Genomic DNA, 82,125 nt, shown 5'->3' with positions numbered 1-82,125 from the left:
TCGTCGCCAGCAGCGCCGCCGCCCTCGTTCAGTGAGTGGGCTTATAGAACTAACCAATCTCATCCGTCAACACACCCAACCAAAGTTTTTTGACATTTTTGTAACAGGTTGAAAATGAAGGGCTTTTAGCGATCATCTCCAGAAACGAAGAAATTCACCGCCCGAATGGGTGGTTTTTGAGATTCGTTTTCGCCGAATCCCGAAGAATGGCTTCGGCGAGGGAGACAAGGCTTATATGGGGCGCTTGGCGCGGAATTCCAGGGTGCTTGCCTATGCCGCGCCTCACTCGCTAGTTTGGCGATGAAGAACGATGCGGCGGAGTGAAGAATGCTTGTCCTTGATGAAGAACAGACGCGCGCGGCCCTGCCCTGGCCGGAACTGATCGAGGCGATCGCCCGCATGTTCCAGAGCGAATGCGTGATGCCGGTGCGCCATCACCATGAGATGGAGGTACCGGATGAGGAGAGCGCCACACTGCTCCTGATGCCGGCCTGGGTTCCCGGACGTTATGCCGGAGTGAAGACGGTCTCGGTCTTTCCAGGCAATATGCGGCGGGGCCTGCCGGCGATCTTCGGAACCTATCTTCTTTCTTCCGGCGCCACTGGGGAAATGCTTGCTGCAATCGACGGCGGCGAGTTGACCGCACGGCGGACGGCGGCGGCGTCAGCGCTGGCGGCCCGCCATCTCGCCCGCGCTGATGCGGAAGAGTTGCTCGTCTGCGGAACCGGACGGCTGTCGCTCAACCTGATGTTTGCCCACGGCACGACCCGGCCGATCAAGAGGTACCGGGTCTGGGGCCGCAACGGCCAAGCGGCGGAAAAGATCGCAGCCGAAGCCCGGGCGCTCGGCCTCAATGCCGAGGCGGTCGCAGATGCTGAAGCCGCAGTGCGGACAGCCGATATCATTTCCTGCGCCACGCTTTCCAGCGAGCCGCTGATATCAGGCGAATGGCTGAAGCCCGGCGCCCATCTCGATCTCGTCGGCGCCTTCAAGCCGAGCATGCGTGAAAGCGACGACGAGGCCATCCGCCGTGCTTCGGTCTTTGTCGATACCCGCGCCGGTGCCATCAGCGAGGCGGGCGATATCGTTCAGCCGCTGAAAAGCGGCGTGCTGAATCAAGGCGACATCAGGGCTGAGCTCGCGGAACTCGTCAGCGGCGCCCATGGCGGACGAAGCCATGACGCTGAGATCACGCTGTTCAAGTCGGTCGGGGCGGCTTTGGAGGATCTCGCCGGGGCGATTCTTGCCTACGAGACAGTGACGGGCCGAAAGTGACAATCAGTGCATCCTTGCCGGATCTTCCGGTTTCACATGTCCTGCCGGCCGTCGGTGCCGCGTTGGCCGAGCAGCGACGCGCCGTTCTTTCCGCACCGCCCGGCGCCGGCAAGACGACGCTGGTACCACTTTACCTACTTGGCCAGGGCTGGCGCGGTGACGGCAAGATCATCCTGCTGGAGCCGCGGCGGCTGGCGGCGCGGGCGGCAGCAAGCCGGATGGCATCGCTGATCGGCGAACAGGTCGGCGGGACGGTCGGCTACCGCATGCGCCTTGACAACAGGATATCGAGAGCGACACGGATCGAGGTGGTGACCGAAGGGGTTTTTGCCCGGATGATCCTCGACGATCCGGAACTGACCGGTGTCTCGACGGTGATCTTCGACGAATTCCATGAGCGTTCGCTGGACGCAGACTTCGGACTCGCTTTGGCGCTCGACGTCCAGTCGGCGCTGCGCGAGGACCTGCGTATCCTGGTCATGTCGGCGACCCTCGACGTCGAACGTGTGGCCGCCCTGCTCGACCACCCACCGGTCATCGAAAGCCTGGGGCGCAGCTTTCCGATCGATATCCGTTACCAGGACCGGCCGGGCGGCGAACGCATCGAGGATGTTGTCACGCGGGCTATACTCGATGCCCATGCCAATGAGGCGGGCTCGATCCTCGCTTTCCTGCCTGGCCAGGCAGAAATCACGCGGACCGTGGAACGTCTGCAGGGACGATTCGGGGCCGAGACGCTGATTGCGCCGCTCTACGGCAATCTCAGCCAGAAGGAGCAGGATGCGGCGATCCGACCGGCATCCCAGGGGACGCGAAAAATTGTGCTTGCGACGTCGATCGCCGAAACATCGATCACCATCGACGGCGTCAGGATCGTGATCGACAGCGGGCTGCAACGCCTGCCGGTGTTCGAGGCGTCGACGGGGATCACGCGGCTGGAGACAGTGCGCGTATCGCGGGCTTCCGCCGATCAGCGGGCCGGCCGTGCCGGACGAACGGAACCTGGTATCGCCATAAGGCTATGGCACCAGGGACAGACGGCGGCACTGCCGGCCTTCACACCACCGCAGATCCTTTCCAGCGATCTCTCAGGGCTGGTGCTCGATCTCGCGCATTGGGGCGTTCAGGATCCGGCATCCCTTGCCTTCGTCGATCAACCGCCGGAAACGACGCTGAGGGAGGCGCGGGTACTGCTTGGCCAGCTCGGCGCACTCGACAAGGACGGGGCGCTGACGGCGCGCGGCAAGGTGATGCGCGATCTCGCTTTGCCGCCGCGGCTTGCCGCCATGGTCGTCTCCGCAGGCGAATCGGGGCATGCCCGGGATGCGGCGTTGGTCGCCGTGCTTCTCACCGAACAGGGGCTTGGCGGACCGAGCATCGATATCGAGGAGCGGTTGCGGCGTTTCAAGGCCGAGCGCGGCGAGAGAGCGGAGGCTTCACGGCGACTGGGAGGACGGCTGGCGAGCGGCCTCGACAGCGTTACCGCAACGGCGCCGGCACTTGCGGGCCAGCTGCTGCTGCACGCATTTCCGGATCGAATCGCACTTCAGCGCGGCGGCCGCGGCCGATTCGTAATGGCGAACGGGCGCGGAGCGGAGCTGCCGGAAACCGAGAGGCTGGCCGGCAGCCAGATGCTGGTGATTGCCGACCTGACTGGACGGGCGGCGCAGGCGCGGGTTCTGGCGGCAGCTGAGGTGACGCGTGGCGACGTCGAAGCCGAGCTTCCCGGCGAGATCAAAACCGGCGACCAGATATTCTTCGACCGGCAGAGCCGGCAAGTGAGGGCGCGGCGGGCAACCCGGCTCGGCGCGATCGTCTTCGAAGAGACACCCTTGCCGCGACCTTCCGGGCCAGCAGTCACCCAGGCACTGGTGGAGGGGGTGCGCGAGCTGGGGCTCGATCAGCTTGCCTTCTCGAAGGAGGCCATGCAGCTTCGCGAGCGGATCGGATTCCTTCACCGGATGATCGGCGAGCCCTGGCCTGATGTCAGCGACAGCGCCCTGCTTTCCCGGCTGGACGAGTGGTTCGGCCCCTTTCAGACCGACGCCCGCGGCCTTTCCGAGATTTCCACAGCCGGGCTTTCGAACGGGCTGATATCGCTGGTGCCGCACGAATTGCAGCGCGACCTTAGCCGGCTTGCGCCAACCCATTTCGAAGCGCCGACCGGCCAAAGGCATCCGATCCAATATGAGGGCGAGGAGCCGGTGCTAACGATCCGCGTGCAGGAGCTGTTTGGACTGAAGCAGCATCCAGCCATTGCCGGTGGCCGCCTGCCACTGCTGCTCGAGCTCACCTCGCCGGCGCACCGGCCGATCCAGACGACGCGCGACCTGCCGGGCTTCTGGGCCGGCTCGTGGAGGGATGTGCGTGCTGATATGCGCGGGCGCTATCCCCGGCATCCCTGGCCGGAGCGGCCGGAGGATGCGTTGCCGACGACACGGGCAAAACCGCGTGGTACATGAGGGCCGTTCAAGGAGCCCTCGGCATGATCGACAAGCCTGGCATGATCGACAACACGGAAGGCTATACGCTGGAGGACCGGCACAACAGCCGCAGGCTGCGCCTGCAGACATTGGTGCGGCTGCGCTGGCTTGCCGTCGGCGGACAGGCGCTGACGGTGTTCATCGTTGCCTTCTGGCTGAAATTTCCTTTGCCGCTGATTGCCAGCTCTTCGCTGATCGCCGCCCTTGCCTGGGTGAATTTTTACCTGACGATCCGCTATCCACCGACGCATCGGCTGGAACCGCCAGCCGCCTTTGCGCTGCTCGGCTTCGACCTTTTGCAGCTCTGCGCGCTGCTGTTCATCACCGGCGGCCTTGCCAATCCTTTCGCGGCGCTCGTCTGCGTGCCCGTCATCATCTCCTTTGCCTCGCAGCCGATCCGTTACAGCACCGCGCTGATCGGCTTTGCGATGGTCTGCATCACGGTGCTTGCCTTTTCGCCCTTCCCGCTGCCCTGGTTCGACGGGGTCGAAATCAACGTGCACAACGTGATGCAGTTCGGTGTCTGGTGCTCGATCGCCTCGACGATGGCATTCGCCGCCTTCTATGCCTATCGAGTCTCGATGGAAGCGAGCCAGCTTGCCGATGCGCTGGCTGCGACCGAACTGGTGCTGCAGCGGGAAAAACATCTGTCGCAACTCGATGGGCTGGCAGCCGCAGCCGCCCATGAGCTCGGCACGCCGCTTGCGACGATCAGCGTCGTCGCCAAGGAAATGGAGCGGGAACTCAAGAACGACGATCGTTTCCGCGAGGACGTGATGCTGCTGCGCAGCCAGAGCGAACGCTGCCGTGACATCTTGCGGCGGCTGACGACGCTTTCCTCGGAGGGCGAGGCGCATATGCGCCGCCTGCCGCTTTCGTCGATGATCGAGGAGATCGTCGCCCCGCACCGGGAATTCGGTATCGCTCTCGAGCTCATCGAAAAGAGCCCGCGCAAGGGCGAACCGGTCACCGACCGCAATGCCGGCATCATGTACGGGCTCGGCAACCTGATCGAAAACGCCGTCGATTACGCGCGGGAGAAAGTGACCGTCACTGTCGAGCACGATCACGACAAAGTGCTGATCGTTATCGAGGACGACGGCAACGGTTATGCGCCCGATATTCTGACGCGGATCGGCGAACCCTATGTGACCAAGCGGCAGAAGGAGGATACGGCCGGTGGCCTCGGGCTCGGGCTTTTCATCGCCAAAACCCTGCTGGAGCGCTCGGGGGCGTCGCTGGTTTTCGAGAACCGCGATCCGGAAAGTGCGGGCGCGCGTATCCGAATCGAATGGCCGCGCATGCTGATCGACGCAAATTCGACAAAATGACTTTGTCGGCATAAACAGGATATAGCGGTTAACGCAGATCGGGCGCTCAACCGCCGGGACCGAGACGATGACAGAACAGAATCATGACAATTTCGCCGCGTCGGACGAGGATCATATCGGTCCCGACGCCAGCCTGCTGATCGTCGACGACGACGGGCCGTTCCTGCGCCGCCTGGCACGGGCGATGGAGACGCGCGGCTTCCAGGTGGAGACGGCCGAATCGGTGGCGGAAGGCGTTGCGAAGTCGAGAGGCCGGCCGCCGAAATATGCGGTGGTCGATCTTCGGCTCGGCGACGGCAATGGGCTCGACGTCATCGAGGCGATCCGCCAGCGACGCGACGACACCAGGATCATCGTGCTGACCGGCTATGGCAATATCGCAACGGCGGTGACGGCCGTGAAGCTCGGCGCTGTCGACTACCTCGCAAAGCCTGCGGATGCCGACGACGTGTTTTCGGCGCTGACGCAACGGCCGGGCGAAAAGGCCGAGCTTCCCGAAAATCCGATGTCGGCCGACCGGGTGCGCTGGGAGCATATCCAGCGGGTCTATGAAATGTGCGAGCGCAATGTTTCCGAAACGGCCCGCCGGCTCAACATGCACCGGCGGACGCTGCAGCGTATCCTTGCCAAACGCGCGCCGAAATAGACAGCACAGCGCGGCATCAGACATCATCCACGTTGAACGGTTTTCCGTTCGCCCATTCGGCCATCAGCAGCCTTTGTGCGGCGGCGCGCGAGAAATTAAGCGTGACCGACTTGCGCGTGGCGGGCGCCATGCGGTGCTCCGGCGCCTCGCGAATCATATGCGCGCCATAACCATCCGACAGGAAAAGCCCGCATTCCTCGGGAAAAATCTCCAGCGGCACATCCTTGTGAGTCGCAAAGAACAGGCGGTCGCAATGCAGCCTGTATTCCGGCCATTTGCGATCCACCCTGAAATCTTCGATCGACGTCTTGATTTCGATGATCCAGACCTCGCCCTTTTCCGAAAGAGTGATCAGATCGGCGCGGCGACCGCTGGCCAGCGGCAGTTCGGGCAGCACGGCGTGACGCATTTCATGCAGCAATATCTGCGTTCCGCGCCGCACCATCATGGCCCTGTCCGATTGCCGGCCATCGATTAACGGATTGTTATTGTAAACGCTCAAAATCGTCATGGATAACCATCAGAGGGGCTGGCGCGTTGTTGCAAAAAAACCATGCGCTTCTAATTTGCGCGGCAGACGGATTTGTCGCGCTGCAGCAGCCTTGCAAAGCGCAAGTTAATCGAAAATAAACCATAATCAACGATGGTCGAAAGACCATTCTCCCTTGCCCCAAAACTTCAAGAGTCATCCATGCGCATCTGCAATGCATTCCCTGTATTTGGCCTGCTGGCGACGCTCGCTCTGGCCGGTTGCTCCACGACATCAGACAGCGCATCCGTCGACGACAAGGGCGCAGGCCCGACGGTACAGACAGCACAGATCTTCAACGACGCCTACGGCGTGACGAAGGATGCCGGATACTCCCTGCCGGCTATCCCGATCGATAGGGTCAAGCCGCAGTTCCGCCGCCAGGTCGTCAGCTACCAGACCACCGAGCGTCCCGGTACGATCATCGTCAACACGCGCGAGCGCTTCCTCTATTACATCCTGGCCAACGGCAAGGCGATGCGCTACGGCATCGGCGTCGGCAAGCAGGGCTTCGCATGGGCCGGCACCGCCTACGTCGCCTGGAAGCAGGAATGGCCGAACTGGCACCCGCCAAAGGAAATGGCCGTCCGCCGGCCCGATCTCGCCAAGTACGTCGAAGACGGCATGGGCCCGGGCCTCACCAATCCTCTCGGCGCACGCGCCATGTATCTCTTCAACGAGGACGGCAAGGACACGCTCTTCCGCCTGCACGGTACGCCGGAATGGGCCTCGATCGGCACCGCCGCTTCCTCGGGCTGCATTCGCCTGATGAACCAGGATGTCATCGATCTCTACGGCCGCGTTCGTCCCGGCAAGGGCACGTCCAAGGTCGTCGTCATTCAGTAAGCTAATTATCGAATTCGGTATAAAAAAGGCCGCCGAACTATCGTTCCGGCGGCCTTTTCGTATTCTCCGTTAGGCAGTCTGCTTCGCCTTGAGCTCGAGGCGGCGGCGGTGAAGCACCGGCTCGGTATAACCGTTCGGCTGTTCCCTACCCTTCAATACGAGATCGAGGGCAGCCCGGAAGGCGATCGAATCGTCAAAGTTGCCGGCCATCGGCCGGTAGGCGGGGTCTGACGCATTCTGCTGGTCGACGACGGCGGCCATGCGCTTCATCGTCTCGACGATCTGAGCTTCGGTGACAACCTTGTGGTGCAGCCAGTTCGCCATATGCTGGGCCGAAATGCGTAATGTAGCGCGATCTTCCATCAGACCGACATTGTTGATGTCGGGCACCTTCGAGCAGCCGACGCCCTGATCGACCCAGCGCACGACATAGCCGAGGATGCCCTGCGCATTGTTATCGAGCTCGCGCTGGATTTCCTCCGGCGTCCAGTTCGGCCGCACTGCGACCGGCACGGAGAGAATGTCGGACAGTTTGGCGCGGGCGCGATCCTTCAGCCCCTGCTGAACACGGGCGACATTGACCCGGTGATAATGGGTGGCATGCAGGGTCGCGGCCGTCGGCGACGGCACCCAGGCGGTGTTGGCGCCGGCTTTCGGATGGGCGATCTTCTGTTCGAGCATCGCCGCCATCAGATCCGGCATCGCCCACATGCCCTTGCCGATCTGGGCGTGGCCGGAAAGGCCACATTCGAGGCCGATGTCGACGTTCCAGTTCTCATAGGCGGAAATCCACGCCGCTTGGCGCATGTCGCCCTTGCGAATCATCGGGCCGGCTTCCATCGAGGTATGGATCTCATCGCCGGTCCGATCGAGGAATCCGGTATTGATGAAAACGACGCGCTCGCGGGCGGCACGGATGCATTCCTTGAGGTTGACGGTCGTGCGGCGCTCCTCGTCCATGATGCCCATCATGATGGCATTGCGCGGCAGGCCAAGCGCATCTTCGACCCGCGAGAAGATTTCGACGGCGAAGGCGACCTCTTCAGGCCCATGCATCTTCGGCTTGACCACATACATGGAGCCGGTGCGGGAATTCTTCTTCCGGCCGGCCGGACCTATATCGTAAAGCGCGATCAGGCCGGTGATCACAGCATCCATGATGCCTTCAGGTACTTCGTTGCCGTCGCCGTCGAGGATCGCCGGATTGGTCATGAGGTGGCCGACATTGCGCACCAGCATCAGCGAGCGGCGATGCACCTCGAAGGAGGTGCCGTCCGGACCGGCATATTGCAGATCCGGATTGAGCTTGCGGATGAAGCTCGCTCCGCCCTTTGCCACTTCTTCCTGTAGATCGCCTTTCATCAGACCGAGCCAGTTGCGATAGACGACGACCTTGTCTTCGGCATCGACAGCGGCAATCGAATCCTCGCAGTCCATGATTGTCGTGATTGCCGATTCCAGCCAGACATCGGAAATATGAGCCGGATCGGCTTTCCCGATCGTCGTCGCCGCATCGATGACGATTTCGATGTGAATGCCGTTGTTCTTCAGGAGAATATGCGTTGGAGCGGTCGGATCTCCGCGGTAGCCGGCAAAATGGCCGCCGTCCGTCAGCATTGCCTGCTCGCCATCGATCGATCTGACGACCAGCGCTCCATCCTTGACGGCAAAGCTTCCGACGTCCTTCCAGCGGCAGTCCTGCAGCGGCGCTGACGCATCGAGGAAATCGCGCACCCAAGCGATGACCTTCTCGCCGCGCTTCGGATTGTAGCCCTTACCCTTCTCGGCGCCGTCGCTCTCGGGAATGGCGTCCGTACCGTAGAGCGCATCATAGAGCGAGCCCCAGCGGGCATTGGCGGCGTTCAAGGCGTAACGGGCGTTCATGACGGGAACGACGAGCTGCGGGCCGGCGATCGAGGCGATTTCCGGATCGACATTTTCGGTCGAAACCTGGAAGTCCGATCCCTCAGGCAGGAGATAGCCGATTTCGCGGAGGAAGGACTGGTATTCGTCCATATCCGCCGGGGTGCCATGCCTGCGATACCAGTCGTCGATCTTTATCTGCAGGTCGTCGCGTTTTGCCAGCAACGCACGATTTTTCGGCGCGAGATCGTGGACTACAGCCGAAAAATCGGCAAAGAACTTGTCCGCATCGACCGCCAGACCCGGCAGTACCTCCTTGACGAGGAAATCATGAAGGACGGTTTCGATGGCAAGACCGTTCTTATCAACGCGGCTCATGCGGCATTCTCCCTGGCAACGACTTTGAATGCTGCCACTTTGCCCGGCTTTCATTCACAGTCAATTCCGCAATAATTCGAAAGATTTATGCTTTCGTGGAAATTATACGCGGCGTCACGCGCATCGGCAGCCCGTTCTGCGGCTGCGTCGTCAGCTTCTGCACCGGCCAGGGATTGGTCTGATCGGTGGAATCGAAGCGATAACGATGCATCAGGACAGCAAGGGCGATCACCGCCTCCTGAAGCGCAAAGGTTGCGCCGATGCAGACACGCGGGCCGGCGCCGAAAGGCAGGAACTGGAAGCGGCCGATGGAGCCGCGATTTTCCGGCAGGAAGCGTTCGGGCATATAGGCCCGCGGCCTGTCCCAGTGAAGTTCGTGGCGATGCAACGTCCAGGGCATGATGAGCACCGTGACATCGGCCTCGATCTCGACCCGCTCGCCCTTGGGGCTTGTCCAGGAATCATCCGATATGGCGGCGCGATTGATGGATGGCGCCGGCGGATAGAGGCGCAAAGCCTCCTCGAAGGCGGCGCGCGTCTGCGGCATCATATCCAGCCATTCCACAGGTTCGGCCCCAGTGGCGAGCACCGCGTCGATTTCTTCTTCCATCGCCTCGCGGATATGCGGGCTGTTCGATACGCAATACAGCGTCCAGGCCAATGCCCGGGCTGTGGTCTCATGCCCCGCACCGATGAAGGTCAGAATATTGTCTTCGATTTCTTCCTTGGTCAGCCCTTCAGGGCCGGCCTGTTCCAGGAGCAGGGTCAGGAAATCTTCTGGCGCGCTGCTGCGATTCGCCTTCATCTTTGCAAGCCGCATATCCATCGTGTTGCGCACGATGGCGCGGAATTTCTCCAGCACTTTCTGACCGCCGATGCGTGTCACACGTGGAACCCACGACGGAGCGCGCATCAGATCCATCGGATCGACGCGGCCCATGCGATGCAGGAGTTCATTGACATCGTCAGCGAAATGGCCGCTCGAGGTGACGATTTCACCTGAAAATAATGTGTCAGCCAGAATCGCGAAGGTCAGCTCGGTCATATCGGTGCTGATATCGAAAATTGCGCCTGCCTCGTCTGCGCTCTCATATTTACGGGCATGGTCTTCGGACTGGCGCAGCATCTGCCCGGCGAAGCCTTGGGCATGGCGAGGCGTGAAAACAGGCGCCACCGCCTTGCGCGATCTTTTCCAAACGGGACCTTCGGCGGTCAGAAGGCCGTCGCGGAGGATTGGACGCAGGACGAGCTGGCGCACATCCGACATGCGGTAATTATTGGCATTGTCGACCAGCACATGCTTGATCAGGCCGGGATCGTTGACGATCAGCGTCCTCTGGCCGAAGAAATTGGTGCGGATCCAGGGCAGCGTGTAGGACGGTTCGCCCCAGAGTTCGAGCGGATTGCGCAGGATGATGCGGATGATTTCCAGCCGGCTCGGCGGCACGGTACGCGGCAGCGGTGCTGGCGGAACGAAGGGGTCCGGACGCATGTCCATCGTAAAAGCCTTTCGGGGAAGATCTAGGCCTTCCCGGCAAGCTTGAAGCTAGAGCAGGCCCTTAAGTTCGTCCAGCTTGTCGTTGATCAGCCAGCCGTAATAATTCTCTTCCGGCCAGACAGTCGTACCGGCGCCGCGATTCTTCGCAGCAAGGGCTGCGGCGCGCTGGCGCGAATTGCCGACATTATAGAGCGTCGCCGTCAGGCCGGGATTGCCCGAGATATCCATGCCGGCGATCTCCTTATAATCGTCGATCGACCTGCGGATCGAGGCCGCGACGAAGGCGAGCGAGATATCGGGATCCATGATGGCCCTGTAGACGGCGCCGGCATTCTTTTCGTTCAGCTTTGGATAACCGGACACGCGGGTCACGAGATCGGAGAGCATCAGCGCCGTCAGCGGATTGACCTGGCCGAGGCCGAAGGTCTGACCGGCATAGAAGGGCTGGAAGAAGACTGCGCTGAAACGGTTGTTGGGGAAGCTCGTGCCGCCCACCGTCTTGCCGCGGAAATCGGTTTCCCAGACATCTTCGCGGCAGGACCAGAGCGTGTAGGAATCGGTCTTGCCCTTGCATTCGGCAAATTGCGGCCGCGCCACGAATTCGTCGACGCTTTCGCCGTCATAGGCGAAGCGGAAGCTTTCTCCGGCGTAGGAGGCAGCCTTGACATAATAGGCCTGCAGCCGGTCATAGGCGTCGACATTATAGGTGTGTTCGCCGACGATCGCGCCGACGACATGGAGGGGATTGATGCCGTAGGCGCTGGAGATCTTGCGGATCTTGCTCATCAGCTCGCGGTCGGTCGCCAGAAGCTCATGAACCTTTTCGTATTTCAGATCGAAGCTGCTCTTGGTACCCTTGGTGCGCCTGATGGAAGCGCCCGGAATATCGGGCTGCTCGGCGTGACGATTGCCGGCCGGCACCGTCTGCATTGCGAAGGCAGGCACCGAATTCACCAGGGCAACGGCAATCATAAGGCTTGTCAAAAGGCGTCGCACGATCCGTTATCCCGTCCGTTCCATCGTCCTGTTTGTGATGCGGCTGCCTGGACCAGAATCTTGGCCGAATAAAGCCGAGCAGAAAACAAAACGGGCCTTCACTAGAAAGTAAAAGGCCCGTTGTCGAGAGTCGCGTTCGTTACAATCCGTCATTCATGCCGGGAAAGACATGAAGCGGTGCACCGATATCACAGAATGAAGCGCGATAGATCGGTATTCTGCGCGAGATCGCCGACATGTTCGCGCACATAGGCGGCATCGATCGTTACGGCCGTCCCGCCCCGATCCGGCGCGTTGTAGGAAATATCGTCGAGCACTCGCTCCATCACCGTCTGCAGACGGCGTGCGCCGATGTTTTCGACGGAGGAGTTCAAGTGCACGGCGACATCGGCAAGCGCGTCGATCGCGTCGTCGGTGAATTCGAGGCTCAGGCTTTCCGTCTCCATCAGAGCGCGATACTGGCGGATGAGGCTCGCGTCCGTCTCGGTCAGGATCCGGCGGAAATCATCCTTGTTCAGCGGACGCAATTCGACACGGATCGGCAGGCGGCCCTGCAATTCCGGCAGAAGATCCGAGGGCTTGGAGACATGGAAGGCGCCGGAGGCAATGAACAGGATATGGTCCGTCTTGACCGGCCCGTATTTGGTCGAAACCGTCGTGCCTTCGACGAGCGGCAAGAGGTCGCGCTGGACGCCTTCGCGTGAAACGCCGGCGCCCATGCCACCGTCGCGGGCGGCGATCTTGTCGATTTCGTCGAGGAAGACGATACCGTCATTCTCGGTGGAGCGAACGGCTTCGCGTTGGATCACTTCGTTGTCGATCAGCTTGTCGGATTCGTCGAGGATCAAGTCGCCATAGGAGGCCTTGACTGTGGTGCGGACCTTCTTGGTGCGGCCGCCCATCGCCTTGCCGAACATTTCCGACAGGTTCAGCACGCCGATATTGGCGCCCGGCATTCCGGGAATTTCGAAGCCACCCATGCCGGAACCGGCATCGGCCACCTCGATATCGATTTCCTTGTCGTCGAGCTCGCCGTCCCGGAGCTTCTTGCGGAAGTTTTCGCGCGTGGCAGGCGATGCTGTCGTGCCGACCAGCGCATCGAGAACACGCTCCTCGGCGCTCACATGCGCCTTGGCCTGCACCTCGGCCCGCTTCTTCTCGCGCACCAGACCGATGCCAACCTCGACCAGATCGCGGATGATCTGCTCGACATCGCGGCCGACATAGCCGACTTCGGTGAATTTGGTGGCTTCCACCTTGATGAAGGGCGCACCGGCGAGTTTTGCCAGGCGGCGGGAGATTTCCGTCTTGCCGACGCCGGTCGGACCGATCATCAGGATGTTCTTCGGCATGACTTCGTCGCGCAGGCTCGGATCGAGCTGCTGGCGGCGCCAGCGATTGCGCAGCGCAATCGCAACGGCGCGCTTGGCATCATGCTGGCCGATGATGTAGCGATCGAGCTCGGAAACAATCTCGCGGGGGGAAAAAGTGGTCATTGTGTATCATTCTCCTGGCGGTCCAGGGCCATCAACAGCGCCCGGCCGTATTTCGTCGTTGTTTCGCCAAGTCCTTGAAAGCCCGCCTTGGTATAGGCTCTGATTGCGAATGCATTGTCAGGATGCGGATCGACCAGGATCCGCTGTGCGCCCTTTGCAAAGAGCATATCGCAGAACCCTATCATAAAGGCCGGTCCGTGACCCTTGCCCGCAAATTCCTCGATGCCGATGAACTGGTCGATGCCGTAGGTGCCCTTCGGCTGACCGGCGAGCGCTTCATCGTCCTCGTCGTCGAGATCGGCCGCCTGGATAAAGGCGAAGTCCTTTCCATTCAGCGTGACCATGAAGCACGAGACGGAGGCCGCATCGATATGCTTTTCCATCGAAGCCAGCGCCTTGGCCGGATCGCTCCACCAGCGCCTGACATGCCGGCTTTCCAGCCATTTGGCGAGAAGCGGCAGGTCAACCGCGGAAAGCGGCCGGAAGGCATAGGGTTCAGCCTTCGGCATCCAGCGATTCCACCACGACGTTGTGGTTCGTGTAGACGCAGATGTCGGCGGCGATATCGAGGGCGCGGCGAGCAATCTCTTCGGCCGAATTGTCGGTATCCATGAGTGCGAGGGCGGCCGCGAGGGCAAAATTGCCGCCGGAACCGATCGCCGTCGTGCCATGCTCCGGTTCCAGAACGTCGCCATTGCCGGTGATCGCCAGCGTGATCGACTTGTCGGCGACGAGCATCATGGCTTCGAGATTACGCAGGTATTTGTCGGTGCGCCAGTCCTTGGCGAGCTCGACGGCGGCACGCATCAATTGACCGGGATATTGCTCCAGCTTCTTTTCAAGCCTTTCGAGCAGGGTGAAGGCATCGGCGGTGGCGCCGGCGAAACCGGCGACGACTTCGCCCTTGCCGATGCGGCGTACCTTACGGGCGTTGCCCTTCATGACGGTCTGGCCGAGGCTCACCTGGCCGTCGCCCGCCATCACCACCTTGCCGCCTTTTCGAACTGTAATGATTGTTGTCATAAAACACCTGTCTGCCGGGCCGCATGCCGACCCTGTTGAGCCCTATGTAAGTGGACTGGCGCCGATTGCAAATGGGCCGGCTTTTCTCTTCCCCGGCTTCTGGATATTTCCCGATGCGCCTGATAAGGAACGGCCTTATTCCCGATGGAGGGCCATATGGCCGAGACCGCAGCAAGCCGCACGGGCAGCGTTTCCCGCAAGACCAACGAAACCTCGATTTCCGTTTCCGTCAATCTCGACGGCACCGGCAAATCGACGATTTCAACGGGCGTCGGCTTCTTCGACCACATGCTCGACCAGCTTTCGCGACATTCCCTCATCGACATGGAGATCGATGCCAAGGGCGACCTGCATATCGACGACCACCATACGGTCGAAGATACGGGCATCGCCATCGGCCAGGCGATCTCCAAGGCGCTCGGCGACCGGCGCGGCATCACCCGCTACGCGTCGATCGATCTCGCCATGGACGAGACGATGACCAAGGCTGCTGTCGATCTTTCCGGCCGGCCGTTCCTCGTCTGGAATGTCGCCTTCAGCGCGCCGAAGATCGGCACTTTCGACACGGAACTCGTTCGTGAATTCTTCCATGCGCTCGCCCAGAATGCCGGCATCACCTTGCATATTCTCAACCATTATGGTGCCAACAATCACCATATTGCCGAGACATGCTTCAAGGCCGTTGCCCGTGCATTGCGCACGGCGACAGAGATCGATCCGAGACAGGCGGGCCGTGTTCCCTCGACCAAGGGCACGCTCGTCTGAGCCCTTCAAGGGAGCGGCGACATGACATCCTGCTATATCTTCCTGACACCACCCGGCAGCACGAGCGCCACGGTCGATGAGACCCGAACCATCCGCGACGGCTTCACGCTGCTCGGCTTCCTGTTTCCCTGGCTTTGGCTGCTGGCACATCGGCTTTGGCTGCATGCGGCCGCGGCCCTTCTGCTGCAGGGGATCGGTGGCGCGCTGATGGACGAACCTGGTCTCGGGCCGGCGGGGGCGGCAATCCTATTGGGCGTGAATATTCTGGTCGGTCTCGAGGGCCAGAATTTCCGTGTCCGCAACCTTGCCGCCAAGGGTTGGAACGAAGACGAACTCATTGCAGCCGATACGATCGGCATTGCTGAGCAGATCTATTTCTCGGACAGGGCTGTCATCGCGGATAGCAACGACGCAGCGGCACCGGACTGGCAGAACAGGGCCGGTCCGAACAGCCCGCACGGCCATGCAACGTCGCTTGGTCTCTTTGGTTTTGATGGAGGACGCTGACGATGCGCGTCGCGATTATCGACTATGGCTCCGGTAACCTGCGCTCGGCGACCAAGGCTTTCGAGCGTGCCGCCCGCGAAGCTGGCATCGATGCCCATATCGATCTCACCGACAGGGCGGAGGATGTTGCCGCGGCCGATCGTATCGTGCTTCCCGGTGTCGGTGCCTATGCCGATTGCCGGCGCGGCCTCGATGCCGTGCCTGGGATGGCCGAGGTGCTGATCGAGGCTGTCGAGAAGAAGGCGCGGCCGTTCCTCGGCATTTGCGTCGGCATGCAGCTCATGTCCTCGCGCGGCCTCGAGAAGACCGTGACGCACGGCTTTAACTGGATTCCCGGTGACGTCGTCGAGATGACGCCTGATGATCCCGCGCTGAAGATCCCGCAAATCGGCTGGAACACGCTCGACCTGCAGCGCGAACATCCGCTCTTCGAAGGAATTCCGACGGGGTCGCAGGGACTGCACGCTTATTTCGTGCATTCCTACCATCTTGCCGCCGAAAACGCCGAGGATGTCATCGCGACGGCCGATTATGGCGGTCCGATGACCGCTTTCGTCGGGCGCGCCAACATGGTCGGAGCACAGTTTCACCCGGAAAAGAGCCAGAAGCTCGGCCTGGCGCTGATCGCCAATTTCCTGCGCTGGAACCCGTAGAGCTTGTTCAAGCAATTCCGGACGCAAAACCGCTGCGCAGTTTTGCTGGAATTGCTGCAAGGGCTGGCTTTTAATACAGCCGCCTTATTTCCTCTGTAAGGAAACGGCGGAACAGGAGTGCGCTCGATGCCGGCGTCACCGAAATCAGGCAAGGTGTTCTACACATTGCGGCCCTCCAGGGAAGGCTTGCCTCCCTTTTCTGACATCAAGCTTCCCGGCGGCACGATCATCCGCCGTGTCGACGAAGCCATCCACAGGAAGGCGCTTTCCAATGCAGCCAAGGCGCTGAAAGAAAGGCTGGACCGATGATCCCTGAATCTTTCCCCGCAAACGACAGTTCGAGCCGGCGGCAAAACGGGGTCAGCGCCGGCGACATCGCAGAGGCCGTGCTGGAATTTTATATCGAAGGTGAGGACGATCTGATCGGCCTGCTCGCCTATGCACTCTACGAGCGGCAGAAGCGCGATTTCGTTCTCAGCCACCGCAAGCGAAATGCCGGCCGTTCACCCGATGATGCCGAACTTGCCGCCGTCAACAGCAATTATCTCTCGACCGATCTGCGCAATACGTTGCGCGACCGCGCCTCGCAGATCCTTTCGAGTTATGCCGAAACCTATGTCGAGGCGATGGAGCCGCAGATCCGGCTGTCCGCGGTCAACAGCGATGCGTTGCGCCAGGTGCGAAACATCGAGAAAGCAATGAAGAGGCGCCTGGGCTTCTGGCGTCAGGTTCGTGCCGGCTTTGCCGTCACCCTGCTCCTCCTTCTGCTTTTCGGCGCGGCTGCCATTGCCGCTGTCTTTTTCCGCTCGGATATCGTAGATGCGTGGAATGCGCTGATGGTAGCGACCACTCTACGGACGTAAGACGACATGATCCTTTTTCCCGCGATCGATCTGAAAGGCGGCCAATGCGTCCGCCTGAAGCTCGGCGACATGCAGCAGGCGACGGTCTACAACACCGATCCGGCCGCCCAGGCGAGATCCTTCGAAGATCAAGATTTCGAATGGCTGCATGTGGTCGATCTCGACGGCGCCTTCGCGGGACATTCGGCCAATGGCGACGCCGTCGAAGCGATCTTGAAGGCAACTGACAATCCAGTGCAGCTCGGCGGCGGCATTCGCACGCTCGATCATATCGAGGCCTGGCTGTCACGCGGGCTGCGGCGCGTCATTCTCGGCACCGTCGCAGTCAGAAATCCGGCGCTGGTCATCGAGGCCTGCCGGAAATTTCCCGGTCATGTCGCCGTCGGCATCGATGCCAAGGGCGGCAAGGTGGCCGTCGAGGGTTGGGCGGAGGCCTCCGAACTCGGGATCATCGAGCTCGCCAGGAAATTCGAGGGCGCCGGCGTCGCCGCGATCATCTACACCGATATCGACCGTGACGGCATCCTTGCCGGGATCAATTGGACCTCGACTCTGGAACTTGCCGACGCCGTCTCCATTCCCGTCATTGCCTCGGGTGGCCTTGCCTCTCTCGACGATATCCGCCGCATGCTACAGCCCGATGCGAGGAAATTGGAAGGGGCGATTTCAGGCCGTGCGCTTTACGACGGCCGTATCGATCCCACGGAAGCGCTGGCGCTGATCAAGGCGGCCCGGACCAAGGAGACCGCGTAAATGACCCTCAAGGCCCGTGTCATCCCCTGCCTCGACGTCAAGGACGGCCGTGTCGTCAAGGGCGTCAACTTCCTCAATCTCGTCGATGCCGGCGATCCCGTCGAAGCCGCGAAGGCCTATGATGCGGCGGGCGCCGATGAACTCTGTTTCCTCGACATCACCGCTTCCTCGGACAATCGCGAGACGATCTTCGATGTCGTGTCGCGCACGGCCGACCAATGCTTCATGCCGCTGACGGTCGGTGGCGGGGTGCGTACCATCGCTGATATCCGCAAACTGCTGCTGTGCGGCGCCGACAAGGTCTCGATCAATTCGGCAGCCGTCAGCAATCCCGACTTCGTTGCCGAGGCGGCCGACAAGTTCGGCGACCAGTGCATCGTCGTGTCGATCGATGCCAAGCGCAGGCGCACCCAAGCGGTCGGCGGCGACAATCTTAGCGCCTGGGAAATCTATACCCATGGCGGCCGCAACGCGACCGGCATCGATGCCATCGAATTCGCCCAGAAGATGGTGGCGCGCGGCGCTGGCGAGCTCTTGGTCACCTCGATGGACCGTGACGGCACCAAGGTCGGCTACGATCTGGAACTGACGCGAGCGATCGCCGATGCGGTGCGTGTGCCGGTGATCGCCTCCGGCGGCGTCGGCGATCTCGACGATCTCGTCGCCGGGGTGAAGGAGGGCCATGCCAATGCGGTGCTTGCCGCGTCGATCTTCCACTTTGGCACCTATTCCGTCAGCGAGGCGAAGCACTATATGTCGAAGTGCGGCATCGACATGCGTCTCGACTGAACCTTGAAAGCGGACATATGAGCGGATTTTCCCTTTCCGATCTCGAAAGCATCGTCGAAGAGCGATCGAAAGCCTCGCCGGAGCAATCCTGGACAGCCAAGCTCGTGGCCGCCGGCCAGCCGAAAGCGGCAAAGAAACTCGGCGAAGAAGCGATCGAAGCCGTGATGGCGGCGGTGACCGGCGACCGCGACAATCTGACCTACGAGGCCGCCGATGTGCTCTATCACCTATTGGTCGTATTGAAGATTGCTGAAATACCGTTAGAGAATGTCATGGCCGAACTCGAGCGCAGAACCGCGCAGTCCGGCCTCAAGGAAAAGGCCAGCCGGCAGAGTTCATGAGTATCGCGACTGAGATTATCGGAGTGCCGGAAACGTTGGATCACTTCCAGGCGGAATCCTATTCGCCCTACCACTTCTTCTCTTCCGAACAATGGGCGAAATTCCGCGCCGACACGCCGTTGACGCTGACGAGCGACGAGGTGAAACGGTTGCGTTCGATGGGCGACCCGATCGATCTCGACGAGGTCCGGCGCATCTATCTGTCGCTGTCGCGGCTGCTCTCGGCACATGTCGAATCCTCGCAGATGCTGTTCGAACAGCGCAACCGCTTCCTCAGCCTGTCCGATGTGACGAAGACGCCCTTCGTCATCGGCATCGCCGGCTCGGTCGCTGTGGGAAAATCGACCACCGCCCGTATCCTCAAGGAGCTCTTGGGGCGCTGGCCTTCCAGTCCGAAGGTCGATCTCGTCACCACCGACGGCTTCCTGCATCCGAACGCCGTGCTGCAGCGGGAAAAGCTGATGCAGCGCAAGGGCTTTCCGGAAAGCTACGACACGGGTGCGATCCTGCGCTTCCTCTCTGCGATCAAGGCCGGGCGGCCGGATGTGAAGGCGCCCAGCTATTCGCACCTCGTCTACGACGTGCTGCCGGACGAATACAAGATCGTCGACCGGCCCGACATCTTGATCTTCGAGGGCATCAACGTGCTGCAATCGCGCGACCTGCCGGCCGGCGGCAAGATCGTGCCGATGGTCTCCGACTTCTTCGACTTCTCGATCTATATCGATGCCGCGGAAGACGAGATCCACAACTGGTATGTCACGCGCTTCATGCGGCTGCGCGAGACCGCCTTCCGCGATCCGAATTCTTATTTCCATCGCTATGCCTCGATCAGCGACGCTGAAGCGCTGGAAATCGCCGAGGATCTTTGGGCAAACATCAACCTGAAGAACCTGCGGCAGAACATTCTGCCGACGCGTCCACGCGCCGATCTCATCCTGAAAAAGGGCAAGGATCACCTGATCGAACAGGTCGCGCTGCGAAAACTGTAGCAGCAGATTGTGTTTTAGGAATTGACGCGGCGCAGCGTCAGATTGATGCGGCCACCATTCTTCAGCAGCGTCGACGTCGCCGGATGAATGCGGTCGACGCCATGGAAACACAGCCTCCCCTCGCCGCCCAGCACGACCAGATCGCCGCTCGAAAGCTTGAAAGATAGCGTACGATCATTGCGATTGAGGCCGCCGACGCGAAAGAGGCAGCTATTGCCGAGCGAGATCGAGACCACTGGGGCCTGCAGATCCTGTTCATCCTTGTCCTGATGCAGGCCCATGCGCGCTTCGTCGGAGTAGAGATTAACGAGGCAGGCTTCCGGCGGCTTGTCGTAACCTGAAACATCATTCCAGATATCGAGCAATTGCTGCGGCATATCAGGCCAGGGCCTGCCGGTTGCCGGATGCATCGGCTGGTAGCGATAGCCGCGTTCTTTGTCCGTCACCCAGCCGAGCGGCCCGCAATTGGTCATGCGCACGGACATCGGCTTGCCGGTGCCCGGCATGGCGGGCACATAAAGCGGCGCTTCGGCGACGACAATGCGGATAATCTCGACCAATGCCTCCTGACGCGCACGGTCGAGATAACCGGGAAGATGGCGAATGCCGTTCAAGAGCTCCGGCATGTCATTCACTGCCACCGCCGGGGCGGCCGCGCATTTTCTTGACTTCGGAGCGACCGGATTTTTCTTTCAGGCGGCGTTCGACCGAACCCTTGGTCGGCTTGGTCTTCTTGCGCGGCGGCGGCGGCGGCTTGGCAGCCTCCAGGATCAGTTCCTTCAGCCGCTCGCGCGCATCCTCGCGGTTGCGGTCCTGGCTGCGAAACCGGCTCGCCTCTATCATCAACACGCCTTCCTTCGACAAACGCCGGCCGGCGAGCTTGATCGCATTGGTTTTGACACGATCATTCAGGGACGGCGAATTCTGGATGTTGAAGAATAGCTGGACGGCGGTCGAGACCTTGTTGACATTCTGCCCGCCGGGGCCGCCCGCCAGAACGAACTGTTCCGTCAGCTCCCATCCCGCGATGGTGATCCTGTCATCGATATAGAGAGCGTCGCTGGCCATGCGGCGTTCTATCTCACATCAGCGGCGAATTGAAAATATCGGCCGTCATCAAGAAAAACCCGGCATCCTGCGATGCCGGGTTTCACGTGAGTCAGAGATTGGAGCATTCCATTCTTCTTGGAAGTACGGATCGCTCGCGCTTTTTGTTTTCACGCAATTCCGGACGCAAAACCGCTGCGCAGTTTTGCTGGAATTGCCTGTTCGCCTTATTCGGCGGCAACCTTCACGCCGGGGGCGGCATCGCGGACGCCGCCATCGACATGATTTTCAAACTTGGCGAAGTTCGCGATGAACATCGAGACCAGCTTTTCGGCCTGCGCGTCATAGGCTGCCTTGTCGGTCCAGGTCGAGCGCGGATCGAGAATGCTGCCGTCGACGCCATCCACCGAAACCGGCACTGCGAAGCCGAAGTTGGTGTCGGCACGGAATTCGGCCTGTCCGAGTTCGCCGGTCAGGGCGGCGGTGAGAAGCGCGCGCGTCGCCTTGATCGGCATGCGCTTGCCGGTGCCGTAGGCGCCGCCGGTCCAGCCGGTATTGACAAGCCAGCATTGGACGCCATGACGGCCGATCAGCTCCTTGAGCAGATTGCCATATTCGGCCGGATGCCGCGGCATGAAGGGCGCGCCGAAGCAGGTGGAGAAGGTCGCTTCCGGCTCGACGACACCCTTTTCCGTGCCGGCCACCTTGGCGGTGTAGCCGGAGAGGAAGTGATACATCGCCTGATCAGGCGTCAACCGGGCGATTGGCGGCATGACGCCAAAGGCATCGGCGGTCAGCATGATGATCGTCTTCGGATGCCCGGCCCGGCCCGTTTCCGAAGCGTTCGGGATGAAATCCATCGGATAGGCGCAACGGGTGTTCTCGGTCAGCGACCCGTCGTTGAAATCTGGCTCGCGGCTTTCGTTCAGCACGACGTTTTCGAGCACGGTGCCGAAGCGCTGCGTCGTCGCATAGATTTCCGGCTCGGCTTCGGCCGAAAGGCGGATGGTCTTGGCGTAGCAGCCGCCTTCGAAGTTGAAGATGCCGTTTTCGCTCCAGCCGTGTTCGTCATCGCCGATCAGCGTCCGGGCCGGATCGGCCGAAAGCGTCGTCTTGCCCGTGCCGGAAAGGCCGAAGAAAACAGCCGCGTCACCGCCCGGGCCGACATTGGCCGAGCAGTGCATCGGCATCACGCCCTTGGCCGGCAGCAGGTAGTTGAGCACGGTGAAGACCGATTTCTTCATTTCACCGGCGTAGGAAGTGCCACCGATCAGGACAAGACCGTTGGTGAGATCGCAGGCGATCACCGTTTCCGAACGGCAGCCGTGGCGAGCCGGATCGGCCTTGAAGCTCGGCAGATCGATGATCGTCAGCTTCGGCACGAAGCTTGACAGCGCTGCGGTGTCGGGGCGGATCAGCAGATTGCGAATGAACAGCGAATGCCAGGCGAATTCGGTCACGACGCGGGTCGGCAGGGCATGACCTTCCTCCGCGCCACCGACGAGGTCCTGGACGAAAAGCTCCTTGCCCGCGGCATGCGCCAGCATATCGTCGCGCAACAAGGCGAAATGTTCCGGCGAGATCGGCTTGTTGTTGTCCCACCAGATTTCGCCATCGGTATTGATATCGCGAACGACGAACTTGTCGCGCGGCGAACGGCCCGTGTGCTGGCCGGTGAGAGCCCGCAGCGCACCCTGAGCGGTCAGTTCGGCTTCACCCCGGCGGATCGCTTCTTCATAGAGCGCGGCGGCGGAAAAGTTGTAGCGAACGCTGGCCGCGCCGCCTAATCCAACCGTTGCCAGCTCTATTGCCGGGTTATGAACTCCGAACATTTCCATGGCTAGTTCCCTTCGCTCAGGCTCGTTGCCGTTAACACTGAGCGCGAAAATACGGGCAGAAATTTTAAAACACAAGACGGAAAACTTGAGAAAGTGCAGTGATATCAAATAATTAATCGATTTAAATTTATCCGCTCAATTTTAAATCGTTTGAAAAGGCTGCGTTTAAACATTTCGACGCACTACTTAAGATTGATAGCGAATTTTACGACAATCATCCCCTTTATCTTTGCCACAATTTGTTCCACCTTTATCCTCCATAAGCGCATCCGGTCACTGAGACCGCCTGGGGAGACCAAAATCCGGGAGAATGCGCACTGATGACGGAGACCAACACCATGCCGACAATCGCGCTCGTTGATGACGACCGCAACATCCTTACCTCGGTGTCGATCGCACTGGAGGCCGAAGGATATAAGGTCGAGACGTATACGGACGGTGCCTCAGCGCTCGACGGCCTTCTGGCGCGACCGCCGCAGCTGGCGATCTTCGACATCAAGATGCCGCGTATGGATGGCATGGAACTGCTGCGCCGCCTGCGGCAGAAGTCGGATATTCCCGTCATCTTCCTCACCTCCAAAGATGAAGAGATCGACGAGCTCTTCGGCTTGAAGATGGGCGCCGACGATTTCATCACCAAGCCTTTTTCGCAGCGTTTGCTGGTGGAGCGCGTGCGCGCCGTCCTGCGCCGCGCGTCAAGCCGTGAAGCCGCCGCCGCCGGCACCAGCCCCACTGGCGCGCCGAAGACCGGCGCGGTGCAGCAGGCCCGCTCGCTGGAGCGCGGTCAGCTGGTCATGGACCAGGAACGCCATACCTGTACCTGGAAGGGTGAGGCCGTGACGCTGACGGTGACCGAGTTCTTGATCCTGCATTCGCTGGCGCAGCGCCCCGGCGTCGTCAAGAGCCGCGACGCGCTAATGGACGCAGCCTATGACGAGCAAGTCTATGTCGACGACCGAACCATCGACAGCCACATCAAGCGGCTGCGCAAGAAATTCAAGATGGTCGACACCGACTTTGATATGATTGAAACACTCTACGGAGTGGGATACCGCTTCCGCGAAGCAGCTTAGGCCCCGAGCGGCGCAGCGCAATTGCATAATTCCTTAAATCGGATTTCGATTTAAGGAGAAATTATGCAGCAGTTAAAATGTTGCAGCGTCCTTTGCGCGTCTGAAAAGACGCGCGGCGCTGTCGGAAATGTTGAGGGCAGCGGCCGGTCCATCCGGCCTCCGCCCTTCGAAAGGGCCTGTCATTGGCACAGTTGGTGCAGGAAAGGGATCTGGACGACGCGGAGGGCGTGAGCACCCGTCGCGTCCGAGGCCGCCGTTGGTCGCATCCCTTCACGCTGATCCGCCGGATCTTCGGCAATGCCGTCTTTTCGAGCCTGACGCGTCGCATCCTGTTCTTCAATCTCGTCGCACTGGTGGTGCTCGTCGGCGGCATCCTCTATCTCAACCAGTTTCGCGAGGGATTGATCGACGCCCGCGCCGAAAGCCTGTTGACGCAGGGCGAGATCATCGCCGGCGCCATTTCGGCCTCCGCGTCGGTCGATACCAACTCGATCACCATCGATCCGCAGAAGCTGCTCGAGCTACAGGCCGGCCAGAGCATCACCCCGGTGCCGAACGACGAGGACCTCGAATTTCCGATCGATCCTGAAAAGGTCGCGCCGGTGCTGCGCCGGCTGATCTCTCCGACGCGCACACGCGCCCGCATCTTCGATGCCGACGCCAATCTGCTGCTCGATTCGCGCCATCTCTATTCGCGCGGCCAGGTGCTGCGCTTTGACCTGCCGCCTGTTGAAGAGGAGAAACAGACCTGGAGCGAGTGGTTCGCCACTCTGTTCAACAAGGCACTGCAGCCCGGCAATCTGCCGCTCTACAAGGAAGCGCCGGGCGGTGATGGCTCGATCTATCCCGAAGTGATGAACGCACTGACCGGCGTGCGCGGTGCGGTCGTGCGCACCACCGAGAAAGGCGAACTCATCGTTTCCGTCGCCGTGCCGATCCAGCGTTTCCGCGCCGTGCTCGGGGTGCTGCTCCTGTCGACGCAGGCGGGCGACATCGACAATATCGTTCATGCCGAGCGGCTTGCCATCATGCGCGTCTTCGGCGTCGCGACACTCGTCAACGTGCTGCTTTCGCTGGTGCTTTCATCGACGATCGCCAATCCGCTGCGCCGCCTTTCGGCGGCTGCCATCCGTGTGCGGCGTGGGGCCAAGGCGCGTGAAGAGATCCCCGACTTCTCCGCCCGCCAGGATGAAATCGGCAATCTTTCCATCGCACTGCGCGAGATGACGACGGCGCTCTACGACCGCATCGATGCGATCGAGAGTTTCGCGGCCGATGTCAGCCACGAGCTCAAGAATCCGCTGACCTCGCTGCGCAGCGCCGTCGAAACGCTGCCGCTTGCCAAATCCGACGATTCCAAGAAACGGCTGATGGACGTCATCCAGCATGACGTCCGCCGCCTCGACCGGCTGATCAGCGATATCTCCGACGCTTCGCGCCTTGATGCCGAACTCGCACGCGTCGATGCCGGCTCGGTCGACATGGAGGTGCTGCTGCGCGACCTCATCGAGGTGTCACGCCAGGTCAGGAGCAGCAAGAAGCAGGTGCAGATCGAATATGCCGTCGAACGCAAACCGAACGTCAAGACGCGCTTTGTCGTCAACGGCCACGATCTGCGCATCGGCCAGATCATCGCCAACCTGATCGAGAATGCCCGCTCTTTCGTGCCGGAAAAGGGCGGCAAGATTACCGTGCGGCTGGTGCGGACACGTTCGCGCTGCGTCACCACGATCGAAGACAACGGTCCCGGCATCCAGGCGGAAAATATCGACCGCATCTTCGAGCGCTTCTATACGGACCGGCCGGAGGCGGAAGGCTTCGGCCAGAATTCGGGGCTCGGCCTTTCGATCAGCCGGCAGATCGCCGAAGCGCATGGCGGTTCGCTGAGAGCCGAAAACATCATCGATGCCGAAGGCGGGCATGTGCTCGGCGCGCGCTTCATCCTCTCTTTGCCAGTCGGCACTGCAGCATGACCGAGGCAGGTTTCAACATCCATGCGACCGCGATCGTCGTCGGCAAGACGGGACTGCTGTTCAGCGGGCCTTCCGGCTGGGGCAAATCGATGCTGGCCTTTACCTGCATGACGGAGGCGCGCCGCCTCGGATTGTTCACGGCACTGGTCGCCGACGACCAGGTCTTTTTGTCGGAAGAGGCCGGCGCGGTCATCGCCGCATGCCCGCCGTCGATCGCCGGACTGATCGAGCTTCGCGGCACCGGCATTGTTCATCAGGACCATGTTCCCCAGGCGGTCATGCATTATGCCGTGCTTCCGGGCAGCGCTTCCGGTGAAAACCGGGTGCCCCCTGAAGGCGAAATCGTCAGCCTTGCCACTGGATTTTCGCTTCCCGCATTGCGGTTGCTCACGGGCGTTTCCTCACCCCTTGCTATCTTGATGGCAAAAGTGCCGGATATCGGGCGCTAAGGCCTTCCGGATTGGTCAATCTGCCTTATATATTCGCATTTTTATCTTGCACTTCGGCTTTTCATAGCCAAGATGTGCCCCCACCGGTGGACGTAATTGCTGCATTGCGATATTGGGTCCACCGTTTGCGTCTATGGGAGCAGTAATATCATGATCGGACTTGTGCTTGTCACTCATGGCAAGCTGGCTGAAGAGTTTCGTCATGCTGTCGAGCACGTCGTCGGTCCTCAGAAATTCATCGAGACGGTCTGTATTGGCCCCGAAGACGACATGGACCAGAGACGGCAGGACATTCTGGAAGCCGTTTCCGGTGCCGATGATGGCCATGGCGTCGTCATCCTGACCGACATGTTCGGCGGCACGCCGTCCAATCTTGCCATATCGGTCATGAGCAGCGGCCATACCGAAGTCATTGCCGGTGTCAACCTGCCGATGTTGATCAAGCTTGCCGGCGTGCGCGGCGAGAACAACATGGAGAAGGCGCTGGTGGAAGCTTCCGAAGCCGGGCGGAAATATATCAATGTCGCGAGCCGTGTGCTCAGCGGAAAATAACGAGCCTTCATGACATCGCTCTCCCGGGAACTCCTCATCATCAACAAGCGCGGTCTTCACGCGCGCGCTTCCGCCAAATTCGTGCAGATGGTCGAGACCTTTGATGCCGCCATCACCGTTTCCAAGGACGGGATGACGGTCGGCGGCACCTCCATCATGGGGCTGATGATGCTTGCGGCAAGCCCCGGCTCGAGCGTCATGGTCTCGGCGAGCGGCAGCCAGGCCGAGGAAGCGCTGGAGGCGCTGGATCAGCTGATCCAGAACAGGTTCGGCGAAGAAATGTGAGCGCCGGCGAGCTCATATAAACATATAAAGACTTCTTTATATCCTTATTGCCATCCCGGGCGAAGCCTGCTAAACGGCGGACATGCCGTGCGCTAAAGCACGTCGCATCGAACTTGATTCATGCAATGCGCTTTAGCTCTTGTTGTTATGCATGTCGTTATCCCGGAACCGCTGCACACTTTCCGGCGAGATGCATGAGCACGCGGCCCATCCGTCGCGCGATCATCTTCGCGCCTGCGCCAATTTTGAGACGTTTTTCAGCCTGGAGGCCTCTATGAGCACTGAAAAAGATTATGTCGTCGCCGATATCGGGCTTGCGGATTTCGGCCGCAAGGAAATTACGATCGCCGAAACCGAAATGCCGGGGCTGATGTCCTGCCGCACCGAATTCGGCCAGACAAAGCCACTGAAGGGCGCGCGCATCACCGGCTCGCTGCACATGACCATCCAGACGGCCGTGCTCATCGAAACGCTGGTCGCGCTTGGCGCCGAAGTCCGCTGGGCCTCGTGCAACATCTTCTCGACGCAGGATCATGCCGCTGCCGCGATCGCCGCTTCCGGCGTGCCTGTCTTCGCCATCAAGGGCGAGTCGCTCGAAGATTACTGGGTCTACACCGACAAGATCTTCCAGTGGGCCGATGGCGGCCTTTCCAACATGATCCTCGATGACGGCGGCGACGCCACCATGTACATCCTGCTTGGCGCCCGCGCCGAAGCCGGCGAGGACGTGCTATCTCACCCGCATTCCGAAGAAGAGGAAATCCTCTTCGCGCAGATCAAGAAGCGCCTTGCCGCTTCGCCTGGCTGGTTCACCAAGCAGCGCGACGCGATCAAGGGCGTCACCGAGGAAACGACGACCGGCGTCAACCGCCTTTACCAGCTTAGCCAGAAGGGCCTGCTGCCCTTCCCGGCGATCAACGTCAACGACTCGGTCACCAAGTCGAAGTTCGACAACAAGTATGGCTGCAAGGAATCGCTGGTCGACGGTATCCGCCGCGGCACCGACGTCATGATGGCCGGCAAGGTTGCCGTCGTCTGCGGCTATGGCGACGTCGGCAAGGGTTCTGCCGCTTCGCTTTCCGGCGCCGGCGCCCGCGTCAAGGTGACCGAAGCCGATCCGATCTGCGCATTGCAGGCTGCGATGGATGGTTATGAAGTCGTTCTGCTCGAGGACGTCGTTTCCTCTGCCGATATCTTCATCACCACCACGGGCAACAAGGACGTCATCCGCATCGACCACATGCGCGCGATGAAGGATATGGCGATCGTTGGGAATATCGGTCACTTCGACAACGAAATCGAAGTCGCTGCATTGCGCAATCTCAAATGGACCAACGTCAAGCCGCAGGTCGACCTGATCGAATTTCCCAAGGGCAACCGCATCATCCTTCTTTCCGAAGGCCGTCTGCTCAACCTCGGCAACGCCACCGGCCATCCGTCCTTCGTGATGTCGGCTTCGTTCACCAATCAGACGCTGGCGCAGATCGAGCTCTTCACCAAGCCCGACCAGTATTCCAACCAGGTCTATATCCTGCCGAAGCATCTCGATGAAAAGGTCGCACGCCTGCATCTCGACAAGCTCGGCGTGAAGCTGACTGAGCTTTCTGAGGAACAGGCTGCCTATATCGGCGTCTCGCCGAAGGGCCCGTTCAAGTCAGACCACTACAGATATTGATCTGATCGTTAATATCCACAAGATGTAGAAGCCGCAGCATTGACAAATGCTGCGGCTTATTTTTTGGACGCTCCCTTCCCGCCGATTCCCTTCCGAAGTATTGTTTTAAGACTTGATTCGTGGCGCCGGACCCTGTCCGACCGCTGCGAAAATGGGATGTCTTGTCGTAATGCGGCACATTGAAGGACGGAGACATACCGCGGATGTCGGAAATGAAAAGCAGCCTGCCCGGTCAGGCGGATGATGGCGCTCGCGCCGATCGCCGCCCGCTCATGGCAGGCCAAGGATATAAATCTGCAACGGCACACGAGGCCACGAAGCAAGAGCACGGACTATTGGCGCGCTTCCTGAAAAGCTGCGCCGCCGGCACGGCGCTTGCCGCGCTGGCGCGGCCGGTTCTGGCCCAGGGGGAGCAGCAGGCGGCAGCCTCTGCCCACCTCTTCACATCCTCGCAGGTCGTCGGTGTTTCCGTCGTCATCGGCGTCATATCGGCAGCACTGCTGTCGACGCTGTGGCTCGTGCGCCAGCGCGGCAACCTGGAAAACGAGAGCCGGGAAATTCGCTCGGCACTCTCCGATGCCCAACAGCGCATTTCGCAATACCAGGCTCTGATCGCCGACAAAAACCGGCGGATCGTCATCTGGGACGGCAACGCGCGTCCCGAACTGCTCGGCCAACTTCCGCCTGAAACCGGCGCGCCGCAAGACGGCGAATTCCTGGCCTTCGGCCTATGGCTGAAATCACGCTCGGCTTCCGAGCTGGAAAAAGCGATCGATCGGCTGCGCGACGAGGCGCAGAGCTTCGACATGGTGGTCGAAACCATCCGTGACGAAATCCTCGAGGCGCAAGGCCGGGTTTCCGGCGGGCGTGCTTTCGTCCGTTTCGTCGCGCTCAACAATCTGCGCGCCGAGCTGGCAGAACTCAGGATCGAGCGCGACCGGCTGATGACCTCGATCTCGGCCTTCCAGACCATGCTCGACGCGATCGACATGCCGGCCTGGCAGCGCGACCCGGTGGGCCGCCTCACCTGGGTCAACCAGGCCTATGGCGAGGCGGTCGAGGCGCGATCGCCGCAGCAGGCGATCAATGAAGGTCGCGAGATGTTGACGACCGTGGCGCGCGAACGCATTCGCGCGACGACGACGCCGGAATCGCCCTTCCACGACAAGATTTCGACGGTCGTGCACGGCAACCGCACATTCTTCGACGTCGTCGACGTCAGGGTTCCCGGCGGCTCGGCCGGCATCGCGATCGATGTGTCCGACATAGAGGCGGTGCGCGCCGAGCTGGAACGGACGCTGAAGAGCCATGCCGAAACGCTCGATCATCTTGCCACGCCCGTTGCCATCTTCGACGGCGACCGCCGCCTGCAATTCTACAATCAGGCTTTCGTCGCGCTCTGGCAACTGGATATCGCCTTCCTCGAAGGCCGGCCTGACAATAGCGAGCTGCTCGAGCGGCTCCGGGCTGCCAAGAAGCTGCCGGACCAGCTCAACTGGAAAAGCTGGAAGGAAGCCGCGCTTTCCGTCTATCGCGCGCTCGACACGCAATCCGATCTCTGGCACCTGCCGAACGGGCAGACACTGCGCGTCTTCGCGACCGCACATCCGCAGGGTGGCGCCACCTGGGTGTTCGAGAACCTGACCGAGCAGGTCGATCTCGAAACGCGCTACAACACGCTGGTCAAGGTGCAGGGCGAAACGATCGACCACCTTTCCGAAGGTGTCGCGGTGTTCGGCCCTGACGGACGCATCCGCCTTTCGAACCCGGCCTTCCGGGCGCTCTGGGGGATCACCGAAACCGAAGCCAAGCCCGGCACTCATATCCGTGCGCTGGGCGAGGCCTGCGCGCCGTCCTATGACCGGCCGGACGGCTGGAAAGCCTTCGCGGAACTGATCACCAGCTTCGACGACGAACGCCGCTCGGGCCAGGGGACGCTGGAACTCTTCTCCGGCCTCGTGCTCGACTACGCCGTTATCCCGCTGCCGAACGCGCAGAGTATGCTGACCTTCGTCAACATGACGGACAGTGTGCGTGCCGAGCGCGCGCTGACCGAGAAGAACGAAGCGCTGCGCAAGGCCGACGAGCTGAAGAACGATTTCGTCCAGCATGTGTCCTACGAGCTGCGCTCACCGCTGACCAACATCATCGGCTTCACCGATCTCCTGCGCACGCCGGGCGTCGGGCCCTTGAGCGAACGGCAGGCTGAATATATCGACCATATCTCGACCTCGTCCTCCGTTCTCCTGACGCTCGTCAACGACATTCTCGACCTTGCGACCGTCGATGCCGGCATCATGCGCCTCAATTATGCGGATATCGATCTCAACGACCTGCTCGACGACGTCTCGATGCAGATCGCAGATCGCCTCCACGAAAGCGGCGTGGCGCTTGAAATCACTGCACCCGCCTATCTCGGCTCAATCGTTGCCGATCCACAGCGGCTGAAGCAGATCCTTCTGAAGCTTCTTTCCAATGCGGCGAATTTCTCGCCCGAAGGCACTTCGATCTCGCTGGAATGCCATCGCGAAGGCACGGATTTCGTTTTCTCCGTCAGCGATCGCGGCCCCGGCATCTCACCTGACATGATCGCGACCGTCTTCGACCGCTTTGCCACGGGGGCGAAAAGCGGCAAACGCGGCGGCGCCGGCCTCGGCCTCTCGATCGTCGACAGCTTTGTCAGCCTGCATCATGGCGACGTGACGATCGACAGCGAGCCCGGCAAGGGCACGACTGTCATCTGCCGTATCCCCTCGGTCAATGTACCGCATTCCGCCGCCGCCGAATGACGACCAGTGATGCGATCTCGCTGTTCCTGAAGGACGAGGCGGCTACCGTCCGCCTCGGCGAAGACCTGGCGCTGGCCCTGAAAGCCGGCGATTGCCTTGCCCTTTCCGGCGATCTCGGCGCGGGGAAATCCTCGCTCGCCCGCGCGATCTTGCGCGCCATGGCCGATGACGAGGGGCTCGAGGTCCCGAGCCCGACCTTCACGCTGGTGCAATCCTACGACCTGCGCATTGCCGTTTCGCATTTCGATCTCTACCGGCTCGCCGATCCTGCCGAACTGACCGAGCTTGGCTTCGACGAGGCCCTGCAGAACGGTATCTGTCTCGTCGAATGGCCTGAGATGGCCGAGAGCGAACTGCCCGCGGAGCGCATCGCGCTAACGCTGGTACATGAGGGCAATGGCCGCCGGGCGACGATCGGAGCCACCGGCGCGCAGGCTTCGCGCATCCGCCGCGTTCTGGCGATCCGCGAGTTCCTCGACGATGCCGGCTATCCGGATGCCAAACGCCGCTTCCTGACCGGCGATGCCTCGCTGCGCGCCTACGAATATGTCTATTCGAGCGGTGCTCCGCAAAAAATACTCATGGATTGGCGGCCGCATCCCGAAGGACCGCCGGTGTATGACGGCAAGCCCTATCCCAAAGTCGCGCATCTGGCACAGAACGCTTATCCTTTCGTTGCGATTGCTGATGCGTTGCGCGAGCGGGGTTTTGCGACGCCGGAGATTTATAGGGTCGACTATGAGCAAGGCATCCTGCTGATCGAGGATCTCGGCGCGGCAAGTGTGCTCGATGAAGACGGACAGCCAATCGCCGAGCGTTACCGGCAAAGCGTCACCTGCCTTGCCCATCTTCATTCCATGCAGATCCCGCAGGATATTCCGGTTTCTGCCACACACACGCATCACATTCCGGACTTCGATCGCACGGCGATGAAGATGGAAGTGCAACTTGTGCTCGACTGGCATGTTGCCTGGAAGCGCGGTACGGCACCCACGGATGCCGAGCGCGAGGAGTATCTCGCGATCTGGGACCATTTGATCGACGAGTTGCAATCGGCTGAAACGAATTTGTTGCTGCGCGACTTCCATTCGCCGAACATCATCTGGCGCGAACATGAAAGCGGTATTCGCAAGATCGGCCTTATTGATTTCCAAGACGCGATGATCGGCCCCACGGCTTATGACCTTGCCTCGATCGTCCAGGATGCGCGCGTAACAATCGAGCCGGAGCTTTTCCGGCAGCTGATGGATGATTATCTGGGGCTTCGCCGCGCGCAGGGCGGTTTCGACGAAGCCGGGTTCATGAAGGCCTGGGCAATCATGTCGGCGCAGCGCAATTGCAAGCTTGCCGGTCTTTGGGTGCGCCTTTTGCAGCGCGACGGCAAGCCGGGCTATCTGAAACATATGCCGCGGACGCTTTCCTATCTAAACGTCGCGCTTGAGCATGAAACGCTTGCCCCCTTGCGCGATTGGTGCGCAAGGGCTGGAATAGGCCAGAGCGAATCATAAGTTCCGGATCAGAATGACCATCAGACAAGCCATGGTACTGGCCGCGGGTCTCGGAACCCGCATGCGCCCGATCACCGACACGATCCCGAAGCCGTTGGTGAAGATCGACGGCAAGCCGATGATTGACTACGCGCTGGATTCGCTGGTGGCGGCCGGTATCGAACGCGCCGTCGTCAACGTTCACCACCACGCCGACCAGATGCTCGAACATCTCGGGAATTATCACGGCCTCGACATCGTCATATCAGACGAGCGGGACGCGCTGATGAATTCCGGCGGCGGGCTGGCGAAGGGGCTGAGGCTGCTTAGCCGCGACAATATCTTCGTCATGAATGCCGATCTCTTCTGGATCGGCGAACAGCCGGGGCGGCCGACGAATCTACAACGCTTAGCCGGATTCTTCGATGCCGAACGCATGGATATGGCGCTGCTTTGTGTTGGGATCGAGGATACGACGGGTCACAACGGCAAGAACGACTTCAGCCTCGCAACCGATGGCCGGCTGACGCGTTATCGTGATGATCCGTCCCATCCCGTCGTCTATGCCGGAGCGATCGTCATGAACCCGTCGTTGCTCGACGATGCACCGAAGGGTGCTTTCAACCTCAATATCTATTTCGATAAGGCGATCGCGCGCGGACGGCTTTTCGGCATCGTGCTCGAAGGCCACTGGCTGACGGTCGGCACGCCCGACGCGATCGGCGAGGCAGAGGAAACGATCCGGCGATTGCGGACGTTCGCGTAAGCCATGGTGGAGCGCCACCAGCCACGCATCCTGACAATCCCGGCGGGCCTCTCTTTCCTGAAAACGCTGGCGACGACGCTTTGCGACGGCCGATTGACGCCACTTTTCCGGCACAAGGCCGATGATCCGCTATCGCTTGCCAGGGTGACGATCTACCTGCCGACCCGGCGCGCCGTGCGTGTGCTGCGGTCCGAATTCGTCGATCTGCTCGGCGGCCGCTCAGCGATCCTGCCGGTTATCCGTCCCCTCGGCGAAACCGATGATGATAGCGGCTATTTCGACGAGGCGTTGCCGGCAACGATCGATCTCGCCCAGCCGCTGTCAAATACCGCCCGTCTGCTGGAGCTTGCGCGTCTGATCCTCGCCTGGCGAAACAAACTGCCGGAGATCGTCCGCCACATTCATTCAGACTCGCCGCTGGCTGCGCCCGCAAGTCCGGCGGATGCGATCTGGCTCGCCCGCAACCTTGCGGAGCTGATCGATTCCATCGAGACCGAGGATCTCGACTGGTCGGAACTGTCGAAACTCGACACCGGCGATTATGCCGCCTGGTGGCAGTTGACGGCCGAGTTCCTGCAGATCGCCAGCGCCTTCTGGCCCGAACGGCTGTCCGAACTCGGCAAATCCTCGCCGGCGCGGCACAGAAACGCCATTCTCCGGGCCGAAGCAAGCCGGCTTTCGGCAACGAAACCCGCTGGACCGATCATCATCGCCGGTTCGACTGGCTCCCTTCCCGCCACCGCCGATCTCATCGCCGCCGTCGCCAATCTGCCCGAAGGCGTGATCGTGCTTCCGGGTCTTGATCTCTCCATGTCCGAGCAGCACTGGCAAATGGTCGCGCCGGAACCGGCGCCAGGCCAACATACCAATCCCGCAAGCCGAAGCCATCCGCAGTTTGGCCTGTCGTCGCTGCTCAAGCGGCTGAAGCTGGCGCGTGCCGACGTCGCGCTCCTCGACACATCGGGAGCCGATCTTGACCGGCGCGCCGAAATCCTGTCTCGGGCCTTCGCCCCGGCGGAGGCGACCAGTGATTGGGGGGCCTGGAAGAGCGATCTGCCGGGGGGCGCCCTGTCTTCAGCCTTCGCCGATGTTTCGTTGATCGAAGCCGCCAACGAGCGCGAGGAAGCAACCGCGATTGCCATCGCGCTCCGGCTTGCACTGGAGAGGCCGGGACAGGACGGCGAGAGCCGGGCAGCACTCATAACCCCGGACCGCAATCTCGCCCGGCGGGTCATGGCCGAGCTTTCCCGCTTCGGCATCCTCGCCGATGATTCGGCGGGTACACCGCTTGCGGCCATGCCGCAAGGCACCTTGCTGCAATTGCTGCTCGAGGCAGCGCTGCGACCGGGCGATCCGGTAGCGATCGTCTCTTTGCTCAAACATCCGCTTGCCCGCTTCGGCCTGGAACGCGACGCACTGATTTCCGCTACCGAAGTCCTGGAGCTGCTGGCTCTGCGCGGCGGCGTGGTCGAGGTGGACATCAGCACGCTCGAGCCGCTGCTCACTCACCAACTTGCCGAACAGGCGCTGGACAGGCACGCGCCGCAATGGCGAAAGGCGCTTTCGCCCGATGCAGCCGACGCCGCATACGACCTTGCTCGGCGGGTCGCACAGGCGACCGAGCCGCTGGCTTCGGCGCTGATGCGGCACCGGCCGGAAGATCGCAGAAGAACAGTGAGCTTCACATTGTCCGAATGGGCCGAGCGCACCGGCCGTTCGCTGGAAGCGGTCGCGGTCGATCCGCACGGCAATCTCGCCGATCTCTGGTCGAATGAAGCGGGAGATGCACTCGCCGCCCTGCTCAGTGAAGTGATCGACACGGATGGCCAGATGGAGGCCGACGGTCCGCAATGGATCGACATCATGGCCGCACTGGCCGCCGGTCATGCGGTGAAGCCACGTGCGCTCAGCCATCCCAGGCTCTTCATCTTCGGCACGCTGGAAGCCCGCCTGCAGAGCGTCGATACGCTGATCGTCGGCGGCCTGAACGAGGGCACCTGGCCAGGGCAGACCGCCAATAATCCCTTCATTCCGCGCATGATGAAGACGGAGATCGGCCTCGAGCCGCCGGAACGGCGCATCGGCCAGCTGGCGCATGATTTCGAGATGGCGAGCGGCACCCGCCATCTGATCTATTCGCGTGCGCTGCGCCAGGGTTCAACGCCGACCGTCGCCTCGCGTTGGCTGCAGCGGCTGCTGGCGCTCGGCGGAGAGGCGTTCGAAGCGGAATTGAAGGAACGCGGCAACCGGTTCCTGCAATGGGCCGGTCTCATCGATCGGGGAGATGATCAGACGCCGGCGCAGCGACCCTCGCCGAAACCGCCGCTGGCACTACAGCCGAAATCCTATTCCTTCAGCGAAGTCGGCCGGCTGCGCCGTGATCCCTATGCCATCTATGCCCGCCGTGTCCTGCGGCTTGACCCGGTCGACGCGTTCAATCGTGATCCAGGGGCGGCCGAACGCGGAACGCTCTACCACAAGATCATCGACCGGTTCATACGCGAGGCTCACATCGCCGGGACGCTTGATGCGGCAGCGGCGATGGAGCGCATTCTTTCTGATCTTTTCGACCTTGAGCGGCTGCCACCGCATATCGATGCCGTGTGGCGACCGCGCTTTCGCGAGGTGGCCCGGGCCTTCCTCGAATGGGAGGCCGGACGGCGACATGGCATCCTGAAGACGCTGACGGAAGTACGGGGCGGCATGGAGCTGGAGTCGATCAATATCCGGCTCACTGGTGTCGCAGACCGGATTGACACAACAGGACCAAACTCGGCAGACATCATCGACTACAAGACCGGCTACAATCCCTCGCCGGCGCAGGCGCGTGTGCTTCTCGATCCCCAGCTTGCGCTCGAAGCGGCAGCCTTGAGTGCCGGCGCCTTCCGCGATGCCGGCAGCCTGGTGCCGCAGGATCTTCTCTATGTGCGTCTGCGACCCGGGAGCCGCTTCCAAGTCGATACCGTCAACAACGAGAGCTCAGCGCGCAGCGACAAGGCCAGATCGGCGATGGATCTCGCCGCCGAATCGATCGACCAGCTGGTCAAGTTCGTAGGATTGCTGCAATCCAACGAAAGGGGCTTTACCTCGCGGCTGATCCCGGCCCAGCAATTCGATTTCGGCGGCGACTACGATCATCTTGCCCGCGTCTCCGAATGGTCGACGGCCGAAACGGAAGAGGGCGGCGATGAGTGATGTGACCGCGCTTCCCAACGATGACGATCCGGGCGCCTGGATCGGCTGGACGACAATCCAGCAGGCGATTGCCTCCGATCCGCTACGTTCGGCATGGGTCTCGGCCAATGCCGGTTCCGGCAAGACGCATGTGCTGACGCAGCGCGTTATCCGGCTGCTGCTATCAGGTGCGCGGCCTTCCGCCATTTTATGCCTCACCTACACCAAGGCCGCGGCGTCTGAAATGTCGAACCGCGTCTTCGAACGGTTGGCGGAATGGGTGGTGCTTGACGATGAAGACCTCAGCCGGCGGATCGCGCAGATCGAGGGTACGGCTCCCGACGGACTGAAGCTTGCCGAGGCCCGCCGGCTGTTTGCCAAGGCGCTGGAGACACCCGGCGGGCTGAAAATCCAGACGATCCATGCCTTCTGCGAGGCGCTGCTGCATCAGTTCCCGCTGGAGGCCAACGTTGCGGGACATTTCTCGGTTCTCGACGATCGCGCGGCGGTGGCGCTGCTTTCCGATGCGCGCCGGGCGCTGCTGACAGCAATGGCGCCGGAGGGAGACAGCACCCTTGCCGAGGCATTCGCCTACGTTCTCAATCTTGGCGACGAATCCGGATTGGAGAACCTGCTCGGCGACATCGTCGCCAACCGCAACGCCATTCGTCGTTTTACGGTGACGGCCGAGCAGCAGGGCGGTGTGGAGAAGATCCTGCGCAAGAGGCTTGGCCTTGCCGCTGGCGACACGGAAAGCCGGATCGCGGCGCAATATTGGCCTTTGCCGGAGCTTTCAGGCGGTACGCTGGAGCTTTATCTCTCGCTGGCCGACCAGAAGGGCGGCACGAAGGCGCAAGAGGTTGCCTACGGCCTCAGGCTCGCAGGGCGGGAGCGCGAAGACGTAAGGCGCGCTGAGTTCCTCGAGAAAATCTTTCTGACAATGAAGGGCGAGCCCAAGGCGGACTCGCAATTCTTCGTCAAGGCCATGCTTGCCGAGGCACCGCAGCTGGCGGACGCCATAGCCATAGCCCGCGCGCATGTCGCAGCAAGCCGCGACCGGCTGAAACTGATGCGGATGTACGGCGCCACGCAGGCAGCACTCGCGCTCGCCGATCGGCTGAATCACGACTATGAGGAGTTGAAGAAGCAGCGCAGCCAGCTCGATTTCGAGGACCTGATCACCCGCACCTCCGACCTGCTTATGAAAAGTGGCGTGGGTCCCTGGATCCACTACAAGCTGGATCGCGGCATCGACCATATCCTCGTCGACGAGGCGCAGGATACCAGCCCGATCCAGTGGAGTGTCATCCAGTCGCTCGCCGAGGATTTCTTCTCCGGAGAAAGCGCCCGACCGATCGTGCGCACGCTCTTTGCCGTCGGCGACGAAAAGCAGTCGATCTATTCCTTCCAGGGCGCGCGGCCAGAGCGTTTTTCCGAGGAAAGCGACCGAACGCGGCGGCGCGTGTCCGATAGCGGGCAGAGTTTTTCCTCCGTGCGGCTGCCACTGTCGTTCCGCTCGACCGCCGACGTGCTCGAGGCCGTCGACCATATTTTCAAGGCGCCCGACAACGCGCGCGGCCTCAGCGCGCTCGGCGAACCGGTCGTGCATCGTTCCAGCCGCATCGGACATCCCGGCGCCGTCGACCTCTGGGAGATGGTTGCGCCGGAAGCGGTGGTGAAGGAAGAGGACTGGACGGCGCCCTTCGACGCAACGCCGGAAAGCGCCCCGGCCGCAATCCTCGCGCGGCGGATCGCCCATTCGATCGGCACGCTCGTCGGGCGCGAGACGATCGTCGACAAAGGCAAGGAACGCCTGATCGAGGCCGGCGACATCCTGGTGCTGGTGCGCAAGCGCGACGCCTTCGTCAATGCGTTGACGCGGGCGTTGAAGCGCCGCGGCGATATTCCCGTCGCCGGCGCGGACAGGCTGGTGCTGACCAGCCATATCGCCGTGCAGGATCTGCTGGCGCTCGGCCGTTTTCTGCTTCTGCCGGAAGACGACCTTTCGCTCGCCGCCGTGCTCAAGAGCCCGCTTTTCGATCTCTCCGAGGACGACATCTTTGCGATTGCCGCGTTACGCGGCGACAATGAGAGCGTCTGGAGCCATCTGAAAAGCTTCGCCGCCGATGGCACCGAACGTTTTCGCGCTGCCGTCGAGAGGCTCGAGCTGTTTCTCCGGCAGTCCAGGAGCCTGTCGGTTCACGATTTCTATGCGCGCGTGCTGGGCAGTCATGGCGGGCGGCGGCAATTCCTTGCCCGTCTCGGCACCGAAGTCAGCGATATTCTCGACGAGTTCCTGACCTTCACGCTCGACCACGAAAGCTCCGGTCTTCCCGGGCTGCAATCCTTCATCTCGACGCTGGAGCTCGAGGCGCCCGTGGTGAAGCGCGAGCAGGACAAGGGACGCAATGAGGTGCGCATCATGACGGTGCATGCCTCCAAGGGTCTTGAAGCGCCGATCGTTTTCCTTGTCGACGGCGGTTCGAAGGCCTCTACGCATACGCATCTGCCGAAGCTTCGCCTGATCGAGACCGGTCCCGACGAGCCGCCAATGCCCGTCTGGGTTCCTGTCTCCGATCTCGCCAATTCGCTGACGCAGGACGATGCGGCGCGTATCCAGATGCTGGCGGAAGAAGAATATCGCCGGTTGCTCTATGTCGCCATGACGCGCGCGGCCGACCGGCTGGTCGTCTGCGGCTATCGTGGCGTGCGTGTGAACAACGACACCTGGCATATGATGATTTCGACGGCGCTGCGCGACGACCATCCGCATGTGGAGGCGACCACGTTCTCCGGTCCCGATGGAGAATGGCAAGGCATCAAATGGCGCGTGCCGCGAGTGGAACGAAGCTTTGAGCGTATCGACCGCAGCGAGGAGCGCGACAGCGAGGAGACCTTGCCGGATGGCCTTTTGCGGCCATTGCCGCCGCAGGCTGAGCTGCCGCGCCCGCTCAGCCCCTCCGGCGCCGGCACGATCATCGATGAAGACGAGGGCGGTTTGCTGGTCGTTTCGCCGCTGTTCGGCGAGAAGGAGCGCAGCGATCGTTCACTGGAGAAGGGCAGGCTGATCCATCGCATGCTGCAGGCGCTTCCCGAAATTCCACTTGGCGAGCGGCCTGATGCGGCGAGCCGTTATGCCGAACGGGCGGCTCGATTCTGGCCGGAGGCCGAACGGCGCAAGCTTGTCGATTCGGTTCTGAAACTATTGGACGAAGAGGGTCTGCAGGCCGTCCTCGGTATTCAGGCCCAGCCCGAGGTCTCGATCATGGGAACATTGACGCTCGAAGACCGGCGCTATGCCGTCTCCGGCCGTATCGACCGGCTTGCCGTCCTTGCCGATCGCGTCGTCATTCTCGACTACAAGACCAATCGGGTGCCGCCGGCAACAGAGGAGGCCGTCCCCTTCGCGCACCGGGCACAGCTGGCGATCTATCGCGAGATCCTGGCGCCGCTCTATCCTGATAAGCGTATCGATTGCATGCTTGTCTATACCGAGAACGCTTCGCTCTACACGCTGAGCGAAAAGACGCTCGGTTTGGCGCTTGCAGCGGTCAAGACAAAGTGAAATACCGGACATTGAAAATTCGGCACCGCACCATCACATGTGGTTCAACACCCAATTCCGTTAAAGGAGCAGCCCATGGCTACCGTGAAAGTCGATATCAATAACTTCCAGTCGGAAGTTCTGGAATCCGCAGAACCCGTCGTCGTCGATTTCTGGGCTGAATGGTGCGGCCCGTGCAAGATGATTGCTCCGAGCCTCGAAGAGATCGCCGTCGAGATGGAAGGCAAGGTCAAGGTCGCCAAGCTGAATATCGATGAGAACCCGGAACTCGCCGCACATTTCGGTGTGCGCTCCATTCCGACCCTTGCAATCTTCAAGGGCGGCGAAGTCGCCGATATTTCTGTCGGTGCGAAGCCAAAGACAGCTCTTTCGAACTGGATTTCGAGCGCTGCCTGATTGATATCTCTTAATTCATAGCACACTGACGAAAAAGCCCGGCTTCGACCGGGCTTTTTTCATTTTGCAGCCTTCATTTCGGGGGCGTGCCATTGTCGGAAAGCACGTCGCCGACGAGATAGAGAGAGCCGCCGACCAGGATGCGCGGCGGCAATGCCTCTGGATCGAGAACGGCTTTGATCGCTTCCAGCGCATCGCCGACCGTCGACATCGGTTCGGCAACCAAACCGGCATCATAAGCGGCATTCGACAATATCACGGGGTCGATCATCGATTCGCTGCCGCGGATCGGCACGCAGAAAACCTTCTCGACCAAGCCGGTAAAGGCCTTGAAATAGCCGACCGGATCCTTGGTATTGATCATGCCGGTAATCAGGAAAAGCGGCCGAGACTGGCGCTCCTCGAAATTGGCCATGGATTCGGCGATCACTTCGCCGGCACCGGGATTATGTCCGCCATCGATCCAGATCTCGGCGCCGGCGGGCGCATGCGACAGCAGCCGGCCCTCGCTCAGACGCTGCAGCCGGCCCGGCCATTCGACCGAACTCATCGCCTTTTCCATCATCGTTTCGGTGACGGTGAAACCCGCCGCCTTGACAGCACGAATGGCGGCGGCGGCATTGGCATATTGATGGCGGCCAGGAAGGCGCGGCAGCGGCAGGTCAGCAAGACCGAACTCGTCCTGGTAAACAAGCCGGCCATATTCCTCATGCGCCATGAAATCCTGCCCGAAGACGGCGCTCGGGCAATGCAGCCGTTCGGCCGTCGACATCAGCACGTCAAGTGCTGCGTCATATTCCTGATGACCGATAACAACGGGAAATCCCGGCTTCATGATGCCGGCCTTTTCGGCCGCGATCAGCTCAACCCTGTCGCCGAGATAGGGCTGGTGATCCAGCGAGATCGGCATGATGACCGAAACGGCCGGATCGGAAATGACATTGGTCGCATCGAACCGGCCGCCGAGACCGACTTCGATGATCGCGGCATCGGCCGGATGTTCGGAAAACAGGATGAAGGTGACTGCCGTCAGGATTTCGAAGACGGTGATGTGCTGTCCTGCATTGGCATCGGCCACGCGACGCACGGCCTCGGCAAAGACGGCGTCACCCACAAGCTGTCCGCGTCCACCCTTGACGCCAATGCGATAACGCTCGTGCCAATTGACGAGATGCGGCGAGGTGTGGACATGAGCGCTGTAGCCACCGGCTTCGAGCAGGGCGCGGCAGAAGGCGGTGACCGATCCCTTGCCGTTGGTGCCGGCGACATGGATCACCGGCGGCAGTTTCCTGTGCGGATTGCCGAGCACATCGAGAAGACGGGTGATACGATCGAGAGACAGATCAAAACCCTTGGGATGCAATCCCATGAGCTTGTCGATCTCCTGCGCTGCCTCACTCACCGCGGTTTGGCCTCTGGGTATCAATTCGGCACCCCGCCTGCTTGTCGGTTATCAGGCGCTCGCCGCCAGGGCAATCGCGCCGCCATTCATGTCGTTCGCCGCCGAAACCGGCTTCTTCGTCAGGATCTTCAAGAGACGCGCCAGTGTTTCGGGAATATCGTGGCGCTTGACGACCATATCGACCATACCATGCTCCAGCAGATATTCGGAGGTCTGGAAGCCTTCGGGCAGTTTTTCACGCAACGTCTGCTCGATCACGCGCTTGCCGGCAAAGCCGATTTCGGCGCCGGGTTCTGCCAGATGAATATCGCCAAGCATGGCATAGGAGGCCGTGACGCCACCGGTCGTTGGATTGGTCAGCACGACGATATAGGGCTGGCCGGATTCCTTGAGCATGTCGACGGCAACCGTCGTGCGCGGCAACTGCATCAGCGACAGGATGCCTTCCTGCATGCGCGCCCCGCCGGAAGCGGGGAACATCACCAGCGGGCACTTTTCAGACGTTGCACGCTCGAAAGCCTTAACGATCGCCTCGCCAGCGGCCATGCCGAGCGAACCACCGATAAAGTTGAATTCATGCACGACGGCCACGAGTTTCAGTCCCTGCACCTTTCCGACACCGGCGAGGATCGTATCCTCCTGTTCGGTCTTCAGGCGGCTGTCACGCAGGCGATCGCTATATTTCTTCGAATCGCGGAACTTCAGCGGGTCCTGCGCGACCTTCGGCTGCGGCAGCGATTCGAACTCGCCATTGTCGAAAAGATCGGCCAGCCGGGCCTTGGCCGGCATCTTCATGTGATAACCGGACGCCGGAATGACCCATTTGTTGCCTTCGAGGTCCTTGTGGAAGACCATCTCGCCCGTTTCCGGGCACTTGATCCAGAGGTTCTCCGGCACTTCGCGACGGCCCAGCATGGAATTGATCCGCGGGCGAACGTAGTTGGTGATCCAGTTCAACTCGAATACTCCTGATTGACTAAAGCGCGTCGCGATCTTTCAGATTTGCTTGCCACGCTTTTAGGTCTTTGGTTTCCCGCATGTCGTTGCCGCAAAACCGCTGCACACTTTTGCGCGACATGCTTTAGCGCCAATGTGGGCAAACTATTCGGCAGCAACAAGGCGCGCCGAACGTGTTCCCGTGGAAAGGCCGCGCACCAGCGTGGCGACGGCCTGAACCGTGTCCGCCGTTGCCTTTCCGTCATTCGTCAAGCTGGTCGCAACCTGATTGACGATCGCGGTGCCGACGACGACGCCGTCGGCCGAACCGCCGATGACCTTTGCATGTTCCGCCGTCTTGACGCCAAAGCCGACACAGACGGGCAGGTTGGTGTGCTGTTTGATGCGCTCGACCGCGCCCGAAACCAGCGACGGATCGGGCAGCGCCGAACCGGTGATGCCGTTCATGGAGACGTAGTAGACGAAGCCGGAGGTGTTCTTCAGTACCTTCGGCAGGCGCTTCTCATCGGTCGTCGGCGTCGCCAGGCGGATGAAATTGATGCCTTTGCGGATGGCCGGAATGCAGAGTTCGTCATCCATCTCGGGCGGCAGGTCGACGACGATCAGGCCGTCGATGCCGGCGGCGAGCGCGTCGTCGAGGAATTTCTCGACACCATAAATATAGATCGGATTGTAGTAGCCCATCATCACGATCGGCGTCGCATCGTTCGTCTTGCGGAAATCGGCCGCAAGCTGCAGCGTCTTCTTCAGCGTCTGGCCGCCTTTCAGGGCGCGTTGGCCGGCCAGCTGGATCGCCGGGCCGTCGGCCATCGGATCAGAAAAAGGCATGCCGAGCTCGATGATGTCGGAGCCCGCCTCCGGCAGCGCCTTCATGATGCCGAGCGAGGTGTCATAATCAGGATCGCCGCCCATGAAATAGGTCACAAGCGCCGGACGGCCCTCGGCCTTCAGCTCGGCAAAGCGTTTGTCCATGCGTGCGGTCATGTCTTACAGTCCCATTCCCAGAATCTTGCCGACGGTGAAGATATCCTTGTCGCCGCGGCCGGAGAGGTTCATCAGGATGATCTCGTCCTTGCCCATCGTCGGTGCGCGCTTGATCACCTCGGCAATCGCATGCGAGGGCTCGAGCGCCGGGATGATGCCTTCGAGGCGGGTCAGGGTCTGGAAAGCCTCGAGCGCTTCGTGATCCATGATCGGCACATAGTCGACGCGGCCGGTATCGTTCAGCCAGGAATGTTCGGGGCCGATGCCGGGATAATCGAGGCCCGCCGAAATCGAATGGCCTTCCTTGATCTGACCGTCACCATCCTGCAGCAGGTAGGTGCGGTTGCCGTGCAGCACGCCCGGCGAACCGGCGGTGATCGAGGCGCAATGTTCGTCGCCCTGCAGACCCTTGCCGCCGGCTTCAACGCCGACGATCTTGACCGAGGGATCATCCAGGAAAGGATGGAAAATACCGATGGCGTTCGAGCCGCCACCGACAGCAGCGATGACGAGATCCGGAAGACGGCCTTCGGCTGCCAGCATCTGCTCTTTCGCTTCGATGCCGATCACCGACTGGAAATCGCGGACCATCTCCGGATAGGGATGCGGACCGGCTGCCGTTCCGATCAGATAATAAGTATCCTCGACATTGGTGACCCAGTCGCGAAGTGCCTCGTTCATGGCGTCCTTCAGCGTGCCGCTGCCTGCCGTGACCGGTTTGACTTCCGCGCCGAGCAGCTTCATGCGGAAAACATTCGGCGCCTGACGCTCAACGTCGGTGGCGCCCATATAGACGACGCAGGGAAGGCCAAAGCGGGCGGCAACGGTCGCGGAGGCGACGCCGTGCTGGCCGGCACCGGTTTCGGCGATGATGCGGGTCTTGCCCATGCGCTTGGCGAGCAGGATCTGACCGATGCAGTTGTTGATCTTGTGCGAGCCGGTATGGTTCAGCTCCTCGCGCTTGAAATAGATCTTTGCGCCACCGAGTTCGGCCGTCAGCCGCTCGGCGAAATAGAGCGGGCTCGGGCGGCCGATATAATGCGCGCCGAGATGCTTCAATTCGGCCTGGAATGCCGGATCGTTCTTTGCCCTGTTCCACTCGTCCTGCAGGTCGAGGATCAGCGGCATCAGCGTTTCGGCAACGAAACGACCGCCATAAATGCCGAAACGGCCATCTTCATCGGGGCCGGAACGGAAGGAATTCGGTTTAGGCGTCTCGTTCACTCTCAACTCCCTGAGGCCATCATCGGCGCATTCGCCTTTTCGACCGCGTCAAAAAATTCATCAATCTTCGCGACGCTCTTCACGCCAGGCGCAGTTTCGACTCCCGAGGAGACGTCGATACCCGGCGCCTTGGTGATGAAAAGCGCTTCCGCGACATTGTCCTTGTTCAGCCCGCCGGAAAGCATGTAGTCGACGCTGCCGTCAAGCCAGCTGAGAAGGCTCCAATCAAAGGAAATACCATTGCCGCCAGGCAGTTCCGAACCCTTCGGCGCTTTGGCGTCGAAGAGGAAACGGTCGGCGATGCCGATATAGGCCTCGACGCGCTTCAAGTCGTCTGCCGTGCGTACCGAAAAGACCTTCATCACAGGCAAACCATAGAGCGCCTTTATGGTCAGCACATGTTCGGGGCTCTCATTGCCGTGAAGCTGGAGCATATCCGGCTTCAACAACGATACGATCTCATCGAGTTCGTCATTGGTCGGATCGACGACGACGGCGACGATTTTAGCCTTGCCACGCGCAGGTTCGGCAAGTTTTGCCGCCAGGTCCGGCTCGATGTAGCGCGGGCTCTTTTCGAAGAAGATAAAACCGATATGGGTCGCGCCGCGCTTGAGCGCGCGATCGACAGCCTCAGGCGTCTTCAAACCACAGATCTTGATATCCGGTCTCATGGCAGCGAAGTGACACGAAATGCGGAAAGAGTCGAGCCAATTTGCGACGGACATTGAATTTTGCGCGGCTCTCGGCTAGAGCGCCGCGCGTCCAAGGGACGCGCCAAGGACGCTCTATCGCTTTAAATCTGCGCATAATCCTTTCCGAAAAATCGATTCCGATTATCGGGGTTATGCGCTAGTCGAAATCGATGGCATGCAATTGGCTGCCATGCCGCTTGAGCCAGGATTTCGCCTCGTCCATGCCGGGGCAAAGTTTGCCACAGAGCGCCCAGAAGTGCGGGCCGTGGTTCATTTCCTTGAGGTGGGCGACCTCATGGGCGGCGAGATAATCGATCACCGAAGGCGGCGCCATGACGATACGCCAGGAAAAGCTCAGATTTCCCTCCGACGAACACGAGCCCCAGCGGCTGCGGGTATCCTTCATTGAGATCGAGCGGATCGGCGCCCCGATCGTTCCGGCATGCATGGTCGCCAGTCTTGCGAGATCGGCGCGCGCCTCTTTCTTGAGAAAGGCCGCAATGCGTCGTCCGACATGTTCCGGCATGCCGCTGACGCGCAGCACCGGCCTGCCGTCTATGGAAACCGCCTCCGTCAGCCCGCGCAAGCTGCCGCTATGCTGGATGCGATGGGAAATGCCACGAAGGAGGATTTCGCCACCGTCACGCAGGCCGGCATCGGTCGAAAACTTGGCAAGCTTGGTGAGCAGCCACCCCTGGTGACGATCGAGGAAGGCATTGACCTCACGCGCCGCAAGGCCTTTCGGCACCGTCATCTTCAAGGCGCGGCCACCCGGTTCGATGCGCAGCGTGATGCGTGTCGCCCGGTCATGCTGCTTGATCGTCAGCGGCATGAGCCGGCCGGCGACATCGAGCGTCCGCATTTCGGGCGGAGCCGGCTTTCGCGCCTTCGACCTTGTTTTCAGAAGCGAGAACATGCGTGTTTTCTATACGATTCGCCGGCAAATCTAAATGATCGCCCGAAGGGCAGACATGGAAAAACCGGCATCGAGAGATGCCGGTCATCATTTCATCGTTCAGGCGTTTACGGCGTCTGATATTCAGCGACCGGGCCGTTGTCATCGCGCTTGGCGTTCCTGCGATCGCGCATGAAGCGGTCGAACTCTTCCTGATCCTTGGCGCGGCGGAGCTCGCGCAGATAGGAGTCGAATTCCTCGCGCATTTCGTCAAGCTTGCGGCGCTCCTCCTCCATCCGGTCGAGTTCGGCCTTGCGCCAGTCGTCAAAGGCGACGTTGCCGGTCGAAAAATGCGGGCGGTGACGGCCATGCGGGCGGCGGCAGGAGGCAAAGAAGCCATCGGTCGCCTGGTTGACGTCACGCTTGAAGCCGCGCAGACGGTCGCCGAAGATGATGTAGGCAAGCATGGCAAGACCCAGAGGCCAGAAAACCATGAAGCCGAGAATCATCAGGGCAATGGTAGCCGGAGTCCAATCCGGTCGAAGCAATGCTGACTGGTTCATCGTGCGGGTATCCCTCGCTTTCCGCGCCCGGCAGAATACCGAACGCTGAAATCGATGTGGTTACCGCAATAACCGCCTTCAAGACGATTGCCCGCGAAATCGGACAAGGCCTTGAATCCATTTTGCTAATTCAGCTATCCCTGATTCAGCCCGTTCGGCCGCCCTTGATGACACGCGGGAGCGGAGGCCTAACGGCGGAACGCGAATGCTGGCGGACGAAATCGATGATGCGCGGCGCGATCTCGCGGCGGAAACGCGAGCCGTTGAAAACACCATAATGGCCGACATCCGGCTGAAGATAATGCATGCGCATATCTTCGGGAATGTTCACGCAGATGGTCTGCGCCGCCATTGTCTGGCCGACCCCGGAGATGTCGTCATTCTCACCTTCGACGGTCAGCAGCGCCACATTGCGAATTGCCGCCGGATCGACGCGTTTGCCGCGATGCATCAGTTCGCCCTTCGGCAGCGCATGCTTGATGAAGACCTGCTCCACCGTCTGCAGATAGAATTCGGCGGTTAGATCCATGACGGCGAGATATTCGTCGTAGAAATCGCGATGTCTTTCCGGCTCGCCGTCGTTCTTCACCAGATGCATGAAGAATTCCTTGTGCGCGACGAGGTGGCGATCAAGATTCATCGACATGAAGCCCGAAAGCTGCAGGAACCCTGGGTAGACCGGGCGCATGAAGCCCGGTTGCGGCCAGGGCACGTTCATGATGACATTGTCGGAGAACCACTGCAGCGACCGCTCCTGGGCGAGCTTGTTGACCGCCGTCGGGTTGATGCGCGTGTCGATCGGGCCGCCCATCAGCGTCATCGACGCCGGCGAAAGCGGATCCCTGGCTTCTTCCATCACGGCAGCGGCTGCCAGCACCGGAACGGAAGGCTGACAGACGGCGATGACATGCGTGTCGTGACCGAGGAAATGCAGCATTTCGATGACGTAGTCGACGTAATCGTCGAAATCGAACGTGCCTTCCGTCATCGGCACCATGCGGGCGTCGATCCAGTCGGTGATGTAGATATCGGCACTCGGCAGCAGCGCCTCGACCGTGCCGCGCAATAGCGTGGCATAGTGGCCGGACATCGGCGCGACGATTAGAATGCGCGGATCATTGCCGCGGGCGGCTGGAACACTGCGGGCGAAATGCAGGAGATTGCAGAAGGGTCGCGACCAGACGACCTCTTCGCGGACGGACACCGTCCGGTCACCGATCGTCGTCTGCTTCAGTCCGAATTCCGGTTTCCCGTAGCGGCGCGTGGTGCGTTCGAACATTTCGAGGCTTGCCGCCATCGTCCGGCCGAACGGCGTGTGGGAGAAGGGGTTCAGCGGATTGGCATAGGCAAATCGCATGATATCGGCCGCGGCGCGAAACGGCGCCATGGCGGCATGGTTCAATTCATAAAGCTGATAAAACACGGAAGGCGCCACCTTTCTCTATCGAAAAGATGACGCCGATTGAAAGACATCGACTCTTTTCGTAACGCGGGCACGTCGCGCAGACTAACAGGTTTTTGTTGCACAGCAACATTAACGAACCAAACCCACACAAGAAATGCCGGAGAATTGATCCCCGGCATCATAATCGACCTGAAAACTTAAGTTTCTCAACAGGAAGCGTCGTTAACGATCCGCTACGAAGGTCTGCTTCTGCGTGCCGAGACCTTCGATTCCGAGTTCGACCACGTCGCCGTTCTTGAGATAGCGCGGCGGCTTGAGGCCCATGCCGACGCCCGGAGGCGTGCCGGTCGAGATCACGTCCCCGGGATGCAGCGACATGAACTGGCTGAGGTAAGAGACCAGGAAGGCAACCCCGTAAACCATCGTCTTCGATGAGCCGTTCTGCATCTTCTGGCCGTTGACCGTCAGCCACATGCCGAGGTTCTGCGGTTCCGGAATTTCATCCTTGGTTACGAGCCAGGGGCCGATCGGGCCAAAGGTGTCGCAGGATTTGCCCTTGGTCCATTGACCGGCCCGCTCGGTCTGGAAAGCGCGCTCGGAGACGTCATTGGAGACGCAATAACCGGCGACATAATCCAGCGCTTCGGCTTCCGTTACATATTTGGCAGTTTTGCCGATGACGACGCCGAGTTCGACTTCCCAATCGGTCTTTTCCGAACCGCGGGGAATGACGACATTGTCGTTCGGCCCGACGATTGCGGATGTTGCTTTCATGAAGATGATCGGCTCGGGCGGCACGGTCGCACCGGTTTCGGCAGCATGATCCGAATAATTCAAGCCGATGCAGATGAATTTGCCAGTGCCCGCGACGCACGCGCCAATGCGGCCGGGTGCGATTTCCGGAAGGCTCTTCGGATCGATCGCCGCTATCTTTGCAAGGCCTGTCGGTGTGATCGCTTCACCGCCGATATCGGCGACATGACCGGAGAGATCGCGGATCTTGCCATCGGCATCGAGAAGTGCTGGTTTTTCACTGCCAGCTTCGCCAACACGCATCAGCTTCATGGAATTCCTCCTCATCGAAAACGGATTTGCAACCACCTATGAAGGAATTATTCATCGGTGTCATTACGGCTTTGCCGGGAAGCGGTACGGCTTTTCCGCGATTTGGGTGATTTCCGCCGAAAACCGCCCGTATCTTTCGGCATCATGCTCCAAAAATTTCCGCTAGATCAGGGCCGGCGGGAACGATCTTCGTCGGATTGAGGCTTTCGATCGAATAGTAGCCGCGCTTGATGTGATTGAGGTTCACCGTTTCACCGATGCCCGGCCAATCCAGCATGCGGCGGCAGAAGGCGCGCAGATTGGCATAATCAGAAAGCCGGCGCAGATTGCATTTGAAGATGCCGTGATAGGCGACGTCGAAGCGCACCAGCGTTACAAAAAGCCGGATATCGCTCTCGGTGGGATGATCGGCGAAGAGAAAAGACCGGCCCTCGAACTGCTGCTCGACCCAGTCGAGGCAGGAAAAGACATCGGCAAAGGCTTCCTCATAGGCGATCTGCGTGGTGGCGAAACCGGCGCGGTAGACGCCGTTGTTGAGATCAGGATAGATGCGATCGTTGAAAGCATCGATCTCGGTGCGCGTCTCCGCCGGGTAAAGATCGATCGGATTTTTTGCCAGACCGCCGAAGCCGCTGTTCAGCATACGCAGAATATCGGCGGATTCATTGTTGACGACGGTCTTTTTCTGCTTGTCCCAGAGAACCGGCACGGTGGCCCGGCCGGTGAAATCCGGCGCCGCTCTGGTATAGATTTCATGCATATAGGTTACGCCGTTGACGTGATCCTCCGTCGCGCCGGGATAATCACCGAAGCGCCAACCCTGCTTGCTCAGCAGCGGTTCGACGACCGAGACCGAGATGACGTCTTCCAGGCCCTTGAGCTTGCGGCCGATCAGGGTGCGCGAGGCCCAGGGACAGATATAAGCGACATAGAGATGGTAACGGCCGGCGCTGGCTGCAAAGCCGGCTTCGCCCGTCGGCCCGGCGCTGCCATCCGGGGTCACCCAATTGCGGAAACTCGACGTCTGGCGGACGAAGCCGCCCTTTTCGTCCTTTGCCTGAACGGGCTGCCAGTCTTCCGTCCACTTTCCGTTCACCAGCATGCGCAACTCCCCAATCCATTGATTAAGACAGTTCATTATCCTGCTTCGACGCCGGCGTCAGGCCGCTCTCATGAGGACAGTCTGTACACCCAAACTGCGACGATGCTGCGCTTGCCAAGCCGGTGAAGCAGGAAATATGACTACGCTAAAGCGCGTCGCAATCTTTCGGCGCTTTAGTGACGTGGAGTTCGAAATGCATCTCTCGAAGGCCGTCGTGCCGACCGAACATGCAAGCCGCTACCTGCAGCAGCTCTGCAAACACTGGAGCCACAAGTTCAGCGTCGATTTTGATCCTCTGAAGGGCCGGGTGCCGTTCAGCGATACGGCCGAGGTGACCCTTGCGGCCGACGGTGCGACGCTGACCATGACACTTTCCGTCGCCGATCCCTCGCAACAGGAAAGGATGCAGCACGTCATCGACGATCATCTGAAGCGCTTCGCCTTCCGCGAAGAACTCGACATCGTCTGGACGGACTAAGCGCGTCGCCATCTTTCAGCTACGCTTCTCGCGCTTTAGATCTTTTTTTTACGCATATCGTTACCGCAATACCGCTGACGCTTTGCGCGACATGCGTTAAGCCCAGCCCCGATCCAAATTTTCCACCCGAACCTTGGAACAAGCATGACGAAGAGCAATCACCGCGAATCCGAATATCCGGTCGATCCGATGTTTCTTGACCGCTGGTCGCCCCGCGCCTTCACCGGTGAAATCATCGAGGAAGCGCAGCTACTCGGTTTGCTCGACGCCGCCCATTGGGCGCCGTCGTCGGCCAACCACCAGCCCTGGCGTTTCATTTATGGCCTCAAGGGTTCGGAATCTTGGGAGAAATTCGTCGCCTTGCTCAACGATTCCAACCAGGAATGGGCCAGGAATGCATCGGCGCTGATCTTCGTCGTGTCGCGCGCCTTCACCGGGGCTGCCGGCTCGGCTGAGGAAAAGCCGAGCTACACCCATTCCTTCGATGCCGGTGCGGCATGGGGGCATCTGGCGATCCAGGCGCGCCTCTCCGGCTTTTACGCCCATGGCATGGGCGGCATCAAACACGAGGAAATCAGCCAGGCATTCAGCATTCCCGAGGGATACCGGGTCGAGGCAGGCGTCGCCGTCGGCCGGCTGGCCGACAAGAGCGTTCTTTCCGAACGCAATCAGGCGCGCGAATTCCCGAGCCAACGCAAGCCGCTCTCCGAGGTCGCCTTCAACGGGCGCTTCGTCGCGAATTAAGCGAAGCCAAGGGCCAAGTAGATATCGGGCAAACGAAAGCCCCGCCATCCTAAAGGACAGCGGGGCCATTTATTTTCTGAAATATCAATTAGATATCAAGGTTTGCAACGCTCAGCGCATTGTCCTGGATGAATTCGCGCCGCGGTTCGACTTCGTCCCCCATCAGGCGGGCGAAGAGACCATCGGCGTCGGTGGCGTCGTTGACCCTGACCTGCAGCAGCGAACGCACATTCGGATCGAGCGTCGTTTCCCAGAGCTGCTCGGCATTCATCTCGCCAAGGCCCTTGTAGCGCTGCATGGTGAGGCCCTTGCGGCCGCTCGTGAAGATCGCATCGAGCAGGGCGCGCGGGCCAGAGATTTCGATGTCGCCTTCGCGGCGATGTAGCGACGGCGGCGTCTGATAGATTTCCTTGAGGCGCCCCGTCAGCTGGTCGATGTGACGGGCATCCGAGGAACCGATCAGCGCCATGTCGATCACGACGATTTCCCTGACGCCGCGGACCATGCGCTCAAGGCGCAGCCCGCCATCGGTTGTCACATCGCCCTGCCAGCCGCGCTCGGTTTCCTCAGCGATGATGTCGAGGCGCCCTGCCACTTCGCTTGCCAGCGCCAGCGCTCTCCCCGGCTCGCTGGCGAGCTCGGCGTTGAGGGCGCCGGCAATCGCCGCTTGTTCGACGGCGGAACGATTATAGCGCGAATGGAGATTGTCGAGCAGCGCGCGCATGCGCAGAGCATCGAGGATGACCTCGCGCAGATCCTGGCCGGCGCGAACCTCGCCGCTACCGAGCCTCAGCGAAGCATCTTCCAGGCCCTGGCTGATAAGATATTCTTCGAGCGCCTTCTCATCCTTCAGATACTGCACCGACTTGCCGCGCGAGACCTTATAGAGCGGCGGCTGGGCGATATAGAGATGACCGCGCTCGATCAGTTGCGGCATCTGGCGGAAGAAGAAGGTCAGCAGCAGGGTGCGGATATGGGCGCCGTCGACATCGGCGTCCGTCATGATGATGATCTTGTGGTAGCGCAGCTTTTCGACATTGAACTCGTCCTTGCCGATGCCGGTGCCGAGCGCGGTGATCAATGTGCCGATTTCCTGGCTCGACAGCATCTTGTCGAATCGGGCGCGTTCGACGTTCAGGATCTTGCCGCGCAGCGGCAGGATCGCCTGGTTCTCGCGTGAGCGGCCCTGCTTGGCCGAGCCGCCGGCGGAATCGCCCTCGACGAGGAAGACTTCGGACTTTGTCGGATCACGCTCGGAGCAGTCAGCAAGCTTGCCCGGCAGCGAAGCGATATCGAGTGCGCCCTTGCGGCGGGTCAACTCGCGGGCCTTGCGGGCGGCTTCGCGTGCGGCGGCGGCCTCGACGACCTTGCCGACGAGGATTTTGGCTTCGCTCGGATGTTCTTCGAACCAGGTGTTCAGCGCCTCGTTGACGAGACTTTCGACAACAGGACGGACTTCCGAGGAAACGAGCTTATCCTTGGTCTGCGAGGAGAATTTCGGATCCGGCACCTTGACCGACAGAACCGCCGTCAGGCCTTCGCGGCAATCTTCGCCCTGCAGCGTTACCTTTTCCCTTTTGGTGATTCCGGAACTGTCGGCATAGGAAACGACCTGGCGCGTCAGCGCCGCGCGGAAACCGGCCATATGCGTGCCGCCGTCGCGCTGAGGGATGTTGTTGGTGAAGCAGAGCACGTTCTCATGATAGCTGTCGTTCCACCACATCGCGACTTCGACGGTGATGCCGTCTTTTTCGCCGTGGATGGCAACCGGCTTGTCGACGAGCGACTTCTTGGCGCGGTCCAGATAGGCGACGAAAGCCTCGAGGCCGCCGTCATAACGCAGCTCTTCCTGCCTGATATCGGAATGGCGCTTGTCGGTCAGCAGGATGCGAACGCCTGAATTCAGGAAGGCGAGCTCGCGAAGGCGATGCTCCAGCGTGCCGTAGTCGAACTCGGTCATGGTGAAGGTGCCGGTGCTCGGCATGAAGCTCACTTCCGTGCCGGTCTCATTCGGCGCGTCGCCCGTAACCTTCAGTGGAGCATCTGCCACGCCATGGGTGAAGCTCATTTCATGGATCTTGTCGTGACGGCGGATCTTCAGCTTCAACCAGACGGACAGCGCGTTGACGACGGAGACGCCGACGCCGTGCAGGCCGCCGGAAACCTTGTAGGAATTCTGGTCGAACTTACCGCCGGCATGAAGTTGCGTCATGATGACTTCGGCAGCCGACACGCCCTCACCGGTGTGAATGTCCGTCGGGATGCCACGACCGTTGTCGGTGACGGTCACCGAGCCATCCGGATTGAGGGTGACGGTGACGATGTCGGCATGACCGGCAAGCGCTTCGTCGATCGCGTTGTCGACGACTTCATAAACCATGTGATGAAGGCCGGAGCCATCGTCGGTATCGCCGATATACATGCCGGGGCGTTTACGCACGGCATCGAGGCCCTTCAGAACCTTGATGGAATCTGCGCCATATTCGGTGCTTACGCCGTTTTCCGTCGCGGATGTATCGCTCATTCTGTCGAGATTTTCCCTGTTGTCGTAAAGCTGCGGCGCGCCTTGCGAATCACCGGCTTTCTTCACTCTCGTATATAGGTTTTTTGAACCCAGTTCCCAATGGCAAGCCCCTAAAACAAGGCATAAAACAGGGGATTATGACGCTTTTCCGTCGCCTTTGCCGCCATTTTCGAGAAGAGCCGATAGCCGGCCTATCTCGGCGCTGTCAAGGCTGCGGATTCGCCGCGCCAGCCGGTTGGCAAATTCGGTATATTCGGGGGGAAGGCCGGAGGTGTCGATCACGACGCGCGGGTCGGACGAGCGGGCGAGCAGGAACAGTTCCTCGGCCTCGTCCCAGATGATGTTGAAATAACCGGCGATGCGCTGCAGCAGATCGAATGTCGGCAGCCCACGCTTTCCATGTTCGAGCGCCGAGAGATAGGCGGGAGAGACATTCAGGGCTTCCGCCATCTCCTTCTGCGAGACGCCCTTGCGCGCTCTCAGCCTGCGAACCGCCTCTCCGAAGGGTGTCATGGCCTTTCCCCATGCCGCCGCGACAGGCGAATGTAGAGCGCGCCCTCACCGCCATGATGCTGTGCGGCCGACTCATAGGAGGAGATCAGGTAGCGGAATTCCGGCTTCGAGAACCAGAGAGGCACGGCCCGCTTGAGCGCGCCCTCGCTGCCCATGGAGCTGCCCTTACCCGTAATGACCAGCACATGGCGCATGCCGCGCTCGTGGGCGCGGATCAGGAAATCAAGAAGGATGGCATGGGCCTCGCTCTGCACCAGCCCGTGCAGGTCGATCCGCGCTTCGAGCGCCAGCCGGCCCTTGGCGATTTTACGCTTGACCGGCTTTTCCAGCGGATGATGCACCCCGGCCGATGGCTTTGCCATTGACGGTGCTGTCGGCTGCAGCGGCATGGGCGTGGCGGGCGTCTGCTTTTCCTGTTCCCGTTCGGCCGCCGCTTCGGCTTCAGCAAGAAAGGCATCGAGTTCGGTCAACGCCCCCGCCTTACCGGGCATCGGTCGCGTGCTGCGGGCAACCTTGCCCCAGAGGATCCTCTCATCCGCACTCAGCTTGCGATCCCTGGCCATCAGTCGAATCGTCCGGCGGCGGCATTGGGAATGAGGATGACGAAATCGGCGTCGTTGCGGACGGTGCCGGCACGTTCTCCGGCCATGTCCCCCGAGCCGGTGAAGATATCACCCCGCGCCGGCCCGACGATCGCCGAGCCGGTATCGAGCGCCAGCATCAGCCGGCGGAACGGCCGGCCCTGGTCGAGATGGGTGAGGCTTTCGGCGCGAATGAAAAAAGGAAAGCCGAAGGTATGGATCATCCGGTCGACCGCAAGCGAGCGCCCGGCGAGAAGCGGCACCTTGGCGGCCGCGATCGGACCTGCCTTCGGATCAGCAACCGGTGCATCACGGAAGAAAATATAAGAGCGGTTATGCCATAACACTTCGTCGACGCGCTCGGGATTGCGCGCCAGCCAGGCACGGATCGCCTGCATTGAAATCTCCGCCCGATCGATCTCTCCTCGCTCGATCAGCAGCTTGCCGATCGCCGAGAAGGGATGGCCGGCTTTCGCCGCATAGGTGATGCGGCCGATACGACCGTCCTCATAACGCAGGCGGGCAGCACCTTGCACATGCACGAAGAAGACATCCACCTTCGACTTCGCCCAGGCGATTTCGAGGCCGCGGCCTTCGAGAAACCCCTGATCGATGGCGCGGCGGTCCGGATAGGCAGCGACGCGGCCGTCATGCAGACGGCCAAAAGCATAGGCCTTGTCGAGTTCGGCGGGGCGATTGGCATCGTCGAGATCGATCAGATCGTCCGGACGCCTGTAGAAAGGAAAACGGAAAATTTCGTCCGGCCGTTCCGACACGTCGATATCTGGTTCGTAGAAGGCGGTGACGAAGCCGGAATTGCCATCCTTGCGGCGGATCAGAAAGGGCCGACAGTGTGTCTCGAAAAAGCCTCGTGCCGATGCCGGAGATGATGGCGTGAAATCTTCGGCGGCGGCGAGAAGCGGAAGCAGGTCTTCCGAGCTCAGGCCAAGCGATCCGGTGCGGTACGGTTTGACATCGGTGATCTGCCGGCGGCAGCTTCGCATGACTTCAAAAAGGCCGGAGGGATCATCATCCTTCCAGCCTTCCAGAGTGTCGAAGCTTATGGCCTGCAGGACGAAGTCCGATGCGTGGTCACTCATGTTCCGATTCGGTCGCCACGAGTTTCCAGTTCGGATCGCGCGAGCGGGTGTCGCGGGCGAAGGTCCAGAGGTCGTTGACCTCGGCGACGTTTTCGGCGTCGCCTTCAATCAGCACATCCGCCTTGTCGTAGGTGGCCGATATCAGCTGGCTGACGATGCGCACGGTGATCTGCGCTTCGCTGCCCTTTGTTTCCGCATGGGTGATTTCGGCCTTGTCGATGCCGACGAAGGTGGACTTCACCTTCTCGCCCCGGGCCTCGCGCTCGCCGATCGCCGCATCGAACCCGTCATAGACTTCGCGGGACAGCAAGTTCTTCAGCGTTTTCCGGTCGCCATCGGCATAGGCCATGACGATCATCTCGTAAGCCATGCGGGCGCCGTTCAGAAACTCCTTCGGGCTGAAGGCGGGATCGGCCTTGTTCAGCGCGCGCAGCGATTCGTTGAGCGGCGTTCCGGGTGCCGCGAAAGCATCGATGGCAGCGAAGCGATCCTCATCCTCCGTTGTCGCATCGCGCCGCGGTAGCGTCACGACCTTGCCGGCATCGGCGGCTTCGGCCGGAGCCGCATCCCGCGGCGTATAGAGATCGCGCGGCGGCTTCTCATTTCCTGTGCGGCGTCCGAGCACGGAGCGGAGCTGAAAGAAAATCAGCACAGCCGCCACCAGGAAAAATAATGTGATGAAGTCGTTCGAACTCATATCGTATCGCAGCCGCCGTTAACATCTCTGATTTGTACTCCCATATAGTCTGCCTATACAGATGATTCAAATGATGGCTGGCATCTTCGCCGGCGCCAAGAGGAGACCGGTGAGCCCGGGACATGACCGACATGCGTTTTTCGATCCTGCCAGCTTTCATTCTGCTGTTGCCGCTCGCCGAAATTGCCGGTTTCGTCGTCGTCGGCCGGGCGATCGGATTGTGGTTGACGCTCGCGCTCGTCATGCTGGGTTTCGTTCTCGGCGTGGTTCTGCTGCGCAGGCAGGGCATTGGTATTTTGCGCCAAATGTCGAGCGAAGGACGAAATGGGGTGATGCCGGGCCGCGACCTGCTGCGGCCGGCGATGAACGTCATCGCCTCGCTGCTGCTGATCATTCCCGGCTTCCTCACAGATATCATCGCGATCCTCATTCTCATTCCGCCGGTGCGCGATCTCGTCTGGCGGACGATCGCCAAACGCTTCGTCGTCGTCAATGCCAAGGGCGGCTCTTCCTCTGGCCCGCAACCCGATTTCCGCGACCGCAAGCCGAATTCGAAGGTGGTCGATCTCGACGAGGAGGACTATCATAGAGAGCCGGATCGCAACTCGCCGTGGTCCGGCAAGCATCTCGGCGACTGAGGCACTGCGGCTGATCAACCGCGCCAATCGCCCAGGGTTGTAAGCCCTTCCCTGAAATGTTAGATGGCGGCACCATTCCCATGCCCCTCGAGGAAAAGCCAATGGCAGACGATAACAACAGCAACGGTGCGGCCAACCCCACCCTTTCGATCCTTGCGCAATATACCAAGGATCTGTCCTTCGAAAATCCGGGTGCTCCGCGTTCGCTGCAGGCCCGCGACAAGGCGCCGACGATCAACATCAATGTGAACGTCAACGCCAACCCGCTTTCCGATACGGATTTCGATGTCGTGCTGTCGCTGAATGCCGAAGCCAAGGACGGCGACAAGACGGTTTTCCATGCCGAACTCACCTATGGCGGCGTTTTCCGCGTTGCCGGTTTCCCGCAGGAACACATGCTGCCGGTTCTCTTCATCGAGTGCCCGCGCATGCTCTTCCCCTTCGCTCGTCAGATCATCGCCGACGTCACCCGCAACGGCGGTTTCCCGCCGCTGATGATCGACCCGATCGACTTCACGCAGATGTTCGCTCAGCGCGTTGCCGAAGAACAGGCCCGCGCCAAGGTTCAGGCCGTTCCGAACTGACCGGGTCTTTCTTGTTTGAAATGCGGATGCCCGGGCTGGTCCCGGGCATTTTCAATTGAGGGCCGGTTTAATCGAGGTTGGCGTATTTCGCCCAGATGCTTTTTTCACCGAGTTTGGCGATGAGCGCCTCATGCGCCTGCTCCTCGGTTTGGCTGAGGCGCGGGGCGAGCGGCCGGGGCCGCTCGAGCACGGCGGCAATTACCACATCGTCTTCCATCGCCATGTCGCCGCGATCCGCCTGGCTGGATTTGCCGGCCATGCCGAGGCCGAGGGCTGCCTGTCTGCCGCCGATCATCTCGATATAAACTTCGGCAAGCAGTTCGGAGTCGAGCAGCGCGCCGTGTTTAGTGCGGTGCGAATTATCGATGCCGTAGCGCCGGCAGAGCGCATCGAGCGAATTCGGCCCCATCGGATGTTTGCGCCGCGCCATCGACAAGGTATCGAGCACCCGTTCCGGCAGGATTGGCGGCAAACCGATGCGCGCGAATTCCGCGTTGATGAAGCCCATATCGAAGGTGGCGTTATGGGCAATCCACTTCGCATTGCCGAAGAAGGTGAGGATTTGTTCGGCAACTTCCGCGAAAGGCTGCTTGTCCTTCAGAAATTCATCGGTGATGCCGTGCACGGCGAGCGCATCCGGATGAACCTTCTGATCTCCGGGATTGATGAAAATATGGATCGTGTTGCCTGTGGGGAAATGATTGAAGAGCTCGATGCCGCCGATTTCGATGATGCGGTCGGCGCGGTTGTCGAGGCCGGTTGTTTCCGTATCGAAGATGATCTCACGCATTCCGGAAATCTCCCTTGGCAATCCGCGTTTTCAGGTCGGCGACGATCTCAAGCACTCGTTCCCTCGTCGTCGCGATACTGTGACTGGTATCGACCAGATAATCGGCCCGCCGCCGTTTTTCGGCGTCCGGCGTCTGGCGGGAGAGAATCATGTCGAATTTTTCCTCGGTCATGTCTTCGCGCGCAAGCACCCTTTGGCGCTGAATCTGTGGATCAGTGCTGACGACGACGATTACATCCACTCTTGCCTCGGCGCCGGTTTCGAAAAGTAATGGAATATCGAGCAGTACCATGTCGGCGCCGGCGGCGCGTTGCCGCTCTAGAAATTCCGTCTCGCGTTTGCGAACTAGCGGATGGACGATCGCTTCCAGGCGTTTGAAGCCGGCAGGATCAAGGGCGAGCTGGCGGCCGAGTTCATGTCGGTCGACTGCTCCATCCTTCATCGTGCCGGGGAAGGCAGCATTCACCAGGGGTGCAGCCTCGCCGGCATAGAGATCGTGAACCACGGCATCCGAATCATTCACCGGGATTCCTGTGTCGGCAAAGAGCTTTGCCGCCGTCGATTTTCCCATTCCGATGGAGCCGGTGAGACCAATCTTCAGCATCAGTGTGCTTCCATATCCGCGATGATGAGCGCGCGTAGCGCCGCGTCGACGATGGGACGCTGGCCGAACCATTTCTCGAATCCGGGCACGGCCTGGTGCAAGAGCATGCCGAGACCATCAACGATGGGAAATCCTTGCTCTTCCGCCTGTGCCAGGATCGGCGTCTTCAAGGGCACATAAACGATATCGGTGACGACGGCATCGGCCGCAAGAGGCGAGAAATCGAGTTGCGGCGCCGCCTCGCCGTCCATGCCGAGCGAGGTGGTATTGATGAAGAGGCCGGCGCCTTTCATCACTTCGGCAAGCGCACCGGTCGGGTGGGCCCGTACACGCGGGCCAAAACGATCCGCGAGTTCGCGCGCGCGTTCGACGGTGCGGTTGACGACGTGGATCTCCTTGAACCCGCGATCACGGACCGCCTGGATGATCGCGCGGCTGGCGCCGCCGGCGCCAAAAACCACGGCCGTGCCACGCCGGTCCCAGCCCGGATGGCGTTCGTCAAGATTGGCGATGAAGCCACGACCGTCGGTATTCGTCGCATGCAGGGCGCCGTCCTCCAGCCAGAGCGTGTTCGCAGCGCCGAGTTCTTGCGATAGCGCGTCCGGCTTGTCGGCGAGCCGGAACGCCAATTCCTTGTGGGGAATGGTGACATTGCCTCCGATAAAGCCGGAACTGCCATCCTTCAGCGAGTGAATAAAATCGGCAAAGGCCTCGGGTGCCACTTCATGAGCGCGGTAGCTGCCTGGCAGACCAAGCGTCTTCAGCCAATATCCGTGGATCAGTGGTGAGCGCGAATGCTTGATGGGAAAGCCCGTGACAAACGCTTTCGGCCCGAATGTTTCACGTGAATCACCCATCGATCGCTCCGAGTTGTCGCAATTTTTTTAAGAGCGGCAGCATCGGCAGGCCGAGAATGGTGAAATAGTCACCCTCGATTTTCTCGAAGAGCTGGATGCCCTCCCCCTCCAATTGATAGGCGCCGACGCTGGAAAGCGCCCGTTCGCCAACCCGGGCCAGATGTCTGGCGATGAATTCCGCCGTCAGCGGCCGCATTGTCAGCTGCGCATGGGCGAGATGTTGCCACAAGACCACACCATCGCTGACGATGGCGACGGCGCTGTTCAATCGGTGGGTTACTCCCGAAAGGGCTTGAAGATGACTAGCCGCGTCGGTCATGTCCTTCGGCTTATGGAAGACGCTGTCGCCGAGTGACATCGTTTGATCCGAACCGATGACCAGGGTATCCGGAAAACGATTGCTGACTTCTTCGGCCTTGGCCCTGGCCAGCACGAGGGCCACGGCGTCAGGCTTAGCGCCGGCTTTTTCCAGCGGCGCTTCGACGGCCCGTTCATCGATCCTTGCGGCATGTGCCTCGAAGGACAGACCGGCATTTTCCATCAGCATCCGGCGAAAGGGGCTCGACGATGCAAGGATGAGTTTCGGCGTCATGGGGTTCCTCGGCGTGCCAGCTTTTCGTCAGCGCTTAGCGCAGCTTCGGCCGCAGGGCAACGATTGCCGCGGCCGTTTCCTCGATTGAGCGGCGGGTGACGTCGATCAGCGGCCAGTTATGGCGGGCGCAAAGCGAGCGGGCATATTTCAGCTCCTCCGAAATCGCGGCGCGATCGGTATAATGTTCGCGATCGAAGCCCTGCGTCACGCCGAGCACACGATTTTCCCGCACCTGGGAAATACGGTCGGTGGTGGCGATCAGGCAGACGATCAGCGGTTTGCTCGCGACGAAGAGGCTCTCCGGCAATGGCACACCATAGACGATCGGAATGTTCGCCGTCTTGATGCCTCGATTGGCGAGGTAGATGCTGGTCGGCGTTTTCGACGTACGGCTGATACCGATGATCACGACATCGGCGTCGTTGTAGTCGTCGGGCATCTGACCGTCATCGTGATCCATGGTGAAATTCAGCGCTTCGATGCGCGCGAAGTAGCCGGCATTCATCACATGCTGGGCACCGACCCGACGGCGCGACGGGGCGCCGAGATAGATCTGGAAGGCATTCATCACCGGCTCCAGCACATTCACCGAGGCGACGCCCATCTCGATGCAGCGCTCATCGATCAGGCTTGCAAGCTCCCGGTCGACAATGGTGTAGAGCACGATGCCGGGGGCGTCATCGATCGCCTGCAGAACCGGCAGCAGCTGCTTGCGATTGCGGATCAGCGGATAGACATGTTCGATCGGCTGGGCTGATCTGAACTGCGCGGACGCGGCGCGCCCGGCGGAGATCAGAGTCTCTCCCGTTGAGTCAGAAATCAGATGCAGATGAAAGAAGTTCGTTCTGTTCTCCACGCTATTTTCCGCTGCCTGTTGAAAACACTGGATGAAACAGAGCTACGGCGGCGAGGCAGTCTGCGGCAAGGGAAAACATGCCTCCTTATCCACATTTCGGATTTTGCGGGTCGGTTTTGATTGGCCCTGTGGACGATGGGGAAGAGATCTAAATCTTGAAAGCTCGTCCACAGCCTATCCACAGCTATAAGAAAAATTGCCAACCCGGAAGGATTTGGAATCATTTTCAGATTCAGCTTCTCCCCGAGATTCGGACGAGATGGACAAATCTTTCCGATGTTGTTTTGCAGGCGCGCGACAAATGGCGACGGCAGTGGATGGATTTTAATCCTTGATAGTCACCGACTCTAAGAAATAGAAACCTTTTAAAATATCTTTGTTTTTTTATAGGGAAGAAGCGCTTGAGCGATACGCGCCGAAAGATCATGAGGGTTTTGAGTGGCGAGAGCCTCTCCCCTCCTCCTCTGTGGCTGATGAGACAGGCAGGACGTTATCTCCCGGAATATAGGGAGACGCGGGCAAAGGCAGGGAGTTTTCTCGATCTCTGTTACACCCCTGAGCACGCCGTCGAAGTGACATTGCAGCCGATCCGCCGCTATGGCTTTGATGCGGCCATACTGTTTTCCGATATCTTGGTCATTCCCGATGCAATGAAGCGGAATGTCCGGTTCACCGAGGGCCATGGTCCGGAGATGGATCCCATCGATGAAGCCGGGATCGGCAGATTGAATGGCGAAGAGGTTGTCGATTATCTCAGACCGGTTCTGGAGACGGTACGGCGACTGCGTGAGGAGTTGCCAGCGGAGACGACGCTGCTCGGCTTTTGCGGCGCGCCTTGGACGGTTGCGACCTACATGATCGCCGGTCACGGCACGCCGGATCAGGCTCCTGCGCGTCTCTTCGCCTACAGGCATCCGCGCGCCTTCGAGCATCTGCTGATGCTGCTTGCCGACGTATCGGCCGATTATCTCGTCGCCCAGATCGATGCCGGCGCCGATGCCGTGCAGATCTTCGATTCCTGGGCTGGCGTTCTCGGCGAGAAGGAGTTCGAGGCGTTTGCGATTAGGCCGGTTGCGCGGATGATCGCTTCGGTCAAGTCGCAACGGCCGCATGCTCGCATCATCGCTTTTGCCAAGGGCGCCGGCTACCAGCTGAAAAACTATCGTCAGAAGACGGGTGCTGATGCGATCGGCCTCGACTGGTCGGTCCCGCTGGCCTTTGCCGCCGAACTTCAGAAAGACGGACCGGTTCAGGGCAATCTCGATCCGATGCGCGTCGTTGCCGGCGGCCGGGCACTGGAAGAGGGCATCGACGATATTCTGCAGCATCTCGGCAATGGACCGCTGATCTTCAATCTCGGTCACGGCATTACGCCGCAGGCTGACCCCGAGCATGTGCGTCTGCTGGTCGATCAGGTGCGAGGCGGGCGCGTGCGAGTCAGGGCGTGACGATGGAAAAACAGACCGATCGGAGATCTGGCGCCTACGCCAGGCGCCGGGCTCATTTTGCGCTGGTCTTCTTCGCGCTGATGGCGGTCGGGCTTTTTGCGTGGAACCCCGATAATCTCTACCTCTGGATCAAGGCGCTGCACATCATCGCGGTCATTTCCTGGATGGCCGGGCTGTTCTATATGCCGCGGCTGTTCATCTATCACACCGATGCGGAGCCCGGCTCGGTGCAATCGGAAACCTTCAAGGTAATGGAGCGTCGGCTGCTTCGAATCATCATGACGCCGGCGATGATGTTGACGTGGATTTTCGGCCTCTATCTCGCTTGGTCGGTCTATGGATTCCACGGCGGCTGGCTGCATGCCAAGATCGGTCTCGTCGTGTTGCTGACTGGTGTTCATATGTTCTTCAGCCGCGCCGTCGGGGCGTTCGAGCGGGATGAAAATCGCCGCTCCGCGCGTTACTGGCGGTTCATGAACGAGGCGCCGACAGTGCTGATGGTCGTGATCGTCATCCTCGTCGTGGTGAAGCCGTTCTGAGGAAAATCGTCCTCAGGATAAATTTGCTTCATTTTAAGCAGCCCTCTTGCGGCAGCGATTGCGAGTCGCTATTTTCCGCGCATCTCATCTACGTGGCATGTGTGTAGAGTTCAGTCGTCTGCGAGCCCTTTCGCGGTACCGAATACGACCCAACATCGCCTTTCCCCTTTGAAATTAAAAAGAGTATTGGTCACTTCATGGCTGAAATGAAGCTTCAGGAACTTAAGAGTAAATCCCCAACGGATCTGCTGGCATTTGCCGAATCGCTCGAGGTCGAGAACGCAAGCACGATGCGCAAGCAGGAGCTGATGTTTGCGATCCTCAAGATGCTTGCCAGCCAGGATGTCGAAATCATCGGCGAAGGCGTCGTCGAAGTGCTGCAGGACGGTTTCGGCTTCCTGCGGTCGCCCAATGCGAACTACCTGCCGGGCCCGGATGATATTTATATCTCCCCGTCGCAGATCCGCCGTTTCTCGCTGAAAACCGGCGATACCGTCGAAGGCCCGATCCGTGGACCGAAGGAAGGCGAGCGCTATTTCGCGCTGCTCAAGGTCAACACCATCAATTTCGACGATCCGGAACAGATCCGGCACAAGGTCCATTTCGACAATCTGACGCCGCTCTATCCGAACGAGCGCTTCAAGATGGAACTCGATATTCCGACCACCAAGGATTTGTCGCCACGTGTGATCGACCTGGTGGCGCCGCTCGGCAAGGGCCAGCGTGGATTGATCGTCGCGCCGCCGCGTACCGGTAAGACCGTGTTGTTGCAGAACATCGCGCATTCGATCACCGCCAACCATCCGGAGTGCTATCTGATCGTCCTGCTGATCGATGAACGCCCCGAAGAAGTGACCGACATGCAGCGCTCGGTTCGCGGCGAGGTTATCTCCTCGACCTTCGACGAACCAGCCGTCCGTCACGTGCAGGTGGCCGAGATGGTCATCGAGAAAGCCAAGCGCCTTGTCGAACACGGACGCGACGTTGTCATCCTGCTCGATTCGATCACGCGCTTGGGGCGTGCCTATAACACGGTCGTTCCCTCGTCAGGCAAGGTCCTGACCGGCGGTGTGGACGCCAATGCTCTGCAGCGGCCGAAGCGCTTCTTCGGCGCGGCGCGTAACATCGAGGAAGGCGGCTCTTTGACGATCATCGCGACCGCGCTGATCGATACCGGCAGTCGCATGGACGAAGTGATCTTCGAAGAGTTCAAGGGTACCGGCAACTCGGAAATCGTCCTCGATCGCAAGGTCGCCGATAAGCGTATCTTCCCGGCCATGGATATCCTGAAGTCCGGTACGCGCAAGGAGGACCTTCTGGTTCCGCGCCAGGATCTGCAGAAGATCTTCGTGCTCCGCCGCATCCTTGCTCCAATGGGCACGACCGACGCGGTCGAATTCCTGATCGACAAGCTCAAGCAGACGAAGAACAATTCCGACTTCTTCGAATCGATGAACACATAATCCTTAGCCGGATTCACCCCTTAAAGCTGGAGGCATCGTCATGACGCCTCCAGCTTTTCTATTTGAGAGGAATCGATTTCGATTCCAACCGATGAACCAGGCGATATGGCCATGTTGAATGATACCATATATGCGCTATCGAGCGGTGCCCTGCCTTCGGGTGTTTCGGTCGTTCGAATCAGCGGGCCGCTGACCAGAGACACTTTGGTGAAGCTCGTCGGATCCGTTCCAACAGCCCGGCAGGCATCTTACCGGACGATTCGGACTCGTAACGATCAGCCGATCGATAGTGGTCTGGTGCTGTTTTTCCCTGCTCCGAATTCGTTTACCGGCGAGGATGTTGCCGAGCTGCAAATCCACGGCAGCAGGGCAGTGCTGGCGGCGCTGTTTCACGCGCTCGGCGATATTCCGGGTGTTCGAATGGCAGTCGAGGGCGAGTTCTCCCGCCGGGCCTTTGAAAACGGCAAACTTGATCTCGTCGAGGTTGAGGGTCTGGCCGACCTCATCGGCGCCGAGACCGAGATGCAGCGACGCCTTGCGGTCGAACACAGCGCAGGCGGGCTTTCCACAATTTACGATTCGTGGGCGGAACGATTAACGCGCGCCCGAGCGCTGATCGAGGCGGAACTTGATTTCCCCGACGAGGATGATGTTCCAGGGTCGGTGTCGGATATGGTCTGGGCCGATATGGGGGAACTTCGCGGTGATATCGAGCATCACCTAGCGGCAGCTTCGGCCGGCGAGATTATCAGAGACGGCTTCAAGGTGGTCATCGCCGGCGCTCCGAACGCCGGAAAATCGAGCCTGCTGAATGCTTTGGCCCGTCGTGACGTGGCAATTGTGACTGAGATTGCCGGAACCACGCGCGATGTCCTGCAGGTTGATCTCGATATTGATGGTTATCTGATCAAGCTCTATGACACAGCGGGACTTCGTGAGGCGGACGACAGGGTCGAAATGGAAGGCGTGCGGCGCGCGCGTATTGCGCTTCGCGATGCCGATCTTGTCCTGATGCTGGTTGACATGACGGATCCTCAGATTCCCGACGACTTGGAGCAAGCCTCTCCACATGTTACTGTCGGGACAAAGAAGGATCTCATCGATATCGCAGCGGATCGGTATGATCTGCAGATTTCGACGGCGACGGGTGACGGTCTGCCGGAACTACGGCGGTTGATCGGCAACATAGTCGACAAACGTTTTGCCGGCCTATCTATGGCAATCCCCAGCCGCCAACGGCATAAGGATTCGCTAGCGAAATGTTTAACGGCGCTCGATGCGGCAATATCGCAGGAGGATGTGAATCTCGAACTGCGGACCGAGCAGCTGCGAATTGCCGCTGAGTATTTGGGCAGAATTACCGGAAGAGTGGACGTCGAACAGCTGCTCGGGGTGATCTTCTCGGAGTTTTGTATCGGCAAATGATTCACGTGAAACCCTAGGCGCCAGCTTACGCTGGTTTCACGTGAAACGTCTGCCGGATGTGGAGTCTTGAATGACAGATAATGCCTTCGATGTGATTGTGATAGGTGGTGGCCATGCGGGCTCGGAGGCTGCCGGCGCAGCTGCGCGCCTCGGGGCGAAAACCGCTCTGATTACGCATAGACGCGACACGATTGGCGTCATGTCGTGTAATCCGGCAATCGGTGGGCTTGGCAAGGGCCATCTGGTTCGGGAAATTGACGCGATGGACGGCCTGATGGGTCGTATTGCCGATGCTGCGGGCATTCAGTTCAGGATGCTGAACAAGAAGAAGGGCGCGGCTGTCCGCGGTCCGCGGACACAGGCCGATCGAAAGCTTTATCGCCTTGCAATGCTGGCGGCGATCGAAGCGACTCCAGGCCTGGATATCATCGAAGGCGATGCGTTCGATCTGGACGTTGTCGATGGTCGCGTCACCGGTGTGATTATGAAGGATGGTCGAACCCTGAAAGCGCCGGCGGTGGTTTTGACCACTGGAACCTTTCTGCGCGGTCTTATTCATATCGGTTCGGAAAAGACACCGGCCGGGCGTGTCGGTGAAGCGCCGTCGATCGGATTGTCTGCGACCCTCGCCCGCTTGGGATTGCGGTTGGGACGTCTGAAGACCGGAACACCAGCGCGGCTGGATGGAAAGACAATCGACTGGCAATCCGTCGGCCGACAAGGGGCTGACGAGGAGCTTGTTCCGTTCTCCTTCATGACCGACGCGATTACCACGCCACAGATCGAATGCGGGGTCACCAGGACGACCGAAGCGACCCATCGCATTATTGTCGACAACATTATGCGCTCGGCGATGTATTCCGGGCAGATCGAAGGCGTCGGGCCTCGTTATTGTCCGTCTATCGAAGACAAGCTGGTGAAATTCGGAGAGCGGGATGGACATCAGGTCTTTCTCGAGCCCGAGGGACTGGACGATGACACGGTCTATCCGAACGGGATTTCTACCTCCTTGCCGGCGGAGGTTCAGGCCGAATTCATCAAAACGATTCCGGGTCTTGAAGTGGCAAGAATTCTGCAACCGGGCTATGCGATCGAATATGATCATGTTGATCCGAGAGAGCTGACGCCGTCGCTTGAAGTCAAACGGTTGAAAGGCCTGTTTCTCGCCGGTCAGATCAATGGCACCACCGGATATGAGGAGGCTGCCGCCCAGGGTCTGGCAGCCGGGTTGAATGCTGCATTGCGAAGCATCGATTCGGAACCGTTCCATTTTAGCCGAACGAGTTCCTATATCGGCGTCATGATCGACGATCTCACCTCACGCGGCGTTACGGAGCCGTACCGAATGTTTACATCGCGCGCGGAGTATCGGCTGACTTTACGGGCTGACAATGCCGATATGCGTTTGACGCCCCTGGCCATGCGGCTCGGATGCGTGAGCAGCGAGCGGGTACAGCGATTCACGTCCTATCAGGCCGAAATCGAAAATGGCCGGGCGCTGTTGCAGTCGCTGACGGTCACGCCGAATGAAGCGCGACGCGCGGGCCTGAATATAAATCTCGATGGGCAGCGCCGAACTGCCTATGATTTGCTTTCCTATCCGAATTATGATCTGGCCGCGCTCCGGCATGTTTGGCCGGAGGCGCTTGACGCGATCGGGCCGAAAGTCGCGGAAGCGTTGGAAATCGAGGCCGGGTATTCGGTTTATCTGGATCGACAAGCCACGGCGATTGCCGATCAACAACGCGACGAAGACCGGCAGATACCGCTAGAATTCAATTATAACGTACTCTCCGGTCTCTCGAACGAGCTCAAGGCAAAACTCAGCGCTGCTCGACCTTTCAACATCGCCCAGGCCGCAATCGTTGAAGGGATGACGCCCGCAGCAATCGCATTGCTGCTTGTGCACTTGCGTCGCCTACCCTCTTCTGCTCGTCACAGCGCCTGATTACAAGATTTGAGAGACTTTCAGAATGGAATTAAACGGTTTGCGTGTTTCACGTGAAACACAGGAGCGGCTGCAACACTTTGCAGCGCTGTTTCAGAAGTGGGCGAAAGCAATTAATCTGGTGGCGCCGTCGACACTCGATGATCTATGGCACCGGCACATCGCCGATAGCAGCCAGATTTTTCAGATTCATCCGCAACCGGTTACCTGGGTTGACCTCGGCAGTGGAGGTGGCTTTCCGGGCGTTATTACGGCGATTTTCCTGGCCGAGCTGCAAGGTGGATGGGTCCATCTGGTCGAAAGCAACCATAAAAAGGCAGCGTTTCTGCGGACCGCTCTACGGGAAACAAATGCGCGCGGCAGCGTGCATAGCATTCGAATCGAAGATGCCTATACGGAGGTTGGCGAATGCGGAGCGATTTCAGCGCGCGCGCTTACCGATCTTGATGGGCTTATCGGGTATTCGGCCGCTTGGATGCTTGGCAAGGAAAATTGTCGTGGCTTTTTTCATAAAGGCCGGGATTACCGGAAGGAAATCGACAAAGCACGTGGTCGGTGGGAATTCGATCTGTTAGAACATAGAAGCGCCGTCGAGCAGGAATCTGTTATTTTGGAAGTATCAAATCTCCGGCGCTTGGTTTAACAGATCGGATATTGCGGCAATGGCTGGCGAACGACATCGGATTATCACCATCGCAAATCAGAAGGGTGGCGTTGGCAAGACGACCACAGCAATCAATCTGGCAACAGCGCTTGCTGCCATTGGTGAGCGCGTCTTGATCATCGATCTCGACCCGCAGGGCAATGCCAGCACCGGCCTCGGTATCGATCGTCGTGATCGCAAGCTTTCCTCCTACGATCTGATGATTGGTGATCGTGGCATCCCCGAAGTGACTCTCGAGACAGCGGTTCCCAATCTCTTTATCGTCCCGTCGACGATGGATCTGCTTGGCATCGAGATGGAGATCTCGCAGCAAAGCGATCGGGTCTTCAAATTGCGGAAAGCCTTGTCTTCGCCGGAGGCCGTGGCGTTTTCCTATATTCTTCTGGACTGCCCGCCGTCGTTCAATCTGCTGACGATGAATGCCATGGCGGCAGCTCATTCGGTCTTGGTGCCGTTGCAATGTGAATTCTTTGCGCTGGAGGGATTGAGCCAGCTGCTTGAAACCGTCAGCCAGGTTCGGCGAACGGTTAATCCGCGTCTGGATATTCAAGGGATCGTCTTGACGATGTTCGATGCGCGCAACAATCTTGCCCAGCAGGTGGTCAATGACGTGCGCACGCATCTCGGCGAAAAGGTTTACCACACGTTAATTCCGCGCAACGTCCGCGTTTCCGAGGCGCCGTCCTATGGCAAGCCGGCTATTCTCTATGATTTGAAGTGCGCGGGCAGCCAGGCCTACCTGCAGTTGGCCTCTGAGGTCATCCAACGGGAGCGCCAGAGACTGGCCGCGTGACATCATTTTAGGGGTGTAGGTGAGTGTAGATCATGAATGACGATGTATCGAAGAGGCGATTGGGCCGTGGCCTTGCGGCGTTGATTGGTGAAATGGATCAGCCCGTCCCGGTGGAAGCCGAGCGGATTGTCAGTGCCGACAGGATGATCCCGATCGAGTTCGTTAGCCGCAATCCCCGCAATCCTCGTCGTTTCTTCGATGATGCTGAGCTTCATGATCTCGCAAGTTCCATTCGTCAACACGGTATCGTTCAGCCGATTGTTGTGCGGACGATGTCGCGGGATCGTTATGAAATCATCGCCGGCGAGCGACGTTGGCGCGCAGCTCAGCTTGCCGGGCTGATCGAGATTCCTGTCATCGTCCGTGACGTCGATGATAAGACGGCGCTGGAAATTGCCATTGTCGAAAACGTACAGCGCGCGGATCTCAATGCCCTCGAAGAGGCGTTGGGTTATGAGCAGCTTATTGCTGAATATGGTTACACCCAGAACGACCTTGGGGAAATCATTGGTAAAAGCCGCAGCCACGTTGCCAATTCCTTGCGCTTGCTGAAGCTGCCTGATCCGGTTCGCGATCTGCTTGCCGCCGGCAGCCTGTCGGCTGGGCACGCGCGTGCATTGGTTTCAACATCCGACCCGGCAAGTCTTGCCCGTACGATCGTTGCCAAGGGCATGTCGGTGCGTGATGCGGAAAAGCTGGCGCAAAACAATATCAAGGCCCAATCGGAGCCGCAGCAGGCGACATTGCGGCGAGATCAGAAGGATTCTGACACGCTGGCGCTGGAACGGACACTTTCCGATGCGCTCGGCCTTGATGTTGCGATCAATCACAAGGCAAGCGGCGGCCAGATCAAAATTTCCTATAAGTCACTGGAGCAGCTCGAGGAAATCTGCCGCTTACTCGAAAGGCGCTAGAGCGCCGTGCGTCCTGAGGACGCACAAAGGACGCTCTAACTTCAACCCTCGCAATGTGCTGTCCGATGATCAATCTCGATTTTCGGTCAACGCGCGTTGGTCAGGCGGATTTCCGGCCGGATTGAAGGGTGGTGGAAAGAAGCGTTTGCATCGCAACGCTGTCTTCCAGCACCTGCCGCCGTCTGCTTTGCAGAATAGCGGCCTGTAGCCGATTGGATTCACGGGCGATGCTTTCCGCGGTCCATTGGCGCAGTGCCTGTTCGATAATCGGCTTGCGGCGGAAATGCAAATGCCGCCCCATCGTCTGCATGATCTGAGGTGCCTGCAGCCGTTTTTCATCCATTTCGGCGCGCATCGAATCCAGAAGTTGGAATTGCTTCAGGCATGCCTGCAGAACGAGAAAGATCGCGGTTTTTGAACTACTGATCTTTTGCATGGCGTGCAGAAAGGCATTGAGATCACCGCCGAGAATGGCGTCGACGGCGTCGTCAACCGAGATAGCGCTGGCGTCGCCGATTATTTCGGTAACGTGATGTTCTTCGATCGTATTGAAGCCGCGGCAGTAAAGAGCGAGCTTGCGCACCTCGTTTCGGGAAGCGATCCGATCGCCGCCGATCAACGCGATCAGCGCCTGGCGCGCGGCCGGCGTAATGCCGAGCTTCTCTGCGCTAAGTTCAGTATCGATCAAGGCATTCAAGGCGCGGCTGTCGTCGGCGTAGGACGGGATCGTCATGACAGATCGTGCGGCTTCGGCGGTCTTGCGCAGCAGCGAGCCCTTCTTCAGGTCGCCGGCCTCGACGATCAGATAGGCGGCTTCGAGTGGTTTTTCAGCCAGCAGCGCCAGGGAGTCGACCAGGTATTTCTCGTTGGCGGCACCGCGGATCCAGATCAGTTTCTCACCGCCGAACAGCCCGATCGACTGGACCTCGTCGACCAACCGCCCGGGATCCTTCTGCAGGTCGCCGACATCGAGTTTCGTCAGCGAGAAGGGATCGTCAAGCGCGACACCGCTCTTGCCGGCGAGCAAGCCCGCTCGTTCGGAAACAAGGCCGCGATCCGGCCCGTAGATGACGAAAATCCGATAGTTCCGTGCCGATTTCTGCAGGAAGGTATCGAATTCGTGGGATTTTATCTCGGCCACATCTCCGCCCTCAGCGGCTGAGGGCAGCGGCGATATCGGCCCCTACGAATTCCGCTACCTGATCTGCCGCACGGTTTTGGGCATCACGGATTGCGCGCTGCTTTGCGAATTCCTGGTCAGGGAAATCCACCAGCGCCGTGGTCGCGCGGCTGCCGGCCTTGATGACATGATTGTCGGTCGCCGCGCGTAGCGTGTAGGTGACGCTGACGGTCACACGACCGGCTCGCGACGTATCGTCGGATTCGGTCAGCAACGTATCGGCAACGGTCGACGTGGCGTGCATTTCGACCTGATATTCCGGTTTTTCCGGCTCGCCGGCCCCACGTGACGCTAGGAAGACCAAGTGGTTACGGACCTGTTGTTCGATGCGGCTGCCTGCTGGGGAAAAGCCGACCGAGGAAAGCTTTTCAGTGACACCGGAACTCTCGGAGTAGAGCGGACGAACCTGGCAGGCGGAGAGAAAAGCCGCGGAGGCAAGGATCATAGCGATGCCGGCATTGCGGGCCAGCTTGCAAGCGATATCAGACGACAATGTTTACAATCCTTTGGGGAACCACGATGATCTTTTTCGGTGCCTGTCCGTTCAACGCGTTCTTCACCGCATCCAGATCCAGCACGGCGTCGGTAACGGCATTCTGATCTGCATCGCGAGAAATTGTCAATTCAGCGCGTTTCTTGCCATTGATCTGTACCGGCAGGACGACATCGTTTTCGATAACGAGTGTTTCGTCGTACTGCGGCCAGCTTGCCCGGGCAAGCAACCTTTCATTGCCGAGTGCGGCCCAGCATTCCTCAGCGAGATGCGGCGTCATCGGAGAGACGAGTTGAATCAGGATCTCTGCGGCATCGCGTACCGCCGCGCGGTAGGTTGCATCACCCTCGCCCGCCGCAACCTTCGTCATCGGTGCGGCCAGCGCGTTGACGAGTTCATAAATTCGGGCAACGGCCTTGTTGAACCAGAGCTTGTCATAGTCGTTCTGGACGGCCTTCAGCGTTTTGTGGGCAGCCTGCGAGATTGACAACGCTTCCCCATCGGTTGCCGGCGCCGGTGCGACGGCGGAGAGCGCCTCCGCAGCTTCGGAAATCAGGCGCCACAAACGCTGGGTAAAGCGATGAGCGCCTTCGACGCCCGCTTCGGACCAGATGACATCGCGCTCCGGCGGGGAGTCGGACAGAACGAAGAAACGAGCGGTATCAGCGCCGTAGGAGGCAATGATATCGTCAGGATCGACGACGTTCTTCTTCGACTTAGACATTTTCTCGATCGAGCCGATCGCGACTTCCTCGCCCGACGTCAGCAGGAAAGCCCGGCGTTTGCCGTCGAGTTCGTCGATGCGGATATCGGCGGGTGCCACCCATTCGCGGCCGGCGCCGGCGCCGCGGCTATAGGTTTCGTGGACCACCATGCCTTGGGTGAAGAGACCCTTAAAAGGTTCGGTGGCGGCGACGTGACCGGTCTCGCGCATGGCGCGGGTGAAGAAGCGAGAATAGAGCAGGTGCAGGATCGCGTGCTCGATGCCGCCGATATACTGGTCGACCGGCAGCCAGCGGTTTGCCGCTTCCGGATCGGTCGGCTTGTCTTCCCAGGGCGCGGTGAAGCGGGTGAAATACCAGCTCGAATCGACGAAGGTATCCATTGTATCCGTCTCGCGGCGTGCATCCTTGCCGCAGTTCGGGCAAGAGACATGACGCCAGGTCGGATGACGGTCGAGCGGATTGCCGGGCTGGTCGAAAGCGACGTCGTCGGGCAGTTTGACAGGCAGGTCCTCCTTCGGCACCGGCACGACACCGCAATCATCGCAATGGATGACCGGGATCGGGCAGCCCCAATAACGCTGGCGGGAAATACCCCAGTCGCGCAGACGGAAGTTGACCTTGCGCTCGCCCTGCGGTGCATTGCCGAGCGAAGCGGCCGACACCCGATCGGCGACGACATCGAAGGCTTCCTCTGTGGTCTTGCCGTCGAGGAAGCGCGAATTGATCATCACACCATCACCGTCATAGGCCGTGTCGCCGACGGAAAAGCTTGCCGCATCGCCATCCCTTGGCATGACGACGGCCACAACCGGCAGGTCATATTTGCGTGCAAAATCAAGGTCGCGCTGGTCGCCCGACGGGCAGCCGAAGATCGCGCCCGTGCCGTAATCCATCAGGACGAAGTTGGCGATATAGACGGGCAGCTCCCAAGAGGGATCAAGCGGATGCCTGACGCGGATACCGGTATCCATGCCCTTCTTTTCGGCGGTCTCGAGCGCTGCGAGCGACGTGCCCGCGCGACGGCACTCCTCGCAGAAGGCGTCGATATCAGGGTTCTTCGCGGCGGCATCCTTCGCCAGCGGATGATCGGCGGCGATCGCCAGGAAAGAGGCGCCGAAGAGCGTGTCCGGCCGGGTCGTATAGACCGTGACTTCGCTCTCGCCGGCAGGTGCCGTTTCCGGCACGATCTCCCAGCGGATCGTCAGGCCCTCCGAACGGCCGATCCAGTTCTTCTGCATCAGGCGGACTTTTTCCGGCCACTGGTCGAGCGTATCCAGCGCGTCCAGCAGATCCTGGCTAAAGTCGGTGATCTTGAAGAACCATTGCGTCAATTCGCGCTGTTCGACGAGCGCACCGGAACGCCAGCCGCGTCCATCGATTACCTGTTCGTTGGCGAGCACGGTATTATCGACAGGATCCCAGTTGACCTTGGACTGCTTGCGATAGACCAGGCCCTTCTCCAGGAAATCCACGAAGAGATGCTGCTGGTGCTGGTAATATTCGACGTCGCAGGTGGCGAATTCGCGGCTCCAGTCCAGCGAAAGCCCCATGGCCTTCAGCTGCGCCTTCATCGAGGCGATATTCTGGTAGGTCCAAGAGGCGGGGTGAACGCCACGCTCCATGGCGGCATTCTCCGCCGGCATGCCGAAGGCGTCCCAGCCCATTGGATGCAGCACGTTGTAACCGCGGGCGCGCTTGTAGCGGGCGACGACATCGCCCATGGCGTAATTGCGGACATGGCCCATATGGATGCGCCCCGACGGATAGGGGAACATTTCGAGGACGTAATATTTTTCGCGCGGATCGGCGTTGTCGGTCTCGAAGACCTTGTCTTCATTCCATTTCTGCTGCCAGCGGGGCTCGGCGTCGCGCGGATTATAACGTTCGGTGGCCATGGTATTCGTATTTCCGGAAAATCAGGGGAGTTGGTCGAGACCTTCACCATGAAACCACCGTAGCGTCAAGTTTTGCAGGCGCTGCAAGAGTCCGATCTTGATCACGCGCAAGCGATTTCGCGAAGGCGGGTCTTGGCAAGCACAGGTTGGCTGGTTAGTTCATTGCCAATCCTTTCATGCTGGTATGTCGAGGCAGAACGATGGAACTTCAAGAGCGGTTGAACGACGTGCGATCACGGATTGCGGCCGAGGAACGCGCGGCAGGTCGTCCGGCGGGTTCCGTTCAGCTCGTCGCGGTGTCGAAGACCTTCGAGGCGGACGCAATCCGACCGGCCATCGAAGCCGGACAGCGGGTTTTCGGCGAGAACCGCGTGCAGGAAAGCCAGGGCAAGTGGCCGGCGCTGAAGGCTGAGCGGCTCGATATCGAGCTGCATCTGATCGGACCGCTGCAATCGAACAAGGCGGCGGATGCCGTAGCGCTTTTCGACGTCATCGAGACGGTGGACCGGGAAAAGATCGCCCGCGCGCTTGCCGAGGAGATGAAGCGGCAAGCCAAGACGCTGCGGCTCTACGTCCAGGTCAATAGCGGGCTCGAACCGCAGAAGGCGGGCATTGCTCCTGACGACACGCCAGCCTTCGTCGCCTTCTGCCGCGACGAGCTCGGCCTTTCCATCGAAGGGTTGATGTGCATTCCGCCGGCCGAGGAAAACCCCGGGCCGCATTTCGCCCTGCTGGCAAAGCTCGCGCTCAAATGCGGCGTCGAAAAACTTTCCATGGGCATGTCGGGCGACTACGAGACGGCTATCGCCTTCGGCGCCACAAGCGTCCGCGTCGGATCGGCGATTTTCGGCGCGCGCTGATACGCGGCTTTGGTCGGGCTTCCTGTCTCGCTTCACCCCGTCTAGATTTAAGATCGAGGTTGCATGTCCTGGGGAGGAGCAAATGCAGAACGGCTATCATCAGGCCTATGCGGCCTGGAAACGCGATCCCGAAGCCTTCTGGCGCGAAGCAGCCGTCGGCATCGACTGGTTCAAGCCGCCGGAGCGGATTTTTTCGCCCAATGAGGGCGTCTATGGCCGCTGGTTCTCTGGAGCGGAAACCAATACCTGCCACAATTGCCTGGACCGGCACGTGGCTGCCGGCCGCGGCGGCGAGACAGCGGTCATCTTCGACAGCGCAATGAACGGCGAGAAGCGTCATTTCACCTATGACGAGGTGCTTCGGGATGTGATGGCCATTGCAGCAGCGCTGGTCGAGCGCGGCATCGGCAAAGGCGATCGCGTCATCCTTTATATGCCGATGGTGCCGGAGGCGGTCTTTTCCATGCTCGCCTGCGCCCGCATCGGTGCGGTTCACTCCGTCGTTTTCGGCGGGTTTGCCGCCAGCGAACTTGCGGCGCGCATCGACGATTGCGGTGCGAAGCTGGTGATCACCGCGAGCTGCGGGCTCGAGCCTGGTCGCATCGTCGCCTACAAGCCTCTGGTCGATCAGGCGATCGAGATCGCGCATTCGAAGCCGGGCCGCTGTCTGGTGCTGCAGCGGCCTGAGCTTCGCGCAGATCTCGCCAGCGGTCGCGATCAGGATTTCGAGACGGCGGTGGCGCGGCATCGTGGCGCCGAGATCGCCTGTGTCTCCGTCAAGGCGACCGATCCGCTCTACATCCTCTATACCTCGGGCACGACAGGCCAGCCGAAGGGCGTCGTGCGCGACAATGGCGGCCATATGGTCGCGCTCAACTGGTCGATGCGGAATATCTACGGCTTGAAGCCGGGCGAGGTCTTCTGGACGGCTTCGGATATCGGCTGGGTCGTCGGACATTCCTATATCGTCTATGCCCCGCTGCTATCAGGCGTAACCACACTGATCTTCGAGGGGAAGCCGGTCGGCACTCCAGATGCGGGCACATTTTGGCGCATTGTTTCAGAATATCAGGTGCGGGTGCTCTTCACGGCGCCAACGGCATTCCGCGCCATCCGGCGGGAGGACGGTGACGGTGAACTGATGCGCCAATATCCTATGCCGGATCTACGGGCGCTGTTTCTGGCCGGCGAGAGGGCGGATCCCGAAACGTTGAAATGGGCGGAGCGCATGCTTGGCATACCCGTCATCGATCATTGGTGGCAGACGGAGACCGGCTGGCCAATCGCGGCAAATCCGCTCGGTCTCGGTGCCCTTCCCATCAAGCACGGTTCGCCGACACTGCCGATGCCCGGCTATGATATTGCGGTGCTCGATGATGCCGGTCATCCGATCGAGGCGGGAACGCTTGGCAATATCGTCATCAAGCTGCCCTTGCCGCCCGGCTGTCTGCCGACCCTCTGGAACGCGGACGAGCGTTTCCGATCGGCCTATCTCGACGAGTTTCCCGGTTACTACAAGACGGCCGACGCCGGCTATGTCGACGAAGACGGCTATCTCTTCATCATGTCGCGCACCGACGACATCATCAATTGCGCCGGTCATCGGCTCTCGACCGGGGCGATGGAGGAGGTCTGCGCGCGTCATCCCGATGTCGCCGAATGCGCTGTTATCGGCGTGATCGATGTGCTGAAGGGTCAGGCGCCCTGCGGTTTCCTGGTGCTGAAACGACATGTTTCCCGGGACGCGACGGCGATCGAATCAGAGGTCGTGGCGATGATTCGTGATTCGATCGGGCCTGTCGCCGCCTTCAAGACGGCCATCACCGTTAACCGGTTGCCGAAGACACGCTCCGGCAAAATCCTGCGCGGCACGATGCAGAAGATCGCTGATGGCATACCGTGGAAAATGCCTGCAACCATTGATGATCCAACGATTTTAGAGGAAATTGCCGAGGCGCTGCGTGGGCGCGGTTTGGGCTCCCTGCCGATGTGAAATTAAACTTTCGGTAAAGCTAATTGAGGAATTGTTAACCATGTTGTTGCAAGCATTTGTTAACGGCAATGGCTTGCATAGCAGGCTTTGCATGACGCGGTCGCCGTTACCGGCCTACTGCATAATTCCTTAAATCGGAATCGATTTAAGGCCAAAATTATGCAGCAGTAGAAGTGCTACAGCGTCCTTTGCGCGTCTGAAAGACGCGCGGCGCTGTAGTCCGGATTGCCTCTTTCTCAACGATTGTGGAACGGATCATGACAAGCATCCTTACCAACAACGCTGCCATGGCAGCGCTGCAGACTTTGCGCGGCGTAAACGATAGCCTCAAGGACACCCAGGGTCGCGTTTCATCGGGTTATCGTGTCGAAAAGGCGGCTGACAATGCCGCTTACTGGTCGATTGCTACGACCATGCGTTCTGACAACAAGGCGCTTTCGGCCGTCTCCGACGCGCTCGGTCTCGGCGCGGCCAAGGTCGATACCGCCTATTCGGCCATGGATAGCGCACTCGATGTCGTCAGTGACATCAAGGCCAAGATCGTCGCCGCCACGGAAAAGGGCGTCGACAAGACGAAGATCCAGCAAGAACTCGACCAGCTGCAGGAGCAACTGCTCAGCATCGCTCAATCGGCGTCCTTCTCCGGCGAGAACTGGGTTGCCGGCGCCTCCGGCACGAAGAGCGTTGTTTCGTCCTTCGTGCGCGACGGCAGCAATGCCGTCTCCGTCAAGATGACGGACTACGTGCTTGATTCGGGCTCGCTTGGAAACGTGCTTTTCGGCATGACGAGCACCGGTGCAATCGAGACGTCCAGCGGTATCATCGGCACGGCCTTCAACGGAACCTATGGCGGCACCGTCATCGTCATGGCGTCAATATATGATCTCGACATCACCGGTTTCACCCAGGGTCAGCTTGACGCAGCCCTGACCGGTGTCGAACTGGTTCTCGGCGCTATGACCGCCGCCGGCTCGGCATTGGGCTCGATCTCGACCCGGATCCAGCTGCAGGAAACATTCGTCAGCGGTCTGCACGATTCGATCGACTCCGGCGTCGGCCGTCTGGTCGATGCCGATATGGAAGAGGAATCGAGCAAGCTCTCGGCGTTGCAGACGCAGCAGCAGCTCGCCATCCAGTCGCTATCGATCGCCAACAGTTCGGCGCAGAACATTCTCACCCTGTTCCGCAGCTAATTCGAAACAGCCAATCCGCAACAAAAAACCCCGCCGGTCAGCTCATACCGGCGGGGTTTTTTGTGAGATCTATGATGTCTCAGTACTGATCGTCGTCCTCGTCCTTCGGCGCCGAGCGCAGCGAGCTCAGCTTGCGGAAGACGGCATCGGCGTCGATTTCCTTTTCCTTTTCCTCCTCGCGCTCGTAGCTCGGGGTCAGGCGCTCGGTTTCCTGAGCCGATTGCAGCGTTGCGCCAAGCTCGGCAGCGGTCGGCAGCGGACGGCCCTTGGAGGCCTTTTCCACTTCCATGTCGAGATCGATCTGGCTGCAGAGGCCGAGCGTTACCGGATCCATCGGCGCCAGGTTGGCGGAGTTCCAGTGGGTGCGCTCGCGGATTTGCTCGATGGTCGACTTCGTCGTGCCGACGAGGCGGGAAATCTGCGCGTCCTTCAGCTCCGGATGGTTGCGAACGAGCCAGAGAATGGCGTTCGGGCGGTCCTGGCGCTTGGAAACCGGCGTATAACGCGGACCGCGGCGCTTGGATTCCGGCACGCGCACCTTCGGTTCGGAAAGCTTCAGCTTGTGGTTCGGGTTGGCCTCGGCGCGGGCAATCTCGTCGCGGGAAAGCTGTCCTGTCGAGATCGGGTCGAGGCCCTTGATGCCCTGCGCCGCTTCGCCGTCGGCGATCGCCTTGACTTCGAGCGGATGCAGTTTGCAGAACTGCGCGATCTGATCGAAAGACAGTGCCGTATTGTCGACGAGCCAGATGGCGGTCGCCTTCGGCATGAGCAGTGTTTGAGCCATGGATATAGTCCTTCTATCGTCCGCGCCGGTCGCGGTCCGTGGATTGTCACCACAATGTCCGGGAAATATGCCGCTATATAACCGCACTGTCGCATAATTGCAATTCTTCCGAAATGAAATGACCTTCGTCTAATTGCCGTGACGGTGCGAACTGCTATGAATTGCCGTGATTTCAGTCCGGGCCCTTCCTAGCTCACGCGGCCCGTCGCATGTCCCATGAGGAGGAGTTGCATGTCGGAGAAGATCTATCCGGTCACGAAGCCGGTGAAGGCGCGCGCCCTGATCGATAAGGAAAAGTACCTGAAATGGTACGAGGAAAGCGTCGAGAACCCGGATAAGTTCTGGGGCAAGCACGGCAAGCGGATCGACTGGTTCAAGCCCTATACCAAGGTCAAGAACACTTCCTTTACCGGCAAGGTTTCGATCAAGTGGTTCGAGGACGGTCAGACAAACGTCTCCTACAACTGCATCGACCGGCATCTGAAAACGAATGGCGACCAGGTGGCGATCATTTGGGAAGGCGACAACCCCTATATCGATAAGAAGGTCACCTATAACGAGCTCTACGAGCATGTCTGCCGGATGGCGAACGTCTTGAAGAAGCACGGCGTCAAGAAGGGCGATCGCGTCACCATCTACATGCCGATGATCCCCGAAGCCGCCTATGCGATGCTCGCCTGCGCTCGCATCGGCGCGGTGCACTCGGTCGTCTTCGGCGGTTTCTCGCCGGAGGCCTTGGCGGGGCGTATCGTCGATTGCGAATCCACCTTCGTCATCACCTGCGACGAAGGCGTGCGCGGCGGCAAGCCGGTGCCGCTGAAGGACAATACCGATACGGCTATTCACATTGCAGCACGCCAGCACG

The 82,125-nt window shown here is 60.2% G+C and carries 76 protein-coding genes; 42 read left to right on the top strand and 34 right to left on the bottom strand.

Features of this window, described 5'->3' with window-relative positions:
• Nucleotides 1–327: 327 nt before the first annotated feature.
• The 4 genes from lhpI (at nt 328) to C3Y91_RS19920 (ending at nt 5,735) form a co-directional block, all read left to right on the top strand.
• Entirely contained in the window at nt 328–1,275 is a 948-nt protein-coding gene (gene lhpI / locus C3Y91_RS19935; protein WP_018068879.1) for a bifunctional Delta(1)-pyrroline-2-carboxylate/Delta(1)-piperideine-2-carboxylate reductase, read from the top strand.
• The gene (gene hrpB, locus C3Y91_RS19930; protein ID WP_024322876.1) at nt 1,272–3,737 is read left to right on the top strand and encodes an ATP-dependent helicase HrpB; all 2,466 of its coding nucleotides are present in this window, start codon (nt 1,272–1,274) and stop codon (nt 3,735–3,737) included. Before lhpI ends, hrpB begins: the two co-directional genes overlap by 4 nt.
• Nucleotides 3,738–3,760: 23 nt before the next feature.
• Nucleotides 3,761–5,089: an ActS/PrrB/RegB family redox-sensitive histidine kinase gene (locus tag C3Y91_RS19925; protein ID WP_024322877.1), complete on the top strand. Its 1,329-nt coding sequence runs from the start codon at nt 3,761–3,763 to the stop codon at nt 5,087–5,089.
• Between the two features lie 67 nt (nt 5,090–5,156).
• Nucleotides 5,157–5,735 (top strand): ActR/PrrA/RegA family redox response regulator transcription factor, encoded by a 579-nt coding sequence (locus C3Y91_RS19920; RefSeq protein ID WP_011649881.1) that lies wholly within the window; start codon nt 5,157–5,159, stop codon nt 5,733–5,735.
• Between the two features lie 16 nt (nt 5,736–5,751).
• Here C3Y91_RS19920 and C3Y91_RS19915 read toward each other — a convergent pair whose 3' ends face one another.
• Nucleotides 5,752–6,246 carry an MmcB family DNA repair protein gene (locus C3Y91_RS19915; RefSeq protein ID WP_018068882.1) on the bottom strand — a complete coding sequence of 165 codons (495 nt, stop codon included), beginning with the start codon at nt 6,244–6,246 and terminating at the stop codon, nt 5,752–5,754.
• A 180-nt stretch (nt 6,247–6,426) separates the two neighbouring features.
• On the opposite strand from C3Y91_RS19915, the gene C3Y91_RS19910 reads away from it, so the two are divergent.
• Nucleotides 6,427–7,110, top strand: a complete 684-nt coding sequence (locus C3Y91_RS19910; protein WP_018068883.1) for a L,D-transpeptidase — start codon at nt 6,427–6,429, stop codon at nt 7,108–7,110.
• Nucleotides 7,111–7,179: 69 nt separating this feature from the next.
• On the opposite strand, the gene C3Y91_RS19905 is transcribed toward C3Y91_RS19910, so the two are convergent.
• The 6 genes from C3Y91_RS19905 to hslV form a co-directional block, all read right to left on the bottom strand.
• On the bottom strand, nt 7,180–9,351 hold the full coding sequence (locus tag C3Y91_RS19905) for a malate synthase G (RefSeq protein WP_168575722.1): 2,172 nt from the start codon (nt 9,349–9,351) through the stop codon (nt 7,180–7,182).
• 85 nt (nt 9,352–9,436) lie between these two features.
• Nucleotides 9,437–10,849: a cytochrome P450 gene (locus C3Y91_RS19900; RefSeq protein WP_168575721.1), complete on the bottom strand. Its 1,413-nt coding sequence runs from the start codon at nt 10,847–10,849 to the stop codon at nt 9,437–9,439.
• A gap of 48 nt (nt 10,850–10,897) precedes the next feature.
• On the bottom strand, nt 10,898–11,845 hold the full coding sequence (locus tag C3Y91_RS19895) for a DUF1402 family protein (RefSeq protein ID WP_018068886.1): 948 nt from the start codon (nt 11,843–11,845) through the stop codon (nt 10,898–10,900).
• Nucleotides 11,846–12,033: 188 nt separating this feature from the next.
• A complete protein-coding gene (gene hslU / locus C3Y91_RS19890; protein WP_168575720.1) occupies nt 12,034–13,341 on the bottom strand; it encodes an ATP-dependent protease ATPase subunit HslU in 1,308 nt (435 codons plus the stop codon).
• Nucleotides 13,338–13,850 carry a GNAT family N-acetyltransferase gene (locus tag C3Y91_RS19885; protein WP_018068888.1) on the bottom strand — a complete coding sequence of 171 codons (513 nt, stop codon included), beginning with the start codon at nt 13,848–13,850 and terminating at the stop codon, nt 13,338–13,340. Before C3Y91_RS19885 ends, hslU begins: the two co-directional genes overlap by 4 nt.
• Entirely contained in the window at nt 13,837–14,364 is a 528-nt protein-coding gene (gene hslV, locus C3Y91_RS19880) for an ATP-dependent protease subunit HslV (protein ID WP_018068889.1), read from the bottom strand. The genes C3Y91_RS19885 and hslV overlap by 14 nt, the downstream gene beginning before the upstream one ends.
• Before the next feature lie 156 nt (nt 14,365–14,520).
• On the opposite strand from hslV, the gene hisB reads away from it, so the two are divergent.
• The 9 genes from hisB (at nt 14,521) to coaA (ending at nt 20,027) form a co-directional block, all read left to right on the top strand.
• Entirely contained in the window at nt 14,521–15,129 is a 609-nt protein-coding gene (gene hisB / locus C3Y91_RS19875; RefSeq protein ID WP_003544176.1) for an imidazoleglycerol-phosphate dehydratase HisB, read from the top strand.
• Between the two features lie 21 nt (nt 15,130–15,150).
• Nucleotides 15,151–15,636: a DUF2628 domain-containing protein gene (locus C3Y91_RS19870; RefSeq protein ID WP_018068890.1), complete on the top strand. Its 486-nt coding sequence runs from the start codon at nt 15,151–15,153 to the stop codon at nt 15,634–15,636.
• Nucleotides 15,637–15,638: 2 nt separating this feature from the next.
• Entirely contained in the window at nt 15,639–16,289 is a 651-nt protein-coding gene (gene hisH, locus C3Y91_RS19865) for an imidazole glycerol phosphate synthase subunit HisH (RefSeq protein ID WP_168575719.1), read from the top strand.
• A gap of 126 nt (nt 16,290–16,415) precedes the next feature.
• On the top strand, nt 16,416–16,598 hold the full coding sequence (locus C3Y91_RS19860; protein WP_032995474.1) for a hypothetical protein: 183 nt from the start codon (nt 16,416–16,418) through the stop codon (nt 16,596–16,598).
• Nucleotides 16,595–17,152: a hypothetical protein gene (locus C3Y91_RS19855; RefSeq protein ID WP_018068893.1), complete on the top strand. Its 558-nt coding sequence runs from the start codon at nt 16,595–16,597 to the stop codon at nt 17,150–17,152. The genes C3Y91_RS19860 and C3Y91_RS19855 overlap by 4 nt, the downstream gene beginning before the upstream one ends.
• Before the next feature lie 6 nt (nt 17,153–17,158).
• Nucleotides 17,159–17,905: a 1-(5-phosphoribosyl)-5-[(5-phosphoribosylamino)methylideneamino]imidazole-4-carboxamide isomerase gene (gene hisA, locus C3Y91_RS19850; RefSeq protein WP_168575718.1), complete on the top strand. Its 747-nt coding sequence runs from the start codon at nt 17,159–17,161 to the stop codon at nt 17,903–17,905.
• Nucleotides 17,906–18,694 (top strand): imidazole glycerol phosphate synthase subunit HisF, encoded by a 789-nt coding sequence (hisF, locus tag C3Y91_RS19845; RefSeq protein WP_018068895.1) that lies wholly within the window; start codon nt 17,906–17,908, stop codon nt 18,692–18,694. It abuts the gene before it with no gap.
• A gap of 17 nt (nt 18,695–18,711) precedes the next feature.
• Entirely contained in the window at nt 18,712–19,035 is a 324-nt protein-coding gene (locus tag C3Y91_RS19840) for a phosphoribosyl-ATP diphosphatase (protein ID WP_017995608.1), read from the top strand.
• On the top strand, nt 19,032–20,027 hold the full coding sequence (coaA, locus tag C3Y91_RS19835; protein WP_018068896.1) for a type I pantothenate kinase: 996 nt from the start codon (nt 19,032–19,034) through the stop codon (nt 20,025–20,027). The genes C3Y91_RS19840 and coaA overlap by 4 nt, the downstream gene beginning before the upstream one ends.
• Before the next feature lie 14 nt (nt 20,028–20,041).
• On the opposite strand, the gene C3Y91_RS19830 is transcribed toward coaA, so the two are convergent.
• The 3 genes from C3Y91_RS19830 to C3Y91_RS19820 form a co-directional block, all read right to left on the bottom strand.
• The gene (locus tag C3Y91_RS19830) at nt 20,042–20,653 is read right to left on the bottom strand and encodes an alpha-ketoglutarate-dependent dioxygenase AlkB family protein (protein WP_018068897.1); all 612 of its coding nucleotides are present in this window, start codon (nt 20,651–20,653) and stop codon (nt 20,042–20,044) included.
• Between the two features lies 1 nt (nt 20,654).
• Nucleotides 20,655–21,095, bottom strand: a complete 441-nt coding sequence (gene arfB, locus C3Y91_RS19825) for an alternative ribosome rescue aminoacyl-tRNA hydrolase ArfB (RefSeq protein WP_018068898.1) — start codon at nt 21,093–21,095, stop codon at nt 20,655–20,657.
• 206 nt (nt 21,096–21,301) lie between these two features.
• Nucleotides 21,302–22,912 (bottom strand): phosphoenolpyruvate carboxykinase, encoded by a 1,611-nt coding sequence (locus C3Y91_RS19820; protein ID WP_018068899.1) that lies wholly within the window; start codon nt 22,910–22,912, stop codon nt 21,302–21,304.
• A gap of 338 nt (nt 22,913–23,250) precedes the next feature.
• On the opposite strand from C3Y91_RS19820, the gene C3Y91_RS19815 reads away from it, so the two are divergent.
• From C3Y91_RS19815 to trxA, 12 genes are all read left to right on the top strand, one after another.
• On the top strand, nt 23,251–23,985 hold the full coding sequence (locus C3Y91_RS19815; RefSeq protein WP_003544146.1) for a response regulator transcription factor: 735 nt from the start codon (nt 23,251–23,253) through the stop codon (nt 23,983–23,985).
• Between the two features lie 182 nt (nt 23,986–24,167).
• Nucleotides 24,168–25,958: a sensor histidine kinase gene (locus tag C3Y91_RS19810; protein WP_018068900.1), complete on the top strand. Its 1,791-nt coding sequence runs from the start codon at nt 24,168–24,170 to the stop codon at nt 25,956–25,958.
• Nucleotides 25,955–26,407, top strand: coding sequence for an HPr kinase/phosphorylase (locus tag C3Y91_RS19805; RefSeq protein ID WP_018068901.1), 453 nt, complete (start codon nt 25,955–25,957; stop codon nt 26,405–26,407). The genes C3Y91_RS19810 and C3Y91_RS19805 overlap by 4 nt, the downstream gene beginning before the upstream one ends.
• A gap of 150 nt (nt 26,408–26,557) precedes the next feature.
• Nucleotides 26,558–26,959, top strand: a complete 402-nt coding sequence (locus C3Y91_RS19800) for a PTS sugar transporter subunit IIA (protein WP_003544139.1) — start codon at nt 26,558–26,560, stop codon at nt 26,957–26,959.
• 9 nt (nt 26,960–26,968) lie between these two features.
• Nucleotides 26,969–27,244 carry an HPr family phosphocarrier protein gene (locus C3Y91_RS19795; protein WP_018481398.1) on the top strand — a complete coding sequence of 92 codons (276 nt, stop codon included), beginning with the start codon at nt 26,969–26,971 and terminating at the stop codon, nt 27,242–27,244.
• A 274-nt stretch (nt 27,245–27,518) separates the two neighbouring features.
• The gene (gene ahcY, locus C3Y91_RS19790) at nt 27,519–28,919 is read left to right on the top strand and encodes an adenosylhomocysteinase (RefSeq protein ID WP_011649859.1); all 1,401 of its coding nucleotides are present in this window, start codon (nt 27,519–27,521) and stop codon (nt 28,917–28,919) included.
• A gap of 203 nt (nt 28,920–29,122) precedes the next feature.
• Nucleotides 29,123–31,708, top strand: coding sequence for a sensor histidine kinase (locus C3Y91_RS19785; RefSeq protein ID WP_024322887.1), 2,586 nt, complete (start codon nt 29,123–29,125; stop codon nt 31,706–31,708).
• On the top strand, nt 31,705–33,216 hold the full coding sequence (gene tsaE / locus C3Y91_RS19780; RefSeq protein WP_130722148.1) for a tRNA (adenosine(37)-N6)-threonylcarbamoyltransferase complex ATPase subunit type 1 TsaE: 1,512 nt from the start codon (nt 31,705–31,707) through the stop codon (nt 33,214–33,216). The genes C3Y91_RS19785 and tsaE overlap by 4 nt, the downstream gene beginning before the upstream one ends.
• Nucleotides 33,217–33,229: 13 nt before the next feature.
• Nucleotides 33,230–33,961, top strand: coding sequence for a nucleotidyltransferase family protein (locus C3Y91_RS19775; RefSeq protein WP_168575717.1), 732 nt, complete (start codon nt 33,230–33,232; stop codon nt 33,959–33,961).
• A 3-nt stretch (nt 33,962–33,964) separates the two neighbouring features.
• The gene (gene addB, locus C3Y91_RS19770) at nt 33,965–37,156 is read left to right on the top strand and encodes a double-strand break repair protein AddB (RefSeq protein ID WP_130665311.1); all 3,192 of its coding nucleotides are present in this window, start codon (nt 33,965–33,967) and stop codon (nt 37,154–37,156) included.
• Nucleotides 37,149–40,700 (top strand): double-strand break repair helicase AddA, encoded by a 3,552-nt coding sequence (gene addA, locus C3Y91_RS19765; RefSeq protein ID WP_130665310.1) that lies wholly within the window; start codon nt 37,149–37,151, stop codon nt 40,698–40,700. The genes addB and addA overlap by 8 nt, the downstream gene beginning before the upstream one ends.
• A 75-nt stretch (nt 40,701–40,775) precedes the next feature.
• On the top strand, nt 40,776–41,096 hold the full coding sequence (gene trxA / locus C3Y91_RS19760) for a thioredoxin (protein WP_168575716.1): 321 nt from the start codon (nt 40,776–40,778) through the stop codon (nt 41,094–41,096).
• A 73-nt stretch (nt 41,097–41,169) separates the two neighbouring features.
• On the opposite strand, the gene C3Y91_RS19755 is transcribed toward trxA, so the two are convergent.
• From C3Y91_RS19755 to C3Y91_RS19710, 10 genes are all read right to left on the bottom strand, one after another.
• Nucleotides 41,170–42,522: a bifunctional folylpolyglutamate synthase/dihydrofolate synthase gene (locus tag C3Y91_RS19755; RefSeq protein ID WP_174827081.1), complete on the bottom strand. Its 1,353-nt coding sequence runs from the start codon at nt 42,520–42,522 to the stop codon at nt 41,170–41,172.
• A gap of 27 nt (nt 42,523–42,549) precedes the next feature.
• A complete protein-coding gene (accD, locus tag C3Y91_RS19750) occupies nt 42,550–43,455 on the bottom strand; it encodes an acetyl-CoA carboxylase, carboxyltransferase subunit beta (protein WP_018068910.1) in 906 nt (301 codons plus the stop codon).
• 144 nt (nt 43,456–43,599) lie between these two features.
• Nucleotides 43,600–44,439: a tryptophan synthase subunit alpha gene (trpA, locus tag C3Y91_RS19745; protein ID WP_018068911.1), complete on the bottom strand. Its 840-nt coding sequence runs from the start codon at nt 44,437–44,439 to the stop codon at nt 43,600–43,602.
• Between the two features lie 3 nt (nt 44,440–44,442).
• Nucleotides 44,443–45,663 (bottom strand): tryptophan synthase subunit beta, encoded by a 1,221-nt coding sequence (trpB, locus tag C3Y91_RS19740; protein WP_003544114.1) that lies wholly within the window; start codon nt 45,661–45,663, stop codon nt 44,443–44,445.
• 2 nt (nt 45,664–45,665) lie between these two features.
• Nucleotides 45,666–46,334: a phosphoribosylanthranilate isomerase gene (locus tag C3Y91_RS19735; protein WP_024322892.1), complete on the bottom strand. Its 669-nt coding sequence runs from the start codon at nt 46,332–46,334 to the stop codon at nt 45,666–45,668.
• Between the two features lie 178 nt (nt 46,335–46,512).
• Nucleotides 46,513–47,271 (bottom strand): M48 family metallopeptidase, encoded by a 759-nt coding sequence (locus C3Y91_RS19730; RefSeq protein WP_018068913.1) that lies wholly within the window; start codon nt 47,269–47,271, stop codon nt 46,513–46,515.
• Between the two features lie 107 nt (nt 47,272–47,378).
• Entirely contained in the window at nt 47,379–47,813 is a 435-nt protein-coding gene (locus C3Y91_RS19725) for a DUF2852 domain-containing protein (RefSeq protein ID WP_017962639.1), read from the bottom strand.
• Between the two features lie 145 nt (nt 47,814–47,958).
• Nucleotides 47,959–49,236: a polyhydroxyalkanoate depolymerase gene (locus C3Y91_RS19720; RefSeq protein WP_020397356.1), complete on the bottom strand. Its 1,278-nt coding sequence runs from the start codon at nt 49,234–49,236 to the stop codon at nt 47,959–47,961.
• A gap of 204 nt (nt 49,237–49,440) precedes the next feature.
• Nucleotides 49,441–50,283: a fumarylacetoacetate hydrolase family protein gene (locus tag C3Y91_RS19715; RefSeq protein WP_018068915.1), complete on the bottom strand. Its 843-nt coding sequence runs from the start codon at nt 50,281–50,283 to the stop codon at nt 49,441–49,443.
• Between the two features lie 142 nt (nt 50,284–50,425).
• Nucleotides 50,426–51,385, bottom strand: coding sequence for a glutathione S-transferase family protein (locus C3Y91_RS19710; RefSeq protein WP_075225886.1), 960 nt, complete (start codon nt 51,383–51,385; stop codon nt 50,426–50,428).
• A gap of 193 nt (nt 51,386–51,578) precedes the next feature.
• On the opposite strand from C3Y91_RS19710, the gene C3Y91_RS19705 reads away from it, so the two are divergent.
• Together C3Y91_RS19705 and C3Y91_RS19700 are read left to right on the top strand one after the other, a co-directional pair.
• A complete protein-coding gene (locus tag C3Y91_RS19705) occupies nt 51,579–51,863 on the top strand; it encodes a DUF2218 domain-containing protein (RefSeq protein WP_024322896.1) in 285 nt (94 codons plus the stop codon).
• 144 nt (nt 51,864–52,007) lie between these two features.
• Nucleotides 52,008–52,607 carry a nitroreductase family protein gene (locus C3Y91_RS19700; protein WP_018068918.1) on the top strand — a complete coding sequence of 200 codons (600 nt, stop codon included), beginning with the start codon at nt 52,008–52,010 and terminating at the stop codon, nt 52,605–52,607.
• Nucleotides 52,608–52,695: 88 nt separating this feature from the next.
• On the opposite strand, the gene gyrB is transcribed toward C3Y91_RS19700, so the two are convergent.
• The 5 genes from gyrB to C3Y91_RS19675 form a co-directional block, all read right to left on the bottom strand.
• The gene (gene gyrB / locus C3Y91_RS19695; RefSeq protein WP_168575715.1) at nt 52,696–55,131 is read right to left on the bottom strand and encodes a DNA topoisomerase (ATP-hydrolyzing) subunit B; all 2,436 of its coding nucleotides are present in this window, start codon (nt 55,129–55,131) and stop codon (nt 52,696–52,698) included.
• Nucleotides 55,132–55,266: 135 nt separating this feature from the next.
• Nucleotides 55,267–55,644, bottom strand: coding sequence for a helix-turn-helix domain-containing protein (locus tag C3Y91_RS19690; RefSeq protein ID WP_018068920.1), 378 nt, complete (start codon nt 55,642–55,644; stop codon nt 55,267–55,269).
• On the bottom strand, nt 55,641–56,207 hold the full coding sequence (locus C3Y91_RS19685) for a Smr/MutS family protein (protein WP_018068921.1): 567 nt from the start codon (nt 56,205–56,207) through the stop codon (nt 55,641–55,643). Before C3Y91_RS19685 ends, C3Y91_RS19690 begins: the two co-directional genes overlap by 4 nt.
• Nucleotides 56,207–57,325: a murein transglycosylase A gene (mltA, locus tag C3Y91_RS19680; RefSeq protein WP_024322898.1), complete on the bottom strand. Its 1,119-nt coding sequence runs from the start codon at nt 57,323–57,325 to the stop codon at nt 56,207–56,209. Before mltA ends, C3Y91_RS19685 begins: the two co-directional genes overlap by 1 nt.
• Entirely contained in the window at nt 57,318–58,022 is a 705-nt protein-coding gene (locus C3Y91_RS19675; protein WP_018068923.1) for a Tim44/TimA family putative adaptor protein, read from the bottom strand. Before C3Y91_RS19675 ends, mltA begins: the two co-directional genes overlap by 8 nt.
• Nucleotides 58,023–58,153: 131 nt before the next feature.
• Here C3Y91_RS19675 and C3Y91_RS19670 point away from each other — a divergent pair, with 131 nt between their 5' ends.
• Together C3Y91_RS19670 and secB are read left to right on the top strand one after the other, a co-directional pair.
• Nucleotides 58,154–58,660, top strand: coding sequence for an FxsA family protein (locus C3Y91_RS19670; protein WP_032989534.1), 507 nt, complete (start codon nt 58,154–58,156; stop codon nt 58,658–58,660).
• A 101-nt stretch (nt 58,661–58,761) separates the two neighbouring features.
• Nucleotides 58,762–59,244, top strand: a complete 483-nt coding sequence (gene secB, locus C3Y91_RS19665) for a protein-export chaperone SecB (protein ID WP_003544086.1) — start codon at nt 58,762–58,764, stop codon at nt 59,242–59,244.
• A 67-nt stretch (nt 59,245–59,311) separates the two neighbouring features.
• Here secB and dnaQ read toward each other — a convergent pair whose 3' ends face one another.
• From dnaQ to C3Y91_RS19640, 5 genes are read right to left on the bottom strand one after another with little or no spacing between them, the layout of a single operon-like run.
• Entirely contained in the window at nt 59,312–60,034 is a 723-nt protein-coding gene (gene dnaQ, locus C3Y91_RS19660) for a DNA polymerase III subunit epsilon (protein ID WP_018068925.1), read from the bottom strand.
• The gene (gene coaE, locus C3Y91_RS19655) at nt 60,027–60,638 is read right to left on the bottom strand and encodes a dephospho-CoA kinase (RefSeq protein ID WP_018068926.1); all 612 of its coding nucleotides are present in this window, start codon (nt 60,636–60,638) and stop codon (nt 60,027–60,029) included. Before coaE ends, dnaQ begins: the two co-directional genes overlap by 8 nt.
• Nucleotides 60,638–61,495, bottom strand: coding sequence for a shikimate dehydrogenase (locus C3Y91_RS19650; protein ID WP_168575714.1), 858 nt, complete (start codon nt 61,493–61,495; stop codon nt 60,638–60,640). Before C3Y91_RS19650 ends, coaE begins: the two co-directional genes overlap by 1 nt.
• The gene (locus C3Y91_RS19645) at nt 61,488–62,087 is read right to left on the bottom strand and encodes a Maf-like protein (protein WP_018068928.1); all 600 of its coding nucleotides are present in this window, start codon (nt 62,085–62,087) and stop codon (nt 61,488–61,490) included. Before C3Y91_RS19645 ends, C3Y91_RS19650 begins: the two co-directional genes overlap by 8 nt.
• A gap of 34 nt (nt 62,088–62,121) precedes the next feature.
• Nucleotides 62,122–62,943, bottom strand: a complete 822-nt coding sequence (locus C3Y91_RS19640) for a pyruvate, water dikinase regulatory protein (RefSeq protein ID WP_011649834.1) — start codon at nt 62,941–62,943, stop codon at nt 62,122–62,124.
• 401 nt (nt 62,944–63,344) lie between these two features.
• Between C3Y91_RS19640 and hemE the strand changes: the two genes are divergently transcribed.
• The 8 genes from hemE to C3Y91_RS19600 all read left to right on the top strand — a co-directional run bounded on the left by hemE (nt 63,345) and on the right by C3Y91_RS19600 (nt 72,137).
• On the top strand, nt 63,345–64,391 hold the full coding sequence (hemE, locus tag C3Y91_RS19635; protein ID WP_018068929.1) for a uroporphyrinogen decarboxylase: 1,047 nt from the start codon (nt 63,345–63,347) through the stop codon (nt 64,389–64,391).
• Nucleotides 64,392–64,393: 2 nt separating this feature from the next.
• On the top strand, nt 64,394–64,930 hold the full coding sequence (gene hemJ / locus C3Y91_RS19630; protein WP_018068930.1) for a protoporphyrinogen oxidase HemJ: 537 nt from the start codon (nt 64,394–64,396) through the stop codon (nt 64,928–64,930).
• A 197-nt stretch (nt 64,931–65,127) separates the two neighbouring features.
• Complete coding sequence (gene rho / locus C3Y91_RS19625) at nt 65,128–66,393, top strand: transcription termination factor Rho (protein WP_012759538.1); 1,266 nt, start codon at nt 65,128–65,130, stop codon at nt 66,391–66,393.
• A 105-nt stretch (nt 66,394–66,498) separates the two neighbouring features.
• On the top strand, nt 66,499–67,818 hold the full coding sequence (gene mnmE / locus C3Y91_RS19620) for a tRNA uridine-5-carboxymethylaminomethyl(34) synthesis GTPase MnmE (RefSeq protein ID WP_018068931.1): 1,320 nt from the start codon (nt 66,499–66,501) through the stop codon (nt 67,816–67,818).
• A 70-nt stretch (nt 67,819–67,888) separates the two neighbouring features.
• Entirely contained in the window at nt 67,889–69,766 is a 1,878-nt protein-coding gene (gene mnmG, locus C3Y91_RS19615; protein ID WP_018068932.1) for a tRNA uridine-5-carboxymethylaminomethyl(34) synthesis enzyme MnmG, read from the top strand.
• A 25-nt stretch (nt 69,767–69,791) separates the two neighbouring features.
• Nucleotides 69,792–70,409, top strand: a complete 618-nt coding sequence (gene rsmG, locus C3Y91_RS19610) for a 16S rRNA (guanine(527)-N(7))-methyltransferase RsmG (RefSeq protein ID WP_024322904.1) — start codon at nt 69,792–69,794, stop codon at nt 70,407–70,409.
• A gap of 19 nt (nt 70,410–70,428) precedes the next feature.
• A complete protein-coding gene (locus C3Y91_RS19605) occupies nt 70,429–71,223 on the top strand; it encodes a ParA family protein (RefSeq protein ID WP_018068934.1) in 795 nt (264 codons plus the stop codon).
• 32 nt (nt 71,224–71,255) lie between these two features.
• The gene (locus C3Y91_RS19600) at nt 71,256–72,137 is read left to right on the top strand and encodes a ParB/RepB/Spo0J family partition protein (RefSeq protein WP_018068935.1); all 882 of its coding nucleotides are present in this window, start codon (nt 71,256–71,258) and stop codon (nt 72,135–72,137) included.
• A 100-nt stretch (nt 72,138–72,237) separates the two neighbouring features.
• On the opposite strand, the gene holA is transcribed toward C3Y91_RS19600, so the two are convergent.
• Genes holA through leuS form a run of 3 tightly spaced genes read right to left on the bottom strand, consistent with a single transcriptional unit; the run spans nt 72,238 to nt 76,430 of the window.
• Nucleotides 72,238–73,278, bottom strand: coding sequence for a DNA polymerase III subunit delta (holA, locus tag C3Y91_RS19595; RefSeq protein WP_018068936.1), 1,041 nt, complete (start codon nt 73,276–73,278; stop codon nt 72,238–72,240).
• 10 nt (nt 73,279–73,288) lie between these two features.
• A complete protein-coding gene (gene lptE / locus C3Y91_RS19590) occupies nt 73,289–73,810 on the bottom strand; it encodes an LPS assembly lipoprotein LptE (RefSeq protein ID WP_018068937.1) in 522 nt (173 codons plus the stop codon).
• On the bottom strand, nt 73,800–76,430 hold the full coding sequence (gene leuS / locus C3Y91_RS19585; protein ID WP_168575713.1) for a leucine--tRNA ligase: 2,631 nt from the start codon (nt 76,428–76,430) through the stop codon (nt 73,800–73,802). The genes lptE and leuS overlap by 11 nt, the downstream gene beginning before the upstream one ends.
• Nucleotides 76,431–76,630: 200 nt before the next feature.
• Between leuS and C3Y91_RS19580 the strand changes: the two genes are divergently transcribed.
• The 3 genes from C3Y91_RS19580 (at nt 76,631) to C3Y91_RS19570 (ending at nt 80,476) form a co-directional block, all read left to right on the top strand.
• Nucleotides 76,631–77,290 carry a YggS family pyridoxal phosphate-dependent enzyme gene (locus C3Y91_RS19580; RefSeq protein WP_024322909.1) on the top strand — a complete coding sequence of 220 codons (660 nt, stop codon included), beginning with the start codon at nt 76,631–76,633 and terminating at the stop codon, nt 77,288–77,290.
• A gap of 82 nt (nt 77,291–77,372) precedes the next feature.
• The gene (locus C3Y91_RS19575; RefSeq protein ID WP_130665306.1) at nt 77,373–79,283 is read left to right on the top strand and encodes a propionyl-CoA synthetase; all 1,911 of its coding nucleotides are present in this window, start codon (nt 77,373–77,375) and stop codon (nt 79,281–79,283) included.
• Between the two features lie 257 nt (nt 79,284–79,540).
• Entirely contained in the window at nt 79,541–80,476 is a 936-nt protein-coding gene (locus tag C3Y91_RS19570; RefSeq protein WP_018068942.1) for a flagellin N-terminal helical domain-containing protein, read from the top strand.
• A 79-nt stretch (nt 80,477–80,555) separates the two neighbouring features.
• On the opposite strand, the gene C3Y91_RS19565 is transcribed toward C3Y91_RS19570, so the two are convergent.
• The gene (locus C3Y91_RS19565) at nt 80,556–81,260 is read right to left on the bottom strand and encodes a DUF1013 domain-containing protein (protein ID WP_007632151.1); all 705 of its coding nucleotides are present in this window, start codon (nt 81,258–81,260) and stop codon (nt 80,556–80,558) included.
• 231 nt (nt 81,261–81,491) lie between these two features.
• Between C3Y91_RS19565 and C3Y91_RS19560 the strand changes: the two genes are divergently transcribed.
• On the top strand, nt 81,492–82,125 hold a 634-nt coding region (locus C3Y91_RS19560), incomplete at its 3' end, for an AMP-binding protein (protein ID WP_168575712.1).

This window comes from Rhizobium ruizarguesonis (genome assembly GCF_012349115.1).
Lineage (GTDB): Bacteria > Pseudomonadota > Alphaproteobacteria > Rhizobiales > Rhizobiaceae > Rhizobium > Rhizobium ruizarguesonis.
Note: the sequence above shows the minus strand (reverse complement) of the source record. Positions and strands in the feature narration are given on the sequence as shown.

Coding starts and splice junctions, on each gene's coding strand:
- mnmE (WP_018068931.1), top strand. CDS start 66,499: ATGGCCATGTTGAATGATACCATATATGCGCTATCGAGCGGTGCCCTG.
- dnaQ (WP_018068925.1), bottom strand. CDS start 60,034: ATGCGTGAGATCATCTTCGATACGGAAACAACCGGCCTCGACAACCGC.
- C3Y91_RS19575 (WP_130665306.1), top strand. CDS start 77,373: ATGCAGAACGGCTATCATCAGGCCTATGCGGCCTGGAAACGCGATCCC.
- C3Y91_RS19920 (WP_011649881.1), top strand. CDS start 5,157: ATGACAGAACAGAATCATGACAATTTCGCCGCGTCGGACGAGGATCAT.
- C3Y91_RS19600 (WP_018068935.1), top strand. CDS start 71,256: ATGAATGACGATGTATCGAAGAGGCGATTGGGCCGTGGCCTTGCGGCG.
- C3Y91_RS19650 (WP_168575714.1), bottom strand. CDS start 61,495: ATGGGTGATTCACGTGAAACATTCGGGCCGAAAGCGTTTGTCACGGGC.
- C3Y91_RS19800 (WP_003544139.1), top strand. CDS start 26,558: ATGATCGGACTTGTGCTTGTCACTCATGGCAAGCTGGCTGAAGAGTTT.
- C3Y91_RS19915 (WP_018068882.1), bottom strand. CDS start 6,246: ATGACGATTTTGAGCGTTTACAATAACAATCCGTTAATCGATGGCCGG.
- hisF (WP_018068895.1), top strand. CDS start 17,906: ATGACCCTCAAGGCCCGTGTCATCCCCTGCCTCGACGTCAAGGACGGC.
- C3Y91_RS19605 (WP_018068934.1), top strand. CDS start 70,429: ATGGCTGGCGAACGACATCGGATTATCACCATCGCAAATCAGAAGGGT.
- C3Y91_RS19675 (WP_018068923.1), bottom strand. CDS start 58,022: ATGAGTTCGAACGACTTCATCACATTATTTTTCCTGGTGGCGGCTGTG.
- mnmG (WP_018068932.1), top strand. CDS start 67,889: ATGACAGATAATGCCTTCGATGTGATTGTGATAGGTGGTGGCCATGCG.
- C3Y91_RS19570 (WP_018068942.1), top strand. CDS start 79,541: ATGACAAGCATCCTTACCAACAACGCTGCCATGGCAGCGCTGCAGACT.
- C3Y91_RS19735 (WP_024322892.1), bottom strand. CDS start 46,334: ATGAGACCGGATATCAAGATCTGTGGTTTGAAGACGCCTGAGGCTGTC.
- addA (WP_130665310.1), top strand. CDS start 37,149: ATGAGTGATGTGACCGCGCTTCCCAACGATGACGATCCGGGCGCCTGG.
- hisH (WP_168575719.1), top strand. CDS start 15,639: ATGCGCGTCGCGATTATCGACTATGGCTCCGGTAACCTGCGCTCGGCG.
- C3Y91_RS19775 (WP_168575717.1), top strand. CDS start 33,230: ATGACCATCAGACAAGCCATGGTACTGGCCGCGGGTCTCGGAACCCGC.
- gyrB (WP_168575715.1), bottom strand. CDS start 55,131: ATGAGCGATACATCCGCGACGGAAAACGGCGTAAGCACCGAATATGGC.
- arfB (WP_018068898.1), bottom strand. CDS start 21,095: ATGGCCAGCGACGCTCTCTATATCGATGACAGGATCACCATCGCGGGA.
- C3Y91_RS19730 (WP_018068913.1), bottom strand. CDS start 47,271: ATGTTCTCGCTTCTGAAAACAAGGTCGAAGGCGCGAAAGCCGGCTCCG.
- C3Y91_RS19805 (WP_018068901.1), top strand. CDS start 25,955: ATGACCGAGGCAGGTTTCAACATCCATGCGACCGCGATCGTCGTCGGC.
- C3Y91_RS19905 (WP_168575722.1), bottom strand. CDS start 9,351: ATGAGCCGCGTTGATAAGAACGGTCTTGCCATCGAAACCGTCCTTCAT.
- C3Y91_RS19670 (WP_032989534.1), top strand. CDS start 58,154: ATGCGTTTTTCGATCCTGCCAGCTTTCATTCTGCTGTTGCCGCTCGCC.
- C3Y91_RS19855 (WP_018068893.1), top strand. CDS start 16,595: ATGATCCCTGAATCTTTCCCCGCAAACGACAGTTCGAGCCGGCGGCAA.
- hemJ (WP_018068930.1), top strand. CDS start 64,394: ATGGAAAAACAGACCGATCGGAGATCTGGCGCCTACGCCAGGCGCCGG.
- C3Y91_RS19785 (WP_024322887.1), top strand. CDS start 29,123: ATGTCGGAAATGAAAAGCAGCCTGCCCGGTCAGGCGGATGATGGCGCT.
- C3Y91_RS19685 (WP_018068921.1), bottom strand. CDS start 56,207: ATGGCCAGGGATCGCAAGCTGAGTGCGGATGAGAGGATCCTCTGGGGC.
- rho (WP_012759538.1), top strand. CDS start 65,128: ATGGCTGAAATGAAGCTTCAGGAACTTAAGAGTAAATCCCCAACGGAT.
- C3Y91_RS19870 (WP_018068890.1), top strand. CDS start 15,151: ATGACATCCTGCTATATCTTCCTGACACCACCCGGCAGCACGAGCGCC.
- C3Y91_RS19860 (WP_032995474.1), top strand. CDS start 16,416: ATGCCGGCGTCACCGAAATCAGGCAAGGTGTTCTACACATTGCGGCCC.
- hslU (WP_168575720.1), bottom strand. CDS start 13,341: ATGACCACTTTTTCCCCCCGCGAGATTGTTTCCGAGCTCGATCGCTAC.
- C3Y91_RS19700 (WP_018068918.1), top strand. CDS start 52,008: ATGACGAAGAGCAATCACCGCGAATCCGAATATCCGGTCGATCCGATG.
- C3Y91_RS19705 (WP_024322896.1), top strand. CDS start 51,579: ATGCATCTCTCGAAGGCCGTCGTGCCGACCGAACATGCAAGCCGCTAC.
- coaA (WP_018068896.1), top strand. CDS start 19,032: ATGAGTATCGCGACTGAGATTATCGGAGTGCCGGAAACGTTGGATCAC.
- C3Y91_RS19840 (WP_017995608.1), top strand. CDS start 18,712: ATGAGCGGATTTTCCCTTTCCGATCTCGAAAGCATCGTCGAAGAGCGA.
- C3Y91_RS19830 (WP_018068897.1), bottom strand. CDS start 20,653: ATGCCGGAGCTCTTGAACGGCATTCGCCATCTTCCCGGTTATCTCGAC.
- C3Y91_RS19910 (WP_018068883.1), top strand. CDS start 6,427: ATGCGCATCTGCAATGCATTCCCTGTATTTGGCCTGCTGGCGACGCTC.
- C3Y91_RS19900 (WP_168575721.1), bottom strand. CDS start 10,849: ATGGACATGCGTCCGGACCCCTTCGTTCCGCCAGCACCGCTGCCGCGT.
- C3Y91_RS19885 (WP_018068888.1), bottom strand. CDS start 13,850: ATGCCGAAGGCTGAACCCTATGCCTTCCGGCCGCTTTCCGCGGTTGAC.
- coaE (WP_018068926.1), bottom strand. CDS start 60,638: ATGCTGAAGATTGGTCTCACCGGCTCCATCGGAATGGGAAAATCGACG.
- C3Y91_RS19815 (WP_003544146.1), top strand. CDS start 23,251: ATGCCGACAATCGCGCTCGTTGATGACGACCGCAACATCCTTACCTCG.
- hisB (WP_003544176.1), top strand. CDS start 14,521: ATGGCCGAGACCGCAGCAAGCCGCACGGGCAGCGTTTCCCGCAAGACC.
- rsmG (WP_024322904.1), top strand. CDS start 69,792: ATGGAATTAAACGGTTTGCGTGTTTCACGTGAAACACAGGAGCGGCTG.
- addB (WP_130665311.1), top strand. CDS start 33,965: ATGGTGGAGCGCCACCAGCCACGCATCCTGACAATCCCGGCGGGCCTC.
- ahcY (WP_011649859.1), top strand. CDS start 27,519: ATGAGCACTGAAAAAGATTATGTCGTCGCCGATATCGGGCTTGCGGAT.
- C3Y91_RS19795 (WP_018481398.1), top strand. CDS start 26,969: ATGACATCGCTCTCCCGGGAACTCCTCATCATCAACAAGCGCGGTCTT.
- mltA (WP_024322898.1), bottom strand. CDS start 57,325: ATGAGTGACCACGCATCGGACTTCGTCCTGCAGGCCATAAGCTTCGAC.
- C3Y91_RS19725 (WP_017962639.1), bottom strand. CDS start 47,813: ATGAACCAGTCAGCATTGCTTCGACCGGATTGGACTCCGGCTACCATT.
- secB (WP_003544086.1), top strand. CDS start 58,762: ATGGCAGACGATAACAACAGCAACGGTGCGGCCAACCCCACCCTTTCG.
- C3Y91_RS19580 (WP_024322909.1), top strand. CDS start 76,631: ATGGAACTTCAAGAGCGGTTGAACGACGTGCGATCACGGATTGCGGCC.
- lhpI (WP_018068879.1), top strand. CDS start 328: ATGCTTGTCCTTGATGAAGAACAGACGCGCGCGGCCCTGCCCTGGCCG.
- trpA (WP_018068911.1), bottom strand. CDS start 44,439: ATGACCGCACGCATGGACAAACGCTTTGCCGAGCTGAAGGCCGAGGGC.
- C3Y91_RS19690 (WP_018068920.1), bottom strand. CDS start 55,644: ATGACACCCTTCGGAGAGGCGGTTCGCAGGCTGAGAGCGCGCAAGGGC.
- C3Y91_RS19645 (WP_018068928.1), bottom strand. CDS start 62,087: ATGACGCCGAAACTCATCCTTGCATCGTCGAGCCCCTTTCGCCGGATG.
- C3Y91_RS19820 (WP_018068899.1), bottom strand. CDS start 22,912: ATGGAAATGTTCGGAGTTCATAACCCGGCAATAGAGCTGGCAACGGTT.
- C3Y91_RS19925 (WP_024322877.1), top strand. CDS start 3,761: ATGATCGACAAGCCTGGCATGATCGACAACACGGAAGGCTATACGCTG.
- C3Y91_RS19710 (WP_075225886.1), bottom strand. CDS start 51,385: ATGCTGGTGAACGGAAAGTGGACGGAAGACTGGCAGCCCGTTCAGGCA.
- hisA (WP_168575718.1), top strand. CDS start 17,159: ATGATCCTTTTTCCCGCGATCGATCTGAAAGGCGGCCAATGCGTCCGC.
- C3Y91_RS19565 (WP_007632151.1), bottom strand. CDS start 81,260: ATGGCTCAAACACTGCTCATGCCGAAGGCGACCGCCATCTGGCTCGTC.
- C3Y91_RS19715 (WP_018068915.1), bottom strand. CDS start 50,283: ATGAAGCTGATGCGTGTTGGCGAAGCTGGCAGTGAAAAACCAGCACTT.
- tsaE (WP_130722148.1), top strand. CDS start 31,705: ATGACGACCAGTGATGCGATCTCGCTGTTCCTGAAGGACGAGGCGGCT.
- hslV (WP_018068889.1), bottom strand. CDS start 14,364: ATGACAACAATCATTACAGTTCGAAAAGGCGGCAAGGTGGTGATGGCG.
- trxA (WP_168575716.1), top strand. CDS start 40,776: ATGGCTACCGTGAAAGTCGATATCAATAACTTCCAGTCGGAAGTTCTG.
- leuS (WP_168575713.1), bottom strand. CDS start 76,430: ATGGCCACCGAACGTTATAATCCGCGCGACGCCGAGCCCCGCTGGCAG.